Raw genomic sequence first — 113,992 nt, forward strand, 5'->3', positions numbered from 1 at the left:
CGTCGGCCAGGACGGTGAGGCTGCGCAGCGCGTCCGGCACCTCGCCGGGGGTGTCCACGGCCAGCACACCGGGCCCGGTCAGCAGCACCAGCGTCAGTGCCAGATAACGGAGTTCACCGTCCCCGAGCCGGGCCAGCTCGGTGCGCAGGCCGTCGCCGCGGTCGAGCAGCGCCCGTACCGTGCCGTCACCGAGCGGTTCGGCGACCAGGTCGGTCACGGGCCCGGCGCAGCCCGCGCGCAGCGCCTCGACCAGCAGAGCGTGCCGGCGGGCGCACTCGGCGCGGGTGCGCCACAGCACGTCGGCGAGGTTGTCGCAGCCGGGCAGCAGCCGCCCGGAGCCCATGGGGACGGGGGAGCGCATGGCCGCGGGGCAGGGGTCGCACGGGAAGACGGAGCGCAGGGCGACCACCATCTGCTCGGCCGCGGCGAGCACCTGCCGCTGCCCGTCCGTCTTGCCGGCCACGCGCAGCGGCAGCAGGGCGGTGCCGAGCCGGTCGTCGGGCAGCGGGGCGCGGGTGACCGGTGCGGAGCCCGCTGTGTACCAGGCGGCCTGGACGGCCCGGCGGGACGGGTCGCGCAACGCGGTCTCCAGCAGCACGACCCCGCCCGCGGTCAGCCGCTCCCCCGCGATCCGCAGACCGGGTTCGGCCTGGACGGCGACGTCGAGCCGGACGGGCCCCTCGACGCCGTCGGCCGTGCACCCGATGCGGAAGCCCCGCCGTCCGCCCGCGTCGGGGCGCGCCCGCTGCGGCACACAGGCGAGCGGATCCCGGAACGCCTCCGGGAGCGGGGCGCCGGCGGCGAGCCGGGCGAGCGCCTCGTACGCCATGAGCGCGGTGCTCTTGCCCGCGCCGCTGGGTCCCGCGAGCAGCGTGACCGGCCCGAGCGGGAACGCGGCCCTCCGGTGCCCGGCGAAGGCCGACAGCCGCAGCTCGGTGATCCGGGGGCGCACGTCAAGGACGTCGGGCACGTCACCGGAGGCAGCGGACCGCGCGGGGGCGGTCCGCGCGTCCAGAGGCTCACGGGACTGCGCGGGGACACTCCCGCCGGACGCGGCGACCGCCGGAGGCTCGGCGGACACGGAAGGCACGGCCATGGGTGGACGGTAGAACTCCGCCGCCCCGCCGAACCGTTCAGCCTGGCGCGCCTTCCTACGAACGGGGGACGGCCGGGTCAGCTCCCCGACATCCCCGCCCCTTCCATCAGCCCGCTGACCTCGGTCCCGGGCGGGGTGAGGAGGAACACATTGCGGTCGACGCGGTGCATCCCGCTGCCCAGCCCGAAGACCACGCCCGTACTGAAGTCGAGGACGCGCTTGGCGACCTCCGTCTCGGCGCTGGACAGGTCGAGCAGTACCGGCGCCCCGGCCATCAGGGTCTCGGCGACCTCGCGCGCGTCCGCGAAGACGTTGACGCGCAGGACCACGAACCGGCGCCGGGTCTCGGTCTCGGCGTCCGGCAGCGCGCGGTGGTTCACCGCGGACGGCCACGCGTCCCGGCCCCGCAACGGCACGACCTGGGCGAGCCCTTCCCACTGTTCATCGGTGACGTCGTAACGGCTCACCGGCTCCCCCCGACCTGACTCACACTCAATGCCTGCACCGGCCAATTCTTACGCCAAGTCACCCGTTCGGCCCAACAACGACACGGTGTGCGACCGCACCGATGTCCCGACTCCGGCATGACACGGGGCACATGTACGGTTAAGTCCGCTTCTTACCTCTCTCATACCGGACTCTTCACATGCGGCCATGTCGTGGTCATTTCCCGTCAGTAGCTTCCCGTGCCGTGCACTTGGCAGAAACACCGCAGGTGACACCCGGCCGGCGGACGCAGTCGGCGGTGTCCGCCGTTCCGGGACCACACCTGGAGTCCGCCCCCGAGGCGCCCGCGCAGTGGCATCGTGTCCTCACCCTGCTCGCCGACGTCAGCCTGTTCATCGGCGCCCGCACGGTGTGGACCCAGGCGGCGACGCACCGGCTGACCCTCGCCGCGGTCATCTCCCTCTGTTACGCAGCGATCCTGGTGACCGGCGTCCTCGCGCTCACGGTCCGCCGGGCGCGCTCGCTGGCCCGCCTGGACCTGGTGGTGCTGGTCACGGCGATCGCCCTCACCCTGTGCACGTGGGCGCTCAACCACGCCGGCGGCGACGAGGCGGTCCTGACCACCCAGGCGGCGAGGGAGATCCTGGGCGGGCACCAGGTCTACGACCACCCGTGGCCGTGGCTGTTCCACCTCCCGGGTGTCGCCCTGACGCCGACGACGACCGGCGGCTACGACTTCACGTACGGCTACCCGCCGCTGACGCCGCTGCTCACGCTGCCCTTCCTGGGGCTCGGCCACGACGGCGCACCGGCCACGGCGGCGGTGACGGTCGTCCTGATCGTGGGCACGGTCGTGCTGTGGCGGCGGCTGCCGGCGCCGTGGCGCTCGGCGGCCACGATGATCTGCCTGGGCTTCAGCTTCCTGCCGATGTACGCCCGCCAGGGCTACCCGGCGATCGTCGCCCTGGTCCTGCTGATGCCGGTGGTGGCGGGCTGGACCCGGCTGGGTGCCGGCGGGCGGCTGGGCGCGTCCGGGATCGCCCGGGCGGCGTGCCTCGGTGCCGCGTGCGCGGCACAGCAACTCCCGTGGTTCCTGGCGCCGTTCCTGCTGGCCGGGATCTACGCCGTGCGCCGCGGCGAGCTGGACGGGCGGGCGGCGGCGCGCGTGGTGCTGCGGGTCACCGGCATCGCGGTGCTCACCTGGTTCGTGATCAACGCGTACTTCGTGGTGACCGAGCCCGGCCCCTGGATCCGGGGCATCGTCCTGCCGCTGACCCAGGGCGCGGTGGTGCACGGCCAGGGCCTGGTGGACATCTCGCTGTACTTCACCGACGGCAGCGACCGGCTCGACTGGTACAGCCACGCGAGCATGCTGCTGGCCGCGGCCCTGCTCGGGCTGTTCGTGCTGTTCGTGCGGCGGCTCGGCCCGGCGGCGACCGTACTGCCCTGGTGCGTCTTCTACCTGGCGACCCGCTCGCAGGACGGCTACTACCTGATGATGACGCCGCTGTGGCTCGCGGCGGCGATCACCACGCCCCTGTCGGAGTTCACGCGCGCGTGGCAGCCGCGGCCCGCGTGGCTGACGGCCCGGCGCCGCAAGCCCGCGCTGACCGCGGCCGTGGCGCTGCTCGTGCTGCCCGCGCTGCTGAGCGTGACCGTGGCGGCGACCGGCGGGCCGCCGCTGCGCATGGACATCACGAAGGCCCGGCACGTCTCGGCGACCGCGCTGTCCACGCTGACCGTGAGGGTCACCAACACCGGGAGCGACCCGCTCACCCCGCACTACATGCTCACGACGGGCCAGGGCATGGGCAAGTACTGGTCGCTGGCGCACGGCCCGGCCACGATCCCCGCGCACGGCACGGCGACCGTGGTCCTGCGGGCGCCCGACGGCAGCTACCCGCTGCCCACGAAGAAGAGCACCCGTTTCCGGCTGCGTGCCTTCACGGCCACCCCGCAGACGCTCTCCACCGCGGACGTGCAGCGGTCGGAGCTGGGCCTGATCGGCTGACGCCCCCAGGCCCCGGCCCGACCACCCGGTCGGGCCGCCCGGCTCAGGAACCCGCGCGCGTGAAGCGCAGTGCGGCCGTCACCGTGGTCAGGCCGCGCATCATCCCCATCTGGTTCCAGCCCAAGCCGAACTGGTCGCGGTCCACGGTGAACTCGGTCTCCAGGGTGAGCCCGCCGGCGTCCACCGAGGCCAGGCGCGCGGTGAGCTCCTGCGGCCGGCTGATGCCCCGTACGGTCAGCTGCCCGGTGACCCGCACGCCGTCCGCGTCGAGCCGGTCGGCGCCCCGGACGGCGAAGGTGATCTCCGGGTGCTGGTCGGTGTCGAAGAAGTCCGCCGAGCGCAGGTGCTTGTCCCGCTTGGCGTGTTTCGTGTCCAGGGACGCGGCGTCCAGGGTCAGGGTGCCGGTGGCCGAGCCGTCCGGGCTCACCTCGCCCCCGCCGCTGATCGCGGTGAACGCGCCCTTCACGGTGACCAGGCCCCACATGGTCTTGTGCCGCAGCGCCACGGTGGACGCGCTGGGGTCGAGCTGCCAGGTACCTGTTTCCACGGCGACGGTCATGGTCGTACTCCCGAGCGAGTGATTCAAATTTGGATAATCGAAGAAGCCCCACGCTAGCCCCTTATCCAAATTTGCACAACGGGTAGACTGGCCGTATGTCCGCCACCACCAGACCCCCCGCCGACCAGCCCTCTTGCCCCCTGGCCGAGAGCGGGGAGCGGCTGCTCCCGGACGAGCTGCGCGCGTGGATGGTGCTGCTGGCCGCGACCGGCGGGGTGGAGCAGCGGATGCGGACGGCGGTGAAGGAGACCCTCGGCGTCTCGCACGACGAGTTCCTGATCCTGTGCCTGCTGGCCGAACGGCCGCGCACCGGGCTGCGGATGACCCAGGTCGCCGACCTCCTCGGCCGCCCCAAGACCCGGCTCACCTACCAGATCGCCTGTCTCCAGCGAGCCGGCCTGGTCAACCGCCGCTCCGTGTGCGGCGACAAGCGGGGCGTGGAGGTCGCGCTCACCGACAAGGCGCGCGAACTGCTGCGTGAGACCTCCGCCCTGCTGGCCGGAACCGTCCGCCAGGCCCTCGCCGACTCCATGGGCTCCGAGCAGCGCGCGGCCATGTGTGCGCTCGTCCCGGACGCCACGCTCCCCGACGGTTCCTGACCCCCCCCGACAGCTCCTGGAGGCCATCGGCCGACGGGCGGGAGGCGCAGGTCACAAGTGCGAGGAGGGCAACTTCACAGCCCGCTCTTCACCCGTCCTCTAGCACCCTGCCCTAACATCCGAGCATGACGGTCCTGCCTGACGACGGGCTCTCCCTGGCCGCCGAGTTCCCTGACGCGACGCACGAGCAATGGCAACGCCTGGTCGAGGGCGTGCTACGCAAGTCGGGCAAGGAAGTCTCCGGCGCGGCAGCAGAGGACGCCCTGTCCACGACGCTGGAGGACGGGCTGCGTACCCGGCCCCTCTACACCGCGCGCGACGCCGCGCCCGACCCCGGCCTGCCCGGTTTCGCCCCGTACCTGCGCGGCGGCCGCCCCGAGGGCAACACCGCCGGGGGCTGGGACGTACGGCAGCGGCACGCGGCACTCACCGAGGGCGCCGTGCTGGCCGACCTGGAGAACGGCGGCACCTCGCTGTGGCTGGTGCTGGGCGAGGGCGGCTTCCCGGTCGCCGACCTGCCCCGCGCGCTCGACGGGGTCTACCTCGACCTCGCGCCGGTCGTCCTGGACGCGGGCCGCGACACCGGGGCCGCCGCCGAGGCACTGCTGCGCCTGTACGCGGACAGGGGCATCGACGCCGAGGCCGTACGCGGCAACCTGGGCGGTGACCCGCTCGGGTACGAGGCCCGCACCGGCACCGCGCTCGACGTCGCGCCGTACGCCGCCCTGGCCGCCCGCTGCGCCGAGCAGTACCCGGGTCTGCGCGCGCTCACCGTGGACGCGCTGCCGTACCACGAGGCGGGCGGTTCGGCCGCGCAGGAGCTGGGCGCCTCCCTCGCCACCGGTGTGGCCTATCTGCGCGAGCTGACCGAGGCGGGCCTCGGCGTCGAACAGGCCGTCGCCCAGCTGGAGTTCCGCTACGCGGCCACCGCCGACCAGTTCCTGACCGTCGCCAAGCTGCGCGCCGCGCGCCGGCTGTGGGCGCGGGTCGCCGAGGTGTCCGGGGCACCGGGCGCGGGCGCGCAGGTGCAGCACGCGGTCACCTCGCCGGTGATGATGAGCCGCCGCGACCCGTGGGTGAACATGCTCCGTACGACGGTCGCGACGCTGGCCGCCGGCGTGGGCGGCGCCGACTCCGTCACCGTGCTGCCGTTCGACCACGCGCTGGGCCTGCCCGACGCGTTCGCCCGCCGCATCGCCCGCAACACCTCCACGATCCTGATCGAGGAGTCGCACCTGGCCCGGGTCATCGACCCGGCCGGCGGCTCCTGGTACGTCGAGCGGCTGACCGACGAACTCGCCCAGGCTGCCTGGGAGTTCTTCCGGTCGATCGAGCGGGACGGCGGCCTGCCGGCCGTGCTGCGCTCGGGCCGGCTGCGCACCGACCTCGCGGCGACGTGGGCGGAGCGCTCCAAGAAGCTCGCCAAGCGGCGCGAACCGGTCACGGGCGTCAGCGAGTTCCCGCTGCTCGGCGAGAAGCCGGTGGAGCGCGAGCCCGCGCCCGAGCCGCCGTCCGGCGGGCTGCCGCGCGTGCGCCGCGACGAGGCGTACGAGGAGCTGCGGGCCCGCTCCGACGCCCACCTCGCGGCGACCGGCGCCCGCCCCCGGATCTACCTCGCGACGATCGGCTCGGCCGCCGAGTACACCGCGCGCGCCACCTTCGCCGCCAACCTCTTCCAGGCGGGCGGCATCGAGCCGGTCACCGAGGGACGCTTCGAGGACAGCGGCGCCACCGAGGCGGTGCTCTGCTCCAGCGACGGCCAGTACGCCGAACAGGCGGAGCGGCAGGCCGAGTCGCTGCGCGCGGCCGGTGCGGGTCAGGTCTTCCTGGCGGGCCGGGGCGACTACTCCGGCATCGACGCGTACGTCTTCGCGGGCTGCGACGCCGTCGACGTCCTGTCCGCGACCCTCGACCGCATGGGAGTGTCCTGATGGGAATCCCCGACTTCTCCGGCATCGAGCTGGGGACACCCGTCGCCGACGGCAGCGCCGAGCAGTGGCTGGCGGCCGGCGGTGACCGGCCGCTGTGGGAGACCCCGGAGGGCATCGGGGTCAAGGCGCTGTACACCGGCCGTGACCTGGAGGGCCTGGACTTCCTCGGCACCTACCCGGGCATGGCGCCGTACCTGCGCGGCCCGTACCCGACGATGTACGTCAACCAGCCCTGGACGATCCGCCAGTACGCGGGATTCTCCACCGCCGAGGAGTCCAACGCGTTCTACCGGCGCAACCTGGCGGCCGGCCAGAAGGGCCTGTCGGTCGCCTTCGACCTGCCCACGCACCGGGGCTACGACAGCGACCACCCGCGCGTGACCGGCGACGTCGGCATGGCGGGCGTGGCCATCGACTCGATCTACGACATGCGGCAGCTGTTCGACGGCATCCCCCTGGACAGGATGACCGTGTCGATGACGATGAACGGCGCCGTGCTCCCCGTACTCGCGCTCTACATCGTGGCGGCGGAGGAACAGGGCGTACCGCCCGAGAAGCTGGCCGGGACCATCCAGAACGACATCCTCAAGGAGTTCATGGTCCGCAACACCTACATCTATCCGCCGAAGCCGTCGATGCGGATCATCTCCGACATCTTCGCCTACACCTCGCAGCGGATGCCGCGCTACAACTCGATCTCCATCTCCGGCTACCACATCCAGGAGGCCGGCGCGACGGCCGACCTGGAGCTGGCGTACACGCTCGCGGACGGCGTGGAGTACCTGCGCGCGGGCCGGGAGGCGGGCCTGGACGTGGACGCTTTCGCGCCCCGGCTGAGCTTCTTCTGGGCGATCGGCATGAACTTCTTCATGGAGGTCGCGAAGCTGCGGGCGGCCCGGCTGCTGTGGGCCAAGCTGGTCGCGCAGTTCGAGCCGAAGAACACCAAGTCCCTTTCGTTGCGCACCCATTCGCAGACCTCCGGCTGGTCGCTGACCGCGCAGGACGTGTTCAACAACGTCACGCGCACGGCCGTGGAGGCGATGGCCGCGACCCAGGGCCACACCCAGTCGCTGCACACCAACGCGCTCGACGAGGCGCTCGCCCTGCCGACGGACTTCTCGGCGCGCATCGCCCGCAACACCCAGCTGCTCATCCAGCAGGAGTCGGGCACCACGCGGGTCATCGACCCCTGGGGCGGCAGCGCGTACGTCGAGCGGCTGACGTACGACCTCGCCCGCAAGGCCTGGGCGCACATCCAGGAGGTCGAGCAGGCGGGCGGCATGGCCCAGGCCATCGACGCGGGCATCCCGAAGCTCCGCGTGGAGGAGGCCGCGGCCCGCACCCAGGCCCGCATCGACTCCGGCCGCCAGCCGGTGATCGGCGTGAACAAGTACCGGGTCGACAGCGACGAGCAGATCGAGGTGCTGAAGGTCGACAACTCGTCCGTGCGCGCCCAGCAGATCGAGAAGCTGCGCCGGCTGCGGGCGGAACGGGACGAGCAGGCCTGCCGGGACGCGCTCGACGCGCTCACCCGGGCGGCCGACGGCACGGAGAACCTGCTGGAGCTGGCGGTGCGGGCGGCCCGCGCCAAGGCGACGGTCGGCGAGATCTCGGACGCCCTGGAGAAGGTGTACGGCCGGCACGCGAGCCAGATCCGTACGATCTCCGGTGTGTACCGCAACGAAGCAGGCCAGTCCCCGAACGTGGACCGCACCCGTGCCCTGGTGGACGCCTTCGAGGAGGCCGAGGGGCGCCGGCCGCGCATCCTGGTCGCCAAGATGGGCCAGGACGGTCACGACCGCGGCCAGAAGGTGATCGCGACCGCCTTCGCCGACCTCGGCTTCGACGTCGACGTCGGCCCGCTGTTCCAGACGCCCGGGGAGGTCGCCCGCCAGGCGGTCGAGGCGGACGTCCACGTGGTCGGCGTCTCCTCGCTGGCCGCGGGCCATCTCACCCTCGTCCCGGCGCTGCGCGAGCAGCTGGCCGAGGAGGGCCGCGAGGACATCATGATCGTGGTCGGCGGGGTGATCCCGCCGCAGGACGTGCCGACGCTGCTGGAGATGGGTGCCACGGCCGTGTTCCCGCCGGGGACGGTGATCCCGGACGCGGCGTACGACCTGGTCGAGCGGCTGTCGGCCGGCCTCGGCCACGAGCTGTAGGACCGCGATGGCCGCGATCGATCTCGACACGTATGTGAAGGGTGTGCTCGACGGCAAGCGGGCCCTGGTGGCCCGCGCCATCACGCTCGTCGAGTCCACCCGGCCCCAGCACCGGTCGCTGGCGCAGGAGTTGCTGACGCAGCTCCTGCCGCACAGCGGCCGGGCGCGGCGGATCGGCGTCAGCGGGGTGCCGGGGGTCGGCAAGTCGACGTTCATCGACGCGTTCGGCACGATGCTGACCTCGCTGGGCCATCGGGTCGCGGTGCTCGCCGTCGACCCGTCCTCGACCCGCACCGGCGGTTCCATCCTGGGCGACAAGACCAGGATGGAGCGCCTGTCCGTGGACCCGGCGGCCTTCATCCGCCCCTCCCCCAGCGCGGGCACGCTGGGCGGGGTCGCGAAGGCCACCCGGGAGTCGATGGTGGTGATGGAGGCGGCGGGCTACGACGTGATCCTCGTGGAGACCGTCGGCGTGGGCCAGTCGGAGACGACGGTCGCGGGCATGGTCGACACCTTCCTGCTGCTGACGCTGGCCCGCACCGGCGACCAGCTCCAGGGCATCAAGAAGGGCGTCCTGGAACTGGCCGACGTCATCGCCGTCAACAAGGCGGACGGCCCGCACGAGCGGGACGCCCGTGCGGCGGCCCGCGAACTGGCGGGCGCCCTGCGGCTGATGCACGGCAAGGACGCCTTCTGGACTCCCCCGGTGCTCAGTTGCAGCGCACGGGAGTCGGCGGGCCTGGACACGCTCTGGGAGCGTCTGGAGCAGCACCGCACGCTCCTGGACTCCACCGGCCGCCTCACGGCCAAGCGGCGCGACCAGCAGGTCGAGTGGACCTGGGCCATGGTCCGCGACGAGCTCCTCGGCCGTCTGCACGCGGCCCCGGCGGTGCGCGAGAGCGCGCCCGGCCTGGAACGGCGGGTCAGGGACGGCGAGTTGACGGCGACACTGGCCGCGGAGCGGATCCTGGCGGCGTTCGAGCGCGGGCTCCCGGGGACGACGGAGCCCTGAGGCGACGGGTCCGGCCCGGTCAGCGGCATCACTGAGTGCCTCGACCACCGAGACCACCTGCCGGAGGCCGTCGGACGAGCGGGACTCGCCGTCGGCCACCGCCACGTCACAGCCGCCACAGCCGTCACGGCCGCCGCGGACGACTCTGCCGGGCACGGCGCCGCCACGGACCGGTGCCCGTCAGTGTTCGTGCGGGCCGGGCCGGTGGACGGGGCCGTGGGCGTCGTCGCAGTGCTCCGCCTGCTGTTCGGCCGACGGTGTGGTGATCTGGAGCAGGTCCGCGGCGTCCGCGTCCTCCCCCAGGTGGTCGACCTGGAGGGTGGCGTGGCCGATGCCGTGCCGGTCGCGCAGCAGGTGCTGGAGGTGGCGCCGTACGGCATGGCAGTCGCCGCCGGGTTCGACCAGGACGTGGGCGGACAGGGCGGGTTCGCCGGAGGTGATGGTCCACACGTGCAGGTCGTGGATCTCCACGACGGAGGGCTGCCCGGCGAGCTCGTCGCCGATCGTGTCCGGGTCGAGGCCGGCCGGGGCGGCCTCCAGGAAGATCCGTCCGGAGTCCCGGACCAGTCCGTAACCGGCCTTGGCCATCAGGGCGACCACGACGAGCGTGGCGATGGCGTCGGCCCGGGCGAACCCGGTGAGGACGACGATCAACGCGGCGACGGCCGTGCCGATGAAGGCGAACAGGTCGTTCAGGATGTGCTGGTAGGCACCCTCGACGTTCAGGGAGCTGCGGTTGGCCCTGGAGATGCACCAGGTGGCGACCACGTTCACGGCGATCCCGGCGAGCGCCGTGGCCAGCATCAGTCCGCCCTCGACCTCGGGCGGGCTGACGAGCCGCCGCACCGCCTCGTACGCCAGCCAGGTGCCGAGCAGCAGCAGGGTCAGGCCGTTGGCCTGGGCGGAGAGGATCTCCGCGCGCTTGAGTCCGTAGGTGAAGCCGCCGCGGGCGGGGCGGGCCGACAGCCGCATCGCGACGAGGGCGAGCACGATCGAGGCGGCGTCGGTGAGCATGTGCGCCGCGTCGGAGATCAGGGCCAGGGAGCCGGCGATCACACCGACGGTGACCTCCACCGCCATGAACGCCGTGATCAGGGCGAGCGCACAGGCCAGCCAACGGCGGTCCGCGTCCGCCGACACACCGTGTGTGTGGCCCCCGTGCCCGTCGGCACCGTGCGCGTGCCCGTGGTCGTCGCCACGGTCGTGGTCGTGGTCACTCATGTCGTACGCCTCCCCCTTGCGTCGGGTTCCTGGCCGCAGTCAAACGCATGGTCGGTGTCATCGCCAAAGGCTGCACCGGTGACCGTTGTCATCTTCTATAAGAAGCCTCTGACCTGCGGTGACGTAACCCGTCCGGACGGGAGTCCACCCCCTGGGCGTAACACGGCGCACCGCGCCGCGGCCGAATCGACACGCTGGACCGGGAGGGAGTGACGGAACGTCAGAAGATCCCTCGTAAAGACTAATGGTGCGACAATCCACTTTTCTTTTAAGGGACTTGATGCCTTCGCGTGCCGCACGGAGGGCGGCATTCGGCACCCCGGATCCCCCGATCGGCCCGTGGTGCAAATATTCCGATATGACCGTCATGTCACCTATGTGTACTTTCTTCCCAGGCTGGCTGACGGGCCGGCATCTCCGAACACGAGACAGGAGAGCGACATGAAGGTCGCCCGTTCCACCATGGTCACCGCCGCTGTCGGGACCGCCGCCGCCCTGGCCGCGTCCGGCATCACATACGCCTCGGCTGCCTCGTCCCCGACGTCCCCGGCCGCCGGGGCGGCCGCCGCCGCAGCGCCGCAGGGTGGCGACGGCGGTCAGAGCAAGGGCAACGAAGGCAGAGGCAACGAGGGCAGAGGCAACGAAGGTCGCGAGGGCCACGAGGGTTACGAGGGCCGGATCCAGGTCAACGAGCGCTCGTACTCCAGCGACCCCGGCGACTGCGTCACCGTGATCAGCGGCCTGGGCGCCAAGACCCTGAACATCCGCAACGAGAGCCACAGGACCGTCGAGGTGTTCCGCGGGGCGGTCTGCGACAACGGTGCTCCGATCGCCACCGTCGGCCCCCACAGCGACAGCTACGGCGTGGACGCGGGCACCACCGACGGCATCTACATCGACAACGGAGTGGTGGCGAGCTTCCGCGTGATCCGGCACCACGAGTTCTAGTCCGAAGCCGACGGCATGATGGACAGCCCCGGCCCGCCGCAATCGGGCCGGGGTGCCCCGTACATCGACCCGACCCTGCCGGACGACCCGCGTCCCGAGCGGGTCTGGTACACGTCCTACGGCTCGAACATGCACCTGGACCGGCTTGCCGCCTATGTCCGCGGCGGCCGTCCGGCCGGTGCCGCGCGGGAGTACCCCGGGTGCCGGAACCCCGCGATGCCGGTGCGGTCCATCCCCGTGGAACTGACCGGGGCTCTGTACTTCGCCACCGAGTCCGTCGTCTGGGGCGGAGGCAGGGCCTTCTACGACGAACGGGTCGACGGGCGCGTGCTGGCCCGAGCCCACCTGATGACCGCGGAGCAGTTCTCCGACATCGCCGCCCAGGAGATGTACCGGGATCCCGGACCGGACCGGGATCTGGACCTGAGCGACGTGCTCAGGGACGGCCGTGCCGTGCTGGGCGAGGGCCGCTACGAGACGCTGGTGTGCGCCGGGCAGGTGGACGGCCTCCCCCTCCTCACGTTCACCGCGCCCTGGGCGATGACCGACGTGCCATGGGTCGCCCCGTCTCCCGCCTACATCCGCCTCCTCGCCTCAGGGCTCCTGGCGGCCGGTGCCTGGGACGGGGACACGGTGGCAGCGTACGTGGCCGCGTGCCCCGGCGCGGCGGAACACTGGTCCGTGGCGGACATCACCGCCCTCCTGCGCGAGGAGGCGTAGAGCCGCCCCTCAGGAGGCGGAGTCGGGAACGTTCCGTGCCGCCGCGTACGCCTGTGCCGGTGTCATCGAGACGCCATTGAGGCTGACCGTCCTGTACTGGCTGACCTGGGCGCAGGTCTTGGACTGGTCGGCGGTGGAGGCGTGGGCGTTGGAGACGGCGGCGTGGGTGTCCGCGGGTGCGGGCGAGGAGCTGCCGCCGGGGAATGCGGTGCCGCTGGGCCAGTCCGATCCGATGACCAGGGTCAGGCCCGTGCCGGTGCCCTGCCTCAGATTCGAGGAGGACAGGCCGAGCGCCTTGGCGACCGTCTGTGCCTCCCCTTTCTGACCGCTGCCGTAGGTCAGCGTGGTCGTCGCCGCGGGGCTGGGGGCGTTGGCGGTGGTGGTGGCGGAGCTGAAGCCCTGGTCGGTCAGGGCGGTCGCGATGTCCGAGGCGCGGCCGGTGACCGGGGTGCCGTTCTCCACCGTGACCGCGATCTGCGCCGCCGGCACCGCCGAGGCGGTGGGCTTCGCCGTCGCCGAGCCCGCTGCGGACTTCTCGCCGGAACCGGTCGTCAGGGACTGGTCGTTGGCGATCGTCGAGAACAGCGTCCGCGCACCCGGCCCCACGACCACCCGGTCCTTGTTGTTCGGGTCGGGGGCGGTCTGCATGGTCGTGAACGTCATCCGCTTCGTGGGCACCTTGTCCACGTCCGACGCGAGCGAGATCAGCTTCTTCACCGTGCCCAGACCGTCGTCCACGGTCAGCGCCTTGGTGGCCGCGTCGGCCAGGCCGTAGACGGCCGTGGGATCGGTGAGCGTGCCCGCGCTCTTGAAGTTGCGCATCATCGCGCTGAGGAACAGGTGCTGGGTCGTCGTGCGGCCCAGGTCGCTGCCGTCACCGAAACCGTGCCGGGAACGCACGAACTCCAGCGCCGCCTCGCCCTTGAGGGTGTGGTCGCCCTTGGCCAGCTTCAGGTGCGAGTACGTGTCGTAGACGTTGTCGCTCACGCAGACGGAGACGCCGCCGATGGCGTCCGACATCTTCACCACACCGGAGAAGTCGAGCTTCACGAAGTGGTCGATCGGGATGCCGGTGAGCTGGTGGACGGTGGCCACCTGACAGGCGGGCCCGTACGTCAGCGCGCTGTTGATCTGACCGTAGTAACCGGGCGTCGACTGGCCGGAGCCGGGGTCCTGGCAGGCCGGCACCCTGGTCATGGTGTCGCGGGGGATGCTCATCACCGTGGCGTTGGAGCGGTCGGCGGAGATGTGCAGCACCATCTCCACGTCCGCGTTCCCGTTGCCCGACTGCACACCGGTCTGCGAACAGCCGCCGCCCAGCTTGCAGTCCTCCGCGCTGGTGCGGCCGTCGGAGCCCATGACCAGGATGTTGATCGGGGTGCGGCCGAACGCGTCGGCCTTCTCCGTGCCGCCCTTGCCGTCGAGCGAGAGGCTGTGGATATTGCCGTTCAGGTGCTCGTAGAACCACCAGCCCGCACCGGCCGTGACCAGGATGAGCAGCGAGGTGCCGATGGCGAGGATCTTCAGCGCCCGCCTGACGCGCCCCGCCCGACGGCCCGGGCGACCGCGCCTGGCATCGCGTGAGCGGCCGCCGGCCCGGGCCGCTGCGCTGCCGCCCCGCCGGCGCCGTCCCTCGGCCTCGGTCGCCCGCGCCCCGGGGACCCGCGCGCTACGGTTCCGCGTCGCCTGGCGGCCTGGGCCGTCCCACGGGTCGCTCATCCATCACTCCCATGAACGGTCGGGCCTTCGGTCCGGGCCGTCAGGGGTACGGCCGGACGCGTGCGGCGTGTGTAAGACAGGACGCGGCGCCGCCCCGAATGGTTGCACAGTTGCGCAATCTAACAAACATTCGGCTCGGACTGTCCCCCGCCAGGACTCCGGCCTCGCGCCCGCGGGAGCCCGGAGGCTGCCGTAGCGCTCCGCCCGCTGCCAGCGCAGCTGGGTGCCCGATACGGCGGTGACGACGGACTGGATGACCACCAGGCACATCAGCTGGCGGTAGACGAACTGCTGCAACGGCAGACTCCACAGCGGGCCCGTGCGTTCTCCGTCCAGGGGGAACGCGTAGAGGCACAGCAGCAGTTGCAGGAGGAGGAAGGCGAGCCACAGGGCGGCGGTCCGGACCGGGTCCAGGAAGAGCAGGCCGTACAGGGCGAAGAGGTCGACGACCAGTGCGAGCAGGGGCAGCAGGACCTGGAAGAGGAGGAGGTGGACCACGCCGCGGCGGCCCAGTTTGCCGGCGGCGCCGCTCACGTCAGGGCCTTGGACTACTTCACGGGCTTGTGGGACGCACCGCGGGCGCGCCCCTTCGAGGAGTGGGGCGCGACAGGGGTGCGGGACGGTGTCACGGTGGTGCCGGAGGCCGGGGAGCCGGTCCGGGCGTGTGCCGGCGTGGCACCGGAACGGGCGACAGGGGTGACCGGGCCGGAGGCCGCCTTCCGCGTGGTGGAGCCCTCGCTCCGCGCTGAGGAGGCGGTGCCGGACGCGGAGTCCGGCACGGTCACGGGAGGTGTGGCCGGGTGCGCGGAGTCCGGCTGGGGGACGAACGGGGCGCTGACGCCGGGACCGCCCAGCACGGTGCCGATCAGCAGCGCGACATAGCCGCCGGCGGGAAGCGCGAGCAGCCGGGCGGCGCGCAGCACGCGGCGCCGACGCCGGCCCGAGGCATCCACGAAGACCGGCTGCGCCCCCGAGCCCGACCAGTGTTCCGGTGCCGGCTCCGGCTGCGGCATGGGTACGAAGGGGACGAGCTGCTCGACCCCGCCGTACGGTGCCTCGCCGTACAGATCCCGGCCGTGCGCTTCACCGCTTCCGTTCGTCCACTGCACGCGTCGTGTCCCCTGTCCTGGACGCCCGAAGTGGCCGTCCGCTTGAAGAGAGCGCGACGGGCCGGAACTGTTACACCTCCCCCATGACTCACACCTCGGGCAGCCACTTCACCACAGCATCTCCACATGCGGCCGTCGTCGCGTAGAACGCCCTCAGCTCCTGGTGCGCCGCCTCGAACGCGCTCCACGTCGCGGACTCCGCTGCCGCGCCGCCGTAGCGCGGCAGCAGTTCGCCCCGGGCGAAGTCCCACAGTGCGTCGAAGTCGGCGTCCGTCAGGAACCCGGCCACCCGGCGGGCCTGCGCCGCCGTCAGCACCAGGAGCGGCGGCTTGTGCCGGTCGGCGCGGAACACGGGCCGGCCGCCCAGCACCACCTGGGCCTGCGGCAGGTTCCCGGTGACCTGCGGCGGAGCGCCGGCGTAGATGCGCTCCTGGTCCAGGTACCGCTTGTCCAGCACCTCCTCGCGGTGCCGGCCGGTCCGGTGCCGGACGGTCTCCACGTCGCTGTCGAAAAGCCGTTCCAGCCAGGTCGCGCTGTTGCGCAGTGCCGGGGGCGGCACCGCTCGCAGACGGAGGTGGGCACTCATGTCACAAGGAGCGCACGGGAGCGCCCGAGCATCACCCGGCCGCACGCGCCGGCGCACGGCCGGTGCGGAACCTCACCCGAGGAAGGCCGAGGCGACGAGTGCGACGGCGCGGTCGTCGTCGTGTACCAGTCGGCGCAGGACCTCCTGCACGGTGGTCCCCGGCAGCTCGACCAGCGCCTGGATCAGGCGTATCCGCGTGGCGGAGTCCGCGCCGGGCGCGGCCAGTTCGTCGGCCAGTGCGGTCATGATCCGGTCGCCGTGTCCGGGGTCCTGGGACAGGGCCCCCAGGGTCTCCGCCGCGTCGACGTCGTTGAAGCCTTCGACCACCATGCGGACGAGTGCCGGCACGGCCTCGGTCGCACCGCTCCTGCCCAACGCCAGAGCGGCGTGCCCGCGCACCGTCGGGTCCGGGTCCCGGAGCGCCTCCGCGAGCACCGCGGTCACACCCGGGGCCTCGGGCAGCTCGGCGATCGCCAGCACCGCACGCCGTCGGACGTCGACGTCCTGCGCGCGCAGGCCGGCGGCCAGCGTCCCCAGCCCGTCGCCGCCCGACCGGGCGAGCGCCCAGCGCAGGGCACCTGCGACGTGGGGGTCGGATTCGGTCAGGACCGCGTCGGCCAGCAGCTCTGCGGGTACCGGCCCGCCCTCCGGCCGGGCGAGGACGGCCTGCTGTCTGCGGGCGGCGCTGGCCGAGTCGAGTCCCTGCAGGAGCTCGACGATGCGCAGGACGTCCTGCCAGCCGGTGGGGCCCGACGCATCGATCGCGCGGAGCCGCTCCAGCAGCTCCCGTTCCCGCTCGATGCGGTCCTCCGTCCATCGGATGAGGTCGCCGACCAGGGCGGACGGCGTGCACGCGGGGTCCGCCAGCGCGCGCCCGACCTGCTGGAGAGAGAGCCCGAGGGACCGCAGGCTCTCCACGTGGAAGATCCTGCGGAGGTCCTCGGCGGTGTACTCGCGGTAGCCGCCGACGGTGCGGCCGGTCGGCCGCACCAGCCCGAGGGCGTCGTAGTGCCGGAGCATCCGGGGGCTCACCCCCGAGCGGCGGGCCACTTCACCGATCAGCACCCCGCGGCCTCCGTGGCCTGCGCGGCCCCCGTGTCCTCCGCAGTCTCCGTCGCCCCGGTCGGGCCGAGTGCGACGACCCGCTTCGCCTCGTCGAGGGCCGCGTCGAATCCGGTCTCCGGGTTCTGCCGGAGCAGTTCGGTGGCACGGGCGTGCGCGGCCACCGCCGGGTCGGGGTTCACCGAGGCCTCCTCCAGGGCGGGCGCGGCCACGTCACCGAGGCCGACGAGGGCCCGGCTCAGGCTCAGCCGCACCTCGCGGTCGCCGCGGCCGAGCTGCCCGGCCAGTTCGTCGGCCAGGTCCTTCTTCGCGTCCTCGGGCACGAGGACGACCGCGACGCGCCACGCGGTCCGTGCGACCTCGTCGTCGGTGTCACGCAGCATGTCGCGCGTGATCCAGGCCCACGCGCTCTTCTCGCCGATCTTGGAGAGCGTGTGCAACGCCTGGCTGCGGGCCTGGGTGCGCTCGGAGTCGAGTTCCTGGCGCATCCGGGGCAGGGTGATCTCCGACGAGAGGCGGGTCAACGCCCAGGACAGCATGTCGCGCACGAAGAAGTCCGGCTCGACCGCGCACCGCTCGACGAGCGCCTCCAGGAACCCCGGTTCGGGGTTCGAGCCGATCGCCAGGGCCGCCTGAAGCCGGACCGACGTGTCCTCGGCGCCCAGGGCTTCGGCCACGCGGGCATGTTGCGCGGTTCGGTCTGTCGGGTTGATCGGGACCACCTCCTGCACCCAGCGGACACCTTGTCACTATGTCAAGGTCAAGCCCGGGCGCGGCGGAGCGGGGCTGCCGGCGCCTCAGCCGCCGGAATGCCGCGTCGAGACGTCGGCCTCCTCGGTGGCAGCCCAGGAGCCGAGCAGGCGCAGCCGCACCTCGGAGGGCGAGCCGGGTTCGGCGGCCGGCCCCAGGCCCTCGAAGGCGAGGGGGAACTCGCCGACGAGGTCCCGGCGTTCGTGCGCAACGGCCGCGTGGACATCCTGGCCGCCGACCACTCGCCCGCGCCTTCCGCGTCGACATCTGCGCCGTCCCCCACAAGCAGGCGCACCCGGCCCGCTGACCTGCACGTCCGGCGGCGAGCGCGTCCAGGGTCCGCTGCAGGCCGCGGTGCGGGGTCCGGCCCGGTCCGCTCGCCGTCTCCGACGTGACGGGCACCGGCTGGTACGCCGCCCCGGCCGCCGAGGTGAAGCCGGGCTCCACCGCCGTGGTGGTGTGCGACGGCGCGGTCGGCTGGTGCGGGGGGGGGATCGCGGCGAAGGAGTTCGGCGCGGAGCGCATCGTCGCGATGAGCCGCCACGCGAGCCGCCGGCAGCTCGCCCGGGAGTCCGGCGCCACCGGCATCGTCACCGAACGGGGCGACCTCACCTACGGGACCGGCACCGCCCAGGCGATGCGGCAGGCCCTGCACTCGGCGCGGCCGGGCGGCAACGTGGGCTTCGTCGGTGTCCCGCACGAGGTGGCGATCGACGGACCGGAGCTGTTCGTCTTCTCGCGCGTCGGCCTGCGCGGCGGCCCGGCTCCCGTCCGCCGCTGCCTGCCCGAACTGGTCGACCACGTCCTGACCGGCCGGATGGACCCGGGCCGGGTCTTCGACCTCCCCCTGCCCCTGACACAGGTCGCGGAGGGCTACCGCGTCATGGACGAACGCCACGCCGTCAGGGCACTCCTCAAGCCCCGCCCCCGCCGCCGGCCGGCACTCCACGACGACGTCTCGTGCACGGCTGTCAGGCCGCCGCCGTGGCGGGGCCCAGCCGGTGCGGGAAGCGGACGCAGACGGCGGCGGCCGCGAGGGCGGACAGCACCACCATCGCGCTGCCCAGCAGGAGCGCCTGGTGGTATCCGTGGCTCAGCAGCGGGGCGGCGAGCAGCGGGCCGAGGATCTGGCCGACGCTGTATCCGGCCGTCAACAGAGCAACCGCACGCGGTACTTGGAGGTGGGTGCCGATCGACAGGGCCATGGTGCTGACGCCCATGAAGGTGGCGCCGAAGAGCACGGCGGAGACGAGGGCGGGCGCCGCCCCGCCGAGCAGCGCGGGCAGGGCGATGCCGACGGCCTGCACGGTCAGTGCGGTGAGCAGCAGTGCGGGCCTGGACCAGCGGTGGGCCAGCCGGGTCCACAGGGCGCACGAGGGCAGGGCGGCGAGTCCGACCACGATCCAGGCGCCGCTGCCGAGGCCGCCGCCCGCGCTCTGCCGGAGGGCGGCGACCAGGAAGGTGCCGGCGATGATGTAGCCGATGCCCTCGAAGGTGTAGCTGGTGAACAGCGCGAGGAACCAGCGGTGGGTGCGGGGCCGTCCGGCCCGTACGGCCGACTGGGAGAGTTCCGGCGGCGGGGTCAGCGGCCAGGCCACGGCGGCGAGTACGGCCGCGAGGGCGGCGCAGGTCCACCACGCGGCCTGCCAGCCGGACACCGTCTGTACGACGACGACCAGCAGCCCCGACAGGGCGATTCCGGCGCCGACCCCGCCGAAGGCCCAGCCGACCAGGTGCTGGGCGTGGGCCCGCAGCCGCGCCAGCATGCCGCTGACCGCGATCACGAAGACCAGCGCGCTGGCGGCACCGGCCACGAGGCGCAGTACGAACCAGGCGGTGCCGTCCCGGGTGACCGGCATACAGGCCAGGGTCGCCACCAGCACGCCGAGGGAGCCGCGCAGCGCGACGGCGGACCGTACGACGGCGGGAGCGGCGATGCCGAGCAGGGCACCGGCGAGGTAGCCGATGAAGTTGGCCGTGGCCAGGCTCGCCCCCAGCGACGACGACAGTCCGGCCTGGGTGTGCATGAGCGGAAGGATGGGCGTGTAGACGAACCTGCCGATCCCCATGCCCGCGGCGAGTGCGGCCGCCGTCCGCGCGACGGTCGTCCACGGGGACTGCACGGTCCTGTTCACCTTTCCTGTTCACCTTCCTGGTGGCGTTCGGTGGCCGTCTCCGACGCTAGGCAGCACGTGTCCGTCTGTGAAATGCCGGTTACGCTGGCGCTATGCACGGCAGGCATGGATGCTGGAGAGGGCCGCGATGAGCAGGGACGTCGAACTCCGTCATCTGCGGGCCTTCGCGTCCGTGGCCCGCCACCGCTCGTTCTCCCGGGCCGCCGAGGAACTGCTGATCACCCAGCCGGCGCTGAGCCGTACGATCGCACAGCTGGAGGACGAGCTGAGCGTCCGCCTGCTCGACCGCTCGTCACGGCATGTCGAACTGACGGACACGGGCGCCGAGTTCCTGGTCCATGTCGAGCAGGTCCTCGCGACCCTGGACCAGGCCCTCGCCGTCGCGCGCCGCCGCGTCACCCTGCGCCTCGGCTTCAGCTGGCTGCTGCCGGATCCCTGGACACAGCGGACGGTCAGCCGCTTCGAGGAGAGCACGGGCGCGACGGTCGCCCTGACCCGGACCGACGACCCTCTCCAGGCGCTGCGCCGGCACGCGCTCGACATCGCGGTGGTCCGGGGCGCCGTCGACGCGCCGCGCGGGGCGCACGTACTGCACCTGTTCGACGAGCCGCGTATCGCCGTGTGCTCCGAACGCTGCGATCTGACCCGCATCGGCCGACTGGACTGGACCGACGTCCGGCACTGGCCACTGGTCGTCAACACGGTCAGCGGCACCACCGGCCCCTGGTCGTGGCCGGCGGAGCAGCGCCCGGAGCGGATCGTCGAAACGACGAACTACGACGAGTGGCTGGAGACGGTGGCCGCGAACCGGGGCATCGGCATCGTCCCCGAGGTCGCGCAGCGCCGTACCCGGCACCCGGCGCTCCGCTACATCCCGCTCACCGGCGCACCGGCCAGCCCCGTCAGCCTGGTCCACTTCCCCGACGCCCGGCGGAGCCTGGTCCGCCGCTTCCTCGAAGCCGCGGCGCAGGCAGCACAGCGGGCGCAGCCGCGCTGACCGGGTGACGGGCTCCCCCGACCGTGCCGTACGGCACGGCAAGCTGGAGCAGCCGGAGGCGAGGGACGCCCTGGCCGGGTCGTGTTCACCGGCAGCTCGTCGTCGAGACCGTGATCGAAAACCTGGACGCCACGACCGAGGTCCTCACCGCCCTCGACACGATCGTCGGGGATCCGGCGGCCGAGCTCGCCACCAACACCTCCGCCCTTCCCGTCAGGCGTACCGTCCGGGGCCGGTGCCGCGTACGAGCGGTACTCAGGATGAAAGAGGCTCCGTGCCCACCGAAGATCACCAACGGAGTCACGGATGGGGACCAGAGGCCGGGCAAAGGGCTCCTGAACCGGTCTCTTGCCCGTCAGGTCTCGCCCCACGTCTCCGAAGGAGGCATCGAAGGCCGCTCCGCCCAGCATCAAGTGATTCCTTGGGGGTTACTGCGAATCTTCTAGGATTGACTGCGCGTTCACGCTGCTGCAACGATTCTCGAACAGCACTGTGAGATGTGGTTCTCCGGAGAACGGCCAGACTTTCCCGGACCCTCACCGCTGTCACCGTCCGCACATAGCCTCCTGGAGTTCCCCGATGCCCTCGGCCGCTTCCGCTGCCCCCGACACCGCCGCCCCTTCCTCTCTCTACGGCGGGCGGACGTCCGGACGAGTCACGGTTCGTGATATCGCCGACGCCAAGCGGCGGGGCGAGAGGTGGCCCATGCTGACGTCGTACGACTTCCTCACCGCCGGGATATTCGACCGAGCGGGAATTCCCGTGCTGCTCGTCGGGGATTCGGCATCGATGGTGGTACACGGACACACTTCGACGCTCCCGGTGACCGTCGACGAGCTGATTTCCATGACTGCGGCCGTGGTCCGCGGCACAGAGCGCGCCATGGTGGTTGCCGATCTCCCCTTCGGCTCGTATCAGACCGGCATCCAGGACGCACTGACCAACTCGATGCGCTTCCTCAAGGAGAGTGGCGCGCACGCCGTGAAGCTGGAGGGCGGGCGTCGGGTCGCTCCGCAGGCCGAAGCCATGGTCACGGCCGGCATACCGGTCATGGGGCATATCGGGCTGACCCCGCAGTCCGTGAACGCCCTGGGCGGCTACAGGATCCAGGGACGCGGCGGGGCCGGCGAGGAACTGCTGGCTGATGCCAAGGCACTTGAGGCCGCAGGAGCGTTCTCCGTCGTCCTCGAATGCGTTCCCGCTGATCTGGCCAAGCGGATCACCCAGTCGGTGTCGATTCCGACGATCGGTATCGGCGCGGGCAGCGGGTGCGACGCACAGGTCCTCGTATGGCAGGACATGGCCGGCCTCAACGAGCACACGGCGAAGTTCGTCAAGAAGTACGCGGACCTGGCCACGACGCTCGGCACCGCAGCGCGGGAGTTCGCTCACGAAGTGGCCGTCGGCACGTTTCCCACCGCTCAACAGTCGTACTCCTGATTTCACATGAGAGCACGTCAGAGGTGCGGGAGAGGGTTCTGTTCCGCAAAACCGCAGGGGCTAAGGTGCCACCATGCCAATCGAACGTGTGCGCCATTTTAATCGGAACTCCCCCCCTGCCGAGGAACCGGCCGAGGAATCCGACGTCCCGGCCGGGTCCCGTGCTCACGGCGACCTCCCCTCCTCCGGCAGAGCAGCACGTCGTGCCGTCACCCTCTTCCCGCTCCTGGTGGTCGCGGCCGGTGCGGTCGGGCTGTTCTGGCCATCGCACTTCACCAACTGGTCACCCGCTGTTCCGTGGATGCTGGGCGCGGTGATGTTCTTCATGGGGCTGACCCTCACGCCCCCCGACTTCGCCGCGATCGCCAAGCGGCCCTGGGCAGTGGGGCTCGGCCTGGTCGCCCATTACGTCATCATGCCCGGCCTCGGCTGGCTGGTCGCCACTGTGCTCGGCCTGCCGCCGCAGCTCGCGGCCGGAGTGATCCTCGTCGGCTGTGCCCCGAGCGGCACCGCCTCCAACGTCGTGACGTACCTGGCGCGCGGAGATGTCGCCCTCTCCGTGTCGGTCGCCACCGTCTCCACCATCGTCGCCCCATTCGTGACCCCGCCGCTCACGCTGCTGCTCGCCGGGGAGTTCCTCGCCGTGGACGCGGGCTCCATGGTGGTGGACATCCTCAAAACGGTACTGGCCCCCGTCCTCGGAGGGCTCCTGGTCCGCCTGGTCCTCGGCCGCTACGTGGACCGGGCCCTGCGGCTGCTCCCCTGGTTCTCCGCCGTCACCGTCAGCGTGATCGTGCTGGTGGTCATCTCCGGCAGCGCCGCACGCATCAAGGACGCTGCCGGACTGGTCTTCGCAGCGGTCGTCCTGCACAACGGCCTGGGTCTGGCGCTCGGTTACGCCGCAGGGAAGCTGGCCCGCCTCGGCGCGCCCGCGAGCCGGGCGATGGCCTTCGAGGTCGGCATGCAGAACTCGGGCCTGGCAGCCTCCCTCGCCACCGCCCACTTCAGCCCCGTGGCCGCCCTGCCCGCAGCGGTCTTCTCCGTCTGGCACAACGTCTCGGGCGCGGTGACCGCGGCCTGGATGTCGCGTCCGTCGCGCCTCGGGCAAGAGGGGCGAGCGTCGCGCGGCTGAGGGTCAAGGGCGGTCCAGGTGCACGGTCACCGTGGCCGCGAACTGCTCGGCCAGCGGTGACAGCGCGGACCACTGCCGCACCGCCCACCCCACCTGCAGGGGCTCCATCCCCTTCACGGGGATGAGCCTCAACTCGTGCCCGGGCCGCTCGGCCAGCCTGGGCACGGCCGGGACCAGCGCGTGCCCGAGCCCCAGCTCGGCAAGGAGCAGGGCGGTGTCCCAGTCGGTGGCCGTGGCCGGGGCCTGCCCGGTCATCTGGTCGGGCCCCAGGTGCCTCGCCACCTGTCGGCCCGAACTGGTGCTGGCCGGCGGCCGAATGAGGCTGATGCGGGAAAGGTCCTGAGCCGACAGCACGGTCTCCCCGGCAAGCGGGTCGTCGTGACGCACGGCGAGGACCCACTCCAGATCCACGACCGCCCGCTGTTCCACACCCTGGACATCGGGGGTGATGGTCACCCACGCCAGGTCCGCCAATCCGTCGCGCAAGGCGTTGAGGCAGCGCTCGCTGGAACTCTCGGTGTGGAACTCCAGGTGTACGTCGGGAAATTGCTTGCGGTATTCTTTTACGGCGTCACCCATGAAATGACGGATCGTCGTGGCTCCGGTGGCGATGGCTATACCTCCGCGCTGCCCGGTACGCATCTCGTTCAGCAGACGCAGTGCGTCGTCGAGTGCGGTAAGGCCGTCGACCACGGCCTTGTTCAGAATATCGCCGGCGATAGTGGGAGCCACGCCCCGCGCCTGGCGCTCCACCAAAATGACGCCGGTCTCCTTTTCCAACCGGCGAACGTGCTGACTCACCGCCGACTGGGTACACCCCAAATCCCGCGCCACAACGGTGAGATTCCGTGTTCGGCACACCTGGGCGAAAACCTTCAAGTCATCAAGAGTCACTCACTCAAGATACAAGGTCTGACTTGGAGGAAATACCGTAAGGGCAGGGCCACACCTGGGGAGTGGCCCTGTCCTCGCTCACATCTCGCGGTCCGGCGTGGCCGCGACGATCAGCGCGTTGCCCAGGGAGGGCCACAGCACCGCCGGCCAGCGGACGAACACCTTGCGCGCGCCCCAACGAAACACGAGGTGGTTGGACTTGCGGGCCACCGGCCGCCAGCCGGTTCGCCGGAGGGTTTCCTCCAGGGCGGAGAAGGTGAAGGGCCGGATGTGCAGCCGCAGCACTTCGTGCGACGGATCGATCTGGAACGGCGCCCGTCCCGCCAGGAACCGCAGCCGGTCCTGAAGGCTCGCCAGGTTCAGCGTGGTGACCACGAGGACCCCGTCGGGCTTCAGCACCCTGCAGCATTCCCGCAAGAACGCCGCGGGGTCGAACAGCATATGGATGAGATCCCCCGCGAGGATGCCGTCAAGGGAACCGTCCGCGAACGGGAACGGCTGCGACGCGTCGAACTGCAGGCGGTGCGCCCGCGGGTCGGCGGTCCGCAGTCCGCCTGTGACGATGTCGCCGGCAACGACGTCCATGCCCCGGTCAAGCAGCGCCTCGGTAGTGATGCCGCCTCCGTTGCCGATGTCCAGGACCCGCGGCCGCCGCGCACCGGGTTCCCCGGCCCCGATGCCACGCACAAGGAGGGCAACAGCCGCTTCGATGCGTACGAGATGCCTGACGTCGCCTCGCTGGTAGCCACTGATGTAGGTCGCCCGGTCGAACTGCCGTGCGTTGGCCGCCCGCAGGGGGTCGCCCGACGGCTTCGGACGCGGTACCCCCGCATGGCTGTGCTCTGCCATCAGCGTCTACTCCGGCGACGTCGCGGTCCGAGCGGACAGTTCGGCGAAGCGCTTGACGACCATGTCCCAGACCACGTCCGACAGGTCTTCCTTGCTGCCCAGGGGAATGTCGATGCGGGAACCGTCCTGGGACAGCAGGAACCCCTCGTTGTCAGGTGATCCGTAGGTCAGGTTCGGTCCGACGCGGTTGGCCACGAGGAAGTCACAGCCCTTGCGGGTGAGCTTCGCCGCCGCGCCGGCCATGAGGTCGTGGGTCTCGGCGGCGAAGCCGACAATCACCTGGCCCGGCAGTCGCCTGGTGCCCAGCTCGGCGAGGATGTCGGGGTTGAGGTGCAAGTTGACCGGCGGCGGCATGCCGTCGGATTTCTTGATCTTGCGGTCCTGGTAGTCGGGATGGAAATCGGCCACGGCGGCGGCCATGACGACGGCGTCCGCGGGCTCGGCGGCGGTGGGCCCCGACCCCTCTGTGGCCGCCAGCACGGCCTTCCTGAGCTCCTCCGTCGAGGACACCTGGAGCACACTCGCTCCGGCGGGCGCGGGCAGCTCGACGTTGGCCGCCACCAGGGTCACCCGGGCGCCGCGCGCGATGGCGGTGCGGGCCAGAGCGTATCCCTGACGGCCCGAGGAGCGGTTGCCGATGAAACGCAGCGGGTCGAGCAGCTCGCGCGTACCTCCGGCGGAGATCACCACGTGACGGCCGGTCAGGTCCGTGGCTGCCGTACCGTCGTTCAGCAGGCGTCGGGCCACCTGGAACAGTTCCTGCGGGTCGGGGAGCCGGCCGGGGCCGGAGTCCTCGTTGGTGAGGCTGCCGTTCGCGGGATCCACCACGATCGCGCCCCGCTCGCGCAGCGTCGCCACATTGGCCCTCGTCGCCGGGTGAGTCCACATCTCCGCGTGCATCGCCGGTGCGAACAGCAACGGGCAGCGGGAGGTGAGCAGGGAGGTAGTGAGCAGGTCGTCGGCTATTCCGTGGGCAGCCTTGGCGATCAGGTTCGCGGTGGCCGGTGCTATCACGATGAGGTCCGCTCGCTGGCCCAGCTGCACATGGGCCACCTGGTCGACGTCGGACCACACCTCCGTCGTGACAGGCTGCCGGGACAGGGCTGCCCAGGTGGGTTCACCGACGAAGCGCAGCGCGTCCCGGGTGGGAACGACCCGGACCTCGTGGCCGGCCTTGGTGAACAGCCGGACCAATTCGATCGCCTTGTACGCCGCGATCCCGGCGCCGACGCCGAGCAGAATGCGCTTTCCCGCCCGGGAGCCGGTGGCGTTCACATGGGTGTCTGACACGGTTGGTGCCTTTCGGTCAGTGAGCGACAGAGGGGCTGAGCTGGGCCGTCAGCGTGCGCTGGACGACCGGCTGTCGCTGTTCGTGCAAGTAGAAGTGGCCGCCGGGAAACGTACGGACCGTGACAGGCTGGGTGGTGTGCCGCTGCCAGCCGGTGGCCAGCTCCTGCTCGGCAAGGCCCTCGTCCTGCCCGGCCAGGACCGTCACCTTGACGGGAAGCGGCTCTCGTGAGCGCCAGTTGTAGTGCTCGAGCACGTCGTAGTCGGCGCGCAGCGCGGCGGCCGCCATGGTCCGCATCTCCGGGTCGGCGAACACCTCGTCGGGGATGCCGCCGTACCTGCGCTGGACCTCCTTCAGGAGGCCCTCGTCGGGAAGTTGGTGAATGCCGCCCCCGGCCGCGTGCACGTGGGGGGCCGGGAAGCTGGAGACGAGGAGCCGCTCGGGCAGCGGCCGTCCGGCCTTCCACAACGCATGCGTCACCTCGTAGGCGACGAGCGCACCGAAGCTGTGACCGAAGAAGGCGTACGGCGCGACCAGCTCAGCCTCGGAGAGCAGGGCGCCGATCAGGCTGTCCATGCGGGTGTACGCGGGCTCGCCCAGCCGCGAGCCGCGGCCGGGCAGTTGGACGGCCACGAGGTCGACGCCGGTCATGTGCCGTCCCCACCGGACGTACTGAGCCGCGGAGCCGCCACCGTGCGGGAAGCAGTACAGCCGCTGCCTCGACCCGCTCCCGCCGCCCACGGTCCAACGAGGTGCGGAGGGGGTGTTCACGCCGCTGCCTCCTGGGTAACGGGGCTGGTGAGGTGCGCGGCGAGCTTCTCGATCGAGGGGTGCTCGAAGATCTCGGCGGGGCGGATCTCGCGCCGCAGCAGCGCCGTGAGGTCGGCGGCCAGGACCAGGGTCGTGGCCGAGTCCACGCCCAGGCTCCCCAGGGGGAGGTCCAGCGCCACCTCCTCGGCCGGAACGTCGAGATGAACTCCTATGAACTCACGGAGCCAGTCGGAAAGCTGATGACGGGTCGGCTGCTCGCTCATGCCTGCTCCTGGGTGCCGTGGACGGTCGGGGGTGTTGACGGACCCAGCCGCAGTTCCAGCCACTGGTCGATCGCTGCCACGGTGGGGTGCTGCAGGATCGTGCCGATCGGCACGGTTACATCGAATGCCCGTTGCAGCTCCACCGCGATCCGCGCGGCCAGCAGAGAGTCGCCGCCCGCGTCCAGGAAGTCGCTCGCCAGGTCCATCTCGGCGGCACCGAGCACCTCGCGGTAGAGCGCGACCAGCTTGAACTGCCGGTCGGTGACCGGGGGGACGGACTTTCCGGGCTGCGCGGCGGTGGAGGAACCAACCTGGGCCAGGGCACCGCGATCCACCTTGCCCGTGTGGTTCAGCGGCAGCCGGTCCAGAGCGATCAGCCGGCTGGGAACCATGTGCTTGGGCAGCCGTTCGGCGAGGTAGGCGCGCAGCGCCTCGGTGTCGAACCGGCTCTGCTCCAGGGGCCCCTGGGCGGCGATCACGTCGAGTCCCGCCTCGGCCAGGGCACCGCTGGTCAGCGCGCCGGTTCCCGTGAAGCCCGCCGCCCTGAGCCTCTCGTCCCACTGCTCGCGGTCGAGCAGCGGGTGCTCCGTGCGCAGCTGGGTGTCCTCGTAGCCGTCGAAGCCCTGTTGAAGCCCCATCAGGAGGTCGTACCAGGGGTGGAAGTGGGTCTGTTCGACCAGCAGAAGGGTGCCGCCCGGTGCGAGCACGGACCGCAGGGTGCGCAGACTGTCGTCGATGCGCCGGGTGTCGTGGAGCATACTCGCGGCGATGACCAGGTCTGCCGAGAGCCCCTCGTGTCCCTGCAGCTGCGGGGCACGGTCCAGGTTGAGCATGCCGTACCGCACGAAGTCGTACTCGGCGAACACGCGCTGGGCGCGGTCGGTGAAGAACGGCGAAATGTCGGTGAACAAGTAGTCCGTGCGTTCGGCGGGAAACAGTGGCAGGAGCCGACCGGTAAGCGTCCCGTAGCCCGAGCCGACTTCCAGCACGCGCAGGGGGCGGTCAGCGGGCCAGCTGCCCACGAAGCGGCGTACTGCCTCGGCTGCCACGTCGTAGGTGGGCCCGAACAACGACCTGTACACCTCGGGGGTGCGATCGGAGGCGTACAGCTCCGCCGAGTGCACGGACTGGGTGAGGACGGCCGCGAGGTCGCCGGCAAGCGACAGCATCCACTCGGCGAGGTCGTCCGCCACGGCCAGGCCGACGGTCAGGGCCTCGAAGGCCCGGGAGCGGACCTGCTGCGGGATCGCGCGGGGCAGCGCCCGTGCCACCTCGTACCCGTCCAAGTCTGCGCGAAGGTAACCACGCCGGGTCAGCACACCGGCAGCGCGCGCGACCCACCGTTCGTAGCGGGCCGCGACTCCGGCGGCCGTCAGTGCCTTGAGGCCGAACCGCCCTCCGGGCTCGCCCGGCAGGCCGAAGGCACGCAGTGCGACGGCGGCAGCCTCGGCGTGCAAGTCGTCCAAAGCGGCCCAGACCTCGCTCAGCGTCTCGGTGTCCGGGCCCTGCGGCCGTACGTCGGACGCGGAGCACAGGGACTGCCAGCGCGCGGCGGCCCGGTCCGGGTCTTCCGCGCTCCTGCACAGGGCCGTCGTGTCCTCCTGGTCCGGGACGACATAGCCGAGCAGGCGGGCGCTGCCCTGCTGTTCGGGGGACTTGACCACGACGGCGCGGTCGACACCGGGGTGGCCGGCCAGCACCGACTCGATCTCACCGCACTCGATACGGTGTCCGCCGAGCTTGACCTGGCCGTCCTTGCGCCCCAGGAACTGCAGGGTGCCGTCCGGCAGGTATCGGCCGAAGTCACCCGTGCGGTAGAGACGTTCGCCGCTGACGGGGTGGATCACGAAGGAGGCCGCAGTGCGTTCTGTGTCGTGCCAGTAGCCACGGGCCAGGCCGGCCCCGGCGATGTAGAGCTCACCAGCGACCCAGTTCGGACAGGGCCGCATCCGCTCGTCGAGGACGTGGAAAGCCTGGTTGGTCAGTGGCTTGCCGTAGGGGACGCTCGGCAGCCCGTCCGGAACCTCTTCGGCGGGGTGCCAGTTCGACCAGATCGCTGCCTCAGTGGCACCGCCGAGACCGATGACGCGTGCCTGCGGCCACAGGGCGTTGACACGCCCGGGCAGGTCCAGGGGGATCCAGTCCCCACTGAGCAGGACCAGACGCAGATCGCCGGGTGCGACACCGGTGGCCTCCGCGTGCTGGACGAGCATCTCCATCTGCGCCGGAACCGAGTTCCACACCGTGATCCGGTGGCGGTCCAGCAGCTCGGCCCAGCGAGCGGGTTCGTTGCGGGAAGCCTCGTCGGGCAGGACGAGGGTGGCGCCCGCACGCAGACCGCCGAAGATGTCGTACACCGACAGGTCGAAGCCGAGTTCGGCCAGGCCCAGGATACGGTCCTCGGGCCCGACGCCGAAGCGTTCGTTGATGTCGACGACGGTGTTGAGCGCCGCGCGGTGTTCGATCATCACGCCCTTGGGCGTGCCGGTGGATCCCGAGGTGTACAGGACGTAGGCCAGCCGGTCGGCGTCCGGTGCCGGATGCACCGCACGGGGCGCGTCCCAGCCGCCGGGCACCAGGCGCGGCAGCGCCTCGGGCCAGTCCAGGCGGGCGTCCAGCTCCTCGTCGGTGATGACGGCCAGGGCCTCGCCGTCGGCCAGGAACGCGTGTCGTCGGCGGGCGGGCAGGGCAGGACCGACCGGGAGGTAGGCAGCTCCGGCGAGCAGCACACCGCAGGCCGCTGCGACCTGGGCCGCTCCCTTGGGCAAGGTGATGCCGACGAGGGCGTTGTCCTCGGCCGGCTTGCCCGCGCGCAGCGCGGCGATGCCGTCGGCAATGGTGCGCGCATGTCCGGCCAGTTCACCGTAGGTAAGCGTGGCGTCGCCCGCGACGACGGCGGTGCGCTCGGGGGCCTCGGCGGCCCACCGCAGCAGCCCGTCGTGCAGGAGGCCCTCGGGGACGGCGGCCGCAGTGTCGTTCGCCTCCGCCCGGACAGCGTGCTGGCGCGCGGGCAGCGGGACCGTCAGGTGCCGCTCCCAGGCACCCTCGTCGTGGGCCAGCTGCTCCACCTGCGCGCAGTACGCCTGGAACATGTCGTCGAGCAGACCCTCGGGGAAGAGCTCCTCCACCGCGTCCCAGGACAGGTCGAGGCTGTCACCGACCGCGACGACCTGGTGGTCGAGCCAGACCTGCGGCGTCTGGCTGATGCGGTAGGTCATCTCACCGAACTGGTCCATGGCATCGGTGACATCGGTGACCGTGCCGAGACCCGAGGTGAAGACCACGGGCATGGTCTCGAAGCCGGTGTGCAGGCCCCTGCGACGCTGCTCGCGCAGCGTCTCCAGCGCGCTGACGTAGCGGTGCCTGAGGTCCTGCTGCAGTTGGTGCTGAGTGCGCCGGACCTGGTCGCCGAAGCACAGCTCACCGGTGGTGTCCATCTCCAGCAGACAGATCGAGGTGAACTCGCCGACCATGCGGCTCAGGTGCGGGTGGACCCTGCGCCTCCCGTCGTCGTCCTGCGCGAGCAGTACGGGCAGCCGGTTGAAGAGGGTGAGGTTCAGGGTGAAGCGGGGGGTGCCGCTCCAGGTGCGGAGCGTTTCGGCGAAAACCGTCGCCAGGACGGCCGTCGGGGTCAGACCGCGTTCTTCGGCCCGGTCCTGGAACACGCGCCACAGATCCGGCGGAAGCCGGAACTCCCGATGGGTGAAGACGGGCTTGAGCACGTCCGCGGGGGATTTCGCCAGCGGCAGATCGGGCGGCGGTGCGATGCTCTCCGCACGGCTCGTCCAGTACTCCAGCGAACGCTGGTGGCGGGGCTTGACCCTGGTCGCCTCCAAGGCTGCCGCATAGTCGCGGAACGTCACGTCGACCGGCGGCAGTTCCGTGTGCGGGTCGCGGCACAGCAGGTTCCACTCGTTGAAGAGCAAGGTGATGCCCGCCAGGTCGACGACGAGCAGGTCCAGGCTGATGTGCAGCCGGTCGTGGTCGGCCAGACGGCTGATCGCGATGTCGAACAGCGGCCAGGCGCTCGGGTCGTACACTCGGGCCGACATCCGCTCCCGCCGCGCCTCGAGGCGTGTCGCGACGTGTTCCTCGGATGCGGCCGACAGGTCTTCGCACTCGATCGCGAAAGGCGGAACGACCGGCAGCACCCGCTGCCGTCCGTCCTGGTCGACGACCGTGCGCAGCATCTCGTGCCGCGCCACCAGACGGCGCCAGGCATCGGTCAGAACCTGCGGGTCGAGCCGCTTGCCCTCCAGTTCGAAGTAGGCATGCGGGGACACGTTCCCCAGGATGAAGTTCGGTCCGCGCCCGACCCAGTACGCGTACTGGATCTCGGTCAGCGGAAACGCCCCGTGGCCGTCCGCGAGGCGTTGGTCCTGCTGCATTGCTAGGTATCTCCCATATGTTTTCCCATCACCGCTCCACCGTCGTCCTCGGCTAACCGAAGACGGTGGAGCACAGGGCCGGGGGCGGGGTCAGCGGGCATGGCGCACTTCGCTGTCTTCGGTGCCGGGGGTCGTCATCCGCGGTACGGCGGCGAGCAGTTGCTCGGTGTAGGGGTGGCTCGGTGCGTTCCACACCGATTCCACGGAGCCGCTCTCGACCACCTTCCCGTCCCGCAGGACGAGCACGGTGTCGCACAGGTAGCGGATGACACCGAGGTCGTGCGAGATGACGCACAGGGCCATGTCGCGTTCCGCTGTGGCCGTGCGCAGCAGGTCGAGGATCTGGGCACGTACCGAGACGTCCAGCGCGCTGACCGGCTCGTCCGCGAGGAGCACGGCGGGACGGGGGGCCAGCGCCCGGGCGATGGCGATGCGCTGGCGCTGGCCGCCGGAGAACTGGTGGGGGTATCGGCCGGCCGACTCGTCCGGCAGGCCGACGGCAGCGAGCAGTTCGCGTACCCGCTCCTGCGCGGCCTTCGAACCGCGATCGGGCAGCGGCTCGGCGATGATGTCCCGCACCCGCATCCGGGGGTCCAGAGAGCCCATGGGGTCCTGGAAGACCATCTGCAGACCGGAACCGCCGGCGCTGCGGCCCGGTACACCGGCGCGTTGCGGGTGGTGCACCCGGCCTCCGCTGGGCTGGTCCAGTCCGGCGAGCAGCCGCAGCAGCGTCGACTTCCCCGCCCCGGACTCGCCGACCACGCCGACCCTCTGACCCGCGTACAGGTCGAGGTCGATCGGGTCGAGGACGGTCACGGCCGGGCGTCTGCCGAAACGGCGCACGCGACGGCCGGGGAACCGGCGGGTGAGGCTCTGAGCCGACAGTACCGGCTCGTCGGCTTCGGTCCTCTCCCAGCGGGGCGGACCGTGCGGAGGCTCGGTCTCCTGCGGGCCGGGCCGGGCGTCGAGCGAGCCGTGGTGCCAGCAGGCGACCGCGCCGTCCGTGCCGCCCGCCAGTGGCGGCCGCTCTGCGCACTTGTCGTCGGCGTGGGCGCAGCGGTTGCTGAAACCGCAGCCCGCCGGCAGGTCCCTGGGCGCGGGCACGATGCCGGAGATCGCCTGGGGACGCGAGCCCGGCGTGAGGTCGCAGGCGGAGAGGAGCGCCCGGGTGTAGGGGTGCCGGGGGGCGGACAGCACCCGGTCGACCGGGCCGCTCTCCACGATCCGGCCGCCGTACATGACGAGCACTCGGTGGCACACCGACGAGACCAGGGCCAGGTCGTGGCTGATGAACAGCACGGCGGTGCCTCGCTCTTCGGAGACGCCGACGATCAGGTCGGCGATCTCCTTCTGCACCGTCACGTCGAGCGCGGTGGTCGGCTCGTCACAGATCAGCAGGTCGGGGTCGTTGGCGAGGGCGATGGCCAGGACTCCGCGCTGTCGCTGGCCGCCGGAGAGCTGGTGGGGGTAGGCCCGGGCGGCACGCTGTGGGTCGGGCAGCCGCAGCCGGTCGAGGAGTTCCACGCTCGCCTCGTGCGCGGTGCGGCGGGTGGGCCGGGTGCCGTGCAGCCGCATGCCCTCCGTGATCTGCGGGCCCAGCTTGAATACCGGGTTGAGGGCGGTCATAGGCTCCTGGAAGACCATCCCGACGCGCTTGCCGCGGATCGCCGACAGGTCGCGGTCGGTGGCGCCGACGAGGTCGAAGTCCACGTCGGCGAGCCGTACGCTGCCGCCGGCCCGCAACCCGTCGTCGAGCAGTCCCAGGGCGGCCAGCGCGGTGAGGGACTTACCGGATCCGGACTCCCCGATGACCCCCACCCGTTCGCCGCGTCCCACCGTGAAGCCGACGCCCCGCACCAGCTGCGCCGCCGCCGAGTCGACGGTGAGGTCCGTCACTTCGAGCAGGGGCTTGCCGGGGTTCATCGCACTCCTTCGAGCGTCGGGTCGACGCGGTCACGCAGACCGTCGCCGAGGAGATTGAGCCCTAGTACGGCGGCGGCAATGGCAAGTCCGGGCCACAGGCAGAGTTCGGGTGTGGAGAAGAGCAGGTCCTGGGACTCCTGGAGCATGCGCCCCCAGGAGGAGGTCGGCGGCGCGGTGCCGAGCCCCAGATAGGACAGCGCCGCTTCGGCGAGTATGGCGGTGGCGAACGACACGGATGCCTGGACGATGACGACGTCCACGATGTTCGGCAGTACGTGCCGCACGGCGATGGCCGGCCGGGTGCGCCTGGCCAGCCGCGCCGCGTCGATGTACTCCGCGGACATGACGCGCAGGGTCGCGGCCCGGCTCACGCGGGCGAACCCAGGGGCCGAGGCGATGCCGATCGCCACCATCGCGGTCAGGGTGCCGCTGCCGTAGACCGCGGCCAGCACGATAGCGAGCAGCAGCGCGGGAAAGGCCAGCAAGAAGTCGCTGACACGCAGGACGACAGTGCCGAGCCAGCCGCCGGACATGCCGGAGACCACGCCCATCGGGACGCCCGTCAGCAGGGCGATACCGACGGCGACGACGCCCGCGAAGACGGTGACGCGGGCGCCCTCCATCAGACGGCTGGCCACGTCGCGGCCGAACTGGTCGGTCCCCAGCAGGTATTCGCCGCCGGGCGCGGCCAACTGCCGGGACGCGTTCATGTGATTGGCGTCGTACGGGGTCCACACCAGGGACAGCAGGGCGACGGCAAGGAGCAGGAGGACGAGCACGAAGCCGGCCGTGAGGGATGTCCGGGACTTCATCAGCGACTCCGCAGACGAGGGTCGAGGACGCGGTACAGCACGTCCGTGACGAGGTTCACCACGAGTACGGCGACCACGAGTACGGTCACGACGCCTTGAACGAGCAGCAGGTCGCGGTCGGCCACCGCGCGCAACAGCAGATCGCCCAGACCCGGGATCACGAAGACCCGTTCGACCACGATCGCTCCGACCAGGAGGGTGCTCAGCTGCAGCCCCAGGACGGTGAGCACGGGGACTGCGGCATTGGGCAGGCCGTGCCGGCACAGTGCGGCCCAGCGGCGGACGCCCTTGGCACGCGCCGTACGCATGAAGTGCTGGTGCTGCACGGACAGCACGGCGGAGCGGACGTAGCGCGTGAGCACGGCACCCTGGACCAACCCCAGTGAGAGACAGGGCAGCACGAGGTGCCGGCCCCACTCCCAGGGGTCCTCGGTGAGCGGCGTGTAGCCGCCTGCGGGCAGGGCACCGGCGCGTACGGCGAAGACGTAGACGAGCAGGATGCCGGCGAGGAACGAAGGCACGGCGATGCCGGCCTGGCTGAGGGCGGACAGCACGGCGCCACGGACCGAGCGGTGCCAGGCGGCGGCCAGCACCCCCGCGGGCAGCGCGAGCACCACGGCGACGAGCATGCCGCCCGTCACGAGCCACGCGGTGACCGCGAGACGGTCCGCGATACGCGGGCCGATCAGCTCGTGCGTCACGTACGAGGTGCCGAAGTCACCGTGCAGCAGGCCCGCGGCCCAGTCGGCGTACTGCACGAGCAGCGGCCGATCGGTGCCGAACTCCTTGCTGAGGCGGGCCACGGCCTCCGGGGTGGCGTTGGTGCCCAGGGCGACCTCCGCGGCGTTGCCCGGCAGGACGGCGAGGCAGCAGAAGACCGCGAAGCTGGCGAGAAGCACACCGGCGAACAGGGTCACGAGCTTGCGTACGATCAGGCTCATGCGGCACCGTCCGGACCGGCGGTCGTAGCGGTGGCGGTCACTTGCCGGACCACCGCACACCGGCGAACTCCAGCCCCTCGCCGACCTGGTTGACGGGCAGGCCCGCCAGCTTCGTGTCCGCGACCATCAGGTTCGGCATGAGGTAGAGCCAGTCGGCGGCCGCGTCCTGGGACAGCATCCTGAGTGCCGCGCGGTAGCGTCCGTTCTCCTCCTGCGGCGAGCCGGCGTCGGCCTCCTCGAGCAACTTGGCGTAGGCGGGGTTGTTCCAGCGGAAGTAGTAGTCGGGGTCGGCGAAGATCCACTGGTCGCGGGGCTCGTTGTGCGCGATGATCGACAGGTCGTAGTCGGCCTTGTTGAAGACTTCCGACAGCCAGCGGGCCGGGAACTCCAGCAGCTCGATGTCCGCCTTGAGACCCACCTGAGCCAGCTGGTCCTTGACGACCTGGGCCGCACTGACCGCGTACGGCAGGTTGGGGATGCGCATCTTCAGCACGGTCCCCTCGGCTCCGGCCTCCTTGATGAGCCGCTTGGCCTTGGCGGGGTCGTACGGGAATCGGTTGGACTCGCCCGCGTACCAGGGGTCGGTGGGGGACTCCTGGGAGCCGATGAGCGTGCCGCGGCCGGCACGGGTGGTCTTCAGCAGCGCCTCGTGGTCGATGGCGTAGCGCACCGCCTGCCGGACCCGTTTGTCGTTGAACGGCTTACGGGAGTTGTTCATCGCCAGGACGACCTCGGCGGTCGAGGAGCCCTCGATGACCCGGAACCGGCTCTCGTCGTTGAAGCGGGCCAGCGTCTCGGGGGCCTGCACCGCGCCGACGACGTTGACGTCCCCGGCGAGCATGGCGTTGTTCAGGGCTCCGGCATCCTTGAAGTACTTCAGGGTCACCTGGTTCAGCTGGGGCTTGTGGCCCCAGTAGTCCGCATTGCGGCGCAGGACCAGCTCGTCGCCACGCTGCCAGCTCCCCAGGGTGAAGGGTCCGGTGCCGACGGGGTGGTTCTTGAGGTCCGCGACCCCGGTGCGGCTGTACATGGCGCCGATACGCGAGGTCATCGAGTACAACCAGTTGTTGCTGGGGCGCTTCAGCTTCACCGTCACCGTGTCGGCGTTCACCTTCGTCGCCCGGTCGACCACCGCCATCTGCTGGGCGATCTTCAGCTTCCACTGCGTCTTGACCCGGTTGATGGAGAAGACGGCGTCGTCGGCGGTGAAAGGAGCGCCGTTGCTGAACTTCACGTTCTTGCGGAGGTGGAAGGTGTAGGTGCGACCGTCGCTGCTGCGTTCGTAGCGCTCGGCCAACCGGGGTTGGATCTTGCCGTGCTGATCGACGCTCACCAGGCCCTCGTACACGTTGCCGAGCAGCGCCTGGGGGATGGCTGCCCCGTCCGTGGTGGAGAAGTCCAGCGTGGCGGGCTCCGCGACGAGTCCGACGGTGAGCGTGCCATCGGAGTGCCGCGCGGAGCCGGAGCCGCATCCGGCCACGGCAGCCCCGAGGAGGGCACAGCCGAGAACGAGGGCGGGCATCCGGCGAGGGGGCAGGGTCACTGTTTCTCCGTAGTGGGGGGTACGACGGCGCGTGAATAAGGGTGGCGGCGCCGGCGGGCACGGGTTTTCCTCCGCGAAGCGGACAGAAGAAAGAAGAGGGAACGAAAGACGGGATCCGCTCCATTGGCGGGACGCCGATCGCCCCGCGCGGGCCAAGGCCAGAGGCTTGGAACCCTACCCAATGGCTCGGCAGGACATCAACACGAAGCCTGTGAAGGTGATTTGACCCACAGACTTGTTTGGGTCGGCGCGCCGCCCCATGGAGAAAGTCGGTGACGGTGGAATTTTGACGCCTTGATGGACTCCCGTCATGATCGACTGGTCGCCCGAGTTCAACGGGCTTGACAACTGCCGTGCCAGGAACCACCTGCACGACACGAGAACGGAGAGAGATATTGTCCCGTGAGAACCCCATCCGCACCGAGCCGGTCACCGGAGCAGGCGTTTGGCGAGCGAGCGACTTCTCCGGTCCCAGCGACTGGACCGAGGTTCTGGAAGACCACGAAATCGCCGAATTGGAGGCGGCTTTGGCCGTCGCCAAGGATCGCGGCCTGCCGCTGCAGGAACTTTCCGTGGACGACTTCCCGCTGCCCACCGTCGGCAGACGACTCGACGGCATCGTCGACGAGCTTGAGTTCGGCCGGGGATTCGTCGTGCTGCGCGGGCTGCCGGTCGAGAAGTGGACGGTGGAGGACGCAAAGCTGATCTACTGGGGCATCGGTCTTCACCTCGGCGCACCGGTGTCACAGAACGCGGCCGGTGAGCTGATGGCCCACGTCAGGGACCACTCCGAGGGCGAGCTGGGAGACCCGAACGTGGAGACCCGTGCCTACCGGACACGTTCGGAACTGCCGTTCCACACGGACAGCGCCGACATCGTGGGCCTGCTCTGCCTGCGTAATTCGGGCCAGGGCGGGGAGAGTACGCTGGCCAGCTCCATGACCGTCTACAACCACCTGCTCACCCATCACCGCGAACTCCTGGGTCTCTACTACCACGGCTTCGTCTACGACCGGCGGGCCGAAGAGGCCGGCGACGAGGTTCCGTACTACCGCAATGCCGTGTACGGCTACTTCAACGACCTGCTCAGCTGCCGCTTTTACATGACGCACTACATCGACTCGGCCACACTGAAGTCAGGTATCCCGCTCAGCGACATCGAGCAGTACGCCCTGCGGCTTTTCCAGGAAATCGGCGCCATGCCCGAGCACTGCCTCTCCATGAAGCTGCAGTCCGGTGACATCCAGTTGCTCAACAACAATCTGGTCGTGCACGGCCGTTCCTCCTTTCAGGATCAGCCGGGACGCCGACGCGACCTCCTGCGGCTCTGGCTGAACACGCGCAAGGCCCGGAAATACCCCGACGACTTCGCAGCATTCCGTTTCGGAATGCCGAAGACCCAGTGAGGGCTGCCACCTGAATAGCGGTTGGCCACTGGACTTCCCAGGACCCGTCGTAGCCCGCCGGATCAGAGGTGCCGCTCCGGGACGGCACATGATCCGGCGGGCTACGACGATCCCGGATGCAGCGGTACGCCGATCCCTGATTCAGGCTCCGGCGGAAACCAGCCGAGACCAGCCGCTGTATACGCCCTTGCAGTACAGAAGGGGCTCGCGCGCATGGGCCTCGCCGCCCTCCACCCGTGCGATGAAAAGCCAGTGGTCTCCGGCTTCGACGGTCTGGACGACTCGGCATTCCGCGTACGCGAGCGCGACCCCCGACAGGATCGGGGCTCCCGCCGCCAGCTCCGAGGGCCGCCATTCCACGGCGGCGAACTTGTCCTGGCCCTTGCCCGCGAAGACCTGGGACGCCTCCTGTCCCGATGCGGACAGGAAGTTGACCACGAACGCCTGGGCCGACAGCAGCGCCGGCAGGGTCTGGGACCTCTTGTCCACCCCGATCAGCAGCAAGGGCGGCGATGCGGAGACGGAACAGACGGCATTGCAGGTGAACCCGCGGGGCTCGCCCTGATCGTCTACCGCCGTGATGACGGCGACGGCGGTGGGAAAGGAGCCGAATATCTCACGGAACTGCTCTGAACCTATGGGCATATTGACTTCACCATGGATCTCATGTGACGGCCGGTGCCTGGGCGGTCTGGGCCCCGCACCGGCGTCAGGCTGTTGGTGGACGGGTCTGGTGGGCGCTCGCTGCGGGGCGCTCGGTCAAGGCCCGTCGCTTCGTCTCGGCGTGCTCAGAGCAGTTCGTGCTCCAGTTCGCGCAACTCCTTGTACGCGCGGTCGATCTCGGCCTGGTCCTCGTGGACGAGGAAGACCGCGCCCGGCGAGGAGTTCAGGTCCACCGTGCGCCGTGTCGGCGCACCGTCAGCGACCCGGAACCGGACGCTCTCGAACGCCGGAAGCCGTTCCAACGCCGCGCGGATCGCCCGGGTGTCGAGAGGAACCTCGCGACGCGCGACAAGGTTCACGCACCGCGCCCGTTCCAGCTGCGGGTAGTTGACCGGCCGCCGTGTGAGCATCGCGGCCTCCGGTGTGTAGCAGTCAAGGGTGAGACTGATCTGGTTGGCACCCGTGCACCGGTCCAGTGCCTCCGGGTTGGCCAGGCCTGACACCCGGGCCCCGGTCTCCAGCAGAACGGGACCGTTGGCCGTGATGATCAACTCGCTGTGCGCGGGGCCCTCAGTGATGCCGAGCGCGTCGAGACAGTCGGCGATGTACGGGAAGAGCTGTGCGACGGCAGGGTCGTCGGGGGTCAGCAGGTCCTCGGAATCGTAGACCTTTCGCTTCCCGTCCTCGACCGTCTTACGGCTTATCCAGGCGTCGGTGAACCAGTGCTTCCCGTCCCGGCTGACGGAGTTGACGATGTACTCGTCACCGTCGAGGTACTCCTGCACGAGCACGGTCTCGTTGGCCCTGAGCATGAGGTTCGTCTTGCCGATGATCGCCTCGAAGGCGGCTGCCACCTCCTGCTCCGTGTCGCAGGTGTAGACGTCGTCGGACCCGGCGCTGTCGAGCGGCTTGACCACCACCCGCCGCAGGCCCTCCGACCTCCGCCAGCTCAGCAGCGGCTCCAGCTCGGCCCCGTGGCACTGCCGCGAGGTGCGTACGCCGGCCGCCGCGAGTGCCTCCATCATGAGGAACTTGTCACGCCGCGCGGCGGAGCGGGCGGTGTCGTTGCCCCGCAGTCCGAGCCGTCCGGCGATCTCGTCGGCGGCCTCCACCCCGAACTCACTGGCGGAGATGACGGCCACCGGCTCCAGCTCGGCCAGTCGGCACAGCACTTCCCCGGTGCGGCCCGGATAGGTGAGGTCCTCCGTGAAGACCTCTGTGGGCAGGCTCGCGGCGAAGGTGGCGGGGACGAGGGCGCGGGAGCGGACGTGCACCACGCGGTAGCGCTCGGCCGCCTCCCGCGCCAGCATCGCACCCGTCGAGAACGCGTCCACGATCACGACCGTGGGTAGCTGTTGCTTGTCCGGTCGGACACTCATGATGGTCAAACCAATCCCCACTCGAACTCGTTGGTGTCGTAACGGTTCGCAACGTGATTGAGCATGTCGTACAGCTCGTCGGAGCCGAGCCCGCCGCCTGCCGCGCGCTCGGCCGCCCGGGGCAGCGGAAGCCTGCCACGCTCACCCCAGGCCAGCGCTCCTCGGTCGTCGATGACACAGGTCGCCTCGGCCCGGTTGTCCTGGTGCAGGCAGTAGGGGATGTCGAGCAGCCCCCTGCGGAACGCGTCGGTCAACGCGGCGCCCACGTCGGCGTCGAGGTTGAGGACCGCCTCGACGATCATCCGTGCCTCGTGCAGCGTCTCCTCGAAAAAGGCGTCCTCGAGCGCGCTCGGTGCCGAGCGGGTCCCGGAGTCGGCAGCGGTCAGGCGCAGCGCCGTGAGGTTCTCCGAGACGCTCGGGATCTGCCAGGCCTCGGACACCGTCTTCACGATCATCCGCTCACACCCGGCGTCGCGCGCCAGCTGAGCGCTGTCCCGGATGAGCGCGGTCGCACCGTTCGGTGTACGGGGGAACAGGCCCATGTAGGTGTAGAGCACGACGTGCCAGGTGGTGTCCCCCAGGTACTCCGCGGCCAGGGTCCGCAGCGCACGCAGCGCGCCACGGTCCTGGACGGCCAGCGTGCCCTGCGCGTAACTCAGTGACAGGTGACGCACTCCGTGCTGCCGGAAGAAGCGTCCCTCCAGGATCCCCATTGCGACCAGCAGGGACGGCGGGCAGAGCTGCCCGAGCAGGCATCCTCCGAAGCTCTCGATGTGCCCGTGCTCCGTCGCGCCGGCGAGGAAGCGGCAGCTCTCCGCCCATGCGTCCACGGCGTCGGCGAGCGGGAGGCGGCTGTAGGGCAGGCAGTACGAGACCGGCCCGCCCTCAGTCGCGTCCAGGCCGACCTCCACCAGCTTCTCGAAGACACGCTGCGGCCGTGCGGTGCCGTGCCGTACCTGGACGGGAAAGCCCGGGCCGTACAGGCCCTCCAGCATGTCCAGGGTCGCGCCGGTCGGGTGGGACACCAGGGGGTATCCGTTCAGCTCCTCGCCCGCGGCCAGACGTTCCAGGGAGGTGGTGTAGTCGCCGACCCGGGTGTAGCTGTCGATGGTGATGGTGCCTACGGCCGCGACGTCGAGCGCCGCCACGGCCCCCAGCCCGGCCCGCATCGTGCGGATGTTGCCCATCCCCATGCGCGGCTGGACGACCAGGGTTCGTAGCCGATGGGACTCGGCTACGAACCGGTCGAAATATCCGGACACGTTAGCGACCGGAGATGATCTCAAGGGTGCGGCCGCCGGTCCGCGGATCGACCGTCTCCACCGCGGTCTTGTGCGGATCGCCCGCCCGCACCCGAGCGATCACCGAGTCCCGTGCCTCGAAGTCCGTCAGAGAGCTGCGGTACAGCGTTCGCAGCTGTCCCAGTGACAGCGCCGAGGTCGACTCCAGCCAGGCGACAGCCTGTGCGTCGTCCGACTCGCCGCTCAGGGCCGCACGCAGTTGGGCGGTCTGGTCGGACATGTCGGGGTGACAGCGGTCGATGAACGTCTGCAGCCGCTCGCCCTCGTCGGTGAACGGCGAGAAGACCATGGCGACGAGCGCCGGCTCCTCCAGGCCGAAGGCGTCGCGTGCGAAGTCGGCGGAGAGCCGACGACGCTGCCCCATCTTCTCGGGCGAGTCGTAGCGGTCGAGAACGAGCTGCGCGAGGTGTTCCGGCATCTCCTTCTTCTCCATCAGCTCCTTGCCCAGGTGCAGATACTCGGTGATGCCGTCCTCGTACGTCCGGTTCTGGACGTACTGGGTCCGCAGCCCGCGGAGGTGCGCCATGAGGTTCGGGTTGGCACAGTCCGACTCGCTGAAGCTGAAGGCGAGATCGTCGAACTGGAAGCCCAGGAAGTCGACGATCAGGTCCCAGTGGTCGTGCACGCGGTAGCTGACGTGATCGTAGATCGAGATGAACTCGGGCTGCACCGAGCGACCGCCGGTGGAGACCTCGCGCTCGGACAGCTCCGCCTCGGCGTCGTCGCCGAACAGCTCGCGGAAGTATGCGTCGCCGATGCCGCGCAGGGCGATCAGCAGTCCCTGGAAGCCCATCTTCCGGCACTGCTCGACATCGATGCCACTCGCCTTGGCCAGGCGCAGGATCCACGCGGAGTACAGCAGCTGCTCGCGGCGCGAGTCGCCCGTGACGACCGCGTCCACTCCGCCCTGCCACCACGCCGCGCGCCCGTAGAAGTCGGCCACGGACAGGTTGCAGCTGTTGCAGAAGGTCGGTCGGCCGTCGCCCGCCGACCGGTGGCCGTTCATCAGCACGTCGACGCGGTTGATGGCGATCATGCGCTCCGGCAGCGGGAGCACACGCTGGAAGGGGCGGATCAGGGTGTGGTCGACGGTGATGAGCTCGACCCGCTCGTCCTCCAGCAGCCCGAGAGCCCGGTAGACGCGGTCGATGTTGTCCATCACCGACTGGGGTACCCCGGCGTGTCGCATGTTGGCGACCCGCATGACGAAGGTGCGGTCGAAGCTGTCCTGCAGGTACAGCTGGACGGCCCGCACGAACGCGACGACGTACGTGCTGTCCTTTCCGCCGCCGTAGGCGACCATGAGCTTGTACTGCGGGAGCTGGTCGAGGCCGCCCGCGGCGTCGATGATCTGTTCGCCCGTGGCCTTGACGCCGGCGATCTCGACCTCGCTCAGGTAGCCCAGGAGACGCGAGTAGAGAGTCTTTTCATGCTCACGGGTGGCCTTACCCGCCTCGTAACTCATACGGAGACTGCCTCGAATTCAAAGTTCTCGATGATGTGGTGGATGTCGGACTCGACCTTTTCCTGGTCCTCGTGGAGCAGGATGAACCGCCCGCTGTGCAGGGCGTCGTATGCCCCACCCGGCTGCATCACCTCGCCCACCGAGGGCAGGAGTTCCCGCCAGATGGTCGGAACGCGCTCGCTCATCGACTCGACCTTGAGGACCCGCGCGGGCAGATCGGCCGGCTTGGGAAGGATGAGCCAGCCACCGGCCGGGTCACCGGACTTGACCGGCGGGGTGACCGACTCCCCCGACAGCGATCGCAGCCAGACCTCGTAGAGGTTGACGTCGAACAGCTTGTTCAGCAGGTGCGGGACCTCACCTCCGCCGATCCTGCCGCCGATCTCCAGGAAGACCAGCTCGTCCCCGGGAGTCAGGAACAGTTCCAGGTGGAACGGCGTGTCGTACATGCCGAGCGCGGATACGCACTCCTGCGTGAACGCCTCGATGCGATCCCGCAGCCGCGACCGCTGGAGCACCACCGATCCCAGTGGTGCTCCGGATCCGAAGGCGAGGCAGTCACTCACGTACCGCGAGGCGACCTGGAAACGGATCTCCGACCCCGCTCCGATGTAACCGTCGACGTGGTAGATGTCTCCCTCGATGAACTCCTCCAGCTCATACCGGGACAGGTCCACCGTCGGCAGCAGCCCCATGAGCTCGGACTCGCCGTCCACACGGTGGACGCCGATGCTCGCCGCACCGTCAACCGGCTTCAGGATGACGGGATAACCACAGGTCCTGGCGAACGAGAGCACCTGGTCTCGGTCCTCGCAGGCCGCGAACCGCGGGACCCGGAGGCCCGCCTTGACGAGTTCCTGCTTCATCCGGACCTTGTCGCGGTACACCGCGACCTCGTCGGAGGTGGGTCCCGGGATGCCGAGGTCCTCACGCACCCGGGCCGCGATCTCCAGCGTGAACTCGGACAGCGCGATCAGCTGGTCAACGGGACCGGAGCGTTCAGCGATTTCGGCGACGGCCGTACGCAGCGCCTCGAAGTCGTTGACGTCGTCGATCTGCACCAGAGAGGAGATCTTCGACGGGTCGACAAGCACGCCTTCGGCGCCGAGCTCGTCGACCACATAGCTCACCCGGTGCCGGTCGTGGTCGACGAACTCCTCGTACCGGGTGAGCTCATTGTCCCAGCGCACTCCGTCCGAGAACCTCGGCCAGCGGTTGACGATGACTATATGCATGAACGAACTCCAGCTCCTGCTACTTCCGTTGCGTCCCACGGCGGCACGACCGCCGCCTCCGCCTGCCACTCGGAGAAACCTTCCGAGACGCCGAAGTTCAAGAATGCCCGGAACCGGGTGATGGCGTCCTCGCCCACAAAGACGTCGGTGTACCCGTGTGCCAGGAGATCGCGCCTTACGCGGTCGTTGTCCGATTCGGCGGTGGTCAGCTTGCCACCGACGACACAGGGCATTTCGATTCCGTGATCGTGCAGTGCGGACAGCAGGACACGGGCGCCGTGGTGGCCGTGCCCGTTGACGCTGGACACCACGAGAAGATCCGGCCGGTACTCGGATATCCCCCGCACCACGAGGTCCACCGGCGTGCAGCTGCCGAGGTTTCGTACCGCTGCGCCGTTCTCCTCCAGGAGCTTCTGGAGATAGACGAGGTTCCAAATGTGCGAATCGGACTCGACAGTGCTTACTAGGCACCGGAATGAGGTACTCACGCTTGGGCTCCTACGGGAACGCTTTCACGGATGGCGATGGCCCGGCGGAAGCTGCGCATCGTCAGGGGAAGAAGCACGGCACCGAACAGGAAGAGGGCGATTGCAAGCCCGGCGACGAGCCTCTGCGGACCGACCGCGGTGGCAGCGCTCCCGACGAGCAGGCCGGCGAGGGGATAGGACAGCAGGTTGAGCAGGTAGAAGGGCCCCATCACCTTTCCCAGATGCTCCTGGGGAATGACCCTTATACGTTGTGTCCGGTTGTAGATGTTGTAGAGCGCGTCGCCCGTCAGTACCGCGATGTACAGCACGGCGTAGACCGCGAAGGACGGGGTTACGCCGACGAGGAGCAGACCGACCGCGAGCAGGCTGAATCCGAACACTCCGAGGAATTCGACGCTGAACTTCTTCAGCAGGAAGGGAATCACCAGAAGGTTGATGAGGCCAATCACACCGACGCAGGTGTTCAGCAGCGCGAACGCGGAATCCGGCGCCTTGAACACACCGGTGACCAGCGCGGCGTTCATGCTCAGCAGCGCCGCGAGGGCGAAATTGATGGCGAAGTTGAGCAGGCCCAGCAGGAGCACCGGCCTGTTGCCCACCAGCAGCGACCAGCCGAGTTTGAGTTCGATCAGGCCGGCCCGGGCGCTCTGCCTGGCCTTCGGGGTGCTCGTGCGTGGCAGGGGGAGCCAGCAGGCCCCGGCGAGCGCGAAGACCGCTGCCGCTATGCCGAGCAGCCATACCTTGCCCAGCATGATGGCGGCGAGCATGGCGAGGGCCGGGCCAAGGGCCATGGCCAACAGCTCCATGTTCTGCACCAGCGCCTGTGTGGCGGCCAGCCGTTCCCCCTTGGCGATCTGGGGAACCATCTTCTCCACGGACATCCGCACCGGTGCCACCAGCACGGACAACAGGGCCCCGCTGGTCATCAGCGCGCCTGTGGTCACGGACGGCCACAGCAGGAGGACCGTGACGACGGCGCAGAGGACGGCGGCCCGTCCGCCCGCCACCCGTGAGAAGAGCCGCGCGCCGCCGTCCCGGTCGGCAAGCAGCCCCGCGAAGGGGTAGGCGATCAGTCCGGGCAGCCATTCGAGTGCGAAGGCGAAACCGAGTGTGGACAGCTCTTTGCTGTCCTGGAAAATCAGCAAGGGGACGCTGAAGAGCACGACCTGCTCGGCCATGAGGCCGAGCAGCACGCCGCCTGCGAACAGCGCACGGTGCGATCGTGGCACGGGCGTTGTCATCGCGGTTACGCGTTTCGCTCGTGCTCACGGATGAGGGGCAGAACGCGGGTGTAGAAGTTCCGCATCTCGTCCCGGGTGGGCCAGCCGGAGAAGATGAACTCGCTCACACCGGCGGCCTTGTACTGATAGAGGTAGTCAGCGACTTCCTGGTGGCTGCCGACCACGCACAGCGCCGGACCGCCCCGGTAGGCGACGGCGCCGGACCACAGCATCGGCGAGAGCCAGTCGCCCTCGGCCTTGTCGGCCAGCTCGAACGAGGTCTTCACGGCAGCCGAATCGGACTTCGCGACGAAGTCCTTGACCCACGCCTTGTGGTCTTCGTCGGGGTTGCGCATCATCTCCGCGAGCTCGGCCAGGGCCTCCTCGCGGGTGTCGCGGGACAGTACGTGCATGCGTATGCCGACGCGGCAGTCCTGGGCCAGGAGGGGCTCGGTGACCCGGGCTATGCCCTCGGGGGTGTCACCGTAGCGCAGCCAGCAGTCTCCGTACTCGGTCGCCGTCTTCTGGGCGACTTCGGAGGCGCCGCTGATGTAGATGGTGGGCCGGCCGCCACCCTTGAAGCCGAGGCCGATCTGAGCGTCCTCGACGCGGTAGTGCTGACCGGTGAAGGTGATCGGCTTCTCGTCTCGCCAGAAGCGATGCAGGATGTCAAGGAACTCGTTGGACCGCGCGTAACGGTCGTCGTGCGCCAGGAAGTCCCCGTAGTAGCCCTGTTCGACCGGCGATATACCCGCCACGAGGTTCAGCGAGATCCGACTGTCGGACATCCAGGACACCGTGTTCACGACCTGCGCGAAAAGAGTCGGCGACAGCAGGCCCGGTCGGTAGGCAAGAATGAACTTGACATTCTTGGTCTCACGGACGAGGGCGCCGATCATCGGGAGCGGATCGGGCATGTGGTAGCTGATTCCCATCAGAAGGGAGTCCACCCCGAGTTCATCGGCTTCCCGCGCGAAGTCGACGATTCCGTCGAAGTCGAGCTGGCCGGTGAGGTATTTTTCACTCGCCTTCTGTTGCCCGCTGTCCAACGGTGAGCACCAGTGGAACTTCAACTCTTCGCTACCTGCCGCCTCGTCGCGGAAATGGCCTTGTGAAGTCATGTAACAACCTTGCCCTTAGCGATTTCTACTAGGTCCGAGGGAAACCAGGTAACCAGCAACTCGCTGCGTGGCGGTATGGGCAGCACTAGGTGGATGGCAAGTCAAAGATGAACAGCACGCCCCGTGCACCCCGTTGATAATGGTCCCCGTTGATAATGGCCCCCGTCAGGAATACGGCGACCACAAGCGGGCGTCCCTGACCCCTTGGCCCGCATTCACCGTGATCTTGACATGGTTAGCGCGACGGAGTCAAGATCGAGACGGCGTTCCGGATCGAGGCCGAAGCTGCTCGGAGGTCGGCCGACCACTCTGCATACGTACAGATGACGGCATGAGTACCTGCCAGGTACATCCAACCGTTCAACGTGATCGCCCCCGGGGGACTCGGAACACAAGATTCGTATGACATCCGTCACAGCTTCAGCCCGCTCTCGCAGCAGACTTCACTTCCGGCGATAACGCTTGTGCTCAATCTCACTGGGTAGAGCCGGTTGAGTCCATTCAATCCCGATACGCATGCGCGGTCGCCGTAACGGAATATCTCGCAGATAGATGCCTGGCGACTCTGCCAGGATTGGAAAGGTTCACGACTTGTCGACCAACACCGCTGGGGACGCCCTCCCTTCCCCGCGCACCCACCTCACCTCCGCGCGGACCCGCGCAACCATGGTGGTGAAGAACAAGTTCCTCGCGGGAGCACGTGAGTTCCTCAACCAGGAGAGCTTCACCGAGCTGCTGCCTCCCATCATCGGCCCGGTGACCGACCCGGGCGCACGCGGCGCCAAGCAGGTCGACATCGACTTCTACGGCCACCGCTACAAGCTGATGACCAGCGGCATTCTCTACAAGCAGGCGTCGCTCCTCAGCTTCGACAAGATCTTCCACCTGGCGCCGAACGTCCGGCTGGAGCCGATGGAGACAGCCGTCACCCACCGGCACCTGGTCGAGTTCCACCAGCTCGACGTCGAGATCGCCGAGGGCTCGCGCGAGGACGCCATGGACGTCGCCGAGCGCCTGACCAAGTACTGCGTGGAGTACGTCCTGCGTAACGCCCAGGAGCAGTTGGAGATCCTCGGCCGGGACGTGAACGAGCTCAAGCAGGTGCTCGACGCCCCGTACGGCCGGACGCCGCACGCCCAGGCAGTGGCGGACCTCCAGGGGCGCGGCCACGACCAGGAACCCAACTCGGAGATCGACTGGCAGGGTGAGGAGATCATCTCCGCCGCCGCGGAACAGCCGTTCTTCATCACCGACTACCCGAAGGGTTCCCGGGGCTTCTACGACAAGGAGAACCCCGCCGAGCCCGGCGTGCTGTGCAACTTCGACCTCATCTTCCCCGGGGGCTACGGCGAGATGATGAGCGGCAGCGAGCGTGAGGCGGACTATCGCAACCTCATGATGCGCATCCGCGAAACGGGCGAGAACCCCGCCAAGTACGAGTGGTACCTCACCCTGGCGCGCGAGGGCATTCCCTCCAGCTCGGGCTTCGGCCTCGGAGTGGAGCGCTTCACCCGCTTCCTGTGCGGGCTTGACGCGGCCTGGCAGGCCACCGCCTACCCCAAGCTGCCGGGAGACCCGCGCCCGTGAGCGACCTCAAAGCACCCGGCTTTCCCGAAGAACGCGTGCGGACGCGTGCCCGCATCGGCACGGCGGATGCTTTTCCCGACACCCGGCAGTACGGCACGACGCTTTTCGGGCAGTACGGCGAGCACGCCGCCGCACCGGTGGACGCGATCGACCGGGCACGCCTGGTGCCCCCCGTGTTCGTGCCACTGCGCATGGAGAAGCTCTTCGACCTCGGCCGCGAGCCCGTGGCAGGAGATGTCGACCTCACAGCGACGGTCGGCGGCTTCCGCTCGGCCCTGCCGGCCTATGTCTCGGCGTTCGGTTCGACCCGGGTGGCCAGCGGGGATCTCGGCCTGGCGGTCGCCCGCCAGGCCGGCCGGCTCGGCATTCCGATGGTGATCGGCGAGAACATCGTGCCCGTGTCGGGCTACGGACGGATGGCCGACGAGAGCGAGAGTTCCCTGCTGGGCCGGATCACCGAGTACACCTGCGCGGTGCCCGACGGGCTCGGCGGCGTGGTCGTCCAGCAGAGTACTGAGGACGCCGACGCCGAGGTCTGGAACCTCGTGTACACCGACCCCGCGGCACAGCCGCTGCTCGAATCGGGCCGGCTGGCATTCGAACTGAAGGTCGGTCAGGGTGCCAAGCCAGGGGTCGGCGGAATGACCCTGGTGCCCAGGGAACGGGGCACCGAACTGGCGGCGCAGTACGACGTCATGGACGTCTGCGGGCCGGACAGCGACGCGGTGCTGCGCTGCAGCAGCCCGGGCACGTTCACCGAGGAAGTGCTGCGCCAGCAGATCCGGCTGATGCGGAACAACTATCCGCGGTGCCGGGTGTGGGTGAAGCTGCCGCCCACCCGTGACGTGGACCGGGCGGCCGCAGTCGCCTGGGGCGCGGGCGCGGACGCGGTCACCGTCGACGGTGCCGAAGGCGGCACGGGCTGGGCTCCGCGCGCCTTCCTCGACCACGTGGGCGTGCCGCTGGCCGAGTGCCTCGATCTGGTCGACGCCGGGGACTCGTGCCTGCTGGTGACGGGTCGGATCTGGGAGGGCGCCCGGGCCGTGAAGTGCCTCACGCTGGGTGCCTCCGCCGTCGGCCTCGGCCGGGCCGCCCTAACGGCAGCCGACGAGGATCCCGAGAACGGACTCGTCGCATTCGTCGAGTGCCTCGCGCTCGAAATGCGTCTGCTGATCAGTTCGTTGGGGAAGTACCAGGTGGGACAGCTGAGTTCGGAGGACATCTGGGTGAACGGCCGCGCTCCCCGGGAACACCCCTCGGACGTCGGCTGACTCGTCGCCTGTCCACCGGCGGCATGTGGCGCGGGGCTGAGAGAGGGCAGGGCAGACTTCCGGGATCGCAGGGGCCTCGGTCCGCGATCCCCTGAGCGAGTCTGCTCCTGCCCTCGCGCGCAGCGGGCACCCGCCCTCTCCCCGGGCTTCCGGGCATTGACGCGCCTTCAGCACTGGTCGAAGATCGAAAATCATCCGGAGCGGTACCGCAATTCCGTGACCTCGATGCCGACCCGGACCCGGGCTGCGCGAGCGAACGCCGGCCCCGCCACTCTTCAAGAGGAAGAAGACTCCGTGACCGTCACCTCCCTCGTCACCGACGATGCCACCGCGCGCCCCTGGACCGTTGCGGTCCTCGGCGCCGGAGGGGTCGGCGGGCTGCTGGCCGCCTTGCTCTCACGCGCCGGTCACCGAGTGATCTGCGTGACCCGGGAGGAGACCGCGCGGACCCTGCGCGAGCAAGGAATTCGTGTGCAGAGCGGCCAGTTCGGCGAGTTCACCGCACGCGTGGAGACGCAGACCGAACTGCGCGAGCCGGTCGACCTGTGCCTGGTCGCGGTCAAGCACACGGCGCTCGACACGGCTCTGCGGCGGATCGCCCCCGAGGTGTTGGGCGACGGTGTGGTGCTGCCGCTGCTGAACGGGATCGAGCATCTGCCCGCCCTCCGCGCCTGCTACGACGCGGAGCGCGTCGTAGCAGGCGTGATCCGTGTCGAGTCGACCCGTACCGCGACCGGTGTCATCGCACACGGCAGCCCGTTCACGGAAATCGACCTGGCAGGCCCCGAGGAGCCCCTGGCGCCACTGGCCGCTGTGCTGGAGAGTGCCGGGGTACGTACCCGCGTGCTGGCGGACGAATCCAGCGCGCTCTGGGCCAAGCTGGCCTTTCTCGCACCGTTCGCTCTGCTCACCACGCGTTATGGATTCACCATCGGCGAGGTCCGGACCGAGCGCCGTGAGGAACTGGTGGCCCTCGTCGAAGAGACCACCGCCGTTGCCAGGGCCTGTGGCGCGCCGGTGGACGCGGCACAGACCTTGGAGCGGTACAACGCGTTTCCCGCCGCCGCCAAGTCCTCCATGCAGCGTGACGCGGAAGCCGGCCGCCCACTGGAGCTCGACGCGATCGGCGGTGCGGTGCTGCGCGCGGCCGACCGCCATGGTGTCGCGGTGCCGGTCGCGGCCCGGCTGATGGCCGAGCTGACCGCCGGCTGAACGCTCCGGGCACGCCCGCGGCAGAGGTCAGCCCCGACTGGGCGTCAGGGACGGCACCACATCGCGGTACGCCAGGAAGGGCCCGACCGACTCGGCGGCCAGCATCGCGTCGACAACCGCCCGTTGGAAGGTGTCCGCCGCCGCGGTCAGCAGGGCGTGGTACTGCTGCGGACCGGGAGCCGGGAGCACCCCGGTCGCCAGGGTGAAGACACTGTCCCCGTCGAACATCGTGTGGACCGGGCGTATGGCTCGGGCCATCCCGTCGTGCGCGATGCCGGAGACCTTCTGTGCCTGGGCTTTGGTGAGCGAGACATTGGTGAGGACAACGCCGATGGTGGTGGCGAGCGGCATCGCGTGCGGTCCGGGCAACGCGGCGATCTCATCGGGAAGGGCAACCCGCAGGTCCGCCGTATCACTGCCGTACAGCCGTCCGGTCTTCCGGCACACACAGTCGCCGACCGCGTTGACGGCGACGACGACCTCGATCTCGATCCCGTCTTCCAGCATGGTCACAGCGTGCCCCAGGCCGCCCTTCAGACCGCCGGCGACGGCCCCCGCCCCGGCTCCCGTATTGCCGGTGCGCACGGGCCCCTCTGCCGCTGCCTCACAGGCCTGGTAGCCGAATGAGGCGCTGGGCCTCTTTTCAAACGCTCCGCCGCGCCCCAGATCGAATACCACCGCGCCCGGCACAATGGGAACGACTTCATGTGCTTTCGACCCCACCGCATATCCGATTCCCCGTTCGGCAAGCCAGTCCATGACGCCCGCCACCGAGGCGAGGCCATAGGAGCTGCCGCCCGTCAGCACCACGGCGTGCACCTTCTCCACCGCGTTGTGGGGCGCCAGCAGGTCCGTTTCATGAGTTCCCGGACCACCACCGCGGACGTCGACACCACCCGTCGCGCCCTTGGGCACCAGAACAACCGTCGTCCCCGTGAGCCAACCTTCTCCGATCCGCTCATGACTGCCGATCAGAACGCCCTTCACCTGAAACTCCCCACATGCCTTGCGCGTCGTTCTCGTCCATCCCCGTCCAGGGATGGCCCCGCAAGATGGCCCCCGTATTCCCGCATCAGTGCCAGCCTGCCGGTCTGGGTGGTCAGCCCGCCCATCGTGATGGATGCCCCCACACAGTCCGGAAGCGTGCAGGACAAGCGGACACGAGAGCCACCGCGGACCCCGCCCCTTGCGGCTGCGACCAGCCTAATTGATGCCATGTTAGGCATCTTGCGGAGCAAGTTGATTGTTTCGTCACACTGGTGATCGTCGTGGCCGCAACCTGCGCATTCACCACGACGACGTACTGGTACCCGTACTGCGGAATTTGAATGTGCTCGACGCCTCGGGGTTGGGCCCTGAAGGGGTGCGGGCTCAGGAGGAATTGGGCCATTTCATGCAGGAATTGCAGGGCCGGGCAGCCAAGTTCGACGAGGTCGGTGCCATGATGCAGGCCGAGAAGCAGCAGTTCGGCGAAGCGAAGGAGAATCAGTGAACGGGTCGCGTGTGGTCAGCATGGGCCACTACCAGCCGCCGCGCGTGCTGACCAATGACGAACTGGCACAGCGAATCGACACGAGCGACGAATGGATACGCAGCCGGGTCGGCATTCAGGCCCGGCACATTGCGGCGCCGGAGGAGAGCGTGGACGTCATGGCCGCAAGGGCGGCGGAGCATGCCCTCGGGCGCGGTTCCCTCGCGCCCGGCGACATCGACCTCGTCCTGGTGGCGACCTGCACTGCGATCGACCGCTCACCCAATATGGCGGCCCGGGTCGCCGCCCGGTTGGGGATCAGCACGGCGGCCACCCTGGACATCAACGTCGCCTGCTCAGGCTTCTCGCACGCGCTGGCCATGGCGGACCACACGATCCGGTCGGGCTCCGCCACCCGGGCCCTGGTGATCGGTGCAGAGAAGCTGAGCGACTTCACGGACTGGGACGATCGCACCAGCTGTGTGCTGGTAGGCGACGGAGCAGGTGCAGCCGTCGTCGAGGCGTCGCCGGAGCGGGAGATCAGCCCGGTCGTTTGGGGTGCGGTGCCCGAAATGAGCAACGTCGTGCGCATCGAAGGCAGGACCGGCACGTTCGCCCAGGAAGGGCAGTCCGTCTACCGCTGGGCGACCACCTCGCTGCCGCCCATGGCACAGAGCGTCTGCGAACGGGCCGGCGTCACGCCGCAGGAGTTGGGGGCGGTGGTGCTGCATCAGGCGAACCTGCGCATCATCGAGTCCTTCGTCAAGCGGCTCGGGGCGACTAACGCGGTCATCGCACGCGACGTGGTCGAGTCCGGGAACACCTCCGCCGCGAGCATCCCGCTGGCACTGTCGAAGATGCTGGAGCGGGGCGAGGTTGCTTCGGGCACGCACGCGCTGCTCTTCGGGTTCGGCGGAGGCCTGGCTTACGCGGGCCAGGTCATCCGGTGCCCGTGAGGGGACTGGTCGGCACGGCGCGAGTCCCGGCGGGCGCGCCAACCGTGCCGGCCGCTTCCTCGTGGCCCGTCCTGCGCGGCCCGTCAGCGGGCTTGGGGGTGCAGAGCAGGCGCCTGGTGGTCCTGCCACACTCTGCGCCAGGGCCCGGCGCGTGGGCGCCGCGCTTGAGTCCGTCCCCAGCGATGTGGAGATTCTGGGGCTCGCGCTGCCCGGCCGGGAGCGGTGTTTCCTGGAACCGTCAGGCTGCACCCTCGACGATGTGCTGGCGAGCGCGCACCGGGAACTGGCGCGGCCGGGTGTCCAGACCGCGCTGTTCGGACACAGTCCGGGCGCGCTGCTCGCCTTCCATGTCGCCGGTGTCCTGGGCGCCGGGTGCAAGGCGTTGGTGATCGGTGGGCAGGTGCCGCGGGGCTGCCGTGCGGTCCTGGAGGCCCAGACAACGGAGCAGCTGCATGAGGTGCTGCTCGCGGGTGGCGGGACCACACCGGAGGTGATGGAGAATCCGGTGCTTCTCCGGGCGGTGACCAAGGCACTCTCCGCTGACGTGGCCCTGGGCAGGGAAGCCTCGGCAGCCGACGCGTCGTTGCGGACGCGGGTGCCCCTGTTCGTGCTCGCGGCGCAGGACGATCCACTGGCTCCCCGGGAGCAGATGGCGGAGTGGGCAGAGCGCACGACGGCGGAGTGCCGGGTCCTCGACCTGCGTGGCGGGCACTTCGCGCTGCTCGCGCCGGAGAACCGGCACACCGTCGCTGACGCCCTCCGGCAGGCCCTGGAGTATGCCGGCTGAGGACGGCGGCCCGTCGCGTGACTGTCCGGTGGTGGTGGATGTGCAGCTGGAGCAGGGCATTTCACGGCAGGTCAGTTCACGTCGAGGCAGGTTTGATCACCGTGAGAAGTCGGGTCGTGCTGGTCCGGCAGGGCGGCTGGTAGTTGATCAGCAGGCCGCCTGTCGGGCGAGCATCAGTTCAGTGCTCGGCCTGCGGCGGGTTGCCCGAGAGCAGAGCGATCCGAGACCGGTGAGGCGATCGCGGCACGGGTCTCGGCGTAGTCCTCGCGCCGGCCGGTGTGCCGCTGAAGCGGGCGCACGGCCGCGGCAGGGCGAGGACGGCCTGCTCGGCGCGGGCGCGGATCTTTGCGTGGGATTGGCTGACTGCTTGTTGGCCTGCGAAAGCGTCTCCCGCCTGCCCCGGTTGGGAGTTCCGACGGTGCCCCGGCACCGCGGTATGCCTTGTCCGCCCAGCATGGGACGCCTGCCACAGCGAGGACGTGGACGATGCCGTGTTCGCGGGCCGCGCGGACGTCGTGGACCGCACCGGGCAGAGCCGGTGATGCCCACAGCGGGCGGCCGGGCGGATCAGCCACGACTTGCACGTTCATGCCGTGCTTCTGGTGTTTTCCAGAGTAGAAGGGCTGGTCGGCAGCTATGCGGTCGATCGACAGCGGCCTCGGTGATGTAGCGGTAGGCAGTTGTGGTGCCGATGCCGGACCCGGCCGCGAGCTGGGCGTAGGTCTGCCCGTTGCGAAGGTGGGCGAGCGTGAGCAGGGTTTGGCGGCCGGCACTCAGGCGTCGCCAACGGGTACCGATCACGCGGCGACGTTCCCGTCGGCGGTGGGAGTCCCCTGGGACTTTTCTGGCACTTCGCGCCGCATCAACGGGCACGGGCTTGAAACAGACGCAGGACCAAATGCTCAGGTCAGCACCTCGCAGCCACCTGACGCCGCAGGTCACAGGGCCGCCTGCGCCCTTCCGGAACATCTGGCCAGCAGGGCTCAGTCAGTCTGCACTCAGCGCCGCCTGCCCATGTCGCCCCCATCGGACTTGCCACCTTGGCAAGGTCCGACCTGCCCGGCATTACGGCTGACACTCCACCAAAACGAACGTCAATCGAGCGTCACGAGCGCCGTTTCAGCGTCAGGACATCGCCCGTAACGCCCGCGCCGCACATCATGCGCACGCGCAAAACCACAGGTCAGGAGCCCTTCCCGGCCGGTTCAAGAATCGCCACGCACTCCACATGATGCGTCATCGGAAACAGATCGAAAGCCCGCAGCGTCCGCACCCGGTACCCGCCCTCGCGGAAGTACCCCAGGTCGCGGGCGAGCGCAGCGGGATCGCAGGCGACGTAGGCGATGCGGCGGGCGCCGAGGGAGGCGAGGTGGGAGACCGTGGTGCGGCCCGCGCCGGCGCGCGGGGGGTCGAGGACGATCAGGTCGACCTCGGTGATGCCCGTGCGCGGGAGGACCGATTCGACCTTGCCCTGTTCGACGCGGACCCGGGGGAAGTCGGCGAGGTTGTGGCGGGCGTCCTCGACCGCCCGCTTGCCGGACTCGATGCCGAGGACCGCGCCCTTCTCGCCGAGGCGGTCGGCCAGTGCCCCCGCGAACAGGCCCACCCCGCAGTAGAGGTCCAGGGCCGTCTCGCCCTTGCGGGGCAGCAGGCCCTGCATGACCGCCGTCACCAGGGTGTCGGCCGCCTTCGGGTGGACCTGCCAGAAGCCGCCGTTCCCGACGCGGTGGGTGCGGCCGTCCGCGCGTTCGCGGACGAAGGGGCGGCCGTGGACGCGGTGCACGCCGCCCGATTTCTCGTCGACGCGCAGGACCGAGACCGGCTTGTCCAGTTCGACCAGGGGGAGGCGGGCACCCGGGCGCGGGGTCAGGATGACCTGGCGGTCCTGGGAGCCCGTCGCCGCGATCGCCTCGACCGACTCCATGCCGGTCCAGTCCCGCCGCTCGATGCCCAGCTCGGACACCCCGGCCGCCGCGATCATGCAGTGGTCGACGTGCTCGACCTCGTGCGAGCGGTGGCGGCGCAGGCCCGCCTGTCCCGTCACGGGGTCCACGGCGTACTGGACGCGGGTGCGCCACTGCGGGACCTCGCCCGCGGGCAGCTTGTCGCCCTCCGCCGGCATCACCGTGCCGTCCCAGCCGGCCTCCTCGGGCGTGAGGCCCGCGAGCCGCTGGAGCTGCTCGGCGATCACCTCGCCCTTGAGCCGGCGCTGGGCGCCCGGCTTGGCGTGCTGCCAGTCGCAGCCGCCGCAGCGGCCGGGACCGGCGAAGGGGCAGGGCGCCTCGATGCGGTCCTTGGAGGGCTCCAGGATGTCGACGGCGTCCGCGCGCAGGAAGCGCGCGCCCTCCTCGCCCTCCGTCACCCGGGCCAGCACCCGCTCGCCGGGCAGCGCGTGCCGGACGAACAGCACCTGGCCCTCGGCCGTGCGGGCGATGCAGTGGCCGCCGTGGGCGACGGGGCCGATCTCGACCTCGTACTCCTCGCCCACCAGAGACTTCGTCGGTTCTGCCTGCATGGCGGGGTGACTCCAGATCCAGAAGGGGAAGCGGCCGCAAACAGGTGGGCCGGACAACAGCCCACCAGTCTACGGCCTCGCAGCTCCCCGCCGGTCCGCGGTCGCACCGACGCCGTCGGCGCCGCCGACGCCTCAGTCCTTGGCCGCCGGGGACTCCTTCGCCGCCGGAGCCGCCTTGGCCCGCTCCGCCGCCGGCCCTCGCCGCACGGCGCCCGGCGCGCTCCACTCCTGGCGCCTGCGGGCGCGCAGCTTGGCCGCCTCGGAGGACGCCAGCTGGTACGGGACGGAGGTGACCATCACGCCGGGCGTGAAGAGCAGGCGGCCCTTCAGACGCAGGGCGCTCTGGTTGTGCAGCAGGTGCTCGTACCAGTGACCGACCACGTACTCCGGGATGATCACCGACACCGCGTCCCGCGGCGACTCCGCGCGCAGGCTCTTCACGTACTCGATCACCGGGCGCGTGACCTCGCGGTACGGCGAGTCCAGGACCTTCAGCGGTACGTCGATGCCGCGCCGCTCCCACTCCTCGCGCAGGGCCTTGGTCTCCGCCGCGTCGACGTTGACCGTGAGCGCCTCCAGGGTGTCCGAGCGCATCAGCTTGGCGTAGGCCAGGGCGCGCAGCGTGGGACGGTGGATCTTCGAGATGAGCACCACCGAGCGCACCCGCGACGGGCGGGCCAGGTCGTCGTCGTCGGCAGGGCTCTCGGGGGCGGCGATCTCCTCGGCCACGCGGTCGTAGTGCCGGCGGATCGCGGTCATCGTCGCGTAGAAGATGCACATGCCCATGAGGGCGACCCAGGCGCCGTGCGTGAACTTGGTGACGAGGACGACGACGAGCACCAGGCCGGTGAAGAAGGCACCGAAGGCGTTGATCGCGCGGGAGCGCATCATGTGGCGGCGCTTGGCGTCGTCCGTCTCGGTCGCCAGGTGGCGGTTCCAGTGCCGCACCATGCCGGTCTGGCTGAGCGTGAAGGAGACGAACACGCCGACGATGTAGAGCTGGATCAGCCGTGTGGAGTCCGCGCCGTAGATGATCGTCAGCAGGCTCGCCGCGCCCGCGAGCAGCACGATGCCGTTCGAGAAGGCGAGGCGGTCGCCCCGGGTGTGCAGCTGGCGCGGGAGGTAGCGGTCCTGGGCGAGGATCGAGCCGAGCAGCGGGAAGCCGTTGTACGCCGTGTTCGCCGCGAGGAAGAGGACCAGCGCCGTCGCCGCCGCCAGTACGACGAACAGGAAGCTGCCCTTGCCGAAGACCGCCTCGGCGACCTGGGAGATCACCGGGTTCTGGACGTAGCCGGAGCCGAGGCCGACGCCGTTGTGCAGCAGGTCGGTCGCCGGGTTCTCCGCCATGTGGACCTTGGTCGTCATGGCGAGGGCGATGATGCCGCAGAACATGGTGACGGCCAGCAGGCCCATCATGGCGAGCGTGGTCGCCGCGTTCTTCGACTTGGGCTTGCGGAAGGCCGGGACGCCGTTGGAGATGGCCTCCACGCCGGTGAGCGCGGCACAGCCGGAGGAGAAGGCGCGCAGCAGCAGGAAGACGAGCGCGAAGCCGGCCAGTCCCTGGTGTTCGGCCTTGATGTGGTAGTCGGCAGTGGGGGCGCGCATGGTGTCGCCGAGGGCCAGGCCGCGGAAGGCGCCCCAGGCGATCATGATGAAGACGCCGCCGACGAACACGTACGTCGGGATCGCGAAGAGCTTGCCGGACTCCTTGACGCCGCGCAGGTTCATCAGCGTCAGCAGCACGATCACGGCGACCGCGCACAGCACCTTGTGCTGGACGACGAACGGGACCGCGGAGCCGAGGTTCTCGATGCCGGAGGCGATGGAGACGGCGACGGTGAGGACGTAATCGACGAGCAGGGCGCTGGCGACGGTCAGGCCGGCCTTGGGGCCGAGGTTGGTGGTGGCGACCTCGTAGTCGCCGCCGCCGCTCGGGTAGGCGTGGACGTTCTGCCGGTAGGAGGCGACCACCGTGAACATCAGCACGACGACCGCGACGGCGATCCAGGGGCTGAAGTGGTACGCCGACACGCCCGCGATGGACAGGACCAGCAGCACCTCGCCCGGCGCGTAGGCGACGGAGGAAAGCGGGTCGGAGGCGAAGACGGGGAGTGCGATGCGCTTCGGCAGGAGCGTTTCGCCCAGCCGGTCACTGCGCAGTGCGCGCCCGATCAGGATCCGTTTGGGCACGTCGGTCAGTTTGGACACGACAGAGGATCGTAAGGGTTCGAACTGGCTGCCGCCCACCCGGCGTCATCGATCTGCCTCACGAGTGAAATCACGGGAGCGCGCGACTGCGGATTCCGTGGTCCGCGCGCTCCCCGTGCCTAGATGGCAAACCCCGCCTGTCATCGCACTTCGGAGGTTCCATGCCCGCCGTCGCGGAGCTGATCGGGGCGACACTCGCCCTGGTCGGCGTCGGAATCCTGACCCTGTGCAGCGTGCGCAGCATCACTCGACGGCGTCCCCGTCAGGTGGTCGCCGACGCGGAGCGCTGACGCGTGTACATGTGATCAACACTCAGTCCACACATGATCAACACCATGCACACCCATGATCAACGCTCTGTACGCGCTTGATCATCACCCCGTACACATGCCGTACACGGCCCTGCCGGCCGCACGGGGGTAGCCAACCCCTCGGCGCCGCTGTGTAGCTTTGGGCGTCGGTCTGAGACCCTGAGGCTGAGCAGTAACTTTTGGACACCGGAAGGACGGTCGTGCACATCGTCATCATGGGCTGCGGAAGAGTAGGTTCCGCTCTCGCCCAGACCCTGGAGCAACAGGGCCACACGGTCGCAGTGATCGATCAGGACCCCACCGCCTTCCGTCGTCTGGGCCCCGGGTTCGGGGGCCGCCGGGTCACCGGCGTCGGCTTCGACCAGGACACCCTGCGCGAGGCGGGTATCGAGGAGGCCGGCGCCTTCGCCGCCGTCTCCAGCGGTGACAACTCCAACATCATCTCCGCGCGCGTGGCCCGCGAGATGTTCGGCGTCGAGAACGTGGCCGCCCGCATCTACGACCCCCGCCGCGCGGAGGTCTACCAGCGCCTGGGCATCCCCACCGTGGCCACGGTGCGCTGGACCGCCGACCAGATGCTGCGCCGGCTGCTGCCGTCGGGCGCCGAGCCGCTGTGGCGCGATCCCACCGGCGGTGTGCAGCTCGCCGAGGTGCACGCGTCGGCGACGTGGGTCGGCCACAAGATCAGCAAGCTCCAGGAGGAGACGGGCGTCCGGGTGGCGTTCCTGACCCGCCTGGGCGAGGCGATCCTGCCGACCTCGCAGACGGTGCTGCAGGAGGGCGACCTCGTGCACGTGATGATGCGGACGGACGAGGTGGCCAAGGTCGAAGCCGCCTTCGCCCAGGGTCCGGAAGAGGAGGGCGGTCACTGATGAGGGTCGCCATTGCCGGAGCCGGCGCCGTCGGCCGCTCGATCGCGGGCGAGCTGCTGGAGAACGGCCACGAGGTCCTGCTCGTCGACAAGGCCCCGACCGCCATCTCGGTGGAGCGGGTGCCGCAGGCGGAGTGGCTGCTGGCCGACGCCTGTGAGATCACGTCCCTGGACGAGGCGGCGCTCCAGCGCTGCAACGTCGTCATCGCCGCGACCGGCGACGACAAGGTCAACCTGGTGGTCTCGCTGCTCGCCAAGACGGAGTACGGCGTCCCGCGCGTCGTCGCCCGCGTCAACAATCCCAAGAACGAGTGGCTGTTCACCGAGGCCTGGGGCGTGGACGTGGCCGTCTCCACGCCGCGTCTGATGTCCGCCCTGGTCGAGGAGGCGGTGAGCGTCGGCGACCTGGTCCGGCTGCTCCGCTTCAGCCACGGCGACGCCAACCTCGTCGAGCTGACCCTGCCCGAGGAGTCGGCCCTGGCCGGCACCCAGGTGGGCGACGTCCAGTGGCCCGAGGACACCTCGCTGGTCACGATCATCCGCGGCACCCGGGTCCTGACCCCGTCCAGGGAGGACTCCCTGGAGGCGGGCGACGAACTGCTCTTCGTGGCCGCGCAGGCCCGGGAGGAGCAGCTGGAGGAACTGCTGTCGGTGCGGCGCGAGGAGAGCTGACCCCACAGGAGAAGGGCGCCCTTGCTGCCAAGGGCGCCCTTCTTCGTCGTACGACCACTGCGCGCGAGCGCTGGGTACGACCGCCGGCTACGCGTCCCGGCGGTGACGTCCGCCCGTCTGCTCGCCGCCGCCCTCGGCGGCCAGTGCGGCCTTGCGCTCCTTCTCCGCCTGCTCCTCCGCCTCCATCTCCGCGAACACGTCGATCGGCGCGGGGGCCTTCACGAGGAAGACCCAGGTGAGCCAGACCGCCAGCAGGAAGGGCGGGATCTTCAGGGCGACCAGGATCCAGCCGAGCTTGGTGGTGTCCGACCACCAGTACAGCGGGAAGAGGATCGCGCACTTGGCGAGCAGGATCAGGCCCCAGGCCCAACTGGCCTTCGCGTAGGCCGTCTTGCGGCCGGGGTTGCGGGTGCGCCAGGAGAGGTTCTCCTTGAAGACCGGGCCCAGGATGAGGCCGAGCAGGGGCACGCCGGCGAGGGTCGTGATGATGTACGCCAGCGCCAGGCCCAGCGTGTAGAGCATGCCGGGGAGGTAGAAGTCCTTGGCGTTGCCGGTGAACATCGCGAAGACCACACCGAAGGCCACGCCGAACACACCGCTGAAGGCGTGCTTGACGGTGTCCTTCATGGCCAGCCGGACCACGACCAGGACCAGGGAGACGATCAGCGCGGCGATCGCCGACACGTGCAGGTTCTTGTCGATCGTGAAGATCGCGACGAAGAGCAGGCCGGGCACGACCGTCTCGACCATGCCGCGGACCCCGCCGAACGCCTCGAACAGCGCTGCCTCGGTCACCGCCCGGGCGTCGTCGGTCTGCGCCTGACCGGTGTCTTCGGTCGGCTTGTCGAGGGACGTCACCGGCTACTCCCGTCCGAGGGGTCGCAGTTCGTATTTCGGGTTGAACAGCACCCGGCGGCCCCGGCTCATCGAGATCCGGCCCGATGCGATCAGCTTGCGCCCCGGTTCTATGCCCACGATGGAACGCCTGCCGAGCCACACCACGTCCAGCGCCGCGGAGCCGTCGAACAGTTCGGCCTCCAGGGCCGGGACTCCGGCGCGCGGACGCAGGGTGACCGTGCGCAAGGTACCAGTTACGGTGACGATCTGCCGGTCCTGGCAGTCGCCGATTCTGGTGCAGCCGGCGGTCTGGGCGTCTTCCCGCAGTTCCTCGGACTCCAGGTCCTCCTGCGACGAGGACAGCCGGTCGAGCATGCGCCGGAACCGGCCTGCCGGCTTTTCGGAACGGGGAACAGCACTCATACCTGAAAGCGTACCGGGGCGCACCGACACCGCCGTAGCCCCGCCCACCGCGACCGGCTCACTTCTCGAACCGGTATCCCATCCCGGGCTCGGTGATGAAGTGCCGCGGGTGCGAGGGGTCCGTCTCCAGCTTGCGGCGCAGCTGGGCCATGTAGACGCGCAGGTAGTTGGTCTCGGTGCCGTACGACGGCCCCCACACCTCCTGGAGCAGCTGCCGCTGGCTGACGAGGCGGCCGGTGTTGCGGACCAGCACCTCCAGCAGGTGCCACTCGGTCGGGGTGAGCCGGACGTCCTTGCCCGCGCGGTTGACCTTCTTGGCGGCCAGGTCGACGGTGAAGCCGTCGGTCTCCACGGTCGTCAGGTCCTCCTCGCCGGGCCCGACCGGCTCGGCCCGGCGCACGGAGGCGCGCAGCCTGGCCAGCAGCTCGTCCATGCCGAAGGGCTTGGTGACGTAGTCGTCGGCGCCGGCGTCGAGGGCCTCGACCTTCTCGTCGGAGGAGTGGCGGGCGGACAGCACCAGGATGGGCACGCGGGTCCAGCCGCGCAGGCCCTTGATCACCTCGACGCCGTCCATGTCGGGCAGGCCCAGGTCGAGCACGACGACGTCGGGGTGGCGGGAGGCGGCGAGTTCGAGGGCGGTGCGGCCGTCGGGAGCCGCGTCGACCTCGTACTTGCGTGCCTTGAGGTTGATCACGAGGGCGCGCACGATCTGCGGCTCGTCGTCGACCACGAGCACCCGGGTCATAGGGTCTGCCTTTCTGGTTCTGCGAGGTCCTGGCCCGTCGGGAGGGCCCCTGGACGTGATCCTGCCGCGCGGAGGCTGAGGACCATGGTGAGTCCCCCGCCCGGCGTGTCCTCGGCGACGAGGGTGCCGCCCATGGCCTCCGCGAAGCCCCGGGCGACGGCGAGACCGAGCCCGACGCCGGCGCCGCGCGGGGCGTCGCCGTAGCGCTGGAAGGGCTCGAATATCCGGTCCTTCGCCTCGTCCGGCACACCCGGTCCGCGGTCCACCACGCGGACCTCGACGCGGTCGGCTATGGCGCTCGCGGAGACGAGCACCCGCCGGCCTCGCGGGCTGTACTTGACGGCGTTCTCGACCAGGTTGGCCACGGACCGCTCCAGCAGCCCGGGGTCGACCGCGACCATGGGCAGCGTCTCGGGGACCTCCAGCTCGACGCTGTCCTCGTCCACGCCGACCAGGGCCATCGGGACCACCTCGTCCACGTCGATCTCGCGGATGATCGGGGTCACCGTGCCGGTCTGCAGGCGGGACATGTCCAGCAGGTTGCCGACCAGGTGGTCGAGGCGGTCGGCGCCCTCCTCGATGCCCTCCAGCAGCTCCGCCCGGTCCTCCTCGGACCAGGCCACGTCGTCCGAGCGCAGCGAGGAGACGGCGGCCTTGATGCCGGCGAGCGGGGTGCGCAGGTCGTGGCTGACGGCGGCGAGCAGGGCGGTGCGGATGCGGTTGCCCTCGGCGAGCGCACGCGCCTGGTCGGCCTCCTCCTGGAGGCGCCGGCGGTCCAGGGCGACCGCGGCCTGCGCGGCGAAGGCGGCGAGCACGCGCCGGTCCTCGGCGGGCAGCACCCGGCCGGTCAGCGCGAGCGCCATGTGGTCGCCGACGGGCATGTCGACGTCGGCGTCCTCGGGCCGCTGCAGCGGGCGCCCGAATCCGGCGCGGCCGGCGCAGGTCCACGGCTCGACGTCGCCCGCGCGCTCCAGCAGCGCGGCGGACTCCATCGCGAAGGTCTCCCGGACCCGCTCCAGCAGTTCCTCCAGGCTGGTCTCGCCGCGCAGCACGTTCCCGGCGAGGAAGGAGAGGATCTCCGACTCGGCGCGCAGTCGGGCGGCCTGGTGGGTGCGCCGGGCGGCGAGGTCCACCACCGAGGCCACCGACACCGCGACGCACAGGAAGATCACTATGGCGACGATGTTCTTGGGGTCGGCGATGGTCCACTTGTGCAGCGGAGGTGTGTAGAAGTAGTTCAGCAGCAGCGAGCCGAAGGCCACCGAGGCCAGGGCGGGCAGCAGGCCGCCGAGCAGGGCCGCCGCGACCGTGACACCCAGGAAGAGCAGCATGTCGTTGGCGAGGCCGACGTCGACGCTGTTCAGCAGCACCGCGAGCGCGGCCGGGCCGCCGAGTCCGGCGAGCCAGCCCGAGACGATCCGGGCCCGCCCGAGCCGGGCGCCCCGGGCGACGGGCAGTCCGCGGCCCTTGGCGACCTCTTCGTGGGTGACGATGTGGACGTCCAGGTCGGGGCCGGACTCCCGGGCGACCGTGGCGCCGACGCCGGGCCCGAAGACGTACTGCCAGGCCTTGCGGCGCGAGGAGCCGAGGACGATCTGGGTGGCGTTGACGCCGCGTGCGAAGTCGAGCAGGGCGGCGGGTATGTCGTCGCCGATCACATGGTGGAAGGTGCCGCCCAGGTCCTCCACGAGGGTGCGCTGGACGGCCAGCTCCTTCGGGGAGCCCGAGGTCAGCCCGTCGCTGCGGGCTATGTAGACGGCCAGCACCTCGCCGCCCGCGCCCTTCTCGGCGAGCCGGGCGGCGCGGCGTATCAGGGTGCGCCCCTCGGGGCCGCCGGTCAGGCCGACCACGATCCGCTCGCGCGAGCCCCAGATCCTGGAGACCCGGTGCTCGCTGCGGTAGGCGTTGAGGTACTCGTCGACCCGGTCGGCCACCCAGAGCAGCGCCAGCTCGCGCAGGGCGGTGAGGTTGCCCGGGCGGAAGTAGTTGGACAGGGCCGCGTCGACCTTGTCGGGCTGGTAGATGTTGCCGTGGGCCATCCGGCGGCGCAGGGCCTGCGGGGACATGTCGACCAGCTCGATCTGGTCGGCCCGGCGGACCACCTCGTCGGGGACGGTCTCGCGCTGGCGCACCCCGGTGATCGATTCGACCACGTCGCCGAGTGATTCCAGGTGCTGGATGTTGACGGTCGAGATCACGTCGATCCCGGCGGCGAGCAGTTCCTCGACGTCCTGCCAGCGCTTGGCGTTGCGCGAGCCGGGGACATTGGTGTGGGCGAGTTCGTCCACCAGGGCGACGGCGGGCGCCCGGCGCAGCACGGCGTCGACGTCCATCTCGCCGAAGACGCTGTCCCGGTACTCCAGCCTCTTGCGCGGGATCTGCTCCAGCCCGTGCAGCATCACCTCGGTGCGCGGCCGCTCGTGGTGTTCCACGAAGGCGACGACGCAGTCGGTGCCACGCTCCACACGGCGGTGTGCCTCGGACAGCATGGCGTAGGTCTTGCCCACACCCGGTGCCGCGCCGAGGTAGATCCGAAGTTTGCCGCGTGCCATGGCTCCATTGTCTTCCGGTGACTGCTGCCTACGCAGCGTCGACCTTACGGCCAACGATGCGGACAAAGGGGACAAGGGCCCGGTCAAGGGGGGTCTTTGACGCAATTCTGATGGGAGACGCGGCGTACGGCGCGACCCCGTGAAAACGGGCCGCGCCTTTCCGAGGCACGGCCCGTACGAAAACTTCGGCGGTCAACGGACCTCGGTGATCTCCGGCCCCCGCTGCAGCTGGTCGACGCCGCCCGAGAAGCGGGACTCGTCCTGCTGCACGCCCTCGGGGACCATCTGCGCGTCGTTGGGCAGCTTGAGGACGATCGGGTCGCGGGGCGCCATCGGGCCCTCGCCGCGCACCACGACCGTGTCGCGGAAGATCTGCTCCAGCAGCCCGGCGGCCTGCGGCTGCACGGCGCCCTGGCCGGAGATCACACCGCGCAGGAACCAGCGCGGGCCGTCCACGCCGACGAACCGGACGACCTGGAAGCCGCCGGTGCCGTCGGGCAGCTGCACCGGCACCTGGGCCCGCAGCTCCCAGCCGAGGGGGCCCTCGACCTCGTCGACGATGCCACCCTGCTGGGTGATGCCGGCCCCGATCTCCTCGCGGACCTCGCCCCAGATGCCCTCGCGCTTGGGCGCGGCGAAGGCCTGGAGCTGGACGGCGCTGTCGCGCAGCACGACGGTCGCGGCGACGATCGCGTCACCGGCGACCTCGACCCGCAGTTCCATGCCGTCGACGCCCGGGATGAACATCCCGCCGAGGTCCACGCGGCCCTCGCCCGGGTCGCTCACCTCTTCGCTGTCCCAGGGCCCCTCGGGCCGGGGCCCGGGCTCCAGCCGAACGCGCTCGGCCGGCTCCTCGTTCTCGTCCGCCTCGGTGTCGACGCTGTCGACGACCTGCTCGGCCTCGCCGGCCGCGTCCTCGGCGGCGCCCTTCTTCTTGCGACGTCCGAACACGTCACTGTCCTTCCCGGTCGGATACGACCGAAGCGTATCGATTCCCACCCGTCGGACCGCCCAGGGCGGCCCGACCGCTTGTGCCGCTCTCGCCGCCCACCGCGGCATGGCCACCGGTGGACCCGAAGCCCCCTTCGGCCCGCGCCGAGCCGGGAAGTTCCGCCACCTCGTGGAAGCGGACCCTCTCGACCTGCTGGACGACCAGTTGGGCAATCCGGTCGAAGCGCTCGAACCGCACGGACTCGCGCGGGTCGAGATTCACCACGATCACCTTGATCTCCCCACGGTACCCGGCATCAACCGTCCCCGGGGCATTCACGAGGGCGACACCGCAGCGGGCGGCGAGGCCGGATCGCGGGTGCACGAAGGCCGCGTACCCCTCCGGGAGGGCGATCGACACTCCCGTGGGCAGCACGGCCCGCTCGCCGGGCTTCAGCTCGCAACGCTCGGTGGTGCGCAGATCGGCCCCGGCATCGCCAGGGTGCTCGTACGCCGGAAGCGGTACGTCGGGGTCGACGCGCCGGAGCAGGACGTCGAGGGGGCTGGGGCTCACGGGTTCACCTCGAAGGCGCGGGCGCGCCGGATCTGGTCCGGGTCGTTCATGGCGGCCTGGATCTCCTCCTGGCGGCCGTGATCGACGAAGTGGTCGACCTTCACCTCGATGAAGAGAGCCTCGGCGCGGACGGCGGCGGGCCCGTCGGGGCCGCCGATGCGCCCGACGGCCCTGGAGTAGATCTTCCGCCCGGCGACGGCGGTGACCTCGGCCGCGAGGTGCAGCGTGGTGCCCACCGGGACGGGCCGGGCGAAGTCGGTCTCCAGCCGGCCGGTGACGGCGATGGTGCGCAGCAGCCAGTTCAGCGAGCCGAGGGTCTCGTCCAGGGCCGTGGCCAGCACGCCGCCGTGCGCGAGGCCCGGGGCGCCCTGGTGGGCGGGCTGGACGGTGAACTCGGCGGTCAGCGAGACGCCTTCACCGGCGCGTGCCTCCAGGTGCAGTCCGTGCGGCTGTCCGGGGCCACAACCGAAACAGTGTTCGTAGTGGGCACCGAGGAGTTCCCCGGGCGCGGGCGCGTCGGGGTGCCGTACCGGTTTCGAGGCGTCGGCAGGAGGCTGAAGGCTTGCGGAACTACCACTCACAGGCGCAGACCTTACCCGCCCGCCCGTCACCCCAGGATCCCGTGCCAAGCTTGGCCTCATGCAGCTCTCCGCCACCCCGTACGAAGAACGCCTCACCGCCCCCCGCTCGTGGTGGTTCATCAGCTTCCTGGTGGGCGTCTCGTTCGCTCTCATCCTGCTTCCGTTCGGCACGCTTCCGCTGCTCGGCGGCCTGGTCGGCGGTACGGCCGCGGCGGCGGTGGTCGCCAGCGCGTACGGCTCCCCGCGCATCCGTGTGGTGGGTGACTCGCTGATCGCGGGCGAGGCGAAGATCCCGGTGTCGGCACTGGGCACGTCGGAGGTGCTGGACGCGGAGGAGGCCCGCGCCTGGCGGACGTACAAGGCCGACACGCGCGCGTTCCTGCTGCTGCGCGCCTACATCCCGGGGGCGCTGCGGGTGGAGGTCACCGACCCCGCTGACCCGACGCCGTACCTGTACCTGTCCACGCGGGAGCCGGAGCAACTGGCCGCGGCGATCGAGGCGGCACGGGCGGCGCACGCCCAGGGCTCGGACGCCTAGAGCTCTTCGAGGCCTTTCAGGGGCTTCGCCGGCTCCTCCAGAGGAGGCAGTTCCGGCAGCTCGTCCCAGGGCACCTGGATCTTGCGCAGGTCGGTGCGGATGCGGGCGGCGAGCTTTCTGGTGTCCCGGCGGTTCATGGCCGCGCCGACCGCCGCGCCCACCATGAACGGCATCAGGTTGGGCAGGTCGCGCACCACGCGCTTCATGATCTGCTGGCGGAGCTCGCGCTTCATGTGGCCGCTCAGGGCCGCGTCGTACGTCGACGGCTTCAGCACGTCGATCCCGCGCTCCCCCGACCAGGAGGACAGATACGCGGTGCTCCGGGTCTTGAGGCCGCCCGGCGGGCGTACGCCGTAGACCTCGTGGAGCTCGGCGACGAGCTTCAGCTCGATCGCGGCGACCCCGGTGATCTCCGCGGCCAGTTCGGTCGGCATGGCGGGCGGCACCGGCAGCATCGCCGCCGCTCCGACCCCGGCTCCGACCGTCGAGGTCCCGGCCGCCGCTCCCGCCACCAGTTTGTCGGCGAGCTCCTCGGGCCCGAGACCGGGGAACTGCCTGCGCAGGGACGCGAGGTCGCGTACGGGGACACGAGGGGCGATCTCGATGATCCGGTCCGCGAGGTACGCCAGCCCCGCGCGAGCGCCCCTGCCGCCCTTACGGACCCCTTCCCGGGCCAGGTCCCGGGCCTTGTCACGCATCACCGCGGCCCGTCGGGCGACGGGCGCGGGCTTCCGCCGCACCGGTGCCGGGTGGTCGACCCGGTCGTCCACCGGTGCGAGCGAGGCCCCCCTGCCGGATGAGCCCCGCTCCTCTTCACGCGCGCCGTGCGGGCCGTCGAACGGCCCTGAGTCCGCTTTCCGCAGCGGGAAGCGGCGCTTCCGGGGAGGGGTCGAGCCAGTCATGGCCGACCCGTCCTCAGTCGCAGTCGCGGCAGATCGGCTGACCGTTCTTCTCGCGGGCCAGCTGGCTGCGGTGGTGCACCAGGAAGCAGCTCATGCAGGTGAACTCGTCCTGCTGCTTCGGCAGGACCCGGACGGCCAGTTCCTCGTTCGAAAGGTCGGCGCCGGGCAGCTCGAGGCCCTCGGCGGCCTCGAACTCGTCGACGTCCACCGTGGAGGAGGTCTTGTCGTTCCGCCGGGCCTTCAGCTCTTCAAGGCTGTCGGAGTCGACATCGTCGTCGGTCTTGCGTGGAGTGTCGTAATCGGTTGCCATATCGCTCTCCCCCTCTGGGTGTCTGCGGTGTCTCCAGCGCACGTAACGCGTGAGAGGCCGGACTTGTGCCCGACCTGAGGCGGAGATTTTGCCTCACATCAAGGTCTGTTACTCAATCGACACCCAAGCCGACCCCTCAAGTGTGATCGGCTTGGATGGCGGTGAGGACCGTACACGGTCCGAACGGGGCACCTCAAAGGCGCCTCACCGTGTACTTCCCGTGATCAAGAGCCCCGAAAACCCGGACTTTCCCGGCTTTCCACCGTGTGTCATGATCACGGAGGGTGCATGGCTGAAAATCCGCCCATGTGATTGATCACACAGCAAGAACCTCGCAAGAGGTCCGGAAAATTCCGCGTAAAGCGAACACCCTCCGCGCGTGTCAATGGATCACAGCGGCAAGGTGACACGCATCACCAGGCCACCGCCCTCGCGCGGCCTCGCCGCGATGTGCCCGCCGTGCGCACGCGCCACGGACCGGACGATGGACAGGCCGAGGCCGACCCCCTTGTCACTGCCCGTACGCTCCGTGCGCAACCGCCGGAAGGGCTCGAACAGATTGTCGATCTCGTACGCGGGCACCACCGGCCCGGTGTTCGAGACCGTGAGCACCGCCTGTCCGTGCTCGATCTCGGTGGTCACCTCGACCCAGCCGCCCTCGGCCACGTTGTAGCGCACCGCGTTCTGCACGAGATTCAGCGCGATCCGCTCCAGCAGGACGCCGTTGCCCTGCACCACGGCCGGCTTGCGCTCGCCGCGGATCTTCACGCCCTTCGCCTCGGCCTCGGCGTGCACCTGGTCGACGGCCTGGGTGGCGACCTCGGCCAGGTCGACCGGTTTGCGCTCGACGATCTGGTTGTCGCTGCGGGCGAGCAGCAGCAGACCCTCGACCAGCTGCTCGCTGCGCTCGTTGGTGGCGAGCAGGGTCTTGCCGAGCTGCTGGAGCTCCACCGGAGCGTTCGGGTCCGACAGGTGCACCTCAAGGAGCGTGCGGTTGATCGCGAGCGGGGTGCGCAGCTCGTGCGAGGCGTTGCCGACGAAGCGCTGCTGGGCGGTGAAGGCACGCTGGAGCCGGTCCAGCATGTCGTCGAAGGTGTCCGCCAGCTCCTTCAGCTCGTCGTCCGGGCCGTCCAGCTCGATCCGGCGGGACAGGTCCGAGCCGGCCACCTGACGGGCGGTGCGGGTGATCCGGCCGAGCGGGGACAGCACGCGGCCGGCCATCGCGTAACCGAACGCGAAGGCGATCACGGCCAGGCCCAGCAGAGCCAGCAGCGATCGGCTGAGCAGGTCGTCCAGGGCCGCCTGGCGCTGCCCGTCGACGCACTGGCTGATCGCGTGGTTGAAGTCCGCGAGCGACAGGCTGGCGGTGGTGATCGCCGGGCAGTTGTCGCTGGAGACCTTCAGCTCCTGGAAGCTGACGATCTTGAACAGCGGCTGGTTGCCCGTGCTGATCGCCTGTGCGGCCAGCAGGTAGATGATCGACAGCAGCAGGATGCCGGCGATCAGGAACATGCCGCCGTACAGCAGCGTGAGCCGTATGCGGATGGTGGGGCGCAGCCAGGGGAACGGGGGCTGCGGTCTCCTGGGGTCCCAGGTGGGCTTCGGCGGCGCCTGAGCGGGCGCGGGGGTCGCGGCCACGGGGATCAGATCCGGTAGCCGGAGCCGGGCACGGTGACGATGACCGGCGGCTCGCCCAGCTTGCGGCGCAGCGTCATGACCGTCACGCGGACCACGTTGGTGAACGGGTCGGTGTTCTCGTCCCAGGCCTTCTCCAGCAGCTGCTCGGCCGAGACGACCGCGCCCTCGCTGCGCATCAGGACCTCCAGGACCGCGAACTCCTTCGGCGCGAGCTGGACCTCCTTGCCGTCGCGGAAGACCTCGCGGCGGTTGGGGTCGAGCTTGATGCCGGCGCGCTCCAGGACGGGCGGCAGGGGCACGCTCGTACGACGGCCGAGGGCGCGCACGCGCGCGATCAGCTCGCTGAACGCGAAGGGCTTGGGCAGATAGTCGTCGGCGCCGATCTCCAGGCCCTCGACGCGGTCGCTGACGTCGCCGGACGCCGTGAGCATCAGCACGCGCGTGGGCATGCCCAGCTCGACGATCTTGCGGCAGACGTCGTCGCCGTGCACGAGCGGGAGGTCGCGGTCGAGGACGACCACGTCGTAGTCGTTGACGCCGATGCGCTCCAGGGCGGCCGCACCGTCGTACACGACGTCGACGGCCATGGCCTCCCGGCGCAGTCCGGTGGCCACCGCATCGGCGAGCAGTTGCTCGTCCTCGACGACGAGTACGCGCACGTCGCAGTCCTTCCTCTGTCCGCCCGCCGTCGCGCACCGTGGGCGCGAGCGGGCAGGGGTGTTCGTGGGGTGTGACCTCCATCCTGCCCTTTTCGGCCGTAAGTCGGCTGTAAGGCGGGTTGCGGACCGTACGGACCGGCGTCCCGGGGCAGGAATACGAGATTTTCTCCTGCGGTTGAGGTTTCCGGGTGAGGGAGCGGGGGGAGGACGGCTTTACACCCCGCGATCACGCTCTGCATGTGCCGCAGCACCATGCGGTACTCCGTCGCCGCTTTTCGCAGAGCGGGCGCGGGTGTCCGGCACCGTCGCCGCCCGGCAGGGCAGCGCTGGGCACTCGCGAGGGCCGTGATCGCCCCTTTTCCCGACGGCACACCCCCGTGCCACCGACCCACGACCGAAGGACGAGGGGGCGCAGCATGGACGCTTTCACCGCAGGACTTCTCCAGCGCATAAAGGCGACCGAGTCCGACCTGTCGCGGGCTCGTGACGAGGGCGACGACTTCCTCGTGGAGGTGGAGCAGGCAGAGCTCGACGACCTGCGACGCCTCGCCGCCGAACACGGTGTGGAAGTCGGCGCGTCACGCGTCTGACCGGCTTGGCAGCACAACGGCGGGACCCCCGGTGAATCCAGCACCGGGGGTCCCGTTCGTTCTGGCTGTCCGTCCTGGCTGTCCGCTGTGGCCGCGCTCCTGGCCGACCGGGCTCAGCCGTACTGCTCAGTCATGCCACGCACCGAAGTCCTCCAGCAGGCCCTGGAGCGGCTCGAACACGCCCGGTGACCCGGCGACGGTGAGCTCCCGCGAGGGCCGCTCCCCCGCCCGCCCGCCGACCAGCGCGCCCGCCTCCCGGGCGATGAGGTCTCCCGCGGCGAAGTCCCACGCGTTGAGCCCGCGCTCGTAGTAGCCGTCCAGCCGGCCGCAGGCCACGTCGCACAGGTCGATGGCCGCCGAGCCGCCGCGCCGGATGTCGCGCAGCAGCGGGATCAGCCGCGCGGCCACCTCGGCCTGGTGGGCGCGGACCTCGGTGACGTAGTTGAAGCCGGTGGAGACCAGGGCCTGCTCCAGCGGGGGCGCGGGGCGGCAGGCAAGCGCCCGCTCGCCCTCCCAGGCGCCGGTCGCCCACGCTCCGCCACCGCGCACGGCGTGGTAGGTCTCGCCGCGCATCGGCGCCGCGACGACCCCGGCGACGGTCTCACCGTCCTGCTGCACGGCGATGGACACCGCCCAGGTCGGCAGGCCGTACAGGTAGTTGACGGTGCCGTCGAGCGGGTCGATGACCCAGCGGACGCCGCTCGTGCCCGGGGCGGCCGCGCCCTCCTCGCCGAGGAAGCCGTCGTCGGGGCGGCGGCCTGAGACCAGGTCGGTGATCAGCTTCTCCGCCGCTATGTCCATCTCGGTGACGACGTCGATCGGGCTGGACTTGGTCCTCGCCACCGCCAGGTCGGCCGGACGGCCGTCCCGCAGCAGCTCTCCGGCACGGCGGGCGGCCTCCTGGGCCAGCTCCAGCAGATCCCGGTGCAGGGCGTCGGTCACGGGGCTCCTCACGCGTAGGGGCTGTCGGCACCCGCGGCGGCCGGGCGCGCGGCGCGGGCCGGGCAGCAGCCGACGGGGCAGAGGTGGTGGCTGGGGCCGAGGGCGCCCAGGGCGCAGGGGGTGACCTCCTGGCCGCGCTCCACGGCGGCGCGCTCGGTGATCAGCTCGCGGACGGCGGCGGCGAAGCGGGGGTCCGCGCCGACCGTGGCCGAGCGGCGCACCGGCAGGCCCAGCTCCTCGGCCTTGGCGCTGGCCTCGGTGTCGAGGTCGTAGAGGACCTCCATGTGGTCGGAGACGAAGCCGATGGGAGCCATGACGACGGCCGGGACGCCCGCGGCGTGCCGCTCCTCCAGGTGGTCGCAGATGTCCGGCTCCAGCCATGGGATGTGCGGGGCGCCGGAGCGGGACTGGTAGACGAGCCGCCAGGGGTGGTCGATGCCGGTGCGCTCGCGGACCGCGTCGGCGATCAGCTGGGCCACGTCCAGGTGCTGCTCGACGTAGGCGCCGCCCTCGCCGTGCGTCTCGACCGGGCCGGAGGTGTCGGCGGCGGAGGTCGGGATGGAGTGCGTGGTGAAGGCGATGTGGGCGCCCGCGCGGACGTCCTCGGGGAGATCGGCGAGGGCGCGCAGCACGCCGTCGGTCATGGGCTCGACGAAGCCGGGGTGGTTGAAGTAGTGCCGCAGCTTGTCGATCTTCGGCAGCTCCAGCCCCTCGGCCGCCAGCGCGGCCAGCGCGTCGGCGAGGTTCTCGCGGTACTGCCGGCAGCCCGAGTAGGAGGCGTAGGCACTGGTGGCGAGCACGAGGATGCGGCGGCGGCCGTCGGCGGCCATCTCGCGCAGCGTGTCCGTCAGGTACGGCGCCCAGTTGCGGTTGCCCCAGTAGACCGGCAGGTCGAGGCCGTGCTCGGCGAAGTCCTTGCGCAGGGCGTCCAGGAGGGCGCGGTTCTGGTCGTTGATGGGGCTGACCCCGCCGAACAGGAAGTAGTGCTGTCCGACTTCCTTGAGGCGTTCCGTCGGGATGCCCCGCCCGCGCGTGACGTTCTCCAGGAAGGGGACGACGTCGTCCGGGCCTTCGGGGCCGCCGAAGGAGAGCAGGAGCAGGGCGTCGTACGGGGTGGCATCGAGCGCGTCTGGCATGACTCGATCCTGCCACCCGGCACTGACAGCCGGGGAACGACGGGGTGACGAGTCGGGTTCCAGTAGGTTTAGGGGGGTTTTCCCGTGGATTTCGATGGCCGATATCCGGGTGCCCGGAGGATCGGCTCACTCGTAAGCTGTATCAGCCGCATTCGGACCTTACGAGCCGTCCCGGAGACCACGTGCCCAGCCCCTACAGCGCCCTGTTCGCCGAGCCTGGCACGAAAGCGTTCTCCACCGCGGGATTCCTCGGCCGCATGCCGCTGTCGATGATGGGCATCGGCGTCGTCACGATGATCTCCCAGCTGACCGGCCGGTACGGCCTCGCGGGCGCGCTGTCGGCCACCATCGCGCTGTCCGCCGCGGCGATCGGGCCGCAGATCTCCCGGCTGGTCGACCGGCACGGGCAGCGCCGGGTGCTGCGCCCCGCGACCCTGGTCGCGCTCTCGGCGGCGACCGGGCTGCTGCTCGCCGCGCAGCTGCGCGGGCCGGACTGGGTGCTGTTCGTGTGCGCCGCCGGGATCGGCTCGGTGCCGAGCCTCGGCGCGATGGTCCGGGCACGCTGGGCGGCCCTGTACCGGGGCACCCCGAAGCTGCACACGGCGTACTCGTTCGAGTCGGTCGTGGACGAGGTGTGCTTCATCTTCGGCCCGATCATCTCCATCGGGCTGTCCACGACGTGGTTCCCGGAGGCCGGCCCGCTGCTGGCCGCCTGCTTCCTGGCCGTCGGCGTCTTCTGGCTCACCGCCCAGCGGGCCACCGAGCCCGAGCCGCACCCGCGTGAGCACCACGGCGGCGGCAGCGCCCTGCGCTCGCCCGGGCTCCAGGTGCTGGTGGCCACCTTCGCGGCGACCGGCGCGATCTTCGGGGCGGTGGACGTGGTGACCGTCGCCTTCGCCGACGAGCGCGGCCACAAGGGAGCCGCGAGCATCGTGCTGGCGCTGTACGCGGCCGGTTCCTGTGTGGCCGGTGTGGTCTTCGGACTGCTGCGGTTCGCCGGGGCGCCGGAACGTCGCTGGCTGCTGGGCGTGTCGGCGATGGCCGTGAGTATGATCCCCCTCCTACTGGTCGGAAACCTGCCGCTTCTGGCCGTGGCGCTGTTCGTTGCGGGGCTGTCCATCGCACCGACGATGATCACGACGATGTCCCTCATCGAAGAGCACGTACCTCGCGCGAAGCTGACCGAGGGCATGACCTGGGTGAGCACCGGCCTGGCGGTCGGCGTCGCGCTCGGCTCGTCCGTGGCCGGCTGGGTGATCGACGCAGCCGGGGCGCGGGCCGGGTACGGGGTTCCGGCCGTGTCCGGGACCGTCGCGGTCGCGGTCGGTTTCCTCGGGTACCGCCGGCTGCGCAGGCCGGCCTCGGGTCGGGGAGGCACCGTTGAGCAGCACAGCGAGCGGGAAGAACGGCACCTGGCGTAACTGGGGCGGGAACGTCGCCGCCCGGCCCGCCCGGCAGGTCGCACCGGCCTCGGTGGAGGAACTGGCCGAGGCGGTGCGCCGGGCCCGCGAGGACGGCCTGAAGGTCAAGGCGGTCGGTACGGGGCACTCGTTCACGTCGATCGCGGCCACCGACGGTGTGCTGATCCGCCCCCAGCTGTTGACCGGTATCCGCACCATCGACCGGGACTCCATGACGGTCACGGTGGAGGCGGGCACCCCGCTCAAGCGTCTCAATGCCGCTCTCGCGCGCGAGGGCCTGTCGCTCACCAACATGGGCGACATCATGGAGCAGACCGTCTCCGGCGCCACCAGCACCGGAACGCACGGCACCGGGCGCGAGTCCGCCTCGATCGCGGCGCAGATCACCGGGCTCGAACTGGTCACGGCCGACGGTTCGGTGCTCGGCTGTTCCGAGAAGGAGAATCCCGACGTCTTCGCCGCGGCCCGAATAGGTCTCGGCGCCCTGGGCGTCATCACCGCGATCACGTTCGCCGTAGAGCCCCTCTTCCTGCTCGCCGCGCGGGAGGAACCGATGCCGTTCGAGCGGGTTCTCGCGGAGTTCGATCAACTCTGGGCCGAGAACGAGCACTTCGAGTTCTACTGGTTCCCGCACACCGGCAACACCAACACCAAGCGCAACAACCGCAGCGCCGGCCCGGAGCAGCCGGTGGGGCAGCTGGCCGGCTGGTTCGAGGACGAGTTCCTCTCCAACGGCGTCTTCCAGGCGGCCCAGTGGGTCGGCCGGGCGGTGCCCCGGGCGATCCCCGCGATCGCGCAGATCTCCAGCAAGGCGCTGTCCGCGCGGACGTACACCGACATCCCCTACAAAGTCTTCACCTCGCCGCGCCGGGTGCGCTTCGTGGAGATGGAGTACGCGGTGCCCCGCGCGGCCCTGACGGAGACGCTGCGTGAGCTGAAGGACATGGTCGACGGCTCGGGCCTGCGCGTCAGCTTCCCGGTCGAGGTCCGCACGGCACCGGCCGACGACATCACCCTGTCCACCGCCTCCGGCCGGGACAGCGCCTACATCGCCGTCCACATGTTCCGGGGCACGCCGTACCAGGCCTACTTCACCGCCGCCGAGCGCATCTTCACCGCGCACGAGGGCCGGCCGCACTGGGGCAAGGTGCACACGCGGGACGCCGAGTACTTCACGCGCGTGTACCCGCGTTTCGGCGAGTTCACTGCGCTGAGGGACCGCCTTGACCCGGACCGGCTGTTCCAGAACGACTACTTGCGGAGGGTTCTGGGGGCGTAGGCGTCGCGGCGGACCCGCTGGGCGTGGGGGCCGGGGTGGCGGAGCCCTCGCTCGGCCGCCCGCTCGGCGAGGCACCGGGCGTCGGCGTCCCGCTGGACGTCCCGCTGGGCGTCGTGCCTCCGCCGGAACCGGGCGCGTGCCCGTGCGACGGCCCGTCCGAAGGCGTCGCCGACCCGCCGGAGGGGACATCGGAATCGGATCGCTCGCGGTGCGACGTGCCCCGGCCGCCGACCGCGTCACTGACCGTCGTGCCCGTGCCGCCGCTGAAGCTGCTGCCGGAGACCAGTTCGTACGTCGTGATGCCGGCCATCGTCACGCCGAACACGACGGCGGCCGCGACCACCGGCCGCCGCCAGCTCTTTACGCGCGCGCGGTAGACGGTCCCCTCCGTGAACTCGCCCGGCCCCGGTGCCAGTTGCTGCCCCGGTGCCGGTTGCTCCCGGGGGCGGGGCGCGACCGTCGCGTCCCGCAGCTGCTCCCCGGTGCGCTTGAAGAAGTGCTGGAACAGAGTGCCGCCGCAGGTGGCGACGATGCTGACGACTCCCGCGCCGAGGATCGTGCCGTACACGCCGAAGTACGAAGCCAGCTTGGCCGCCACGACCGCCGCCAGGGCGCTGCCCGCGACCTGGGGAACGCTCAGGTCGATCCGCCTGCGACCGTCCCTGCGGACCCCTTCGGGCGTTTCACGCATACCCGGAACTTGCCTGCCCTTCCCTACGTGATGACGCACCTGGCGTCATGGACGACATTGACAATATTGACGACATTGACCCATCGACTGCATGAGAAGGGGACGTACAGCAGAAACCATTAGTTCCGTTTCTGGGGATTGCGTGAAGTTCGCCACGTTCGTGATCGACGAAACCGTTTGCCGGGAGCCGCGTGGCCGCCCTCGCCGGAAGTTCGGCGGCGCGCCCATCCACGCACATGGTCCAAATGGAGTACTGTTGCGAGCCCTGGGTCCGGTCTCCCACCAGGATGTCCGGGGCCTTGCAGGACCGCCGGGAGGGGGCAAGTTGCACAGGGTGACGGATTTGGTCACTTAGCGTTGCGAACGGTCACCGTGCCATAACGGCGGCCCCGGGCCCGTGCCCGACACGCCGGGCAACTCGGCAAGGTTGTGGCAGGCTGCACCCGGGCAGGCCACACTCGACTAGCGGAAGCAGCGACGCACGTGACGTCGGCAGGCACCACCCGGGAGGTCCCCATGCCCGAACTGCGTGTCGTGGCCGTCTCGAATGACGGCACACGGCTGGTGCTGAAAGCTGCCGACGCGACGGAGTACACCCTTCCGATCGACGAGCGCCTTCGCGCCGCCGTGCGCGGCGACCGGCCCCGCCTCGGCCAGATCGAGATCGAGGTCGAGAGCCATCTGAGGCCCCGCGACATCCAGGCGCGGATACGCGCGGGTGCCACCGCGGAGGAGGTCGCGCAGCTCGCCGGCATCCCCGTCGACCGGGTACGGCGCTTCGAGGGGCCCGTGCTGGCCGAGCGTGCCTTCATGGCCGAGCGCGCCCGCAAGACCCCGGTCCGCCGCCCCGGCGAGAACTCCGGTCCGCTGCTCGGCGAGGCCGTGCAGGAGCGGCTGCTGCTGCGCGGCGCGGAGAAGGACAGCGTGCAGTGGGACTCCTGGCGCCGTGACGACGGCACGTGGGAGGTGCTCCTCGTCTACCGGGTCGCGGGCGAACCGCACTCGGCGAGCTGGACGTACGACGCGCCCCGGCGGCTCGTACAGGCCGTGGACGACGAGGCTCGCTCGCTGATCGGCGAGTCCGACGATCTCGCCGTACCGGAGCCGAGCTTCCCGTTCGTCCCGCGCATCGCCCGGCTGCCGCGCGAGCGTTCGATGGACCGCGCCCTCGAACGGGTCGACCGCGACCGGGAGCGGCCGAGCCTGCCCGCGCCGCCGTCCGAACCCGCCGAGGAGTCCGCGTCCACGGCGTCCACCGGCGAACGCGACTCACTGACCAGCCTGTTGGAGGCCGTCCCGAGTTTCCGGGGCGACCTGGTCGTCCCGGAGCGCCGGGAGGAGGCGCCGGAGGAGCCCGTCGACGAACCGGAGGCGGAGGAGCCGCCGGCGCCCGCCGCCTCGGCCGGTTCGGCGTACGCGGACGTCCTCATGCCCCGCTCGGTCGGCAGCCACCGCGACCGGCTCGTCGGCGCCACCGACCGCCAGGCCGAGGCCGACGGCGTCCGCCCCGGCCGCCGCGCCGCCGTTCCGAGCTGGGACGAGATCGTGTTCGGCACGCGGCGCAAGAAGCAGGAATAGCCGGAGCAGCAGAGCAAAAGTGGGGGCACGCGTGCGTGCCCCCACTTTTCGTTGCCCCAAAGGCCGTTCGCTACTGCGGGTCCGCCCCCACCGCCACCGGGCGGTTCGGGTCGGAGGACCACTCGGACCAGGAACCGACGTACAGGGCCGCCGGGATGCCCGCCACGGCCAGCGCGAGGACCTCGTGGGCGCCGGACACGCCCGAGCCGCAGTAGACGCCCGTCTCGGCGTCCTCGGCGACGCCCAAGGCCTTGAAGCGGTCGCGCAGTTCGGCTGCGGGCAGGAAGCGGCCGTCCGGCCCCACGTTCTCGGTCGTCGGCGCCGACAGCGCACCCGGGATGTGTCCGCCGACGCGGTCGATCGGTTCCACCTCACCGCGGTAGCGCTCCCCCGCGCGGGCGTCCAGCAGCACGCCTGTGCGGGCCAGGGCCGCGGCCTCGTCCGCGTCCAGCCGACCGGTGGCGGACGGTGCCGGACGGAAGTCGCCTTCGGCCGGATCTGTTGCCTCCGTGGACAGTTCGCCCGCCCAGGACGGCAATCCGCCGTCGAGGACCCGCACGTCCGGGTGACCCGTCCAGCGCAGCAGCCACCACGCGCGCGCGGCCGCCCAGCCCTGGCCGCCGTCGTACACGACGACCGGCCGGTCCGCGCGCACGCCCGCGCGGCGCATCGCGGCGCCGAACTCCCCGAGGTCCGGCAGCGGATGCCGGCCGCTCGCCCCGGGCGCTCCGGCCAGCTCCCGGTCCAGGTCGACGAAGACCGCGCCGGGGATGTGCCCGGCCGCGTACGCCGCCCGCCCGTCGAAGGCCGGCGCGCCCGCCGCCTTGGCCGTGCTCAGCTGCCAGCGCACGTCCAGCAGTACCGGCGGGCGCTCGCCGGTCAGTTCGTGTGCGAGGTCGGTTGCGGTGATGATGACGTTCATGGCGTCCATGCATACGCCAGGGGTGGCCGCGGCGTCCAGGTCCGGCTACTCTGCTCGGCCGGACAGGCTCGATCACGAGGAGTGCGGGATCGAGCACGTGCTGTACAGCCGGCCGACACCCCCCGGCCACCGTCAGGAAGCGCCGAAAGTCGGCAGAACGGGCATCCTCCCGGAGGTGTCGCCGAGTTGCGGCGCGGTATCGCCCGCAGCGGAGTGGAGGATGCGGGCACCGGCACGGGCATTCCCGCCGCCGGCGTGGACACCCTTCCGGGGAGCGGAAGCGACACGGCCACCGCGAGGGGCCGGGGAGAGAGTGATCGATGACCGAGGCACGGGAGCCGGCCCGGCCGCACGCGCGGCGCGTGCCCGGCACACCCTGCTGGGTGAGCCTGATGGCGCACGGGCTGGCCGCCACCGAGGAGTTCTACGGCGAGCTGTTCGGCTGGGAGTTCCGGCCGGGCCCGCAGCAGCTCGGCCCGTACGTGCGGGCGCTGCTCGACGGGCGGGAGGTGGCCGGAATGGGCCAGCTGCCGCCGGACCGCCGGCTGCCGATCGCCTGGACGCCGTACTTCGCCTCGGACGACGTCGACCGCACGGCGGACACGGTGCGGCTGTGCGGCGGCACGGTGGCGGTCGGCCCGCTGGACGCCGCCGAGGCCGGGCGGATGGCGATCGCCGCGGACCCCTCCGGGGCGGTGTTCGGGATCTGGCAGGGTTCCGCGCACCTCGGCACGGCACTCACCGGCGTGCCGGGCACACCGGCCTGGAACGAGCTGGTGACGTACGAGACGGAGAGCGTCGCCAAGTTCTACGCGACGGTGTTCGGGTACGAGGAGGAGCCGGTGGTGTCCGCCGACTTCGACTACGTGACCCTGCACCTGGACGGCCGGCCGGTCGCCGGGCTGCACGGCGTGGGCCATGGCCTGCCCCGGGACCGGGGGTCGCACTGGAAGACGTACTTCGAGGTCGCCGACGCCGATCTGACGCTGCGGCAGGTCGCGGAGCTGGGTGGCCGGGTCGTCCGGCCGGCGCAGGACAGCCCGCACGGGCGCGTGGCGACGGTGGCGGACCCGGAGGGCGCGGAGTTCTCGCTGATCCAGGAGCCGCACTGAGCACGCCCCTCCAGAGGGCCGGCTCAGGCGGGCGGGACCGGCAGGACGTCCGGGGACAGGGCCGCCGCGCGGGCCGACGCGGCGGTCGTCCGGCGCCGGTAGTGTCGGCGGCACAGCACCTCGTATCCGACCTCGCCGCTGGACTGGTCGACGTCGCCGACGACCACCTGGGCGCCCTCGACGACCATCGCGCCGCCTATCGTGCGGGCGTTGTGCGTGGCCCGGGCGCCGCACCAGCACAGCGCCTCCACCTGGAGCACCTCGATGCGGTCGGCCAGCTCGACCAGTCGCTGCGAGCCCGGGGAAGAGCTTGGAGCGGAAGTCCGTGGTGATCCCGAAGGCGTACACGTCCAGGCCGAGATCGTCCACCACGCGCGCGAACTGGTCGATCTGGCCGGGCGCGAGGAACTGCGCCTCGTCCGCGATCGCGTAGTCGACCCGGCCGCCCTGGAGGAGGTGGTCGACGATGTACGCGTACAGGTCCTGGTCGTCCGGGACCGCCACGGCGTCGGTGACCAGGCCGAGCCGGGAGGACAACTCGCCCTTGCCCGCGCGGTCGTTCCGGGTGAAGATCATGCCGGCGAGACCCCGGGCCGAGCGGTTGTGCTCGATCTGGAGAGCCAGCGTCCTTTTGCTTGGGTATCGACCACCTATGCGTAGCATCGCCACCATGACACTACGTGGTCTCGGATCGCTGCGGCTGTGCGTCGAAACGGACGACCCAAGCCCACTGGGCAAGTTCACCTCACAGGTGTTCTGCGCGTTCCTCGACCGTCTCGCCCGTCGCGCCGGCCTCAAGGTCCACGTGATCGCCGACCCGTACCCGGTCCACCGCAGCCCAGCGGTCCGGGCCCGGCTCGCCGCAAACGCCGAGCGCGTCGAACTGCACCTGACGCCCGGATACAGCCCCGAACTGAATCCCGGCGAGTTGTTGAACGCCGATCTGAAGCACCATGTCCACGGAGCCCGAGCCACCCTCTGCGGGACCGGGTCCAGGTCCTGGCGGCTGTGATCTTTGCCGGGGGGCTGCACGCCGCTCTGGAGTTCGACTCCTTGGGAAACTCGGGGATCACGGGTTTATGGCGCCGGCAGATGACCTGGGATGTGTACCGGCAACCGTGTGTGGGAGCCGCACGAGGCCGCGATGGCGGCCGAGGCGGAGCAGATACGCAAGGCCGAAGCCCGCGTCACGGACTTCGCGACCGAGCACGGCACGGAACGCATCACCCTGGCCGTGGCCGGCGCCCGAATCGGCTGCTGGGACGCTGCCGAATCCGTGTGCAGCTTCGGGGCATTGGGCCACATCGAGCTGGGGCATTTCTGGTTCTTCCCTGAAGGCGTGGCGAGTCTGCCGCACATCGTGGAGCACGAGCTCGCGCACATGCTGGCTTATACGGGTGCGGACATGTTCAACGACGGGTGAAGCATCCATCCGCGATGCTGAAAGGGACTGGCGAACCGCTCGGGTCGAGGGAAGGTGCCCCCTTTTTTGATGACTCTGTGCGTCCTTAGCTCCGGGTGAAGAGCAAGCCTTGTGGGCGCGGATCCAAGTGAGGGCCGGACGCCGGCTTCTGTGCCGAATCGTCTGCCGGGACCAGGAAACCTGACCCTCTTTCCCTCAGGCGCGGACAGGGATACGCCCGGAGACAGCTTGGGTAGCACGCCCGGCGCACCAGCGAGCGCTCGTCGTTCATCGGCGTGGCGCCTCGGCATCGCCGCCGCGACGGACTCGATCGGGCGCGCTTGGCCACGTCCTCCCCTGGGAGGGCCGTCAACCCGCACAGAAGCCCCGCCAGGTCCTGACGAGGCTTCTGTTTTGTGGATGTCAGTGAGGCGACCTACTCGACAATCCTGCCTTTAGGATTGACAGGAGTCGAGTCGAGAAAACCTCGCTTCAGTGAATGCGCGCCAGGGGCACTCGCTAACGTCCCAGATATAGCATGGGGTCCACTAGACGAAATCTGGGAGAAATGACGACCCTAAGTTCGCACCTGAAGCCAGGGACACCTACTTCGATAACGATGCCGCGCTCCTCGTCTCGCGAGTACAGGAGAATACGCTCCACCTGTTCACGATAGATTTCGATATCGCATTCGCCCATCGACTCCCTGGTCAAACGTACAGACCTTGCGCCGATGTCGAAGCTCAGTGCCACAAGCTCGCCAGCAGCACCTGCCGGAGCCTCGACTCGCCACACATCAGGGTCGTGTTCCGTAGGCTCAGGGGTCGCACCAAGCACTTCGAGGAAATCCAGATCCTCTGGAATCTCCATGACGTCACTTGCCATAGCCCCTCCCTCCGATAGGGATCATTGTAGTGAGCCGTACTCCATTGTCTGTCACTTCAAAGCCGGGCTGGTGAGCAGCGGGACGTGCCTGCGGATATAGCCACGCGAGGCCGGATCGTGCTCTGGTCCGCTGAGGGGCGTCGGCGCAAGGACATCGCCGAGCTGCCGAGTGAGTTCCTCGATGCGCACCATCAACTGCTCTGCCTGGTCGGTCAGTTCGCGCACTCGGGTTTCGGATGTGTTCCAGGATGGGTTTGACCTGCGGGTTCTCGCTCATACTGTCCTCCAGGAGGCGAGCCGGTGTTCGCAGTCGCACACGAGACGGCGGTAGAACGTCAAGGTCCCATTCGCCTGCTCCACGATCCACCGCTTCGCCTGCGGAACGAACCCGCTCTGGTCCGGATTGCGTTCGACGATCTCCACGCCGATACCCAGGTTCATACCGTGATCGACGACCTTGTTCCTGAAGCCCTGGTCGACCAGGGCCTTGGTCACTGTGTCGCGCTGTGCGGCGACACCGTCCAGCGGGGCGATGCCGGCGGTGTTCTCGTGCGCGGAAGCGGGCAGCACGACGCAGTCGACGACGAGGCCCAGGACGTCCACGGCCAGGCATATCTTCCTACCCGGCACTCTTTTCGCGGCACCCTTGCCGGTCGTCGTGGCAGGGACGCCAACCGCGGCGTGGATGCTCTGGGTGTCCAGGACGACCAGGCTCGGGTCCGCTAATCGCTTCCGCTTCTCCCGCAGCTGCCAGCGCAGCAGGTCGTGAATGTCCTGGTCAGTGCCCTCGTCGCGTCAGAGGTAGGAGTAGTACGTCACCGCTCCGGGCGGGGGCATGTCGTGCGGCAGGAACTGCCACTGACACCCCGTGCGGTTCTGGTAGAGGATCGCGTTCACGATCTCCCGCACCGCCTACTTCCCCTGATGCCCGCCGACCGACGGATGCCGGGCCTTCCACGCCGCGATCACCGGTTCGACGAACTCCCACTGCTCGTCGGTGAAATCGCTCAGGCACGACGCATGTCCATGCCACAACCCAGCGAACCTCGAACGTGCGACCGGCGGTGATGTCCCAACATCACACCATCGAGCGATCGCAAGTCGGACGGAAGATCACGCACCGCCCTCTCATGTCGTGCACCTCGGTGCTGTCCGCGTACGCGGTGAACGCGATCCATGAGCGACGGGTGCACGAGGCCGCAGTCTCAAGCCAACGGCCTTTCGGTGCCACGCCCTCCGTGACCCCGCCGAGACCACTGGCCGGGCTGGCGACGTCGACGACTCGCTACTGTGTGCGGCCGCGTCCGCTGGCGTTGCCGTCTACTACTGCAGTCAGAACACGTTGAAGCCCCGTAAGTCGCCTGACGGGGCTTCAAATTTGCTAGCGTGACTTTAGGTTGGCGTTGGTGATTATCTTCACTCCTCAAGCCCGGACTGAAGAAGCTGCCAGTCCTCCTGCTGATCACGCCAGGCGGTGCTTGCGTAGATTGCGGTCTTCGCCTCAGGCAAAGACAGGCCAAGCACACGAGAAGCTACGTAGATCGCTTCGATTGGCGACAGACCCAGTTCCCGCAGTTCTCGGAACACCGGCTCCTGTCCTACTTGTCCTCGGCCCGCGATGCGCGATGCCAACCCGTCCAGTTGAGACCGATCCATTCTCTATTCTCCTAGGATCTCTGCGACATCCAAGGTCATCGACCCCGGGCGCTTGTAAATGCTGCCGTCCGGCTTCGGGATATGCCGCTCATAGTTCAGCACGACGGTGCTGTACCCCTGGGATCTCGCCTGCTCGGTGACTGAGTCTTTCTCGGTAAGCGCCCGTCGCTCGCTGTGGTCGCGATGCTTGCGCTGCCGCCCGTGCGGTCCTCAAGTCCGGGCAGGCGTAAGGCCCCTGGTAGGAACGATCTTGCGACGGATTGTTCTGACCGAGGGGCCTCACGTGTCGATCAGTGTCACATACACCGCGGTGCTCGATGTGAAGCGGTCCACCGCCGAGCACCTGGCCCGGTTGCTGCGCGATCACCGCATCGCGGCCGGAACCCGCAGGGGCAGGCGTGCGCTGGGCTGCTTCCGCCAGGCGGTGCTCGTCCTGCGCTGGTTCATCGACGGCACCCGCCTTTCCCAACTCGCCCGCGACAACAACCTGTCGGCCTCCACCGCATACCGCTACCTCCACGAGGGGCTGACCCGTTCTGGCGGCCGGGGCACCGGACCTCGCGACCGCGCTTCAGCGTGCGAAAGAGGCCGGGCTGACGCATCTGAACCTCGACGGCACCGTCATCCGCACCGACCGCATCGCCGCCCCCGGCCCCAACGGCGCAGACCTCCGGTGGTCCGGAAAACACAAGCACCATGGCGGGAACGTGCAGGTCATCGCCACCCCGGACGGCTGGCCGATCTGGGTCTCACCGGTCCGCCCGGGCCGCGAGCACGACACCACCTGCGCCCGCCACCACGGCCTGATCGACGCCCTCAACCGGATCGCCGCCGAACTGAACATGCCGACCCTCGTCGACCTCGGCTACGAGAACGCCGGCGACGGCTTCCGCCACCCGCGCAAGAAGCCCGCCGGTGGCGAACTTACCGAGGCCCAGCAGACCTACAACAAGGTCATCCGCGGCATCCACGGGGTCTGCGAGCGCGCCAACTCCCTGCTCAAGACCACCTTCAAGGCCCTGCGCAGGGTCAGCCTCGACCCCAGCCGCATCACGAAGATCGCCGCCGCGGCCCTCGTCCTGCTCCAGCTCGAGTACGACCGCACCATCTGATCAATCACAGAACGTCATGATCCGTCACTGGCAAAGACTCATTGTGCGGCCGGACGCCGGCAGGGTGCCCGCGGTGGCCATCGTCCAGCCGATCAGGCCCGATTTTCTCGATTCCGGCTACTGTAGGAGCACATGCATCCGCCGCGCGATATCAGCTGCCTTCAATCGAACCTGGCCATCGCTCAGCAGGTCAGGCATACCGATGCCGGCCGAGTCGTAATCGTGCGCGACATAGAAGAGATCAGTTGCCGCCTGGTACTGCTCGACGGTCGGATATGGGCCACCGTATCCCTTGTATAGAGGAAGACAGACAAGAGAGAACTCGGAAGGAGAGATCCGTCCCTCAGAAACGGCCTCCGCGAGTACCAGAAATGGTTCCAATGTCGCCATTTACAGCTTCCCTTGCTGAGTAAGGTACCAGAACTGATCTGAAGTCACATTCGTTTTCCAAGCTCCAAGCATCTCGCCTGACTCGATGTCCACCGAGACATGACGTCCAGTGTTGGGATCCACGTAGTGTCGAGCAGGGATTCCGCGATACGTTCCCGCGATCTGGACGTTCCCTGGATCCTTGACAAAGTCTTCCAAGGCTTTTACGAATGCCTGCTTACTCGCTTTGCTCTCCTTCGCCATGATCTCGAAGTCGGCCGCATGCTTGAAATGATGAGGCACCCTGTTCGAATCGATCCATATGGATCCGCAGCCCGGACCCGAATTATGAACGAGGATCGGTGTCTCGCCTGCCAGCACATAGTACGTGTGGAGGTCGGCGACGGTGAGGTTGTATGTCCGGGCGGTCTTCTCGAAGGAGCGGTTGTGCTGGACGCTGACCGTGGTGCCGTCGACGGTCCGGAGGGTCGACCCTGCGCGCAGCCGCCCGGCCTCTACCCAGGTTCGGGAGGAGGGTGACCAGAAGGGGTGTTCGCTGGTGGCGGTGAGGTGGTCGGTGCCGTTGCGGGTGTGCAGGGTGAGTTCGTTGAACTGCTTGTCGTGCTCGGTGACGATGGTGGCGGTCACGGCCCGCGGCCCGGTGACTCCGGTCAGGGGATCGGTGGCGGTGACGGAGTCACCGGCCTTGACGGACTCGATCTTCTTCGTCGAGCCGTCGGCCATGAGCACCTTGGTCCCGGCGAGGAAACACTGCAGGCACTTCTTGGCGGCCTTTGCGGCGCGGGAGGCCTTGGCGATGTCCTCGACGCCGTCGGCGGCCTTCTTGAGCAGTTTCAGCTTGCCGATGGGGAGTACTCCGGCCACGGCGAGGGTGCATTGACCGAGGGTGGGGTTCTTGGCACATTCCTGGAGCTCGTTGACGCCGAGGACCTCCATGCCGCCCTTCAGCAGGAGCTTGGCCAGGTCCGGGGATGCCTGGGGCAGTTCGACAGGCTGGCCGGCCAGTCCGCAGGGCGGGAGGTTGTCCCGGGACATATAGGCGATGCAGCGCTGCTTCTCCTTGGCCTGCTTCTCCTTCTCACGCTGCTGCTTGCGCTGCTCCTCGGCCTGCTTGCGGACCGCGGCCTCCTCGGCCCGGCGCTTGGTCACCACGTCCGACCAGGCCCTGGAAGCTTCGGTCTTGGCCTCCGTGGCGCTCTTGCCCGCTGCGATGGCGTCCGCCCGGGCATCGTCGGCTGCGTTGCGGGCATTGCGTGCCGAGTTCCGTGCGTAGGTGGCGGACCATTCTGCCTGGGCGGCGGATTCGCCGGCGTCGGCGGCGTCCTGGTCGGCGCGGTCGGCGGCGTTGCGGGCGGTCCTGGCGGAGGAGGCTGCCTGGTCGGCGCTGGTCTGCGCGCGGTCGGCGGATTTCTTGGCGCTGGCGGCGTACTTGTCTGCCTGGTCGGCGTTCTGCTGTGCCTCGGCCGCTGCCCTCTTGGCTTCGGTCTCTGCGTGTCTGGCGTTCGCGGCGGCCTTGGCCGCCAGACTGCTGTCCTTGCGTGCGTGGGCGGCGATGCCGTCGGCCTCGTCGAGCAGCCGTTGCATCTGCGCGGTGTGGGTCTGAGTGAGTTTGTCCTTGCGGTCGGCCATGTACTGGCCGACTTGTATGAATTCGTGCAGCTGGTCGGCGGGGCCGGTCAGCGCTGATTTCGCGGCTGCCTTGACTTCCGCTCCGCCGTCGTTGACCAGCTTGGACGCCAGCACCCGCTCGTCCTGGTTGCGGGCCTGGTACTGGCCGCCGTTGAGGAAGCCCGTCATCGCCTTGGGGCTGCCGTCGGCGAGGGCGGCCTTGGAGGCGTCCTTGACGGCCGGGCCCCCGGCGTTGTTGATCCGGGAGACGAGCACCCGGTAGTCGGCGGTGGCCACTGTGTACTGGCCGGTGGTGTAGAAGTCCCGGACCTGCTCGTCGCTGCCCTGGACCGCATCCCCGGCAGCGTTGCGGACGCTCTCGTACGGGCTGGTCTCGGCGAGGTCGCCGACCTGCTGGCGGATCTCGTCCGTCTCCGCCTGCTCGGCGCCGGTGCGCAGGTAGTCCAGGATCGCGGTGTCATCGCCGGACAGGGCCTGGGCGGCGGCTTCCTGGCGCCAGGAGCCGTACTGCTTGAGCGCGCGCAGCGCCACGGCGCGGCCCTTGGCGGCGATGGCTTCGGCGTCGGCATCGGGCTTGCCGGCCTCGGCGGCGAGGGCCGCGGTGTCCTCGCCGATCCGCCTCTCCTCGAGGGCGACCTTCGCCAGCTGGACGGTGAAGGTGTCGGCGGCGTCCTTCTGCGACTGGGCGACCTCCGTCGCCGCGCTCGTCCGCGTCGCGAGGTCCTCGGCCTCGGTCTTGCGGGCGATGGTGAACACCGTGTGGGCGGTGGCAGCGGCCTTGGTCGCGGTGTCAGCGGCCTGTTTGGCCTTGGCTGCTTGCTTGGCGGCCTCGTTGGCCGCGTTCGTGGCCTTGCCGGCCTGCTTGGCTGCTTCGTCGGCCGCGTCCGCCGCGTTCTCGGCGTGTGTGGCCGCCGAGTTGGCCGCATCCCGCGCGTCATAGGCGGCCTGGGCGGATTCCTTGGCCAGCGCCTCGGCCGCGTTCGCCGCCCGGTTCGCCTCACGGGCGTGACGGCGCGTCTCGGCCGCGGCCGCCCGGGCCTCGCCGGAGTGAACACCCGCGGCATCCGCGGCAAGGCTGGCCTCATCGGCCGCGTCGGCGGCCGCGTTCGCGTCGCTGATCGCACTCAGCGACGCCCTGGCAGCGGCTCCGGCGGCCAGAGACGCCCGGCCGGCCTGCTCCGCGGCGGCCGCGGACGACTTCGCCAGAAGACCGGCGGCACGGGCCGCTCGGGCGGAATCCCGCGCGGAATCGGCCTTGTTCTTGTCGGTGGCCGCGTCGGCCGCGGCCTTGTAGGCGGCTCCGGCCGCATTGGCGGCAGCGGTCGCCGCCGCGGCGGTCTGCGCGGCGGCCAGCGCCGCGATACGCGCCGAACGGTCGGCGGCGTTCGCCGCGCCGATCGCGGTCTGCGCGGCCTCGGCGGCGGCTCGTGCCGCATCAGCCGCCTGTCCCGCTCTGAACGCCGCCTTGTGCGCGTCGTTCTTCGCGGCTGCGGTCTCCTTCGCCGCCGTCTGTGCCGCCTCCTTGGCCAGAGCAGAGGCCGCGACCGCCTTCGCCGACGCCTCCTGTGCCCGCTTCGTGGCGTCATCGGCCTGCGCGCCGGCCTGTCTGGCCTGCTCGGTCAGCTGCGCGATGGTGGCGTGTTCCTGGTCACGGTTGCGCGCGGTGAACTGCCCGAGCTCCAGGAACTCCACGATGTCGTCCGGAGTCCCCTGCAACGCGACCTTCCCGGCCGCCTTCATCGCCGGGCCACCCGAGTTGATCAGCTTCGAGACCTCGACCCGGTCGTCCGTCTCACGCGCCGTGTACTGGCCCTCGTCGAGGAACTTCGCCACATCCTCCGGCGAACCCTCAAGCGCCGCCTTGCCCGCCTCCCTGACCCCGGGGCCACCGAGATTGATGACCCTGGAGGCCTCGACGCGCCGGTCCTGCTCCAGGGGAGCCTTCCACCCGCCGTGCAGGAACGCGGCCACGTCGTCCGGCCTCTGCGACGCAAGCGCTGCCTTCGCAGCCTCACGCACCGCCGGACCCCCCGCATTGACGATCCGGCTGACATCCACCCGGTCATCGACGGTCTGAAGCGTGTGCGCCTCGTTGATGAAGGCAAGGATGTCGTCGTCGCCGCCGAGCAGCGCCCGCTCGGCGGCCTCCCTGACACCGCTGCCACCGGTGCGCCAGTACTCGACCACCAGCCCGCGGTCGAGGAAATAGTCCGAGTCGTCGCCTGCCGCCGTGGCGGGCGAGGCACCGAGGAGTCCGGCTGCCAGGGTGAGCGGCAGTAGGAGGCCCGCGGTTGCGCCGCGCATAGCGGCGTGGCTCCGGGCGCGTATGGGCTCGCTGGCCCGGATGCGCGACGCCCGCGAAGGGCGCCAATGTTTCTTCATGCGAAGTCCTTTCACGCCTAATCAGCCCCACGACGCCTCGATGTCGATCAGAGGGCCGCTCACACATCCACGTCGCCGTTAGCGAAAGTGAATTTGCATGCCACCCGAAAGAGGTCTGTCTGGCGGGCGCTCCGCTGCGACACGGCGTCAACTTGTGGGGGAAAGTGGCAGTTGAGGGGGTACTTCGCGAGTACTTTACATGTGATTCACTTGCGCTTTACCTGTATAGGGTTGATCACACTTCGCTGATCGGAAGGAATCATGACGATGTCCCGTATCGGGAAGGCGCTCGTTGTGGGCGCTGCAGTCGCTGCAGTGAGCTCTGTTGGATGTGTCGCCTACGCGTCGGCCGTGGGGGCCCCGCCGGCCGCACCCGGAGCCACTGCCACGGACATGCCGTTCGCGGTCGAGACGTTCGACTATCCCGGGGCCGCGAAGATCCAGGCCGAGCGCAAGATCACTCTGAAGCGCGGCGACGGCCATATCGTGCTCACGGACTGCAACTCGGCCTACGACGTCAAGGTCGAGTCCCGCACCGCGGGCATGTACTACTGCTTCAAGGTCAGTGGTAAGCAGGGGTACCTGACCATGGAACTCCCCGACGCCTACGGCATCTGGACCCAGGACCACCCGGTCCAGGCCACGCTCACCACCGACGGCAGGAAGAGCGTCGTCAACGCCCCGAAGAATGACTACACACCGGTCGGCGAGGCAGGCGACACCAGCAAGAAGTCCGTCCTCGTCGAACTCCGCGTCACCAGCTGATCCCTGCGTGAGCGCTGCCGCCGACGGATCCGCCCCTCGCGCCTCTCCCGCGCCACGCGTCAACACCCCTCGCAGGCAGCGCGACAGCCCGCCGGTCCCGACAGGCCACAGCCGCCCCACCGCTACAGCGGACGCCGATTATCGACCGGTCCACCACGTCGCCGTTCGCCCGGTGTGCCGGCGGCAGCCGATGAGGGCTGATCATCCCGAAGGCGTGCCGGCCCTCCTGCCGGCACCGGGTTCTCGCGAGCCGACCAGGCTCACTCGCCTCCTCTTCTCACCGACCTCACAGAAAACGGGGAACTCCATGTCCGACTTTCGCCCGCACGCCGCGCGGACCGGCGGCCTGATCGCCGCTGCCACCCTGGCTGCCGTCGCCGTGTCGGCCACGCCCGCGACCGCCGTATCGGGCCCGCAGACCCCCGCAGTCACCGCGGCTGCCCTCGCCCGCCTCGACATCGGCAACCAGATCGGCGACCAGCGCGGCTGCTCGGCCGTGCTGGTGGCTCCGCAATGGCTGCTGACCGCCGCGAGCTGTTTCGCCGACACCCCGGGCACCACCCTCGCCCCCGGCGCACCGAAGCTGAAGACGACGGCCACCATCGGCGGCACCGCTCAGCAGGTGGTGAACCTCGTGCCCCGTACCGGACGTGACGTGGTGATGGCCCAACTGGCCAAGCCGGTCAGCGGCATCACCCCCGTCGCGGTGGCCGGCAGCGCCCCCGGTGCCGGGGACGAGGTCCAGGCCGCCGGTTATGGGCGCACGCGCGACGAGTGGGTACCCGACCAGGTGCACGCGGCCACCTTCACCGTCCAGAACGTGGGCGCCACCACCGTGGACCTCGCGGCGAAGTCCGACGGCGCCGCCGTCTGCCAGGGGGACACCGGTGGCCCCACGCTGACCACGGCCGACAACCGCGCCGCGATCGTCGGTATCAACAGCCGCTCCTGGCAGGGTGGTTGCCTGGGCAGTGACTCGGCCGAGACCCGTACCGGGGCCGCAGCAGCCCGCGTTGACGACCTGGCCCCCTGGGTGCAGCAGGTCGCCTACAGCACCACGTTCGCCAACGCGCCGTGGAAGCACGCCGTACAGATGACCGCCGGCTACTTCGCCGGTGCCGCCGCCGGCGGTCGCCGCATGGACCTGATCGTCGTCTGGGACGACGGCGAGGTCACCCTCTATCAGGGCGGCGACGGCACCGACCCGGCCCACCCGTTCTCCGCCGAGTACCGGCTCCAGCCCAGGAAGAGCATCTGGGCCAAGGCCCTCGCGGTCACCAGCGTCAACACGGGCGGCGGCACGGACGGGGTCGTGGTGCGCTGGATCGACGGCGAGATGACCCTCTACCCCACCGTGGACGCCAAGGGCTTCCACGACGAGAAGCAGCTCGCCCCGCCGAAGAACACCACGTGGAAGGACGACGCCCGGCTGCTGACCGGCGGCCGTTTCACCGCTGGCGGGCGCCGCGACGACCTCCTGGTCGACTGGAAGGACGGCCACGTCTCCGTCTTCAGCGACGTGGCCGCCAACGGACTGAAGAAGCAGACCCAGACCGTCGCCAAGAACACCACCTGGCCCTACGCCTCCCAGCTCACCACCGGGTCCTTCACCGGCAAGAACACCGATGACCTGCTGGCGCGCTGGGTCGACGGCGAGACCACCGTCTACCCCGGCACGACCGCCGGGACCCTGCCCGGCGAGATCAAGATCCGCCCCGCAAAGTCATACTGGAAGAACGCCACCGTGGTCGCCGCAGGTGCCTTCACCGCCAACAGCACCGCCGACGACATCATCGTCCGCTGGACCGACGGCCACGTCAGCCTCTTCCCCGACGTCGACACCAAGGGCCTGCACGACGAGCTCCCCCTCGCACCGGCCAACTGACGCAAGGGACAAAGCTCCCGAGCATGCCCACAACCGGGCTCTCCACCACTCTCCTCATCAGCGCGGACGCGCCGCCCGTCTTTGGGACGCGTGTCATAGCGAGACGGGTCGTGGTGCCCGGCCCGCGCTGCGGGGAGAGCGGGCCGGACGAGCCCTGACCGAGGAGGCCGGCGGCCTACGCGGCAGTCGAGGCCTCTGTGCCACACTGGCTCCAGCGGCCGTCTCGCATCCCCCGTCGAGGCGGCCGCTGCTGTGATGGCCCCGCGGTTCGGGAAGTATGCCGCTTTCGTGGACCCTTTCGTGTACCGGCGGCACGCGGCGTTCAGGTGGCCGGCTGGTGATCAAGAGCAGCTGTCGAGCATGGAGCCGATGGCGGTCTTTCGGCGCTGGTCACGTTCAGCTTCCGTTGAGAGACTCTGTCGGGGATCTTGGGGTTCGTAGGCGGGTCGGCGTGGTTGTCGGGCAGGCTCGACTTGGTGTCCAAGGTCGTTCGTCTGCATGAGGTGAGTCGGTGTCGCTGCGCCCCCGTTCCGGTGAGCAAGTCCCGTCCCTGACCGAGCAGGTGGCGCGGGCGAGTAATCCCGCGGGGACGACCACGATGTGGGTACGGGACCGGCTGGACGGACTGTGGCGTGACGATGACTTCGCCACCTGGTACCCGCGCGATGGGCGACCAGGGTTATCCCCGGCCCAACTCGCCACGGTGAGCGTGTTGCAGTTCCTGCTGAACCTCTCGGACCGGCAAGCAGCCGAGGCGGTGCGCTGCCGCATCGACTTCAAGTACGCCTGCGCGCTGGATCTGGACGATTGGTTCGGCCACTTCGCCGGCAGATCGCGAAGTGGTGGTGCCCTCACCTCGGGAGGCGGACGCCGAGAATCCGCCGAGGCCTGCACAGCCGCAGTCCGCCGTCCCGGAGCTCTCGGCGAGACTGAACCGCCTTTTCGCAGTCATGCACCCGAGGGGGCGTGAGACGTACACCTCGCACGAGGTTGCAGTCGCCGACCTGGACGAGGAGGCGCTTGCTGCCCTTGTCCCGGTGATCCAGCACCTGCAGCGGGCAAGCAAGAGGCAACGGATGTGAGCTGCTGGTAGGGCGGTATATGAAGATGCTCCACTGCAGCCAACCGGGTTGGGTCCGGCGGTCCATGCGGGCTTCCGCCGCTGCCGAGCGAGACAGGCGCCGCGGTGGTAAGGGGGGAGCACGAAAGTGGTCTTTGTCCAGTGGCAGTGGACCGACCCGGGGGGAGCGGGGATGAACGACAGGGAACTGCGTCGCTACTGCGCCGATCTGGTCCGGCAACTCGACATCCCCGAGCCGTTCAACATCAATGCCCTCGTCGACCAGATAGAGGAACGCCGCGGACGACCCATCTCGCTCGTACCGATGCCGCTACCCGCCGACCGAGGGCTGTGCGGCATGTGGGTCGCTACACCCGACGTGGACTACGTCATCTACCAGGCGGAGGCCAGAAAAGCGCACCAAGGCCACATCGTCCTCCACGAGATCGGCCACATGCTCTGCGAGCACGAGTCCACTCCGGCTGAGGAGGAAGAGGTCTCCCGGCTCCTTCTGCCGAACATCGACCCTTCGCTCGTGCGCACCGTCCTCGGGCGCACCTGCTACGACCGGAGCGAGGAGAAGGCTGCCGAGCTTGTTGCCTCGCTGATCCCCCTGCAGGCCACCAACGCCGCTCCCCGGCCGACGACAAGTCTTTCGGAAGACGTGGTCAACCTCGTCAGCCACCTCGAGCGCTCCCTGGGGCGCAGTTCCACACCAAGGACATAGCCGAGTGTTATTCAACGTCGTCTACGGAATGCTCTCCTTGATCACTTGGAGCGCGTTCGCCTTCAAGCCGAGAGACCTCGCCCGCGACTGGCGCAACAAGGAACTGCAGCGGCTGTGTCTGGCGATCGCAATGTTCGCCGCACCGTTCGGCTTCGCCGCTCCCCCGGTGTACGTACGCGTCGATGCTCTGTTCGGCACGCCCAACATCAGTTCGCTGATCATCTACACGACCGTGGAGGTCTGCCTCACCTCGTTCCTGGCCCTCCTCGTCAGCTGGTCGTCTGCACAGTCGAAGGTCCGGCTCCGTCACCGGCTGATCCTCGGCTACGCCATCGCCACGGTCACCACGAACTGGGTGCTGTTCTTCCTGGGGGACGCCACCGATACGTCACACGCCCTTGACTTCGACGTTCACTATGCCAAGACCGCATACATCTGGGAGTTCCTCCTCGTCCACCAGACCCTGTGCACGGTCAGCATGATGGGCCTGATCCGGCTCTGCTGGCGCTACTCCAAGATCGTCGGCCGGCCTTGGCTGCGCCGCGGCCTGCGAATCGTCACCGTGGGAGCAGTCACCGGCTTGGGCTACTGCCTACCCAAGGTCATCTCCCTCATCTGGGACAAGCTCGGCATCTCACCACTCGGCTTCGTCAACTCCGTTGTGGCCCCCATGTTCGCCAACGTCTCGGCGGCACTCTTCGCCGTTGGGTTCACCATGCCCGCCTGGGGCGTCGGCCTCGGCAGGGCCATGGCATGGATGTCCGACTGCCGCACCTTCCACCGCCGCTACCCACTCTGGCAGGCGATCACCCGCGCCTTCCCCGAAGTCGTCCTCGTCGCCCCGCCGGCCTCCCGCAGGGAACTGGCTCGCGACCTCCGGTTCTTCCTCAGTCGCCAGGTGATCGAGATACTCGACGGCGAAATGAGACTTCGTCCCCACCATGCCCCAGAAATCAGCCGCATGACACGAGAAGTAGCGGCGAACCAACACATCACCGGTGACGAGGCGGATGCCGTCGCAGAAGCCGCGCACATCGCAGCAGCCCTTCAGGCTCGGTCTACCGGCCACGAGGCGTCAGGGGGAAACGGCACAGACTTCGACGATGCCGCCAACGGCGACCTCAGCAAGGAAGGTGCTCGTCTGACCCGGGTCGCCGACGCCTTCAACACCTCCGCCGTCATCCCCGCCGTTCTCAAGCGGCTCCTATCGGCGAAAACAGCCGCATGAGCAGCACCGAACGGACCGCCAGCGTCTCGTCACTGCTCAGTGAAGCACTCCTCGCCGACCCACATGGCGCCTACGCCCAGCTCCGCGAAACCGCCCCGGTCCACCGCACCACCACTCCCGACGGCGAACCCGTGTGGCTGATCACCCGGTACGCCGAGGCCCGTGCGGCTCTGGCAGACCCCCGGCTCTCCCTGAACAAGGCAAACGCCGAGACCAGCGGCGAGTACAGATCCTCCATGCCCCCCGAGCTCGACGCTCACCTGCTCAACATGGATCCACCCGACCACACTCGCCTGCGCCGACTCGTCGCCAAGGCATTCACTCCCCGTCGCGTCGAGGGCCTGCGCATGCGCATCCAGAAGCTGACCGACGAACTCCTCACCACCATGACCGGCCCTCGCGTAGACCTCGTCCACGCCCTGGCCGTCCCACTGCCGATGGGCGTCATCTGCGAACTCCTCGGCATCCCGGAGACAGCGAGGCGCGACTTTCGGGCCTGGACCGACACACTATTCTCACCAGCGCCGGGAGCGGCAACGGAGTCACGCACTGCGATGAGGCAGATGCAGCAATTCCTCAAAAGGGTCATCGAGGACAAACGAAACAGTCCGACCGAGGACCTTCTGTCTGCCCTCGTCCAGGCACGCGACGACCACGACGTACTCACCGAGCCTGAACTCGTCTCCCTGGCGTTCCTCACTCTGTTCGCCGGCTATGACAACGCCGTACATCTCATCGGCAACACAGCACTGAGCCTGCTGCTGCACCCCCGACTGCTGACGGCGGTGCGAGGTGGCGCCATCCCGATACGGTCGGCAGTCGAGGAGACGCTGCGCTGGAGCCCTCCTTTCGCACTGGCAGTGCGCCGCTTTGCCCTCGAAGATGTCAGCATCGGGAACGCTCTCATCCCCGCTGGCAGTCGAGTGTGGGTCTCCATCGCTTCGGCGAACCGGGACGGGCGACAGTTCGCGTCTCCCGACGTGTTCGACCCAGGCCGTGCACCAACTCACCTGGCGTTCGGCTACGGAGTGCACTACTGCATTGGCGCCCCGCTCGCACGGATGGAAGCGGAAATCGCCGTACGGTCTCTACTGGAACGGTTCCGTGTGCTTGAACTGGCGGTAGACCGTGACGAGTTGGAGTGGTTGCCGACGTTTCACAAACGGGGACTGCGCAGCCTCCCTGTGGTGACTTACTGATCCGATGAGGGGGTCTCCCACCCCCTCATCGCATCAGTGCACCAAGCCATTCCTTCGCAGCCGAGCCATCAATTGCTCAGGTTGAACTCGCGATGTCCGGTGGTCTGATCGCGTCCGGCACTGGCCCATCCCTAACGTGCCGAGTTCTGGCAGATCGTCGACGTCCTCATCAAGCACTACCCGGTGGTAAGCAAGTTCACAGCCACACGCTGAAGCGCGTTCACCGAGGCCTGACAGCCCGGACAGTCCCGTGGCAGGTCATGTGAGCTTGGTCGTCCAGGTGAAGTGCCAGAGGCTTCCGGAGAGAAGCAGAGCGCACCATACGGCGGCGGACAGTGCAGCCGGTGCCCAGTGCGGATCTGAGGCGAGTCGGGTGAGGGAAGAGCCCGGCAGCCAGTCGGAGACAGTCCAGCCCCGCGCCGCGGCGACGGCGGTGAGGACGGACTCGGCCACCAGGACCCACGCGAAGATGACACTGAGCGCAGCCCCGGCGCTGCGCATCAGCAGACCCGCCGCGGTGCCGTAGACCGTTGCCGCGATCAAAGCCGCCAGCACCCGTAGGGTGACGGAAACGCAGCTGAGCCACGCCGCGCCGGTTGCCCAGGCTGAGGTGTCCAGATGGCGAACGCCGGCAGTGATCCAGGCCGTTGACCCGGTGGTCAGGCAGGTGGTCAGGGCCACGAGGATGGCGAGCACGGCCAGCCCGGCGACCTTGCCCAGCAGCAATGCAGGCCGGGCGGGCACCCGGACGAGCAGGTTGCGCCATGTGCCGTAGCGGTATTCGTTGGTGACGGAGGTCGCCGCCACCGCCATGAGGATCAGGCAGATGACGGACGTGGCCGTCTGCAGTGGTTTCAGGGGCCCACCGTTGCCTGCTGTCCCAGCGTGGGTGAGAGCGACCATGGCCATCGCCGCGGCGGCGGCCACTGCACCCGTGCCGAAGAGCAGAGGCACCAGTACGCGGGGACGAAGGGTCTTCACCCGTTCGCTGCGGTAGGCGTGCACGAGGGCGTTCAGCACTGCGGTTCCTGACCGAGGAGGGAGAAGAAGGCTTCTTCGAGTGTGGGGCGCCGCACCGCGAGGTGAGCCAGGGTGATGCCATGGGCCGCCGCGACGCGATTCAGGTCTCCGGCCTGTTCCGGCCCTGCATCGACCAGCAGGCGGTTCTCGTGCCGTCGGACGCCATGGCCCGCCGCCTCGAAGGCCTGGATGAGGGGCACCAGTTGCTCTGCGCGTTCCGGCGCCGCCTCGACGAATGCCTGCTGGCAGGTGGTGAGTGCCTCTCGGTCTCCTTGGAACAGTGTGGTGCCCTGGTGCAGGAAGACGAAGTGGTCGCAGAGGGCGTCGAGTTCGTTGAGCTGGTGGCTGGAGATCAGCACCGTGGTCCCATCGGACGTCAGACCGTGCAGCAGTGCACGCAGTTGTGCGGTGCCGACCGGATCGAGGCCGTTGGTCGGTTCGTCCAGGACCAGCAGGCGCGGTTCGGTCAGCAGGGCCGCGGCGATGCCGAGTCGCTGCCGCATGCCGAGCGAGTAGGTGGCCACCTGGCGGTCTGCCTGCTCTTCCATGCCGGTGAGGGCCAGGGCTCGGTGGATGCTGTCGCCGCCGACGCCCGCGAGCTCGGCCAGAACTCTCAGGTTGGTACGGCCGGTGAGCCGGGGGTAGAGCGCCGGCTGCTCGATGAGAGCGCCCACCGCCGGCAGGTACCGGGCGGGGTGGGTGAGGGGAGCGCCCAGCACGGTGCCCGCCCCCGTGTCGTGACGGTCCAGCCCGAGCAGGATGCGCATCGTGGTGGTCTTGCCGGAGCCGTTGGGACCGATCAGAGCGGTGAGCGATCCGGCAGGCACCGTGAGGTCGAGGTGACGCAGGGCGGTGCGGCCGGGATACGTCCGGCGCAGACCCGTGACATGTATGGCGGGGTCGGCTTGAGGAGTCAGCGGGGAGAGCGTCGTACGGGATCGCGGGACGGTCGGTGTCATCAGGTGGCCTCCGCGTGGGTCGGCTCGGGACGGGTGAGCGCGCCGGTGGGATCCAGTCGCCGCAGGGCGGCGGTGACGGTCTCGTCCGCCAGACGCACGTCGTGCAGGATGCGGCCCCGCTGGAGAACCAGGAGGCGGTCGGCAAGGTCGTCGGCCCAGGTCAGGTCGTGGGTGCAGAGGACGATGGTTCTGCGTCGGGCGTGCCAGTCCCGCACGGTCGCGCGCAGCGCACCGACGGCCGTGGCGTCCAGGGCGTTGGCCGGTTCGTCCATGAGGACCAGAGCCGGGTCGTGGAGGGTGGCCCCGACGAGTCCGAGCTGCTTGCGCATGCCCAGGGACAGTTCTCGGACCAGTGCGTCGTGGCGGTCCGACAGCACGGTGTCTTCCAGGCGCTCCAGAGCGGCCCGCAGGGAGGTGCCGTGCAGCCGGCAGACGAACGACAGCTGTTCCCGGACCGTGAGGTAGTCGTACAGGGGTGGCTCGGCCTGTACGAAACCACGGACGGTCCGTGCGGCGAGATCGGTCGCGGTGTGACCTGCGATGCGTGCCCGGCCGGTGCTGGGTTCGGCCAGCCCGGCCAGCAGCCTCAGCAGCGTCGTCTTGCCGGATCCGTTGCGGCCTACCAGGCAGACGAACTCGCCGTCGACGGCGGTGAAGCTCGCCTCGCTCAGGGCTGTGTGGTCGCCGAAGCGTACGGTGACGGATTCGACGTCGATCACGGTGTTGCCTTCCTGAAGTGCTGGTCGCGGCGGGCCAGGTGTCCCAGGCCCGCGCAGAGCACGAGCAGGGTGGCGAGGTCGGCCCCGGTGTCTATGGCGAGCGAGGTGCCGCCTTGAGCTCCGGTCGCGTTGCGGAGCAGGGGGCCGAGCGCGGTGGGTGAGGCCAGCAGTGCGGCGAGTACGCCCTCGACGGTCTCGGCGACGCCCGAGCGGCTGGCTCGCTCGTCGTCGAACCGTTCCGGCGGCGGTACAAGGAATGCCGTCGCCACGACCGCGCAGCTTCCGGCGAGCAGTGCGACCGGCAGCGCCAGAAACGTACTGGGGACCACAGGGCCGCCCCCGGCGAGCAGCAGCCCGAGATAGGCGGGCACCACCGGCAGTGCCGCCACCGCGGTGCAGGCAGCGACCTTGCCGACGAGGACGCGGCCGAAGGGGACCGGCGCCTGGCGCAGTACCTCGATGGACCTGTGCTCCGCCTCCACGCCCGCGACCTGGGCCACGACACCGGACACGGCGAGGTACATCGCGACCGCTGCCGCGGTGCCCCAGGTGTGGGCGGGCAGCGACCACGGGAGGTGGGCGCCGTAACGGACCCGTATGCCGCAGCCGAGCGCGGCCAGGCCGAGGCCGAGCACGCACACGCGGTAGAGGGGACCTGTCACCGCTGCGGAGCGGCGCCGTGCGGACAACAGGTCCTTGGCGACAACAGCGGTGATGAGTCCTTTGGTGTGCAGAGCGTAGGACGTGATGCGTTCGTCGGCCGCCGGTGATGCCGGACCGCGCGGGTGCAGGGCGCTGTGCCGTTCGGCGCGTCGCACCAGGTGGCGGGCCAGCACGCCCAGTGCGGCGGTCAAGGCCGACCAGGCCACCAGCATCCAGCCCAGGTGTCCGGGACGGAACAGTTCGTCCCACAGACCGGGGCGGATGTCGGCGGCGGTGCGCCGCAGGGAAGCGGACACCTCTTCCGGCCGGACGGATGAGGACGGGGCGATACCTGCCAGAAAGGGGGAGACCAGGAAGCCGGCAGCGAACCCCGCCGTGACCGCGCCCGCGGCCCTGCGGCCCGGGGAGCGCACTGCGCGGGATGTGGCCAGAGCCGCCGTCGCGCAGACGTGCAACAAGGCTCCCGTCAGGGCCGCGCCCGCCGTCGCCGCCAGGACGGCCGGCAGCAGGCGTGCACCGGCCTCGGACGCCGACAGCCACGGTAGGGCGACCAGCACACCCGCCGTGAACACTGCGCATGCCCCTGCGACTTGGGGCGCCCACAGGCGGGCCAGGAAGACCGCCCTGGGCGGGACGTGCCAGGCCAGCAGCATGCCGCGGTCGGGCGGTTCCAGCAGCTGCCGGGTCTCGGAAGGCCTGGCTGCCAGGACATTCGCGAACAGAATCGCCAGCACGGTGATCCAGCAGAAGCCGGCCACCGCAGGGCCGTCGGACCCGACCGGCGGGAATGCCCGGCCCAAGGCCGTACTGATGCCCCAGATCAACGTGGCGACGATCAGCAGCCCGCCCGCGCCGGCGACCAGCACGAAGGTCCGCAACGGGGCCGACAGGTCGCGGTACCCCGGAAGCCGGTTGCGTCGGCGACGCAGATCCGCCTCAAGCACGGCCAGGCCGGCCCGCCACACATACCTCCGACCGGGCACCGACCGCCCGTCCGGTGTTGCGACACGTGTCTGTTGCTTCATTCCTCAGCCCCGGTCACTCAAGCGGGACGGCGCCACAGCAGGGCGACAGCGCTCGCCGCCACCACGCACGCGATGAAGGCCAGTGCCACGACGTCCAGTCCCTGCGCCGCCGGGAGCCGCCAGCCGGCCACTCCCAGGGGGACACACACGAGAGCCGAGAGCCCGAACAGCAGCCAGCCACCGAACGCCGCCAGCCCGACCAGGATCGCGAGAACCACCAGCAGCACCGCGACCGCGAACCATCCCCAGTTCAGCAGGTCCTGTGTGCGCAGCACCCCGGCACGGGCGTCGCCGGAGACCTGCGGGGCCTGCTCGATCGCGGTCTTCGTGGCGTCCCGTGTCATCCGGTACCAGACACCGCGCACCACGGCCAGCACGGCAGCCGTCGCGGCCAGGCCACCCGCGAGGGCCATCGCGGAGCGCGGTTTTCGCTGGGAAGAGGCCGACATGGACTTCCTTTCGTGGGGAACCGCGTGAGGGAAAGAGGGGGATCACGGAAGGGCGGGCCGTCTGACCTCTCAGGCGATCAGAGAGGCGACCGTGAAGAGGCCCGTGGGCGCCAGAGCACAGGTCGTACTGCGCGGCCACGACAACCGCGCGGAGTGCCGTGCCACCAGCGTGCAGACGCCGGCCAGCACCGCCAGGGACGGATCCGTTCCGCCCAGCACCGCCACGATGTGATCGCTGGACGGCAGGGAGAACAGCACAGAACCAAGCGTCAGTACAAGGAGCTTGCCGAGGAGGAAGCCCGAGACGGCGAGCCCGAGGAAGGTCCGGTCGTCGGCGAAGGCACCTCGGCTGCCGGCGAGCCGGCATGCGGCCGCGCCGGCAGCACCGGCGATCAGCACGACGAACAGCATGCCGAGCGCGTTGAGCACCGAGCCGAAGAGCCACGCCGAGGCGATGCCGACTTTGACCGTTGCGGCGTCGGCGTCCGGGACCCGCTGGACCACACCCTCGCGGTACTGGCCGAGCAAGGTGAGGTTGGCCAACGGCATCGCCAACATCAGCAAAAGGGTGAGGAGCCGGAAGGTCCGGCGCGGGCCGACCGAGGACCGGTTCGGACCTGCCACCGCATCCTCTTCCGGTGCCATGCCCGACAATGCGTCACTGTGCCGACTGGCCAGTGCCGGTTCGGAGTTCACCTCGTACTCACCCATGTTTCCACGCAAGCGGCCACGACGAGCATGGCCAGGGACAGCCCGAGCAGGGCTGCCGCATCGACAAGACTTTCGCTGATCCGGGCTTTACGGCCGGCCAGCAGGGAGCGCACCAAGGTCGTCGCGGGGACCAGCCCGGCGGCGATGGCCACACCGAAGGCGGGCAGTTCCAGCACCGCATGGGGCAGAACTGTCCGCGCGAAGGGCCCGGCACCGAGGGCGTAGGCGTGCGCCATGAACAGACCGCCGCTGAGCCCGGCGAAGAGCGAGACCGCGACCGCGCCGAGTCCGAAGGTGACGACTCCACTGAATGCCACAGCGGCAATACTGCAGTTGTTCGTCAGAACATCTGCGAACAATTCCACGCCAGGTTTTTTTGGCGCTACATGGACGGGCTGTGACTTCAGATCGGCGAAGAGAATTCCGCACAGCAGACAGCCCATCCATAGGACTTGACCGCAGAGAAGGGTCAGTCGTTGGCGTCGCAGGATCGAAGCCATAAAGGCTGTCACGGCCCTCCCCTGTATTTCTCGGATGCGCGCCAGGTTTTCCAGGCTGCGCGACTCGGAGAACGCGGCCCCGGAGCTCCGGGGCCGCGCCACGGTTCACCTGCTCACTGAGATCAGGCGATGACGGCCTTCTTGCCGCCGGCCGCGATGGCCTTCTTCAGCATCCACAGGCCGAGGCCGCCGGCAGCAGTGACGCCGCCCAGCACGGACAGCGCAGTGGCGACGTCCGTGCCGGCCTCGATGGCGTCGAACACGCGGTTCGCGCTCACGGTCGAGAGGCCGAAGTAGCTGCCCAGGGCGTCCGGAGCGGACAGCGCCAGGGTGAACGGCGCAGCGAGACCGGCGACGGCGGCACCGGCCGCGGCCAGGCGCTTCTTGGAGGTGGCAACAGCAGACATGTATTCTCCAGTAACTGCTCTGATTGAGTGGTCGGGGTGCGTCAGTCTTGGTAGGGCGGCGCACCCCTTTGTCATGCCGTCAGTGAGCGGCACCTGATGGAAAGACAAGATCTCTTGCGGTGACGTCCCGACAGGGAATGGATCAGGAACATGGCAGTCGCGAGGCCATGGATACTTCGCCTCGAGCTTCACCCCCGATTCGCTCTCCTGTGACGGCTTGATCATGTAATCAGGTCTCCAAGTCACCGTCAAACCACGGTCAATGATTCATCACGCATGATTCACGTGTGCGCCCGAGGCCAATTCCAGCAAAGAGGGAGAAAGAGCGGTGTTGGTTTCGTGAGGCGCGTCACACGACGTCGGCATTCGTGACGCATGACAAGCGCCGCAGCGGACAATCGGCAGGCTTGACCTCGATTCGTCAGCGGGTTTCGGTCGCTGATCGGTGCGACTGTTCGCCCGTATTGTCCTCTGCCGTTGGAGGGTGGGCCGTCGCGTGACGCTGCGGGGTGCGCCGGGTTCCATGGGCCCGGAGACTGCGGGTCCTCCTTCCTGGTCCTCGTCGGGGCGTGAGCCGGCCGTCAGGTGGCGGCCGGAAGCCGGGTGAGCCTGTTCCAGCTGGTGGTGAACGCCGCCGCCCAGGGCCAGGTCCGCTCGATGCGCAGAGTGCGACGGCGGGCGTGGCGGGCCAGGCGGGCCGGAAGGTGGTAGAGGCGCAGGCGCATCGTGTCCGGCTCGGCCTCTTCGAGGCCGTCCTGGTCGTGCAGGGTGAGCAGTCGCAGCCAAGTGTCGAGGTCGGCGGCGAGGTTCGCGGCGAGCATCCAGCCTGTGTTGATCTGCCACGACTGTGAGGGCAGGTTCGCCAGCCCCATGGCCTTGCCTGTGCGGACGTGGTCTTCGACCTCTGCGTGGTCGCAGTGCAGGGCGTCGAGGAACTGGATCTGGTGGGAGCCGGCGATGCCCCACATGTGCCGGATGTTCGTCGCCGTGATCGAGTAACGCCAGCCGGTCTTCTGCTCGAAGGCGGTCAGCTTCTTCATGTGCCGCCTCGACGGGCGCACGCGGCGGACGATCAGCCGCATGCCCTCCGGCCAGCCGTCCCGGGTGTTCAGGTAGGTCAACTCTGCGACTTGGTAGCCCACTTGAAGGTCGCCGTCCTGCGTCACCGAGGTCTCCCACGCGCTCTCGGGGAGCCTGGCGATCGCCGCCTCGTCCTCCGGCGTGATCTTCCAGCCGACCGTGTAACGGACCGTGCGCCGCTTCGTGTTCAGCGCCTCCAGATGTTCCAGCAGGCCATGGGTGGCGCCCGCGCCGTCGACGCGGACAAGGATCTTCGACTGCGAAGAGTGCGGTATCTGATCTAGTGCTCTGACCACATAGGTTCGCCGGCCTGGGGTGTGGGTCTTCCCTTGGCTGAGCAGACGTTCAGGAGCACTCGGGCAAGGGAACCGTCGGAGGAACGCTACGCGTCACACGTCGGCGGTTGAGCTTTGTCGTCGGGAGAGGGATAGCCTGCGTCGCCCTCGGTCGATCTCGGTGACGACCACCGTGATCTCGTCGCCGACCTGGACGACGTCTGCTGGAGTCTCCACCGGTGTCCAGGCGAGCTCGCGCAGGTGAACCAGTCCCTCGATCCCGTCGGCGACCTGAACGAAGACGCCGAATGGGATCAGCTTGGTGACCTGGCCAGGCAGTTTCTGCCCCACCGCGATGGTGTCGGCGAATACCTGAAATGGGTCCGGCTGTGTGGCTTTCAAGGACAGTCTGGCCTCCAGGTTCCATGTGTCGAACTGGAGGAACTCGCACGAGACGCGCTGCCCGACCTGCACGACGTCGGTGGCCGCCTCGAAGCGTTGCCAGGACAGTTCAGCGAAGGAGATGAACCCGACGCCGGGGAAGACCGGATGGTCGGGTCCGTCGTCCAGCGCCACGAACACACCGAACCGTTCGATCGCCGTGACGGTGCCGGAAAGGAACTCGCCGCGGTGCAGTGACTCTAGGAATGCCCAGAGTTCTGGGTTCTCAGACGGTCCACCCATCATGCTCCCAGCCTTTCACGAGGAGCCGCGCACTGGGTTGAAAGTGCGCTCACGCTGCGGCCTTGAGGGGACGTCCACCCCAGCGGATGCCTTTCTCGCTGCGGATGCGGGCGCGTTCCTTGCGTTCGGCGGCCAGGACGTCGCGGTGACGGGCGTTGGCGTTGCGCCAGCGCAGGTAGGCGTGCAGGGCCCGGGTCTGAACCGTGTGGTTGGGGTAGTTCGAGTTGGCGATGGTGAACTGCCGCAGCGGGCCGAAGTGGGCCTCGATCGGGTTCGCCCACGAGGCGTAGGTCGGCGTGAAGCACAGCTCGGCCTTGTGCTTCTTCGCCCAGCGGCGGATGTCGGCGCCTTTGTGGGCGGACAGGTTGTCCAGGATCACGTAGATCGGTGCGCCGTCGGGCCGGGCGGCGCGGATCGACTTCAGCGCGGCCAGAGTGTTCCCGGCGCCCTTCCTGCGGCGGTTGATGCCCCACAGGGTGTCGTCGCCGACCGAGTAGCAGCCGTGGAAGTACCGGACTCCATGGGTGCGGTGGTAGGTGGCAGGCAGCCGGTCGGGGTGCTTCTGTTCGGCCCAGCCCGAGCCGGCGGTGGGCCGGATTCCGAGCGGGCCGAACTCGTCGAACGCGAAGACCCGGTCCGGGAAGCGGTCCAGGACCTCGTCGATGCGGTCGAGCTTGGCGTCGCGGTCGGGATCAGGGGATTCCTTCCAGGTCTTGGTGCGCTCGAAGGTGACGCCACGGCGGGCGAGCAGGCCGCGTAACGCCTCGCGGCCGATATGGATGATCCGACCGTGGACTTTCCGCAGGTAGGCGACGAGTTTGCGCAGAGACCAGCGGGTGAAGGGCTGGCCGAGCTTGGCGGGACGAGTGGTGGCCGTCCGGACGACGAAATCCTCGTCGTCATGACTGAGCAGGCGGGGACGGCCTCCCGCCCACCGAGACATCTCACGATGCCAACGTGTCAAGCGGCAGCGGCCAGTTCGGAGGGGAACGCGACGTGTTCGTCGAACAGTTCGCCAGTCTGGAGGCAGTGGTGGAGCTGCCCGATCATTCGGTTGAACAGGTGTCGTTGGGCGGCTGCATGCCAGTCCCCTTGTTCGCGTCGACGCCGGTAGTGGGCGTCGGCTCCGGGCGAGGATCGCAGGGCTGAGAAGGCCCACAGGTAGCCGGCGTGGTTGAGTCGGTCGTTCTTCACCATGCGGCGTCCGACGTGGTGTTTCTTGCCTGACGCACGGGTGATGGGTGCCGATCCGGCATAGGCCTTGAGACCTCGGGCGTCGGCGAATCGCTGTCGATCGTCTCCGATCTCGGCCAGCACCCGGGCGCCGAGCTGGACCCCGAGGCCGGGGAAGCTCAGGATCACTTCAGCGTCCGGGTGCTGGAGAAAAGAGGCTTCCACCGCCTCGGCGAGTTCGTCGGCAGCGAGGCAGGCGGCTTCCAGTTGCCGCAGGAGGGCGAGAGCTTGCTTGCCGAGCGCGTCCTCGACGAGAGGAGGCTGGCCTGTGTAGTCGCTGCGGAAGACCTCGCGGAGCCGTTCGGCCGCGGCCTCAAGGCTGCGGCTGCGGCCGGCGCGCTTGAGGGCGGAACAGAGCTGGGTGCGGGTAAGTCGGGCTGCCTGCGCCGGGGTAGGGGCGAGCTTGAGCAGTTCGCGGGCTTCTGGGCGACACAGGCCGTTGGCCCAACCGGAGAAAGCGTCCAGGGCGGCAGGGTAGTACTCGCGCAGGAGCGAGCGGAGCTGGTTGGCGATCTGCTGCCGGTTCCAGGTCGCGTCCTGCTGGGCCCTGGCGAGGACGGCGATGGCGCGGGCGAGGTCGCTGTCATTGGGCAGGGGCCGGTGGGCGTGCATGTCGGTGCGGAGGATATTCGCCAGGACGAGGGCGTCGCCGGGGTCGGACTTCTTCCGGCTGACGCTGTGCCGGTCGCGGTAGCGTGAGGCGGCCATCGGGTTGACGGCGAAGACCTGCCTCTTGCCCTGCCGCAGAGAAGCAACCAGCAGGCCGCGGCTCGTCTCGATGGCGACTGGGATCGGGCTGTCCTCAGCGTCGCCGTACTCCGCCAGCAGGTCCAGCAGGAGGCGGTAGCCGGCCACATCGTCACTGATGCGGCGCTTGGCAAGGAGCTGGCCGGTGTCGTCGACGAGGGCGACGTCATGATGCTTCTCGGCCCAGTCGATCCCGCAGTAGATCAAGTCATTCCTCCCCTTGGCGCTGTCGTCTGTGCTGGTCACGAGCGCATGCGGGCCACGCGGCTCCCTAATTCCAGGACTCTTCGGTCCGACATCTCACAAGCCGTTCGCGGCACCAGCGCACCGCACGGGCCTCGGTCTTGACCGGGGTTCGATGACTCGGGTCGTATGAGAGGTCACCGTGAGGCGGGCTCGTACCACGAACTCCAACGAGTGGTCACAGCAGGCAGTGTTGGTGACCGCGAAGGTGCCGAAGAGCTCCCCTCTCGGCTGAGGTCTCGGCGGGCCCTGTCTGCTTGAGGAATGCCTTCGGCACTCACACGGCCACCAACACCGGCGTTCCGCAGCTAAGCGCAGTGGGGCCGCCCGCCACTCTCAGTGAAGGCCTCAAGGGCCGGGGTCCAGAAAGGCGTGACGGTCCCGCTATCGAACAGCCCGGTCGACTTCGCAAAGCCAACCGGCGCCGCTATCAACGAATTAGGGTCCAGGCAGGCCAGGCCGATCTCGTTGAACCGATGAATCACATCGCGCACGGTGTCCTCGTCCGCCTGCACCAGCTGGGCGATCACCGGCACCCGGTTCCCGCCGGCCGAGGCCAGCAGCATCATCGCGCGCCGGTAGCGCACCGAGCTGGTGCTACCGCGGCGCACGATCTGCTGCAGCTTCTGCCCCTCTTGGTCGGTGAGTCTGCGCACACGGACAGGCTCGGCCACCGCGCCTCCAGCGGTCGGTTCGGACGTCACCGCACATCCAACCGTCATGACCGCTAACCCGGCGAACCTATGTGGTCAGAGCACTAGCGCGGCGGCGAGGACGCGGACGTGATCGTCCACGGTGTTCGCCCCCGCGTTGCCCGCCCGCAGTTCCATCGCGAGGCTCTCGCCGGTGTTCGCCAGCCAGCCGCCCAGCGGGTGGAAGCCGTACGTGCCCTTGAACGTGGCCGCGGCCCCTTCCTTCCTGGACGCACTCGTGATCACCGTGGCGTCCAGGTCGACAACGATCCAGCCCGTCAGCCTCCGTCCGGCGACCGTGAGCCACGGGAAGCCGCCGGGCCGCAGGCGGAGCAGCGTCCACACGTGCCGGCGCACCCGCCGCCGCACCTTCGCGATGTTCATCAGGGTCTTGTCGTCCAGTCCGGCCAGCAGGCGGCGCATCGTCGAGTCCGAAGCCGCAGGGCCGAACAAGTCCTGATGGTGGAGCTGGAGCTGCTCGGCCTCCAGCAGACTCCGCGCCCCGAGCACCATCGCGACGGCGAGCTGGACGAGCGCCCCGGCCCGCCCCCGCCACCCGGCATTCGTGCTGGAGGGAAGCACCCCGGCGAGCCCCCGCGTCAGCCCCACCCGGTCCGACAGCCGACGCAGCAGCACCGCCCCCGCATGCCCGACCAGCCCCTTCCCGTCGGCTGCCACGGACAGCCCGCGATCCCACCCTGTACGCTCGCTCACCAGAAAGGTGTCCTGACTCCTGCACCGGATACGACCTAGACACTCGCATCCTCGCAGGTCAGCGGCACCTTTCTGCCGTCAGGGCGTCAGCTCGACCAATTCCGCTGAATAACCGGGGCTAGCGGAGTTGGTGGCCTGCGGCCGATCCGCTGAGTCACCGTTCCCGGTCGGCCCTGGGCATCCACAGCAGGACGAGCACCACGCCGCAGAGCAGAATCAGCCCACTCGTGCGGAACGCGGCCGCGTACCCGTCCGTGAGGGACGCCGCACCCGGCGCTCCGGCCGTGCGCGCCGCCGCGACCGTCGACAGGATCGACAGGCCGAGTGCGCCGCCCATCGTGCGCGACGTATTGATGAGGCCGGACGCCAGACCCGCGTCACCGGGCGCAGCGCCCAACGTCGCCAGGGACGAGAGGGGCGTCGAGGCCAGGCCCGCACCGAGCATCATCAGCATGCCCGGCAGCAGGATCGACGTGACATACGAGCCGTCCGGGGTCATCGTCGATTGCCAGCCGACCCCGGCCGCGGCCACCAGGAGCCCGACGACCGTGACGTTCTTCGCCCCGATCAGCCGCATCAGGCGCGGCGCCAGCTTCGAGCCGACGACCCCCGTCAACGACGACGGTACGAGGGCAAGTCCGGCCTGGACCGGCGAGTAGCCGAGCACGTTCTGCGCGTACACCGTCATGAAGAACCACATGGCGAACATGGCCGCGCCGGAGATCATCATCGTCGCGTTCGCCGCCGCCACCGACCGCACCCGGAAGAGCCTGAGCGGCATCAGCGGAGCCTTGGTCCGCGCCTCGACCAGGAGGAACGCCACGATGAGCAGCAGCCCTGCGGCGAGTGGCACGAGCGTCGCGGGCGCCGTCCACCCTTCGACCTCGGTCTGCACGATCCCGTACGCGAGCGTGGCGAGACCCGCCGTGATAAGCACCGCGCCCGGCAGATCGAGCCGCCGCCGCTCGCCGCTCCGGCTCTCGGCCAGACAGCGGATGCCCGCCGCGAGGACGAGCAGACCGACGGGCACGTTGATGAGCAGCACCCAGCGCCAGGAAATCAGATCGGTGAGCACTCCGCCGACCGCACCGCCGACCGCACCGCCGCCCGCACCGACCGCCGTCCAGGTCCCGATGACCCGCACCCGCGCGGGCCCTTCAGGCACGGCCGAGGTGAGCAGCGTGAGCGTGGACGGGGCGAGCACGGCCGCGCCGAGGCCCTGGACGGCCCGGGCGGCGAGCAGCTGCCAGCCTTCCTGGGCGAGTCCGCCCGCCAGGGAAGCGACCGTGAACAGGGAGAGCCCGACGAGGAACATCCGCTTGCGCCCGAACAGGTCCCCGGCCCGGCCGCCGAGCAGCATGAACCCGGCGAAAGCGATCGAGTAAGCGTTGACTACCCACTGCAGCCCGATCGCGCTGAGCCCCAGGTGGGCCCCCATCGACGGCAGCGCGGTGTTGACCACCGCCACGTCGAGGACGACGAGGAACTGTCCCGCGCACACCGTGAAAACTACCGCCCAGGTCGGCACTGCCTTGCGGGACGAGCGGGCGGGTATGCGGGTGTCGTCGGGTGTCTGGACCATGCCGACCATGCTCTCAGCCGGGCCTCGGCCCGTACTTCCGGGGTTCGTTGTAGGGGTCATCGAGTTCTACCTTCCTTCTTCCGCCCCAGCCCTTCGTAGGGGTCGGGCAGGTGGACGAGGGCAACGAAGCGGCTGGAGCGTTCGATTGGCGATGTGAAGGCGCTCGGCCTCGCGCAGGTACCGCGATGGACCCTGCGTGCTCGGCTGGCGCAGCGGCCACGCCGCTTTCGCCCTGGCCGATGCCCCACGCCCGTTCCGCCAGCGCTTACCGGTCTGCACGTTGATGCCGACGATCCGGCATGCCTCCTGGTTGCCCACGCCCTGGTCCATGGGCCGGAAGGATTCCGTTCGCTAACAGATCAAGGCCCTGCGACCTTGAGACCGCCCCCGGTTTGCTCGGATCTCGAAGTTCATCGCACCCCATCAAACGGGGTGTTGCGACAATCACTAGCCCTCAAGATTTCGGGCGATGCCGTTTGTGTACCGACTGCTGGGTGTCAGTCCAGTTCGAGGCTACGCAGCACCAGGCCCGATGCGGGTTTCGGGCCGAAAGACGTCGACTTGTGGGGCATCATCACGCCCTGGCGGGCCAGGTCGAGCACGGTCCTTTCGGGGATCGGGTGCATCAACACCGCGGTGCCGCCCAGGCATTCGGCCTTGTGGACCGCGGCCGGGGCGTCGTGGATGTAGGAGATGTGGTCCGGGGTGTCCGGTACGTGCCAGAGGCGGTCGATCATCGCGTAGTGCAGCACGCTGGCGTCGAGGCGGCGCCAGGTGGCGGGGCGGTCGTGCGGTACGGATGCATCGAGAAGTCGCTCATCGGGGCGGGTGAGCAGGTGGAACGTGCCGTCGCCGGCCAGCAGGTACGCGTTGCCGCTGGCCGCGATCGCGTCGGCGAGCGTGGCCAGCGCGGTGTCCAGCGGGCCGTCGACCTGCTCGATCCGGAACGTGTCCTGTGCGGCCGACAACGCCTCCGCGACCGGCAGTTGGCGCAGCACGCGGTGGATGGCGCGTACCCGCAGCGGGTAGCGGCTGGTGTCGACGAGCAGCACCAGGCCGTAGTCCCAGGGGCTCGGGCCCTCCTGCTCTTGCCGCAGCCGCAAGTACGTCGCCCAGCGGTGGTGGCCGTCGGCGATGAGGGCCTGGCGCGGGGCGAGGTCGGCGTTGACGGCGGCGATCTCGTCGGGATCGGTGACGGCCCAGAGCCGGTGCCGGGCGCCGTCCTCGGTGATCGTGGCGAGCAGCGGCGGGCGTTCCGCCGTGCCGTTGACGGTCCGGGCGGCCGCGCCGGGGCCGCCGCCGTGGTAGGCGAGCAGCAGGGGTTCGAGGTTGGCCGCGGCGGCCCGCATGAGTCCCGCGCGGTCGGCCACCGGTGCGGGCATGACGTCCTCGTGCGGCAGCACCACTCCCTCGTCCGGGGTGCTGAGACGCAGGTTGCCGATGAGTCCGCGCTGCAGGACCCCGTCGGCGGTTTGCTGCTCGTAGACGTACAGCGCGGGGGTTTCGTCGGCGACGAGTACGCCCAGCTTCTGCCAGCGTCGCAGCGCCTCGGCGGCGCGGGCGTGGCTGGTCTCCGGGTCGCCGTCGCGCGGCAGGATCAGCCGTACGACGTTGTGCGGGTCAGCGCCCTCCAGCTCGACCACGCCATCGGGCCTGACCACGACGTCGTACGGTGGCGAGGTGACCGCGGACAGGCTGCGGACCTGGTCGGGGACGTAGCGCAGCCCGCGGAACGGTGCGAGGGCCAGCCCTTGCGGGTGCGATGGGTCCCCGGAGCGGGGCCCGGGGGACATCTCTCCAACGCGATGAATCGGCGCTGCGGTAGCGTACGTCATCAAGCCGATTCCCTGTCGATGATTTCCTCATACATCGAAGCCTCGATTTCTCGAACCTGACGCACCCGATCGTTGAGCTCTTCCTGGGTTTCGGCAGTCAGGAGGACCACTCCTGCGGCAGTAATCGCATCCTTCGTTATCATTTGGCGGTCACCCGGCGCATATTGATAACTGGCGTTCACCACGCCGTCGATGCTGAGGAATTTGGAGAGATCAGCTTCTTGAACTCGCCCCTCCGTCTTGGCAATCAGGTACACGTAAGCAGCCCTCTGGGACCGCGGGACAGGCGGCAGAATTTCCCGAGCCTGAGTGAATGCGCTGGGGTTCAGT

The 113,992-nt window shown here is 69.7% G+C and carries 104 protein-coding genes and 7 pseudogenes (2 of these 111 cut by a window edge); 37 read left to right on the forward strand and 74 right to left on the reverse strand.

The genetic code is table 11. The features are described from left to right. Together BIV25_RS22420 and BIV25_RS22425 are read right to left on the reverse strand one after the other, a co-directional pair. Positions 1 to 1,096, reverse strand: partial view of an AAA family ATPase gene (locus BIV25_RS22420; RefSeq protein WP_071374169.1) — the 5' portion only. 170 nt of this gene lie to the left of the window's left edge; 1,096 of the gene's 1,266 nt are visible here — the first part of the coding sequence; the start codon lies at positions 1,094 to 1,096; its stop codon lies off the left edge, out of view. A 77-nt stretch (positions 1,097 to 1,173) separates the two neighbouring features. Beyond that, positions 1,174 to 1,563 (reverse strand): cell division protein SepF, encoded by a 390-nt coding sequence (locus tag BIV25_RS22425; protein WP_071374170.1) that lies wholly within the window; start codon positions 1,561 to 1,563, stop codon positions 1,174 to 1,176. A gap of 302 nt (positions 1,564 to 1,865) precedes the next feature. Between BIV25_RS22425 and BIV25_RS22430 the strand changes: the two genes are divergently transcribed. Continuing rightward, positions 1,866 to 3,554, forward strand: coding sequence for a hypothetical protein (locus BIV25_RS22430; protein ID WP_177235388.1), 1,689 nt, complete (start codon positions 1,866 to 1,868; stop codon positions 3,552 to 3,554). Between the two features lie 43 nt (positions 3,555 to 3,597). Here the strand turns inward: BIV25_RS22430 and BIV25_RS22435 are convergent, their stop codons facing one another. Continuing rightward, a complete protein-coding gene (locus BIV25_RS22435) occupies positions 3,598 to 4,113 on the reverse strand; it encodes a YceI family protein (RefSeq protein ID WP_071374172.1) in 516 nt (171 codons plus the stop codon). A 95-nt stretch (positions 4,114 to 4,208) separates the two neighbouring features. Between BIV25_RS22435 and BIV25_RS22440 the strand changes: the two genes are divergently transcribed. The 4 genes from BIV25_RS22440 (at position 4,209) to meaB (ending at position 9,814) form a co-directional block, all read left to right on the forward strand. Next, on the forward strand, positions 4,209 to 4,712 hold the full coding sequence (locus BIV25_RS22440) for a MarR family winged helix-turn-helix transcriptional regulator (protein WP_071374173.1): 504 nt from the start codon (positions 4,209 to 4,211) through the stop codon (positions 4,710 to 4,712). 125 nt (positions 4,713 to 4,837) lie between these two features. Next, positions 4,838 to 6,643 (forward strand): methylmalonyl-CoA mutase family protein, encoded by a 1,806-nt coding sequence (locus BIV25_RS22445; protein ID WP_071374174.1) that lies wholly within the window; start codon positions 4,838 to 4,840, stop codon positions 6,641 to 6,643. Further along, the gene (gene scpA / locus BIV25_RS22450) at positions 6,643 to 8,802 is read left to right on the forward strand and encodes a methylmalonyl-CoA mutase (protein ID WP_071374175.1); all 2,160 of its coding nucleotides are present in this window, start codon (positions 6,643 to 6,645) and stop codon (positions 8,800 to 8,802) included. The genes BIV25_RS22445 and scpA overlap by 1 nt, the downstream gene beginning before the upstream one ends. Before the next feature lie 7 nt (positions 8,803 to 8,809). Continuing rightward, on the forward strand, positions 8,810 to 9,814 hold the full coding sequence (gene meaB, locus BIV25_RS22455) for a methylmalonyl Co-A mutase-associated GTPase MeaB (protein WP_071374176.1): 1,005 nt from the start codon (positions 8,810 to 8,812) through the stop codon (positions 9,812 to 9,814). A 180-nt stretch (positions 9,815 to 9,994) separates the two neighbouring features. On the opposite strand, the gene BIV25_RS22460 is transcribed toward meaB, so the two are convergent. Then, the gene (locus BIV25_RS22460) at positions 9,995 to 11,035 is read right to left on the reverse strand and encodes a cation diffusion facilitator family transporter (protein WP_071374177.1); all 1,041 of its coding nucleotides are present in this window, start codon (positions 11,033 to 11,035) and stop codon (positions 9,995 to 9,997) included. 441 nt (positions 11,036 to 11,476) lie between these two features. On the opposite strand from BIV25_RS22460, the gene BIV25_RS22465 reads away from it, so the two are divergent. Both BIV25_RS22465 and BIV25_RS22470 read left to right on the forward strand, forming a co-directional pair. Next, positions 11,477 to 11,983, forward strand: a complete 507-nt coding sequence (locus tag BIV25_RS22465; RefSeq protein ID WP_071374178.1) for a hypothetical protein — start codon at positions 11,477 to 11,479, stop codon at positions 11,981 to 11,983. 15 nt (positions 11,984 to 11,998) lie between these two features. Next, entirely contained in the window at positions 11,999 to 12,703 is a 705-nt protein-coding gene (locus BIV25_RS22470; RefSeq protein ID WP_256256001.1) for a histone deacetylase, read from the forward strand. A gap of 9 nt (positions 12,704 to 12,712) precedes the next feature. Here the strand turns inward: BIV25_RS22470 and BIV25_RS22475 are convergent, their stop codons facing one another. The 7 genes from BIV25_RS22475 to BIV25_RS51260 form a co-directional block, all read right to left on the reverse strand. Further along, positions 12,713 to 14,422: an LCP family protein gene (locus BIV25_RS22475; protein ID WP_177235377.1), complete on the reverse strand. Its 1,710-nt coding sequence runs from the start codon at positions 14,420 to 14,422 to the stop codon at positions 12,713 to 12,715. A 3-nt stretch (positions 14,423 to 14,425) separates the two neighbouring features. Then, a complete protein-coding gene (locus BIV25_RS47425) occupies positions 14,426 to 14,956 on the reverse strand; it encodes a hypothetical protein (RefSeq protein ID WP_071374179.1) in 531 nt (176 codons plus the stop codon). Between the two features lie 14 nt (positions 14,957 to 14,970). Further along, positions 14,971 to 15,531 carry a hypothetical protein gene (locus tag BIV25_RS22485; protein ID WP_071374180.1) on the reverse strand — a complete coding sequence of 187 codons (561 nt, stop codon included), beginning with the start codon at positions 15,529 to 15,531 and terminating at the stop codon, positions 14,971 to 14,973. An 88-nt stretch (positions 15,532 to 15,619) separates the two neighbouring features. Further along, positions 15,620 to 16,117 carry a DUF1877 family protein gene (locus BIV25_RS22490; protein ID WP_071374181.1) on the reverse strand — a complete coding sequence of 166 codons (498 nt, stop codon included), beginning with the start codon at positions 16,115 to 16,117 and terminating at the stop codon, positions 15,620 to 15,622. A gap of 72 nt (positions 16,118 to 16,189) precedes the next feature. Then, positions 16,190 to 17,182, reverse strand: coding sequence for a HEAT repeat domain-containing protein (locus tag BIV25_RS22495; RefSeq protein WP_071374182.1), 993 nt, complete (start codon positions 17,180 to 17,182; stop codon positions 16,190 to 16,192). Next, on the reverse strand, positions 17,176 to 17,856 hold the full coding sequence (locus BIV25_RS22500) for a HEAT repeat domain-containing protein (RefSeq protein ID WP_256256002.1): 681 nt from the start codon (positions 17,854 to 17,856) through the stop codon (positions 17,176 to 17,178). The genes BIV25_RS22495 and BIV25_RS22500 overlap by 7 nt, the downstream gene beginning before the upstream one ends. A 120-nt stretch (positions 17,857 to 17,976) precedes the next feature. Continuing rightward, positions 17,977 to 18,171, reverse strand: coding sequence for a hypothetical protein (locus tag BIV25_RS51260; RefSeq protein ID WP_071374184.1), 195 nt, complete (start codon positions 18,169 to 18,171; stop codon positions 17,977 to 17,979). A gap of 125 nt (positions 18,172 to 18,296) precedes the next feature. On the opposite strand from BIV25_RS51260, the pseudogene BIV25_RS53070 reads away from it, so the two are divergent. Next, positions 18,297 to 18,851: pseudogene (locus BIV25_RS53070) on the forward strand (IMP dehydrogenase); the annotation flags it as partial. 49 nt (positions 18,852 to 18,900) lie between these two features. Here the strand turns inward: BIV25_RS53070 and BIV25_RS22510 are convergent. Continuing rightward, positions 18,901 to 19,998 (reverse strand): YbfB/YjiJ family MFS transporter, encoded by a 1,098-nt coding sequence (locus BIV25_RS22510; RefSeq protein WP_079176839.1) that lies wholly within the window; start codon positions 19,996 to 19,998, stop codon positions 18,901 to 18,903. 193 nt (positions 19,999 to 20,191) lie between these two features. On the opposite strand from BIV25_RS22510, the gene BIV25_RS22515 reads away from it, so the two are divergent. The 4 genes from BIV25_RS22515 (at position 20,192) to BIV25_RS22530 (ending at position 23,633) form a co-directional block, all read left to right on the forward strand. Further along, positions 20,192 to 21,061 (forward strand): LysR family transcriptional regulator, encoded by an 870-nt coding sequence (locus BIV25_RS22515; protein ID WP_071374186.1) that lies wholly within the window; start codon positions 20,192 to 20,194, stop codon positions 21,059 to 21,061. A 110-nt stretch (positions 21,062 to 21,171) separates the two neighbouring features. Further along, a complete protein-coding gene (locus BIV25_RS47435) occupies positions 21,172 to 21,507 on the forward strand; it encodes a hypothetical protein (protein ID WP_256256003.1) in 336 nt (111 codons plus the stop codon). A gap of 133 nt (positions 21,508 to 21,640) precedes the next feature. Beyond that, a complete protein-coding gene (gene panB, locus BIV25_RS22525; protein WP_071374188.1) occupies positions 21,641 to 22,501 on the forward strand; it encodes a 3-methyl-2-oxobutanoate hydroxymethyltransferase in 861 nt (286 codons plus the stop codon). A gap of 73 nt (positions 22,502 to 22,574) precedes the next feature. Then, positions 22,575 to 23,633 carry a bile acid:sodium symporter family protein gene (locus BIV25_RS22530; RefSeq protein ID WP_071374189.1) on the forward strand — a complete coding sequence of 353 codons (1,059 nt, stop codon included), beginning with the start codon at positions 22,575 to 22,577 and terminating at the stop codon, positions 23,631 to 23,633. 3 nt (positions 23,634 to 23,636) lie between these two features. On the opposite strand, the gene BIV25_RS22535 is transcribed toward BIV25_RS22530, so the two are convergent. The 10 genes from BIV25_RS22535 to BIV25_RS22580 all read right to left on the reverse strand — a co-directional run bounded on the left by BIV25_RS22535 (position 23,637) and on the right by BIV25_RS22580 (position 37,305). Continuing rightward, a complete protein-coding gene (locus tag BIV25_RS22535) occupies positions 23,637 to 24,527 on the reverse strand; it encodes a LysR family transcriptional regulator (protein WP_071374190.1) in 891 nt (296 codons plus the stop codon). A gap of 78 nt (positions 24,528 to 24,605) precedes the next feature. Next, positions 24,606 to 25,376: a class I SAM-dependent methyltransferase gene (locus tag BIV25_RS22540; RefSeq protein WP_071374191.1), complete on the reverse strand. Its 771-nt coding sequence runs from the start codon at positions 25,374 to 25,376 to the stop codon at positions 24,606 to 24,608. A 6-nt stretch (positions 25,377 to 25,382) separates the two neighbouring features. Further along, positions 25,383 to 26,666, reverse strand: a complete 1,284-nt coding sequence (gene coaBC, locus BIV25_RS22545; protein WP_256256004.1) for a bifunctional phosphopantothenoylcysteine decarboxylase/phosphopantothenate--cysteine ligase CoaBC — start codon at positions 26,664 to 26,666, stop codon at positions 25,383 to 25,385. A gap of 16 nt (positions 26,667 to 26,682) precedes the next feature. After that, a complete protein-coding gene (locus BIV25_RS22550; RefSeq protein ID WP_071374193.1) occupies positions 26,683 to 27,435 on the reverse strand; it encodes a thioesterase II family protein in 753 nt (250 codons plus the stop codon). After that, positions 27,432 to 27,698: an acyl carrier protein gene (locus BIV25_RS22555; RefSeq protein WP_071374194.1), complete on the reverse strand. Its 267-nt coding sequence runs from the start codon at positions 27,696 to 27,698 to the stop codon at positions 27,432 to 27,434. Before BIV25_RS22555 ends, BIV25_RS22550 begins: the two co-directional genes overlap by 4 nt. Then, complete coding sequence (locus BIV25_RS22560) at positions 27,695 to 32,086, reverse strand: non-ribosomal peptide synthetase (RefSeq protein WP_071374195.1); 4,392 nt, start codon at positions 32,084 to 32,086, stop codon at positions 27,695 to 27,697. The genes BIV25_RS22555 and BIV25_RS22560 overlap by 4 nt, the downstream gene beginning before the upstream one ends. Before the next feature lie 90 nt (positions 32,087 to 32,176). Beyond that, positions 32,177 to 34,009 (reverse strand): ABC transporter ATP-binding protein, encoded by a 1,833-nt coding sequence (locus BIV25_RS22565; RefSeq protein ID WP_071374196.1) that lies wholly within the window; start codon positions 34,007 to 34,009, stop codon positions 32,177 to 32,179. Further along, positions 34,006 to 34,821, reverse strand: a complete 816-nt coding sequence (locus tag BIV25_RS22570; RefSeq protein ID WP_071374197.1) for an ABC transporter permease — start codon at positions 34,819 to 34,821, stop codon at positions 34,006 to 34,008. The genes BIV25_RS22565 and BIV25_RS22570 overlap by 4 nt, the downstream gene beginning before the upstream one ends. Then, positions 34,821 to 35,762, reverse strand: a complete 942-nt coding sequence (locus BIV25_RS22575) for an ABC transporter permease (protein WP_071374198.1) — start codon at positions 35,760 to 35,762, stop codon at positions 34,821 to 34,823. Before BIV25_RS22575 ends, BIV25_RS22570 begins: the two co-directional genes overlap by 1 nt. Before the next feature lie 37 nt (positions 35,763 to 35,799). After that, positions 35,800 to 37,305 carry an ABC transporter substrate-binding protein gene (locus tag BIV25_RS22580; protein ID WP_218158477.1) on the reverse strand — a complete coding sequence of 502 codons (1,506 nt, stop codon included), beginning with the start codon at positions 37,303 to 37,305 and terminating at the stop codon, positions 35,800 to 35,802. A 353-nt stretch (positions 37,306 to 37,658) separates the two neighbouring features. Between BIV25_RS22580 and BIV25_RS22585 the strand changes: the two genes are divergently transcribed. Further along, complete coding sequence (locus tag BIV25_RS22585; protein WP_177235378.1) at positions 37,659 to 38,711, forward strand: TauD/TfdA family dioxygenase; 1,053 nt, start codon at positions 37,659 to 37,661, stop codon at positions 38,709 to 38,711. 141 nt (positions 38,712 to 38,852) lie between these two features. On the opposite strand, the gene BIV25_RS22590 is transcribed toward BIV25_RS22585, so the two are convergent. The 8 genes from BIV25_RS22590 to BIV25_RS22625 all read right to left on the reverse strand — a co-directional run bounded on the left by BIV25_RS22590 (position 38,853) and on the right by BIV25_RS22625 (position 47,583). Further along, on the reverse strand, positions 38,853 to 39,356 hold the full coding sequence (locus BIV25_RS22590; protein ID WP_071374201.1) for a flavin reductase family protein: 504 nt from the start codon (positions 39,354 to 39,356) through the stop codon (positions 38,853 to 38,855). A 143-nt stretch (positions 39,357 to 39,499) separates the two neighbouring features. Beyond that, positions 39,500 to 40,753, reverse strand: a complete 1,254-nt coding sequence (locus BIV25_RS22595) for an ATP-grasp domain-containing protein (RefSeq protein WP_071374301.1) — start codon at positions 40,751 to 40,753, stop codon at positions 39,500 to 39,502. A gap of 5 nt (positions 40,754 to 40,758) precedes the next feature. Then, the gene (locus BIV25_RS22600; RefSeq protein WP_107486245.1) at positions 40,759 to 42,015 is read right to left on the reverse strand and encodes a methylaspartate mutase; all 1,257 of its coding nucleotides are present in this window, start codon (positions 42,013 to 42,015) and stop codon (positions 40,759 to 40,761) included. Position 42,016: 1 nt separating this feature from the next. After that, complete coding sequence (locus BIV25_RS22605) at positions 42,017 to 43,519, reverse strand: hypothetical protein (RefSeq protein WP_071374203.1); 1,503 nt, start codon at positions 43,517 to 43,519, stop codon at positions 42,017 to 42,019. After that, positions 43,516 to 44,754, reverse strand: coding sequence for an acetyl-CoA carboxylase biotin carboxylase subunit family protein (locus BIV25_RS22610; protein ID WP_071374204.1), 1,239 nt, complete (start codon positions 44,752 to 44,754; stop codon positions 43,516 to 43,518). Before BIV25_RS22610 ends, BIV25_RS22605 begins: the two co-directional genes overlap by 4 nt. Then, a complete protein-coding gene (locus BIV25_RS22615) occupies positions 44,745 to 45,242 on the reverse strand; it encodes a cobalamin B12-binding domain-containing protein (RefSeq protein WP_071374205.1) in 498 nt (165 codons plus the stop codon). Before BIV25_RS22615 ends, BIV25_RS22610 begins: the two co-directional genes overlap by 10 nt. Next, entirely contained in the window at positions 45,239 to 46,435 is a 1,197-nt protein-coding gene (locus BIV25_RS22620; protein ID WP_256256005.1) for an MFS transporter, read from the reverse strand. Before BIV25_RS22620 ends, BIV25_RS22615 begins: the two co-directional genes overlap by 4 nt. Before the next feature lie 53 nt (positions 46,436 to 46,488). Next, positions 46,489 to 47,583, reverse strand: a complete 1,095-nt coding sequence (locus BIV25_RS22625) for an LLM class flavin-dependent oxidoreductase (RefSeq protein ID WP_071374207.1) — start codon at positions 47,581 to 47,583, stop codon at positions 46,489 to 46,491. 591 nt (positions 47,584 to 48,174) lie between these two features. On the opposite strand from BIV25_RS22625, the gene BIV25_RS22630 reads away from it, so the two are divergent. The 3 genes from BIV25_RS22630 (at position 48,175) to BIV25_RS22640 (ending at position 51,653) form a co-directional block, all read left to right on the forward strand. Continuing rightward, positions 48,175 to 49,170, forward strand: a complete 996-nt coding sequence (locus BIV25_RS22630; RefSeq protein ID WP_071374208.1) for an asparagine synthetase A — start codon at positions 48,175 to 48,177, stop codon at positions 49,168 to 49,170. Further along, positions 49,167 to 50,441: a glutamate synthase-related protein gene (locus BIV25_RS22635; RefSeq protein WP_071374209.1), complete on the forward strand. Its 1,275-nt coding sequence runs from the start codon at positions 49,167 to 49,169 to the stop codon at positions 50,439 to 50,441. The genes BIV25_RS22630 and BIV25_RS22635 overlap by 4 nt, the downstream gene beginning before the upstream one ends. Positions 50,442 to 50,735: 294 nt before the next feature. After that, the gene (locus BIV25_RS22640) at positions 50,736 to 51,653 is read left to right on the forward strand and encodes a ketopantoate reductase family protein (protein WP_071374210.1); all 918 of its coding nucleotides are present in this window, start codon (positions 50,736 to 50,738) and stop codon (positions 51,651 to 51,653) included. Between the two features lie 27 nt (positions 51,654 to 51,680). Here the strand turns inward: BIV25_RS22640 and BIV25_RS22645 are convergent, their stop codons facing one another. Further along, positions 51,681 to 52,640 (reverse strand): P1 family peptidase, encoded by a 960-nt coding sequence (locus BIV25_RS22645; RefSeq protein ID WP_071374211.1) that lies wholly within the window; start codon positions 52,638 to 52,640, stop codon positions 51,681 to 51,683. Positions 52,641 to 52,929: 289 nt separating this feature from the next. On the opposite strand from BIV25_RS22645, the pseudogene BIV25_RS47440 reads away from it, so the two are divergent. The 3 genes and pseudogenes from BIV25_RS47440 to BIV25_RS22655 all read left to right on the forward strand — a co-directional run. Beyond that, positions 52,930 to 53,145, forward strand: a pseudogene (locus tag BIV25_RS47440) (acyl-ACP desaturase); the annotation flags it as partial. Further along, complete coding sequence (locus BIV25_RS22650; protein ID WP_071374212.1) at positions 53,142 to 54,080, forward strand: beta-ketoacyl-ACP synthase III; 939 nt, start codon at positions 53,142 to 53,144, stop codon at positions 54,078 to 54,080. The pseudogene BIV25_RS47440 and the gene BIV25_RS22650, both read left to right, overlap by 4 nt. 151 nt (positions 54,081 to 54,231) lie before the next feature. Continuing rightward, positions 54,232 to 54,867 carry a thioesterase II family protein gene (locus tag BIV25_RS22655; RefSeq protein ID WP_177235379.1) on the forward strand — a complete coding sequence of 212 codons (636 nt, stop codon included), beginning with the start codon at positions 54,232 to 54,234 and terminating at the stop codon, positions 54,865 to 54,867. Between the two features lie 307 nt (positions 54,868 to 55,174). On the opposite strand, the pseudogene BIV25_RS47445 reads toward BIV25_RS22655, so the two are convergent. From BIV25_RS47445 to BIV25_RS22665, 3 genes and pseudogenes are all read right to left on the reverse strand, one after another. Further along, a pseudogene (locus BIV25_RS47445) lies at positions 55,175 to 55,740 on the reverse strand (transposase family protein); the annotation flags it as partial. Between the two features lie 310 nt (positions 55,741 to 56,050). Next, complete coding sequence (locus tag BIV25_RS22660) at positions 56,051 to 57,382, reverse strand: class I SAM-dependent RNA methyltransferase (RefSeq protein ID WP_071374214.1); 1,332 nt, start codon at positions 57,380 to 57,382, stop codon at positions 56,051 to 56,053. Positions 57,383 to 57,514: 132 nt separating this feature from the next. After that, positions 57,515 to 59,590 carry an APC family permease gene (locus BIV25_RS22665; protein WP_071374215.1) on the reverse strand — a complete coding sequence of 692 codons (2,076 nt, stop codon included), beginning with the start codon at positions 59,588 to 59,590 and terminating at the stop codon, positions 57,515 to 57,517. A gap of 161 nt (positions 59,591 to 59,751) precedes the next feature. Here BIV25_RS22665 and BIV25_RS53075 point away from each other — a divergent pair, with 161 nt between their 5' ends. From BIV25_RS53075 to BIV25_RS22675, 3 genes are all read left to right on the forward strand, one after another. Continuing rightward, the gene (locus BIV25_RS53075) at positions 59,752 to 59,880 is read left to right on the forward strand and encodes a hypothetical protein (RefSeq protein ID WP_256256021.1); all 129 of its coding nucleotides are present in this window, start codon (positions 59,752 to 59,754) and stop codon (positions 59,878 to 59,880) included. A 221-nt stretch (positions 59,881 to 60,101) separates the two neighbouring features. Next, positions 60,102 to 60,773 (forward strand): TrkA family potassium uptake protein, encoded by a 672-nt coding sequence (locus BIV25_RS22670; RefSeq protein ID WP_071374216.1) that lies wholly within the window; start codon positions 60,102 to 60,104, stop codon positions 60,771 to 60,773. After that, complete coding sequence (locus BIV25_RS22675) at positions 60,773 to 61,444, forward strand: TrkA family potassium uptake protein (RefSeq protein ID WP_071374217.1); 672 nt, start codon at positions 60,773 to 60,775, stop codon at positions 61,442 to 61,444. Before BIV25_RS22670 ends, BIV25_RS22675 begins: the two co-directional genes overlap by 1 nt. A gap of 87 nt (positions 61,445 to 61,531) precedes the next feature. Here the strand turns inward: BIV25_RS22675 and BIV25_RS22680 are convergent, their stop codons facing one another. The 7 genes from BIV25_RS22680 to BIV25_RS22710 form a co-directional block, all read right to left on the reverse strand. Continuing rightward, on the reverse strand, positions 61,532 to 62,302 hold the full coding sequence (locus tag BIV25_RS22680) for a DUF3159 domain-containing protein (protein ID WP_071374218.1): 771 nt from the start codon (positions 62,300 to 62,302) through the stop codon (positions 61,532 to 61,534). 3 nt (positions 62,303 to 62,305) lie between these two features. Then, entirely contained in the window at positions 62,306 to 62,704 is a 399-nt protein-coding gene (locus BIV25_RS22685) for an OB-fold nucleic acid binding domain-containing protein (protein WP_079173464.1), read from the reverse strand. 58 nt (positions 62,705 to 62,762) lie between these two features. Further along, a complete protein-coding gene (locus tag BIV25_RS22690) occupies positions 62,763 to 63,449 on the reverse strand; it encodes a response regulator (RefSeq protein ID WP_071374220.1) in 687 nt (228 codons plus the stop codon). Further along, positions 63,446 to 66,001 carry a sensor histidine kinase KdpD gene (locus BIV25_RS22695; RefSeq protein WP_071374221.1) on the reverse strand — a complete coding sequence of 852 codons (2,556 nt, stop codon included), beginning with the start codon at positions 65,999 to 66,001 and terminating at the stop codon, positions 63,446 to 63,448. The genes BIV25_RS22690 and BIV25_RS22695 overlap by 4 nt, the downstream gene beginning before the upstream one ends. A 192-nt stretch (positions 66,002 to 66,193) precedes the next feature. After that, positions 66,194 to 66,952: a DUF3710 domain-containing protein gene (locus BIV25_RS22700; RefSeq protein WP_071374222.1), complete on the reverse strand. Its 759-nt coding sequence runs from the start codon at positions 66,950 to 66,952 to the stop codon at positions 66,194 to 66,196. A 1-nt stretch (position 66,953) separates the two neighbouring features. Next, positions 66,954 to 67,505, reverse strand: coding sequence for a dUTP diphosphatase (gene dut / locus BIV25_RS22705; protein ID WP_071374223.1), 552 nt, complete (start codon positions 67,503 to 67,505; stop codon positions 66,954 to 66,956). Continuing rightward, positions 67,502 to 68,086, reverse strand: coding sequence for a PaaI family thioesterase (locus tag BIV25_RS22710; protein ID WP_071374224.1), 585 nt, complete (start codon positions 68,084 to 68,086; stop codon positions 67,502 to 67,504). Before BIV25_RS22710 ends, dut begins: the two co-directional genes overlap by 4 nt. Before the next feature lie 58 nt (positions 68,087 to 68,144). Between BIV25_RS22710 and BIV25_RS22715 the strand changes: the two genes are divergently transcribed. Then, complete coding sequence (locus BIV25_RS22715; protein WP_071374225.1) at positions 68,145 to 68,624, forward strand: DUF3093 domain-containing protein; 480 nt, start codon at positions 68,145 to 68,147, stop codon at positions 68,622 to 68,624. Here the strand turns inward: BIV25_RS22715 and BIV25_RS22720 are convergent. The 4 genes from BIV25_RS22720 to BIV25_RS22735 all read right to left on the reverse strand — a co-directional run bounded on the left by BIV25_RS22720 (position 68,621) and on the right by BIV25_RS22735 (position 72,133). Next, entirely contained in the window at positions 68,621 to 69,526 is a 906-nt protein-coding gene (locus BIV25_RS22720) for a hypothetical protein (protein ID WP_177235380.1), read from the reverse strand. The genes BIV25_RS22715 and BIV25_RS22720 overlap by 4 nt on opposite strands. 13 nt (positions 69,527 to 69,539) lie before the next feature. Then, positions 69,540 to 69,836, reverse strand: coding sequence for a DUF4193 domain-containing protein (locus tag BIV25_RS22725; RefSeq protein WP_071374226.1), 297 nt, complete (start codon positions 69,834 to 69,836; stop codon positions 69,540 to 69,542). 390 nt (positions 69,837 to 70,226) lie between these two features. Continuing rightward, positions 70,227 to 71,474 carry a HAMP domain-containing sensor histidine kinase gene (locus tag BIV25_RS22730; protein WP_071374227.1) on the reverse strand — a complete coding sequence of 416 codons (1,248 nt, stop codon included), beginning with the start codon at positions 71,472 to 71,474 and terminating at the stop codon, positions 70,227 to 70,229. 5 nt (positions 71,475 to 71,479) lie between these two features. Further along, positions 71,480 to 72,133, reverse strand: a complete 654-nt coding sequence (locus BIV25_RS22735) for a response regulator transcription factor (protein WP_003993508.1) — start codon at positions 72,131 to 72,133, stop codon at positions 71,480 to 71,482. Positions 72,134 to 72,549: 416 nt separating this feature from the next. Here BIV25_RS22735 and BIV25_RS51265 point away from each other — a divergent pair, with 416 nt between their 5' ends. Further along, positions 72,550 to 72,723: a hypothetical protein gene (locus BIV25_RS51265; RefSeq protein WP_167381439.1), complete on the forward strand. Its 174-nt coding sequence runs from the start codon at positions 72,550 to 72,552 to the stop codon at positions 72,721 to 72,723. A gap of 126 nt (positions 72,724 to 72,849) precedes the next feature. On the opposite strand, the gene BIV25_RS22740 is transcribed toward BIV25_RS51265, so the two are convergent. Together BIV25_RS22740 and BIV25_RS22745 are read right to left on the reverse strand one after the other, a co-directional pair. Continuing rightward, positions 72,850 to 73,665 carry an inositol monophosphatase family protein gene (locus tag BIV25_RS22740; protein WP_071374228.1) on the reverse strand — a complete coding sequence of 272 codons (816 nt, stop codon included), beginning with the start codon at positions 73,663 to 73,665 and terminating at the stop codon, positions 72,850 to 72,852. Between the two features lie 8 nt (positions 73,666 to 73,673). Further along, positions 73,674 to 74,801: a ferrochelatase gene (locus tag BIV25_RS22745; protein ID WP_071374229.1), complete on the reverse strand. Its 1,128-nt coding sequence runs from the start codon at positions 74,799 to 74,801 to the stop codon at positions 73,674 to 73,676. A gap of 182 nt (positions 74,802 to 74,983) precedes the next feature. Between BIV25_RS22745 and BIV25_RS22750 the strand changes: the two genes are divergently transcribed. Continuing rightward, positions 74,984 to 76,222, forward strand: a complete 1,239-nt coding sequence (locus tag BIV25_RS22750; RefSeq protein ID WP_071374230.1) for an MFS transporter — start codon at positions 74,984 to 74,986, stop codon at positions 76,220 to 76,222. Further along, a complete protein-coding gene (locus tag BIV25_RS22755; RefSeq protein WP_071374231.1) occupies positions 76,182 to 77,501 on the forward strand; it encodes a D-arabinono-1,4-lactone oxidase in 1,320 nt (439 codons plus the stop codon). Before BIV25_RS22750 ends, BIV25_RS22755 begins: the two co-directional genes overlap by 41 nt. Here BIV25_RS22755 and BIV25_RS47450 read toward each other — a convergent pair. Further along, positions 77,425 to 78,192: a hypothetical protein gene (locus tag BIV25_RS47450; protein ID WP_079176824.1), complete on the reverse strand. Its 768-nt coding sequence runs from the start codon at positions 78,190 to 78,192 to the stop codon at positions 77,425 to 77,427. The two genes, BIV25_RS22755 and BIV25_RS47450, sit on opposite strands and share 77 nt — an antisense overlap. A gap of 516 nt (positions 78,193 to 78,708) precedes the next feature. Between BIV25_RS47450 and sepH the strand changes: the two genes are divergently transcribed. Beyond that, complete coding sequence (sepH, locus tag BIV25_RS22765; RefSeq protein WP_071374233.1) at positions 78,709 to 79,770, forward strand: septation protein SepH; 1,062 nt, start codon at positions 78,709 to 78,711, stop codon at positions 79,768 to 79,770. A gap of 70 nt (positions 79,771 to 79,840) precedes the next feature. On the opposite strand, the gene BIV25_RS22770 is transcribed toward sepH, so the two are convergent. Beyond that, positions 79,841 to 80,692 (reverse strand): sulfurtransferase, encoded by an 852-nt coding sequence (locus BIV25_RS22770; RefSeq protein ID WP_071374303.1) that lies wholly within the window; start codon positions 80,690 to 80,692, stop codon positions 79,841 to 79,843. Between the two features lie 320 nt (positions 80,693 to 81,012). Here BIV25_RS22770 and BIV25_RS22775 point away from each other — a divergent pair, with 320 nt between their 5' ends. Beyond that, positions 81,013 to 81,804, forward strand: a complete 792-nt coding sequence (locus BIV25_RS22775) for a VOC family protein (RefSeq protein ID WP_071374234.1) — start codon at positions 81,013 to 81,015, stop codon at positions 81,802 to 81,804. Between the two features lie 23 nt (positions 81,805 to 81,827). Here the strand turns inward: BIV25_RS22775 and BIV25_RS22780 are convergent. Continuing rightward, a pseudogene (locus BIV25_RS22780) lies at positions 81,828 to 82,476 on the reverse strand (thymidine kinase). On the opposite strand from BIV25_RS22780, the gene BIV25_RS47455 reads away from it, so the two are divergent. Together BIV25_RS47455 and BIV25_RS22790 are read left to right on the forward strand one after the other, a co-directional pair. After that, entirely contained in the window at positions 82,475 to 82,816 is a 342-nt protein-coding gene (locus BIV25_RS47455; protein ID WP_177235381.1) for a transposase, read from the forward strand. The pseudogene BIV25_RS22780 and the gene BIV25_RS47455 sit on opposite strands and share 2 nt — an antisense overlap. 108 nt (positions 82,817 to 82,924) lie before the next feature. Further along, the gene (locus BIV25_RS22790; protein WP_143076688.1) at positions 82,925 to 83,227 is read left to right on the forward strand and encodes a hypothetical protein; all 303 of its coding nucleotides are present in this window, start codon (positions 82,925 to 82,927) and stop codon (positions 83,225 to 83,227) included. A gap of 498 nt (positions 83,228 to 83,725) precedes the next feature. Here BIV25_RS22790 and BIV25_RS50435 read toward each other — a convergent pair whose 3' ends face one another. From BIV25_RS50435 to BIV25_RS51275, 5 genes are all read right to left on the reverse strand, one after another. Then, a complete protein-coding gene (locus BIV25_RS50435; protein ID WP_143076689.1) occupies positions 83,726 to 84,091 on the reverse strand; it encodes a hypothetical protein in 366 nt (121 codons plus the stop codon). 51 nt (positions 84,092 to 84,142) lie between these two features. Next, the gene (locus tag BIV25_RS51270; RefSeq protein ID WP_177235382.1) at positions 84,143 to 84,316 is read right to left on the reverse strand and encodes a hypothetical protein; all 174 of its coding nucleotides are present in this window, start codon (positions 84,314 to 84,316) and stop codon (positions 84,143 to 84,145) included. A 48-nt stretch (positions 84,317 to 84,364) separates the two neighbouring features. Further along, a complete protein-coding gene (locus tag BIV25_RS53080; protein WP_079176826.1) occupies positions 84,365 to 84,862 on the reverse strand; it encodes a transposase in 498 nt (165 codons plus the stop codon). 24 nt (positions 84,863 to 84,886) lie between these two features. Further along, positions 84,887 to 85,000, reverse strand: a complete 114-nt coding sequence (locus BIV25_RS53085) for a transposase (protein ID WP_256256006.1) — start codon at positions 84,998 to 85,000, stop codon at positions 84,887 to 84,889. 507 nt (positions 85,001 to 85,507) lie between these two features. Continuing rightward, a complete protein-coding gene (locus BIV25_RS51275; RefSeq protein ID WP_177235383.1) occupies positions 85,508 to 85,678 on the reverse strand; it encodes a hypothetical protein in 171 nt (56 codons plus the stop codon). A 358-nt stretch (positions 85,679 to 86,036) separates the two neighbouring features. On the opposite strand from BIV25_RS51275, the pseudogene BIV25_RS47470 reads away from it, so the two are divergent. Beyond that, positions 86,037 to 86,859, forward strand: a pseudogene (locus tag BIV25_RS47470) (transposase family protein). A 117-nt stretch (positions 86,860 to 86,976) separates the two neighbouring features. On the opposite strand, the gene BIV25_RS22805 reads toward BIV25_RS47470, so the two are convergent. Beyond that, complete coding sequence (locus tag BIV25_RS22805; RefSeq protein ID WP_071374238.1) at positions 86,977 to 87,249, reverse strand: hypothetical protein; 273 nt, start codon at positions 87,247 to 87,249, stop codon at positions 86,977 to 86,979. Continuing rightward, the gene (locus tag BIV25_RS22810; protein ID WP_071374239.1) at positions 87,250 to 91,182 is read right to left on the reverse strand and encodes a polymorphic toxin-type HINT domain-containing protein; all 3,933 of its coding nucleotides are present in this window, start codon (positions 91,180 to 91,182) and stop codon (positions 87,250 to 87,252) included. A gap of 471 nt (positions 91,183 to 91,653) precedes the next feature. Here BIV25_RS22810 and BIV25_RS22815 point away from each other — a divergent pair, with 471 nt between their 5' ends. The 6 genes from BIV25_RS22815 to BIV25_RS22835 all read left to right on the forward strand — a co-directional run bounded on the left by BIV25_RS22815 (position 91,654) and on the right by BIV25_RS22835 (position 98,124). Continuing rightward, entirely contained in the window at positions 91,654 to 92,025 is a 372-nt protein-coding gene (locus tag BIV25_RS22815) for a hypothetical protein (protein ID WP_079176828.1), read from the forward strand. Between the two features lie 307 nt (positions 92,026 to 92,332). Continuing rightward, a complete protein-coding gene (locus BIV25_RS22820; protein WP_071374241.1) occupies positions 92,333 to 93,910 on the forward strand; it encodes a S1 family peptidase in 1,578 nt (525 codons plus the stop codon). Between the two features lie 511 nt (positions 93,911 to 94,421). Further along, positions 94,422 to 94,880, forward strand: a complete 459-nt coding sequence (locus tag BIV25_RS53090) for a transposase (protein WP_256256007.1) — start codon at positions 94,422 to 94,424, stop codon at positions 94,878 to 94,880. Between the two features lie 283 nt (positions 94,881 to 95,163). Then, on the forward strand, positions 95,164 to 95,697 hold the full coding sequence (locus BIV25_RS22825; RefSeq protein WP_071374304.1) for a hypothetical protein: 534 nt from the start codon (positions 95,164 to 95,166) through the stop codon (positions 95,695 to 95,697). Positions 95,698 to 95,701: 4 nt separating this feature from the next. After that, positions 95,702 to 96,925, forward strand: coding sequence for an MAB_1171c family putative transporter (locus BIV25_RS22830; RefSeq protein ID WP_143076690.1), 1,224 nt, complete (start codon positions 95,702 to 95,704; stop codon positions 96,923 to 96,925). After that, a complete protein-coding gene (locus BIV25_RS22835; protein ID WP_071374243.1) occupies positions 96,922 to 98,124 on the forward strand; it encodes a cytochrome P450 in 1,203 nt (400 codons plus the stop codon). Before BIV25_RS22830 ends, BIV25_RS22835 begins: the two co-directional genes overlap by 4 nt. 258 nt (positions 98,125 to 98,382) lie before the next feature. On the opposite strand, the gene BIV25_RS22840 is transcribed toward BIV25_RS22835, so the two are convergent. From BIV25_RS22840 to BIV25_RS22920, 17 genes and pseudogenes are all read right to left on the reverse strand, one after another. After that, positions 98,383 to 99,144, reverse strand: coding sequence for an ABC transporter permease (locus BIV25_RS22840; protein ID WP_071374244.1), 762 nt, complete (start codon positions 99,142 to 99,144; stop codon positions 98,383 to 98,385). After that, on the reverse strand, positions 99,138 to 100,103 hold the full coding sequence (locus BIV25_RS22845) for an ABC transporter ATP-binding protein (RefSeq protein ID WP_071374245.1): 966 nt from the start codon (positions 100,101 to 100,103) through the stop codon (positions 99,138 to 99,140). The genes BIV25_RS22840 and BIV25_RS22845 overlap by 7 nt, the downstream gene beginning before the upstream one ends. Then, on the reverse strand, positions 100,103 to 100,822 hold the full coding sequence (locus tag BIV25_RS51280) for an ABC transporter ATP-binding protein (protein WP_071374246.1): 720 nt from the start codon (positions 100,820 to 100,822) through the stop codon (positions 100,103 to 100,105). Before BIV25_RS51280 ends, BIV25_RS22845 begins: the two co-directional genes overlap by 1 nt. Next, entirely contained in the window at positions 100,819 to 102,468 is a 1,650-nt protein-coding gene (locus tag BIV25_RS51285) for a hypothetical protein (RefSeq protein WP_177235384.1), read from the reverse strand. Before BIV25_RS51285 ends, BIV25_RS51280 begins: the two co-directional genes overlap by 4 nt. A 59-nt stretch (positions 102,469 to 102,527) precedes the next feature. Then, a complete protein-coding gene (locus BIV25_RS22860) occupies positions 102,528 to 102,959 on the reverse strand; it encodes a hypothetical protein (RefSeq protein ID WP_143076691.1) in 432 nt (143 codons plus the stop codon). A 69-nt stretch (positions 102,960 to 103,028) separates the two neighbouring features. After that, positions 103,029 to 103,517, reverse strand: coding sequence for a hypothetical protein (locus tag BIV25_RS22865; RefSeq protein WP_143076692.1), 489 nt, complete (start codon positions 103,515 to 103,517; stop codon positions 103,029 to 103,031). A gap of 134 nt (positions 103,518 to 103,651) precedes the next feature. Beyond that, entirely contained in the window at positions 103,652 to 104,113 is a 462-nt protein-coding gene (locus BIV25_RS47480) for a stage II sporulation protein M (protein ID WP_177235385.1), read from the reverse strand. Positions 104,114 to 104,292: 179 nt separating this feature from the next. Then, positions 104,293 to 104,577: an uberolysin/carnocyclin family circular bacteriocin gene (locus BIV25_RS22875; RefSeq protein WP_071374251.1), complete on the reverse strand. Its 285-nt coding sequence runs from the start codon at positions 104,575 to 104,577 to the stop codon at positions 104,293 to 104,295. A gap of 581 nt (positions 104,578 to 105,158) precedes the next feature. Further along, complete coding sequence (locus tag BIV25_RS22880) at positions 105,159 to 105,953, reverse strand: transposase (protein ID WP_256256008.1); 795 nt, start codon at positions 105,951 to 105,953, stop codon at positions 105,159 to 105,161. A 93-nt stretch (positions 105,954 to 106,046) separates the two neighbouring features. Then, positions 106,047 to 106,619: a S1 RNA-binding domain-containing protein gene (locus BIV25_RS22885; RefSeq protein ID WP_071374252.1), complete on the reverse strand. Its 573-nt coding sequence runs from the start codon at positions 106,617 to 106,619 to the stop codon at positions 106,047 to 106,049. A 46-nt stretch (positions 106,620 to 106,665) separates the two neighbouring features. Next, positions 106,666 to 107,553, reverse strand: a pseudogene (locus BIV25_RS22890) (IS630 family transposase); the annotation flags it as partial. Between the two features lie 23 nt (positions 107,554 to 107,576). Beyond that, positions 107,577 to 108,803: an IS110 family transposase gene (locus tag BIV25_RS22895; RefSeq protein WP_071374253.1), complete on the reverse strand. Its 1,227-nt coding sequence runs from the start codon at positions 108,801 to 108,803 to the stop codon at positions 107,577 to 107,579. Positions 108,804 to 109,279: 476 nt separating this feature from the next. Further along, positions 109,280 to 109,513 (reverse strand): annotated as a pseudogene (locus tag BIV25_RS47485) (helix-turn-helix domain-containing protein); the annotation flags it as partial. A 75-nt stretch (positions 109,514 to 109,588) separates the two neighbouring features. Beyond that, positions 109,589 to 110,245 (reverse strand): transposase, encoded by a 657-nt coding sequence (locus tag BIV25_RS22905; RefSeq protein ID WP_256256010.1) that lies wholly within the window; start codon positions 110,243 to 110,245, stop codon positions 109,589 to 109,591. A 154-nt stretch (positions 110,246 to 110,399) separates the two neighbouring features. Further along, a complete protein-coding gene (locus BIV25_RS22910) occupies positions 110,400 to 111,836 on the reverse strand; it encodes an MFS transporter (protein ID WP_371273055.1) in 1,437 nt (478 codons plus the stop codon). A 488-nt stretch (positions 111,837 to 112,324) separates the two neighbouring features. Further along, positions 112,325 to 113,620 (reverse strand): DUF1015 family protein, encoded by a 1,296-nt coding sequence (locus tag BIV25_RS22915; RefSeq protein WP_071374255.1) that lies wholly within the window; start codon positions 113,618 to 113,620, stop codon positions 112,325 to 112,327. 41 nt (positions 113,621 to 113,661) lie between these two features. Continuing rightward, on the reverse strand, positions 113,662 to 113,992 hold the end of the coding sequence (locus BIV25_RS22920; RefSeq protein ID WP_071374256.1) for an ATP-grasp domain-containing protein. The gene runs 947 nt beyond the window's last position; 331 of the gene's 1,278 nt are visible here — the last part of the coding sequence; its start codon lies off the right edge, out of view; its stop codon occupies positions 113,662 to 113,664.

The sequence above is a fragment of the Streptomyces sp. MUSC 14 genome, from assembly GCF_001866675.1.
Classification (GTDB): domain Bacteria; phylum Actinomycetota; class Actinomycetes; order Streptomycetales; family Streptomycetaceae; genus Streptomyces.

Excerpts from the sequence above, each read along its gene's own strand:
- BIV25_RS22435 (WP_071374172.1), bottom strand. The coding sequence starts at position 4,113 with ATGACCGTCGCCGTGGAAACAGGTACCTGGCAGCTCGACCCCAGCGCG.
- BIV25_RS22440 (WP_071374173.1), top strand. The coding sequence starts at position 4,209 with ATGTCCGCCACCACCAGACCCCCCGCCGACCAGCCCTCTTGCCCCCTG.
- BIV25_RS22445 (WP_071374174.1), top strand. The coding sequence starts at position 4,838 with ATGACGGTCCTGCCTGACGACGGGCTCTCCCTGGCCGCCGAGTTCCCT.
- scpA (WP_071374175.1), top strand. The coding sequence starts at position 6,643 with ATGGGAATCCCCGACTTCTCCGGCATCGAGCTGGGGACACCCGTCGCC.
- meaB (WP_071374176.1), top strand. The coding sequence starts at position 8,810 with ATGGCCGCGATCGATCTCGACACGTATGTGAAGGGTGTGCTCGACGGC.
- BIV25_RS22460 (WP_071374177.1), bottom strand. The coding sequence starts at position 11,035 with ATGAGTGACCACGACCACGACCGTGGCGACGACCACGGGCACGCGCAC.
- BIV25_RS22465 (WP_071374178.1), top strand. The coding sequence starts at position 11,477 with ATGAAGGTCGCCCGTTCCACCATGGTCACCGCCGCTGTCGGGACCGCC.
- BIV25_RS22470 (WP_256256001.1), top strand. The coding sequence starts at position 11,999 with ATGATGGACAGCCCCGGCCCGCCGCAATCGGGCCGGGGTGCCCCGTAC.
- BIV25_RS22475 (WP_177235377.1), bottom strand. The coding sequence starts at position 14,422 with ATGAGCGACCCGTGGGACGGCCCAGGCCGCCAGGCGACGCGGAACCGT.
- BIV25_RS22490 (WP_071374181.1), bottom strand. The coding sequence starts at position 16,117 with ATGAGTGCCCACCTCCGTCTGCGAGCGGTGCCGCCCCCGGCACTGCGC.
- BIV25_RS22510 (WP_079176839.1), bottom strand. The coding sequence starts at position 19,998 with ATGGGGATCGGCAGGTTCGTCTACACGCCCATCCTTCCGCTCATGCAC.
- BIV25_RS22515 (WP_071374186.1), top strand. The coding sequence starts at position 20,192 with ATGAGCAGGGACGTCGAACTCCGTCATCTGCGGGCCTTCGCGTCCGTG.
- panB (WP_071374188.1), top strand. The coding sequence starts at position 21,641 with ATGCCCTCGGCCGCTTCCGCTGCCCCCGACACCGCCGCCCCTTCCTCT.
- BIV25_RS22530 (WP_071374189.1), top strand. The coding sequence starts at position 22,575 with ATGCCAATCGAACGTGTGCGCCATTTTAATCGGAACTCCCCCCCTGCC.
- BIV25_RS22540 (WP_071374191.1), bottom strand. The coding sequence starts at position 25,376 with ATGGCAGAGCACAGCCATGCGGGGGTACCGCGTCCGAAGCCGTCGGGC.
- BIV25_RS22555 (WP_071374194.1), bottom strand. The coding sequence starts at position 27,698 with ATGAGCGAGCAGCCGACCCGTCATCAGCTTTCCGACTGGCTCCGTGAG.
- BIV25_RS22560 (WP_071374195.1), bottom strand. The coding sequence starts at position 32,086 with ATGCAGCAGGACCAACGCCTCGCGGACGGCCACGGGGCGTTTCCGCTG.
- BIV25_RS22565 (WP_071374196.1), bottom strand. The coding sequence starts at position 34,009 with ATGAACCCCGGCAAGCCCCTGCTCGAAGTGACGGACCTCACCGTCGAC.
- BIV25_RS22570 (WP_071374197.1), bottom strand. The coding sequence starts at position 34,821 with ATGAAGTCCCGGACATCCCTCACGGCCGGCTTCGTGCTCGTCCTCCTG.
- BIV25_RS22575 (WP_071374198.1), bottom strand. The coding sequence starts at position 35,762 with ATGAGCCTGATCGTACGCAAGCTCGTGACCCTGTTCGCCGGTGTGCTT.
- BIV25_RS22590 (WP_071374201.1), bottom strand. The coding sequence starts at position 39,356 with ATGCCCATAGGTTCAGAGCAGTTCCGTGAGATATTCGGCTCCTTTCCC.
- BIV25_RS22595 (WP_071374301.1), bottom strand. The coding sequence starts at position 40,753 with ATGAGTGTCCGACCGGACAAGCAACAGCTACCCACGGTCGTGATCGTG.
- BIV25_RS22605 (WP_071374203.1), bottom strand. The coding sequence starts at position 43,519 with ATGAGTTACGAGGCGGGTAAGGCCACCCGTGAGCATGAAAAGACTCTC.
- BIV25_RS22610 (WP_071374204.1), bottom strand. The coding sequence starts at position 44,754 with ATGCATATAGTCATCGTCAACCGCTGGCCGAGGTTCTCGGACGGAGTG.
- BIV25_RS22625 (WP_071374207.1), bottom strand. The coding sequence starts at position 47,583 with ATGACTTCACAAGGCCATTTCCGCGACGAGGCGGCAGGTAGCGAAGAG.
- BIV25_RS22660 (WP_071374214.1), bottom strand. The coding sequence starts at position 57,382 with ATGCAGGCAGAACCGACGAAGTCTCTGGTGGGCGAGGAGTACGAGGTC.
- BIV25_RS53075 (WP_256256021.1), top strand. The coding sequence starts at position 59,752 with ATGCCCGCCGTCGCGGAGCTGATCGGGGCGACACTCGCCCTGGTCGGC.
- BIV25_RS22675 (WP_071374217.1), top strand. The coding sequence starts at position 60,773 with ATGAGGGTCGCCATTGCCGGAGCCGGCGCCGTCGGCCGCTCGATCGCG.
- BIV25_RS22685 (WP_079173464.1), bottom strand. The coding sequence starts at position 62,704 with ATGAGTGCTGTTCCCCGTTCCGAAAAGCCGGCAGGCCGGTTCCGGCGC.
- BIV25_RS22690 (WP_071374220.1), bottom strand. The coding sequence starts at position 63,449 with ATGACCCGGGTGCTCGTGGTCGACGACGAGCCGCAGATCGTGCGCGCC.
- BIV25_RS22695 (WP_071374221.1), bottom strand. The coding sequence starts at position 66,001 with ATGGCACGCGGCAAACTTCGGATCTACCTCGGCGCGGCACCGGGTGTG.
- BIV25_RS22715 (WP_071374225.1), top strand. The coding sequence starts at position 68,145 with ATGCAGCTCTCCGCCACCCCGTACGAAGAACGCCTCACCGCCCCCCGC.
- BIV25_RS22720 (WP_177235380.1), bottom strand. The coding sequence starts at position 69,526 with ATGACTGGCTCGACCCCTCCCCGGAAGCGCCGCTTCCCGCTGCGGAAA.
- BIV25_RS22725 (WP_071374226.1), bottom strand. The coding sequence starts at position 69,836 with ATGGCAACCGATTACGACACTCCACGCAAGACCGACGACGATGTCGAC.
- BIV25_RS51265 (WP_167381439.1), top strand. The coding sequence starts at position 72,550 with ATGGACGCTTTCACCGCAGGACTTCTCCAGCGCATAAAGGCGACCGAG.
- BIV25_RS22745 (WP_071374229.1), bottom strand. The coding sequence starts at position 74,801 with ATGCCAGACGCGCTCGATGCCACCCCGTACGACGCCCTGCTCCTGCTC.
- BIV25_RS47450 (WP_079176824.1), bottom strand. The coding sequence starts at position 78,192 with ATGCGTGAAACGCCCGAAGGGGTCCGCAGGGACGGTCGCAGGCGGATC.
- sepH (WP_071374233.1), top strand. The coding sequence starts at position 78,709 with ATGCCCGAACTGCGTGTCGTGGCCGTCTCGAATGACGGCACACGGCTG.
- BIV25_RS22770 (WP_071374303.1), bottom strand. The coding sequence starts at position 80,692 with ATGAACGTCATCATCACCGCAACCGACCTCGCACACGAACTGACCGGC.
- BIV25_RS22775 (WP_071374234.1), top strand. The coding sequence starts at position 81,013 with ATGACCGAGGCACGGGAGCCGGCCCGGCCGCACGCGCGGCGCGTGCCC.
- BIV25_RS47455 (WP_177235381.1), top strand. The coding sequence starts at position 82,475 with ATGACACTACGTGGTCTCGGATCGCTGCGGCTGTGCGTCGAAACGGAC.
- BIV25_RS50435 (WP_143076689.1), bottom strand. The coding sequence starts at position 84,091 with ATGGCAAGTGACGTCATGGAGATTCCAGAGGATCTGGATTTCCTCGAA.
- BIV25_RS22805 (WP_071374238.1), bottom strand. The coding sequence starts at position 87,249 with ATGGCGACATTGGAACCATTTCTGGTACTCGCGGAGGCCGTTTCTGAG.
- BIV25_RS22810 (WP_071374239.1), bottom strand. The coding sequence starts at position 91,182 with ATGCGCGGCGCAACCGCGGGCCTCCTACTGCCGCTCACCCTGGCAGCC.
- BIV25_RS22815 (WP_079176828.1), top strand. The coding sequence starts at position 91,654 with ATGCCGTTCGCGGTCGAGACGTTCGACTATCCCGGGGCCGCGAAGATC.
- BIV25_RS22820 (WP_071374241.1), top strand. The coding sequence starts at position 92,333 with ATGTCCGACTTTCGCCCGCACGCCGCGCGGACCGGCGGCCTGATCGCC.
- BIV25_RS22825 (WP_071374304.1), top strand. The coding sequence starts at position 95,164 with ATGAACGACAGGGAACTGCGTCGCTACTGCGCCGATCTGGTCCGGCAA.
- BIV25_RS22835 (WP_071374243.1), top strand. The coding sequence starts at position 96,922 with ATGAGCAGCACCGAACGGACCGCCAGCGTCTCGTCACTGCTCAGTGAA.
- BIV25_RS22845 (WP_071374245.1), bottom strand. The coding sequence starts at position 100,103 with ATGACACCGACCGTCCCGCGATCCCGTACGACGCTCTCCCCGCTGACT.
- BIV25_RS22860 (WP_143076691.1), bottom strand. The coding sequence starts at position 102,959 with ATGTCGGCCTCTTCCCAGCGAAAACCGCGCTCCGCGATGGCCCTCGCG.
- BIV25_RS22865 (WP_143076692.1), bottom strand. The coding sequence starts at position 103,517 with ATGTTGGCGATGCCGTTGGCCAACCTCACCTTGCTCGGCCAGTACCGC.
- BIV25_RS47480 (WP_177235385.1), bottom strand. The coding sequence starts at position 104,113 with ATGGGCTGTCTGCTGTGCGGAATTCTCTTCGCCGATCTGAAGTCACAG.
- BIV25_RS22875 (WP_071374251.1), bottom strand. The coding sequence starts at position 104,577 with ATGTCTGCTGTTGCCACCTCCAAGAAGCGCCTGGCCGCGGCCGGTGCC.
- BIV25_RS22885 (WP_071374252.1), bottom strand. The coding sequence starts at position 106,619 with ATGATGGGTGGACCGTCTGAGAACCCAGAACTCTGGGCATTCCTAGAG.
- BIV25_RS22910 (WP_371273055.1), bottom strand. The coding sequence starts at position 111,836 with ATGGTCGGCATGGTCCAGACACCCGACGACACCCGCATACCCGCCCGC.
- BIV25_RS22915 (WP_071374255.1), bottom strand. The coding sequence starts at position 113,620 with ATGTCCCCCGGGCCCCGCTCCGGGGACCCATCGCACCCGCAAGGGCTG.